Origin of the sequence: Nostoc sp. UHCC 0302, from assembly GCF_038096175.1 — a bacterium.
Classification (GTDB): Bacteria; Cyanobacteriota; Cyanobacteriia; order Cyanobacteriales; family Nostocaceae; genus UHCC-0302.
Genome location: NZ_CP151099.1, coordinates 6,809,080 through 6,924,422, shown reverse-complemented (window position 1 = coordinate 6,924,422; position 115,343 = coordinate 6,809,080). Strand labels below are relative to the sequence as shown.

Here is a 115,343-nt window from a genome sequence, read left to right as displayed (position 1 = left end):
TTACCGCATTCAATTCCCCAATCCGTTCAGCTTCATACATCCCTGCTTCCACTGCTACTGCCACATTGGCCACAGAACCGCGAATAATAGCTGTACATAAACCCGCACCAATTTTTTCATAAGCTGCCAACTGGACATCAGCAGCTTTGAGCATAGCATCACAGGCTCCAACCATCGCCGGAAATCCCCGCGTTTCTACCAAACCAACTGCTAAGTTACTCAGACGGCTGTAATCGCCCTCCTGCATTAATTGGCTGAGACGACCGGTGATTGGCAATACCACGTCCAAGTTGGGAAAAGGTCGGGGAATGACTAAGCTAGAGACCAACTGACCAAACTGTTCAGCAGTTTGGACACCAGATTCTACGGCAAGACGGACATCAGCAATTCCACCCCGAACAATCGCAGTACAGTGACCGCTGCCAATTTTTTCATACCCAACTAGGTGAACTCCAGCGGATTTAAGCATCATGTCCGCTGTGCCAACTATTGCTGGAAAGCTCAGGGTTGATACTAAACCCAAGGCAGTATCCCTGTAGTCTTTATTAGGCGATGAATCATAGCTGCTTGCAGACTGTTGATTATATGTTTCCATGTGAACTCTCTAAGATACTCACAAAACTGACAACTTACAATTAACACTTACTCGGACTAATCGTCAGAGTTTTGGTCGTTCAAGGATTGTCTATGGGGAAACAATGTGGTCAACAGCCTTTGTATGCTCCCTTGCCCATAAATTTGAGTCCCGAAATTATTAGGGGATTCTGTAGCTGGCTGACTGGGATCTGAGTTATTAGTATTAGGTTCTATAGGCTCTTGGGCAGCTTCCTGTGAAGTAGGGCTAGCACCATTAGCGGGTTCCTCAAGTTTAGGAGACTGGCTTTTTGGAGTAGCAGAAGATTTAGAAAAATAAATAGATCGTTGTTTTAACTTCATCGCAGCCGATGCCGAAAACTCAGTTGATGAAATTACTTTATCCTCATCTTTACTTAGACTATTATCTTCTTGCCTCTGCTGGGCTGTATTTGTAGAAGTAGAGTTAGTTGTGGATGGTTCCAGTTGTTTTGTTTGCTCTATCCGTCGACTGGTGTCTCCCAAAATTGAACCAGGTGGAACTACTTGTCCAGGTTCAACTGAACAATTGAAAACTGTTGTTGCTGAACCGATACAGGCATTAGCTCCAATTTTGCCTTTCCCAACCATTAGAAAACCGGCTCCCAAGTTTGCCCCTACTTCTACCTCTAGGGTTCCTTCATTGGCTTGGAGAATTGACCCCATACCAATACAGACGCCCGGGCCGATGATGATTTTGCTGTTTTCAACCGCTTGCAGTATTACTCCAGGTGCGAGTACCGCGCTTGGATGAATAGTCACCTCGCCACTAATGTAAGAATCAAAGTTATTGCTGAGGCGCAGTGGCGGCACAGTCATGAGAATTGTAACCTCGGAAGCCGGAAAAAGTGTCAATGGGGAGTAGTAAGTAGTGAGTGGGGAGTAGTGAGTAATGGATATTAAAATTTCCTACCTTTTCTTCCCTACTCCCTACTCCCTGATTCCCTACTCCCTATTTATTATGGACGTTGAATAATCGTTTCCAATACCCGGCGCTTAGCTTTGGGGTCAATCCCAATCAATCGTACATATTCTCCTGGGAATTCGGCGAGGTGCGTTTCTAATGCAGCGATCGCTTCTCTTTCAGAATTCGCCTGAATTGGCCCGGTGCTACTCCAAGAACCTGTGCGGAACCGTCGCTGGTCTACGTGTTCTACGCTAATTTTATAGCCTCCAGCTAATAGCTGCCGTAGCTGTTCTACTACTTCAGAGCTTAAGCGGGTATTCGCAACCGCTGTAGTTGCAGATGAGGCACTAGCAACTGATTTATGGCCACTCGGTGAGCTAACTTGCCCATTAGGTCTTTGAATAATGCTTTCTAATACACGCCGTTTGGCTTTGGTGTCGATGCCAATTAAACGGACATACTCACCTTGATGGTTGTCTATACATTCTTCCACAGCGGAAATCACGGCATTGGTCGCAGTTGTTTCAATTGGCTTGCAACTGCTCCAAGAACCAGTGCGGAAGCGACGCTCATCTACGTGTTCTGTACCAATTTTATAACCACCTGCTAACAGTTGGCGAATTTGCTCTACAGTTTCAGTACCGATTTTGCCACTGCTAGCGCCGTTACTGTTGCCATTGCCATTGCTGTAGCTCTTGTTGTAGCCACCATTATTGCTATTACTAGCAGGAGGTTTAAAGCTGGTAGCTGGGTTAACATTACCATCTGGGCGTTGAATGATGGTTTCTAATACACGCCGTCTACCTTTGTCGATGCCAAACAGCCGGACATATTCGCCGCTATGGTCTCTCAAACAGCTTTCCAAAGCTGCGATCGCTTCACGTATCGATTTTGGTTCAATTGGCTGGCAACTAGTCCAAGAACCTGTACGGAAACGTCTTTGATCCACGTGTTCCGTGCCAATCTTATAACCTTGCTCTAATAAATAGCGCACCTGCTCTATTGTTTCTGCACCCAAACTATTGCTCGCCACTTCACTACTCCTTTCCAACTCTATGACAGTAATACCATTACCTGTATAAGATTTAGCTATTTCATCCCGAATAGGTGCAATACATTTGCTATCCGCAGCACAGCGATAACCAGCTCGTAATGCTTGATTAATCCCAATTACATGATGAGCAAATTCCTGATCCTGATCTTGCACATCTGGCAAGCGGTCAGCTTGCTGCTGGTTAGTAATTATCGCTCCTGACGGTACATACTTACCTGGAGGAATCTCTACATCTTGAATCAAAGCGTGCATCATCACGATGCAACCTGCACCCACTCTGGCATTAAATACCGTAGAGCGAAACCCAATAAAGGAATTTTCCCCAACATAAGCTGGCCCGTGAATCAGAGCCATGTGGGTAATGGAAGCATTTTTGCCTACCCACACCGAGTATTGCTCTTGGTCATCCCCAACTACTCGGCCTTGTTCCAACCCATGAATCACAACACCATCTTGAATATTGGTATTTTCACCGATATAAAAAGGTGTGCCTTCATCCGCTCTAATCGAAGTCCCCGGCGCAACGATTACATTTGCACCTATCCGCACATCCCCAATGATGTTAGAAAACGAATGTACAAATGTGCTGTCATGGATTTTTGGCTCTGCTAAATTCTTCGACCACGGGGTTGGGGGTGCCGCCGTGCTGCGGACTGCCATCGCGAGATTCCTCCTGTATTGTCATTTGTCTTTTGTCCTTCGTCTTTTGTCCTTTGTCCTTTGTCTACAGTTAAGCGATATTTACTTATAACTCCTTACTAATGACTAGTGACTAATGACTAATGACTAATGACTACCGATATTGCTCTTTTTTGCTGTAAATCATGCGATCTTCAACGTAAATGGTATCAATTATCGCTATCACTACTGCATCTAACGGACGCTGTTCATTACCAATAACTTGACGAGCGGCGCTGCCTCGACTGACCAGTACCCACTCATCTACTCCAGCCCCTACACTATCTGCTGCTACCTCGTATTCTGGTAGGATTTTTCCCTCTTCATCTACTAATTGCAACAACAGTAGTTTGACACCTCTGAGACTTGGATCTTTTTGAGTGCTAACTACTGTGCCACGAACTTTGGCAACTTGCATTACGGATTACGGTCTTCTGCCGAAAGGACGAATTGCGTTAACATTTTCCCGGAACTGCTCTACGTCTTCGGTATACCGTATTGGTAGGACGTATTCTAAGTTCTCATGAGGACGAGCAATAATGTGAGTAGACAAGACTTGTCCGCCGTTGACTCGCTTCACTGATTCAACTCCTGCGGCTACGGAAGCTTGTACTTCCGATACATCCCCCCTGACGATTACTGTCACCCGACCGCTACCAATTTTTTCATAACCCACCAAAGTGACGCGAGCAGCTTTCACCATTGCGTCAGCAGCTTCCACGACTGCTGGAAAGCCTAGCGTTTCTACCATTCCCACTGCGATTGACATTAGTTCTAATCCTTAAATAAAGTCTCTAGTTCTGGACGAAAGTGGAGCTACAAGAAGGCAGCCCCGTTAATTACTTTGTTAAATTCAGCTATTTTAAGTGCGGAACTGTTCCACAGCCTCCGTGTAACGAATCGGCAAGACGTATTCGAGGTTTTCGTGGGGACGGGCAATGATGTGAGTGGATAAAACTTCACCGCCATTTACTCTTCTGGCTGCTTCAACCCCAGCTGCAACTGAGGCCTGCACCTCAGACACATCTCCCCGAACAATCACAGTAACGCGAGCGCTACCGATTTTTTCATATCCTACCAAAGTTACACGCGCAGCTTTCACCATTGCGTCAGCAGCTTCTACTACTGCTGGAAAGCCCTTAGTTTCAATCATTCCAACTGCAATTGGCATCGCAGAACTCCTAAAAAATTAATCCGATCAGTACTGAGGGTTGAAAATTTTGACGAGGAAGCTCATCTTGATCTACAAAAACACTTCCAAATTAAGCATAGGAAAGCTTGGCGTTCCTGGCAATATAAATCAGTATAATAGTTTATGATAAAAAAGTTTTAAAAAACTTAACTAAAATTAATAGAGGCTTCTGCTCAATCAAAGTTGACTGAATTCCTAGAGTAGTCGCTTATGCTTTATAATTTCTTTATTACATTGACAAAAGGACATTCATGAGCAGAGCTAATCTTGTCTGATGCAGGATGACCGGGGGCTGTATATTATGCTGTCTCTATCTTTCTATCAAATTTTGCTATATCTATAATAACTACATAAAACCCTATAACTTTTCCAAATATATTGTATAAAGTTGTTTGCTAAAAGTAGAAATATAAATTTACAATTGGAGATAATATAATAAAGAGTAAATGCTTTCAAATATATGAAGTTATATTTTATTTAACTTTAATAGTCTAGGCTAAAGTAAAAATGCTCATTCAAATTTTAAATAAAAATTAGTAGATAAACAGCATTTTTAGTAAATTTTATTTTTCTTGGAAATGATTGTGTTTTGATTGTATTCCGACTTTTATTTTTGATTAAAGCTAAGTCGTAAAGGGAAATTTCAATGAGTCAATTTCTATTTTTAACAAGTTGGTGGGTACCTCTTTATAGCTTGATAGGCGCACTCTTAACCCTGCCGTGGGGATTAGGCATAATTAAGCGTACAGGGCCAAGACCTGCGGCATATTTAAACTTGTTGACGACCCTTTTAGCTTTCGCCCATAGCTTGTTGGTATTTGCAAATATCTGGAACAGCGAACCAAAAAATTTGCAGATTAGCTGGTTTAAAGCTGCTGACTTAGACTTATCCTTTGCCTTAGAACTCTCACCAGTCAGTATTGGGGCAATAGTTTTAATTACAGGGTTAAGTCTCATGGCGCAAATTTACGCCTTGGGTTATATGGAAAAAGACTGGTCGTTAGCCCGGTTTTTTGCCTTAATTGGATTTTTTGAAGCAGCGCTGAGTGGTTTAGCAATTAGCGACTCATTGTTTCTCAGCTATGCCTTTTTAGAAGTTCTGACTCTTTCGACTTACTTGCTGGTAGGATTCTGGTATGCTCAACCGCTAGTAGTGACGGCGGCGCGGGATGCATTTTTAACTAAGCGGGTGGGAGACTTATTGTTACTGATGGGCGTAGTCACACTCTCCACCTTAGCAGGCAGTTTGAACTTTTCTAATTTATATGAATGGGCGCAAACAGCTAATTTAAGTCCAGTCACATCGACATTACTGGGATTGGCTTTGATAGCAGGCCCTGCGGGTAAATGCGCTCAATTTCCTCTGCATTTGTGGTTAGATGAGGCGATGGAAGGCCCCAACCCTGCTTCCGTAATGCGGAACTCGCTAGTGGTGGCTGGCGGTGCTTATCTCCTGTATAAACTACAGCCAATATTAGCGCTGTCACCAGTTGCGTTAAATGCCTTAGTAATTATGGGTACAGTAACAGCGATTGGTGCAACATTAGTATCAATAGCTCAAATTGACATTAAGCGATCGCTATCTCATTCCACCAGTGCATACATGGGTTTAGTGTTTTTGGCAGTAGGGTTGCAGCAAGGGGGAGTTGCCCTGATGTTGCTGTTAACTCATGCGATCGCTAAAGCACTATTATTTATGAGTTCCGGGTCAGTAATACACACTACCCACAGCCAAGACTTAACAGAAATGGGTGGTTTGTGGTCACGGATGCCAGCCACCACTACTGCCTTTGTTGTTGGTTCCGCCGGGATGGTAACACTGCTACCACTAGGAAGCTTTTGGGCAATGCTCTCATGGGCAGACGGTTTTGTCAATATTAGCCCTTGGGTAATTGGAGTTTTGGTATTAGTCAATGGCTTGACAGCATTGAATTTAACTAGAGTATTCAGATTAGTATTCTGGGGCGCACCGCAACAGAAGACGCGCCGTACTCCAGAAGTCGGGTGGCAGATGGCATTTCCGATGGTCTCTCTCATAATAATGACTTTGTTACTACCAGTGATGCTACAGCAATGGTATTTGTTACCAACTTGGGAAAGTATTAATTGGTATGTAGTGTTAATATTATTTGCTTCTACCGTAATCGGTGTAAGTATAGGAGCTACAGTTTATCTGCACAAAGCTTGGTCAAGATCCAGAATCCTGACATGGAGATTTATGCAGGATTTGTTGGGTTATGATTTTTACATTGACAAAGTTTATAAAGTGACAGTAGTGAACGCCGTAACACTACTTTCTCAGATTTCAGCATGGAGCGATCGCTATCTGGTTGATGGTCTAGTAAACTTAGTTGGATTTGCGACCATTCTCGGTGGGCAAGGTTTAAAATACAGCATTTCTGGACAATCCCAGGGCTATATGTTGACCATCCTTGCGGTCGTAAGCATCTTAGGTTTTTTCATTAGTTGGTCATTGGGTTTACTAAGTAAATTGCCATTTTAACAATATTGAGGTAGGAGACAAGAAAAAGAAGTTGTATTGATCTACCCCTCCCTCAACCCTAAAAGGGGCGACGGACACTTTGCTCAAGTCCGGAAACCCGCCCACGCAAGTGTCCTCCCCTAGCCCCCACTATCTCCCTCCCCATAACTGGTTCTGCTTATGCTAAGTGCATTGATTTTAGTGCCGTTGTTAGGTGCAGCTGTAATTGCTTTCTGGCCTTCTATTATCAGTAGGAAAGCTGCCCGTGGGGTAGCTTTGGTCTTTGCGAGTATCATTTTTTTGTGGACAATTGTACTAGCAATTCAGTTTCATCCAGCAGAAGTTAGTCAACAGTTTGCTGAGTCTCTGCCCTGGATTGAGGTCTTGGGCTTGAATTATAATCTCGGTATAGACGGCTTATCTTTGCCGTTGCTAGTTTTAAACGGACTGTTAACCTGCATTGCTATATATAGTAGTGACGAATCTCTTGGGCGTCCCAAATTCTATTACTCTTTGTTACTACTATTAAGTGCTGGGGTGACTGGAGCTTTTCTAGCACAGGATTTACTACTGTTTTTCTTGTTCTACGAACTGGAACTGATTCCGCTGTATCTATTGATAGCCATTTGGGGCGGTGAAAAACGGGGTTATGCCGCTACGAAATTTCTCATCTACACAGCCTTTTCTGGAATCCTAATTTTAGCAAGTTTCCTTGGCTTGGTTTGGCTGAGTGGTGGTTCTAACTTTGCGCTAGCAACCTTAAACACGACGAATTTACCTTTAGCAACGCAAATTTTACTGCTAGCAGGGATTTTGGTGGGCTTTGGAATTAAGATTCCCCTCGTTCCCTTCCATACTTGGTTGCCAGATGCTCACGTTGAAGCTTCCACACCAATTTCAGTACTATTGGCTGGGGTGCTATTGAAGTTGGGAACTTATGGCTTATTGCGGTTTGGGATGAACTTATTGCCAGAAGCTTGGAGTTATCTGGCTCCTTGGTTAGCGACTTGGGCAGTGGTAAGTGTACTGTACGGCGCATCTTGCGCGATCGCCCAAACCGATATGAAAAAAATGGTGGCATATAGTTCCATTGGACACATGGGCTATGTGCTTCTAGCCGCAGCAGCTGCTACACCTTTAAGCGTGTTAGGTGCTGTTATGCAAATGATTAGCCACGGCTTGATTTCTGCGCTACTGTTCTTGCTGGTTGGAGTCGTATATAAAAAAGCCGGAAGCCGTGATTTATCAGTTGTTCAGGGGCTGCTTAATCCAGAACGGGGTCTGCCCGTAATTGGTAGCTTGATGGTTTTAGGAGTCATGGCTAGTGCTGGTATACCTGGGATGATCGGGTTTATTTCAGAATTCATCATTTTTCGGGGTAGTTTCCCAGTTTTTCCAGTGCAAACCTTGCTGTCAATGATTGGTACAGGTTTAACAGCAGTCTACTTCTTGATTCTCATGAACAGAGCCTTTTTTGGGCGCTTGTCAGCACAAGTTACCAATTTACCGCGCGTGTATTGGAGCGATCGCACTCCATCTATAGTTTTAGCTGTGTTGATTGTCATTTTAGGCATTCAACCCGCGTGGTTAATTCGATGGACTGAACCAACAATCACAGCAATGGTGAATACACAAAACGTAGTAGCAACGGTGTCCTTGGATAAAACAATCGGGACTAGGGACTAGGGACTGGGGATTAGGGATTAGGGATTAGGGAATAGTGAATAAGGAAGAGCTTTCCTGATATCTAATATCCAATTCCCAATCCTTATTACTAAGGCAAGAATGATTAGGGAATAAGGAAGAGTTTTCCTAATACTTAATTACTCCATGCCCCATAACCTATGCCCCATGCCCCAATCCCTATTTTTGGAGAACTGGCAATGGTAAACCTTAAAAATAAACCTGCTCATCATCCCTTAGCGGAGTATGTTGAACGTCTGCAAGAAGGAGGATCATTACTTCCTGATAATCCACAAAATGTGCTAGAAGTAGTTGGAATTCTCAAGAGCTATGGCGTAGTTTTAGATGCATACTCCAAGAATCTTATCTACATTGCTGAACATCAATTTTTAGTATTTTTCCCATTCTTTAAATACTTTAATGGAGAAATTTCCTTCCAAAAATTACTCCGTCATTGGTGGCATAATCGCATTAATTTTGAATATGCAGAGTACTGCATGAAATCCATGATGTGGCATGGTGGCGGAGGACTGGATACATATTTAGATACACAAGAATTTCAAGATAGAGCGCAAGCAGTTATTGCTGCAAAATTTAACAACAATCCGTTAATGCTAGGCATTAACCAAATGTTTCCAGACTTCTTAACAGAACAGTTACGTGTCTCTGCTTATTACAGTGGATTAGGTCAATTCTGGCGAGTTATGGCTGATATTTTCCTCAGCCTATCAGACCGTTATGACCGAGGCGAAATTAAAACAATTCCCGAAGTTGTTGACTATATTAAAGCAGGGTTAGTGGCAGATGCATCAAAGCCAATTACTTACAAAGTTAAAATTCGGGATAAAGTCTATGAAATTATTCCCGAAAGCATTGGTTTGACATTTTTAGCAGATACAGCAGTACCTTATGTAGAGGCGGTTTTCTTTCGAGGAACACCTTTTTCTGGTACAGTTTCATACAACGCTCAAGCGTATCAAGTTCCTCCAGATCAAGCTCGATTTCAGTATGGTGCATTGTATGCAGATCCTTTGCCTATTGGCAGTGCAGGCATTCCTCCGACCCTGCTAATGCAGGATATGCGTCACTATCTTCCAGAGTATTTGCACGAAGTTTATCGCCGCAGTCTCCGGGGTGAAGATGATTTGCTAGTACAAATTTGTATGACTTTCCAAAAATCGATGTTTTGCGTCACAACAGCAGCGATTTTAGGACTAATGCCTCATCCTGTAGATTCCCAAGACCCATCTGAGCAAAATGCTAATCGAGTCTATTTAGAAAAGTGGATGAACAGATTACAGACTTCACAGTTAGAGGTTGTTAATAAATAGTTGAGCGATGTTTTAGTAGCATTGCAGTAAAGCCAAGATGAAAATTTCACGCTAAGACGCCGAAGATAAATTCGCATCTTAGCGTTTTTATTTAATATGATAACGATTCACAATTTTATAGAACTTATCCCTTGTTTGTTATACCAATTCAATTAATGATTGCAACACATTCGTGGGTAAAGACGCTATGAATCGCATCTCTACAGATGGCCTATTTATCATATTCTTTTTTCAAATTGGTATTACCTTCACAAAAAAAATAATCTCTAAAGCTCATTTTTAGATATTTTCGTAACAAGGGAATTGAAATAACACAAACTGGGTGTGATTGCGCTTGGCGCAATCACAAAATCGATGATTTTGTATGAGATACAGGATAGGTATAGTATTTTTCTCTGCTCAAAGTTACAAAATAGCAATTATGTATAGTCATTAAAAATTAAGAGTTTGAGTCACTTGCAATTGTGTGAAATACAGAAGCAAGTTGCGTAGGTGGTTTTCCGACTCGACAGGTGTATCTTTCATAGAGGGCGCACAGTTAGGCATGCGCCCCTACTGCATCCAAACAAGAACCCCCATATGTCAAATTGGGTAGCCGTGATGAAATTCCCCACTTACTGCCTTACTCTACGAGCAGTCTTTAGGGATACACAAAGTACACGCTATGCACTTTTTATCAGAAAAGAGCCAACAAAGAAAAATTAGTATTTTGTAAACATCTGTCATCTATCTAAGAGGGTATTTTAAAAATGCTTGAAAGCAAGTATCCTGTCCATTACAGTATTTTAGAAGGTTAGTTTACCTCTTATCAATTTTTCTCTGTCTATCAAAAATTATAAAAATGATGAAAGGTTGATTTGGTAAGGAAATCACCGATACCTAAAGTCAAGCCTGGGTAAGCGCTACTTTCCCATGATGATTATGAGGTCATCAATGAAACCTTACCACTCTGCATCTACCAAACTAAGTGAAACAAACTTTTAAACCAAGTTTGATAGGTAAAAAAGTTTGTACAACAATTTAAAACTCGTTTGATGGGTAGTAAATAAAAATATGTTATGTGCTTTATCTGCGGTCTTGTTTTTGAATCACGACGTCACCAAAATTCCAGTAGATAACCCTTTAGTTCTGAATTTATCTTTAATTTTTGGTTTTACATTTTTAACTCTAATTACTTTAAAGAAAACTGTAAACGATAAGCCTCTTTCAATTTTACAAAGTAACCAGATGAAAGGCTTAGCGATAATAATAATAATTCTTTTTCATTTGAGTATACATACACTTGCAAAACCTTCTGATCTACCTTTTTTTAAAAGTTCTGGATTTAAAGCTGTTGCCTTATTCTTAATTCTTTCGGGGTTTGGTCTAACTATATCTATGCAGAAAAAAGGTATTAATAATTTCTTTAGTAAAAGATTTACTAAAGTTTATATACCCTTTTTATTCGCTATGTTGTTGGAAATATTTTTAAATCAGAGTATTAATAATAATCCACATATATTAACTGAATTATATAATGCATTTTTTAATGTTAGCATTTTAAATAGCCATATGTGGTTTATAGTTTTTATTCTCTTGTGGTATATTGTCATTTACTTGTTATTCTATTTAAATTTATCGAATAAGTCAAAAATATTTTTATTATGTTTGGTATCTGTGTGTATTCTCGTAGCTTCAGAACCCTCAAAAGATTCTGCATTATTTTTGTGTAAAATTAATGCTTTCAGTTTTCCACTGGGCTGTTTGTTAGGTTTAAATTATGAAAATATTAAACCAAAAATTGATAGATTACTTAAGCAAAATCTTCTAATTATAATTGGTATTATAGTCAGTTGTTTTGTCTTGTCAAAGTTTTTCGGTAATTTGGCATCAGCATTAGGAAAACAAGGAATAGTAGCGAACTATATATTATTAGGAATTATTGTTATTGCCGTCTTGCTTAACCTTGTAAATAGGCAGTTATTACGCAAAAATATTATTGAAGTTATGTTGGCATTATCAGTACTAGTAATGATAGCCATTAATTACTTTAATTTATCATCTTATTATTCTATTGCTGTAAATATATTAATTAACACATCAGCAATATTAGCAGCATTTGCTATATTTTTACTGATATCTATAATGCTGCGATTCCAGGTTTATTCTTTATTTATAAATGGGATTGGAGATATTTCTTTTGAATTATATCTTCTTCACGGAATGTTTATGTACCCTTTTGACTTTATCCTTTTTAGAGGAAATATTAATATAACTTTCTTTATTTATTTCCTGTTTATTTGTTTAATTAGTATGTTATTCAAAAAACTTACCTCCACTATTTATAATTTAACTTTAAGTAAATTGAATAAATTGGAGGCATAAGAATTAGCTTATATATTATATTGCATAATAGAGTTTAGGAAAATCGCTTTGCATTAATGGAGCGATGGTACCTCATGAAACACCAAAAATTTTAGTTATAAGTTTCCTATTACCTGATCTTGACCACTTACTTTTTTGGTGTAATTCCTGTGAGTATGGTGGCAATCCAACAAGCAAAAATTGTCCCAGGAAAGAACAATAACATCGGTAGCAACCACAAATTCTCAAACTGGCGAAAAGCTAAGCTAGTAATTGACAAGATTAGTGAACTTATACCCAAAATTATCAAAACAATAGTATAGGTTGTCATTAAATTTCTTGTCCAACCTTGTTCACAATTAAACGTTGCCGTAACTGGAATCATCAATAAACCGCATACAATCGCACCGACTAAAGCAGTGACATTCTTAGTGCAGAACCATAAAATACAAGATGCGATCGCCGTTAAAAAACAAGCAGCCCAACAATTAGATTGCTGTATTTCTGCCTGTGAAAGTGCTAGGCGTCCGAATTTATCGCATCGCAATATCAAAGTAAATAACGGATCAGCAATCCAGCTGAAGATAACAAACAGCAGGTAAGAAATTGCCAGCACTCCTGCTAATGGTGTCAAACCAGCATTGGCAAAACTGATCAGCAATATCCTCAGAGAAAACAGCAAGCCCAGAGTGAACACCCAACGCGTTTGATGATTCAGCCTGCTGCACCAAAGAAAATAGCGCAGCATTAAACGATAAATCGGGTTTTTTGCCTTCAGCGCTTCGACAACTCCTTGACGCGCCCATTCTAAAGTAGGGTTGAGGTGTAATGCTTCACGAAAATACTCCAAAGCTTTCTGTTGACTGCCACCGTGAGAGAGCAAAATCCAGCCACTGCTGGCGTAAGAAGCAGCATCTTGGGGAGAGGAGGCGATCGCACCTGCGGCTGTGGCGATCGCTTCTTTACCTCGTCCCAACTGTGACAGTGACAAAGCCCGATAATTCAAACACTCTACGTCTTCCGGATCTAGCGCTAGTCCTTGGTTTGCGGCTTCCAGACTTGCTTGCCACCGCTTTTGCTGATACTCACATCGCGCCAGCAAAGCGAAGTGGGAAGCTTGATAGGGGTTGAGCTGAATTGCTTCTTGAATAACCTTTTGGGCAGCTGTAAGTTGCTGACGTTCGCAGAGAATATAACCAAGTATATAGTGAGAAAATGGCGAATCAGGTGCGATCGCAATAGCAGTTTCTGCCTCCAGTGTTGCCTCTTGATATCGCTGCTGACAACTCAAGCACAACCCCAGAACAGAGTGAATTTTAGCATCATTTGGAGACTCTGCTACAGCTTCTCGCAATTCTTGCTCCGCCATCTGATAACGAGATTGCTCGAATAGCAGTTTTGCTCGCTCAAAGTGTACACTCATACTAATTCGTAATGGGCTACGCCCCGCTTCGCTAAAGTAATTCGTAATGGGCTGCGCCCCGCTACGCTAACGTAATTAAGACATACTCCAAAAAGTCTTAATCCAGGCAGTTTTCCGAGCGTTAGCCTGCTGTAATATATCGTTGAACAATTTAGTATCATTACATTTTTAAATATTTCAAAATATCGTCGTACAAACCGCTCTCATTCGCATACAAGGCATAGTTGCGGGCTGTGGCGAACCACTCTTTAGTAGAAGATTTGATGTTTGCTGCGGCTGAAATTAAATCCTTTGTCCCTAGTGGTTTAGGAAATCCGACTTTCATCGCTTCTTGCAGCTTTTTTTCCACTGCTATATCAACTACAGCTTTTAAGTCAGCTCCGGAAAAATGCTCTGTTTTTTTGCTGACTTGCTCGTAATCAATTTTATCTACAGGCTTCCCACGACATAGCAACTGTAAAATAGCTGCTCTAGCAGAAGCATCTGGTGGCGGGATAAAGAGAATGCGATCAAAGCGTCCTGGACGGCGAAACGCTGCATCTAAATGCCAAGGGGCGTTAGTGGCAGCCAAAATCAGCACTCCTTCATTGGAACTCTTCACTCCATCCAGTTCTGAGAGAAACTGATTAATCACCATGCGGCTAGAACTTTGGCGCAAATCGGTACGGTTAGCAGCTAGCGCATCGACTTCATCGAAAAACACCACACAAGGCTGATGATCTCGCGCTTCTTCAAAAATGGCGTGCAAATTCCGCTCGCTGTTTCCCAGCCACATATCTAGTACGTCATTAATACCAACAGAGATAAAGCCAGAGTTAATCTCGCCAGCAGTCGCACGGGCGAGGTAAGTTTTACCGCAACCTGGAGGGCCGTACATCAAAATCCCGCCGCCGATCGCTTTGCCGTATGCTTTATAAAGTTCCTTTTGCGTCAGGGGATAAATAATCTTGAGGCGAATTTCATCTTTAACTGTCTCCATTCCTCCGACATCTTCAAAAGAAATCTGCGGACGTTCCAGCTTTTCATCTTCAATAATCAGGTTGTCAAAATTAGCAGTGCGGATTTTGCCTTCTACCACCTCTTTGCTTGGCTTTTCCTCGCCAATACCCAAAAGTTCGGCAAAATCTGGATCGGCAATTAACGGATCAAGACCGATCGCACTACGATACTGACTAACCGCCTGCTGCACCGCACCTGAGTTCAACAACAAGCGAGCGTGGAGTAAGTAAGCTTGTGCTGGACAGTCAGAGTGTTTGAGCAGTTCTTCTACAATCACCAAAGACTGATTGTGTTTTCCTTGTTGGTAAAAAGCTCTTGCCAAACCGAGTTTCAGTTGCGGTTCTTCCCGTGCCAAAAGCATAGCCTGACGGTATTCTTTCTCAGCTTCCTCTAGTTGCCCTAAACTAAGGAGCATCTCTGCAAGGTGTTGCCTAAGAGGTACATTTTCTGGAGAAAACTTTAGCGCCTCACGTAGCGCTCGCACTGTATCATAGCTATTTGTCATATTTATTTCTATTTTTAGTTGTCAATTCAGGCGATCGCTAAAAATGGGTAACGACCATCATAGCTTTGGCTGTTTAGTTTGCTGGAAAGAATGGACAGAATGTGCTGCGCTACATTACTCACACTTTCCGTTGTGTCTTTGTGGTTAAAAACAAACCACAAAGAAACAAAGTGAAATTACTAGGAATTTTGGGAATAATCTTCATAGTGTTTGGAAGCATCGCTTTGCTCAGACTCACACTATGAGAGCATCATTTTTAAGAAAAAAGCAGGTTTTGTGCAGTTTGTGTATTGCATTTTGTTGTATTTTATGGTTTTATCTGGGGCTAATTTCAGTATTCCCAGCAAATGCGACAACATCCGCACAGACAATAGACAATTTACGGCAACAGCAGCAACAAATGAAGCAGCAGCGTGAGAATGTGGCTAATGAGCGCGATCGCTTAACAAATCTGCAACAAGAAGCCCAAAAACACCTGACTGGTTTAGAGCAAAATTTGCAAAGCACAAATAACAATATTCAAGTCAGCGAATCGCGATTACAACTCGCTATCCAACGCCTTAAACAGTTGGAAGCTGATTTAGTTATAGCGGAACGTTCATATGAAGAGCGTCAAGTAGCAACAGTGGCGCGATTGCGGTATCTTCAGCGATCGCCTGCATCTGCCGGATGGGCTGTTTTGCTCCAAAGTCAAAATATCAGTGATTTTATCAGCCGTCGTCATCAGTTGAAGTTAGTTTATCGAGCAGACCGACGAATTTTGGCGAAACTCAGCGAAAAAGCCAAGTTAATCAATAAACAAAAAACGGAAGTAGAACAGCAAAAAAACGAAATTGCTTTGATTCGCGAACAAATGCTGGCACAAAAAGCCGATTATCAAAACCAAGCACAGTCACAGTCAGAATTGATTCAACGCCTCAATAGCGATCGCTTAGCCTTGGAAGCCGCGCAAAACCAGCTAGATATGGATTCCAAAAATTTGTCAGTCTTGATTCAAGAAAAGGTAGCAGCAGCTAGAGCAAGAGAAGAAGCACAAGCCAAAACAAACAGCCGTACAAGCGTCATTATTCGCGGAACCGGGATGCTGGCATATCCAAGCAATGCATCTACTAGCAGTCCCTTTGGTTGGCGGATGCACCCAATTCTTGGCTATCGGCGTTTTCACTCAGGTCTCGATTTTGCCGCTAGCTATGGCAGTACAATTCGAGCAGCCGATTCGGGAACAGTGATTTTTGCTGGCTGGTATGGTGGTTATGGCAGAGCTGTAATTATTGATCACGGCAACGGCATAACTACACTGTACGGACATACCAGCCAATTGTACGTTTCCGAAGGACAAACAGTACAACGAGGACAAGCGATCGCTGCTGTCGGCTCCACAGGTTTATCGACAGGGCCACACCTCCACTTTGAAGTACGTCGCAATGGCACACCCGTAAACCCCGCAGATTATCTGTAGCCAAAAAAGTATGTTATAATGAAGTAATATAAGGGCGCGTGGCTCAGTGGATAGAGCAACAGATTCCGGTTCTGTGGGTCGGGGGTTCAAATCCCTCCGCGCTCGTTTTTTATTATAGATTTATATTGAGCAAGGTCAAAATAACCTTTTGGCAAAGACTATTAATCCCAAATCCGTCTTAGGAAGTTTTAATGGGATAAAACTTTAGGCTTTGACTTTACCGCAAAATCCAAAATTGGTAAGTACAAAGATTAATCAACAGAAAGTAGTATACTTTTCTCGGTTATCAGATTACTTATCCAAAAGTTTCGTTCAAAAACAAATAATTTTGGGATTGCTCTAATGTTAAGTCCAGTAGTAACAGTCAGTATCTTTCAAAAACAAGCCGAGCCTAAAGTCTTTGCAGCAGGTCAAGTCATCTTTGAAGAAGGACAGCCTGGTGATGTGATGTATGGCATTGTGGAAGGAAAAGTAGAAATATTAGTCAATGATAAGGTTGTAGAAACTATTCAAACAGGAGAAGTATTTGGTGTTGGGGTGCTTGTAGGTGTAGGAAATAGAACTTATACAGCAATCGCCAAAACAGACTCCAAACTTGCTTTTCTTGATGAAAAAGGATTTCTGTTTGCTGTTCAGGAAACACCTATGTTTTCTTTGAAAGTAATGAAAAGTTATTCAGAACGCTTGAGCCGGGTAGAACATCTGTTCTAAAAATTTTTAAACAGCATAATTTTTAATACTAATGATAACAATGAAGTTCAGTATAAAACTGGTCTTCATTGTTGTCTAATTGTAAGTAAATTTTAATTGATTTATGTGTTATTAACAGTAGTGCGATCGCCGTTCGTGCTAGCGTCTCCCTTTGGGAGAAGGCTTAAGCTTAGCTTATCGCCGATGGTGGATGGGTATGTTATAGCCAGCAATTTAAATATAATAAAAAAGTCCGCACAAGCGGACTTCGTTATGTAACCAAAACTTTCACTAAATTAAAGCTTAATCAAGTTTAGTGCTGTAAGCGCTGAAACCATAAGCTAAATTTGCTTTCATAGAATCTGATGGTCTGAGACTTCTATTAAAAACTTTAGCAAAAGGTAGCGGGATTCCTTTAATAGTCTCCGGCAAAATTGCGTATTCTTCTGTTGGTTCTACAGTGTATTGTGGACACTTCGCTTTTACTCCAGCATCTGCTAACATTTCCTCAATTTCAACACCTGAATATTGCTTCAGATAAACTGGGTTTCTGCTAAATGGATTTAACTTCCTAATAAAATTATGGATAATATGTGAAGGGCAAGACTTGTTATGAAAAGAATGATTGAAAACGAAGATTCCCCCAGGCTTGAGTACACGGAATATCTCAGCCATCAAGTTTCTTAATTGTGCATCTGGGATATGCATAAAAACGCAATTAGAAATTACTAAATCTATAGAGTTATCTTCTAAAGGCAATATTTCCGCCGAATTACAAATTAAGTTAAATTCTGCTCCTGGGAAAAAATCATATTCTTGTTTAACTCTAATTAAGCGACGCAACAAAGGCTCAGAAATATCAATACCATAATATTTTTCACATCTCAGATTTTTATCTTTAGAAAGATGTAAAGGAGCGCGGCCATAGCCACACCCTAGTTCTAGAATAGAATCAACAGATTTATTTAGAGGAAATTTATTCCAAGTACCTCCAGGTCTGCCGGTTAAGAGAGTATAGTCCTGCTTGATGGGTGATGCTTCTGCAACTTTCTCAATTTTTTGGGAACCATAGTATGTTTTACCAATTTTGTCCCATGTTTGTTTATGTTTAGTCTTGTTCAACTGTTCGTAGTTGCTGGGAAAATAAATACCATCTTGTAACTCAAAATCATTTAGACTGGCTTTGACATTTGCTAATTGATTCATTAGGATCATTCTCCATAAAACTTAATGCTGTTTCCTGTTATACTCTCATCTCAGCATTATCAGCAAGTGTAATCTGCACAGATGCTCAGATTAAAGGGCGCAAAGACGTCAGAAATGTGTAATGCAAAGTTACTTCAAATAGTCCGCGTCTGTTGTCTGTTTGGTTCCCACAGTCTGGCAATACACATTGAGGCAAGAAACGTTTGTAAATAAATGAGTTGAGCAGTTTCGAGGACGTGGTAGTTTTTATCTGGAATTCTCTACTGTGCAGATTTTACCTAATTGAGTACAGAGTGATGGTGAATACTTGTGATGTTTACATTACCAAAAGCTCACGCTATCGACTTAGAGCCTCAAGTACTGCTTTTTTATTGAAGTTGATTATTTTTCTGATAACGTAAGTCTATTTACCTTTTCGGCACTAAATCATATTTACATTTTGTAATACTAAAACCTCTTCCCTTAGACTTTTAAACCTATTCTCTAGGCAGGTTTATTGATAATTTTTTGACTTTTGCAATATATCTCATGCTTAGTGATTACAAAAAGAGTGATAATTGTTTTTACAATACTTTTCTGAATCAAGCTGAATAGTCTCTCGCCTTCTAAAAAAGAAGGCGATCGCCCTTATTGTTAATTTACAAATAGGGTATAAATAGTACTTGAAAGCAACTAAGTAAGTAGACATAAATTAAAGTTTGTAGTGAGTGCCTTAGCGCTAAAACGCTAACTACAAGCAAAGAAGCAGTTTTAATTTAGTTATGTCAACTTACTTAACAGAAGATTATTGATTTTTAGTGTGTATGATTCAGGCAAATTTTTAAGAGCAGTTACGCCAAAGGAGGTTGAGATGAGTCGTCTTCTTTATGAAAGCTCAGTCTCATATAAAGGATATCTGATCATTCCATTTGTTTTTGGTAAAGCGAATAATTACGAGATTTATTCCTATAGATTGCTAGCAGAAATTGGACAGAAAAGCCAATTTCATAAAGCGGAGAATCCAGCGCAAATCTATGGCAGTAGCATCAGTAATATCGTGGATATTGCTAAAGAACATATTGACCAACATTTAGAATTTGTGAGTCAAGGAGACAGTTTTAAGTCACGCTACATTTACCGTCACAATTTGATTATCGTCTTCCAAGAAGGTGGGAAATGTTTTTATGACCATTATCCACCGGAATTGCTGAATAATATTGCTGCGCCTAAATTATTCACATCAGAATACGAATGTCTTAATTGGATTAAGCAAGGGCTTGATGGGCGTCATATACGGCAAAGAGCAAGATAAGACTCATCTTTTGCTGTGGATGGCTATGCTGATTAGGGTATAGTTCTTCTGTAAGAAGATACGCCTCAATTAGCAGAGTCATCATTCAAAAACCAGTACCGATTTTTCAGAAATAGGGTAATGTAGTAATGTAGATTATTCTTTGTAGTATACAAGGAGGACGAACTATGACTGAATTTCTAGCAGTCCGGGGTACCTTGAGCATCCCTAACCAACGGACACAAGGCGCAGAGATTCTTGTTCAGTCCTTCTTCTTGCAGGAATGAAACCCAGAATTTACGGACACGAATGAAAGGTGTTCTCCTCTGTGGAACCTTGTGCCAAACAAGTAACACACATCGAGGAAACATCAATGAATTTGGATTACTTAGGCTGGAGTGACTTTTTTGCTCACAGCTTTGAACTCTATCGCCAACAAGGATTTAGCGTTGGTAGGGTTGCTATTGAATACAGAAATATCTACACTCTCTACAGCGAACACGGAGAACTTTCGGCAGAAGTTACAGGAAAATTGCGGTATCAAGCTTCTCAACCTGAAGATTTTCCAGCTGTGGGTGATTGGGTTGTTATCCATGTGCGAGAGTCAGAAGGGAAAGCAACTATCCACGAAATTTTACCCAGAAAAAGTAAATTTTCTCGCAAGATGGTGGGTGGTAAAACAGAAGAACAAATTGTTGCAGCTAACATTGACACCGTATTCCTAGTCTCAGGACTCGATAACGACTTTAACCTTAGAAGAATTGAGCGTTATCTGATTCTGGCTTGGGAAAGTGGTGCAAATCCGGTGATTGTTTTAAACAAAGCAGACTTGTGCAACTCACTGGAAGAATGCTTGGCACAAGTAGAAGCAGTTGCCATTGGTGTACCAATTGTGATTTTAAGTGCTAGTAATTATCAAGGATTAGATGCCTTGAAACCTTACCTGCAACCAGGACAGACAGTTGCTTTATTGGGGTCTTCGGGGGTTGGTAAATCCACCATTACCAACCAACTCAAGGGAGCATCTGTGCAATCTGTGCAACAAGTGCGGCGTGGTGATAACCGAGGTAGGCATACAACAACTCACCGCGAATTGATTTTGCTACCGACTGGCGGCTTAATTATGGATACTCCAGGTATGCGAGAAATCCAAATTTGGGCAGGTGATGAAGGGTTCCAAGAAACTTTTGCAGACATCGAGATTTTAGTGCAGCAATGTCGCTTCCGCAATTGCCAGCACGATAACGAACCGGGTTGTGCAGTGCAGCAAGCTTTGGTGGAAGGGAAACTTGATGACTCTCGGTTTCTTAGCTACCAAAAGCTGCAAAAAGAACTCAACTATCTGAGCCGTAAACAAGACCAAAGGGCGCAGTTAGCGGAGAAAGAACGATGGAAAAAGATTCATAGAGCGATGCGAAATCACAACAAGCATTAAACGGTGAACAGTTATCAAATTGATAACTGATAGGTAAATAGACATAAATAAAAGTTTGCTTTAGCGCTAAAGCGCAACTACGAACCACAAAGTATCTTCAGTTTACGGTAACCAAAACTCAGGCAGGAGAGATTTGCCTATGTCACGTACTGTTTGATTGAGCGTTCTTGCTGCTTGTATATGTACTTCATCCTCTTCTACAGGTAAAATCTCAGATAACTGACCTTCTCCTAAATAAGACACCACTAAATTCGCTGCTTCTAAACCAGTAACGTAAGCTTTTTCCTGAGACCAGGAACCATGACGGTTGACAATCCAATCACCACTCATAAATACATTTTTAAAACTTGTCTTAGCTGGCAACATATACCGATAGCTGCCAGGTGCAAAGTGAGTTACCGCATTTGGTAGACGAATAACACTACTATCAATTACTTTTGCATCTCGAAATGCTGGTATACAAGTTGCTAAATAACGTTGAACTATAGCGGCAATTTCCTCATCACTCAAACTCAAAAACTGATTAGCATGATAGAAATCAGCTTCAATTACTGTTCCTGGCTCATCATGATATTCATCGTGTAAGACATTCAAATCAAAAAATGTCCATCCTGTAGTTGCATCCAATCCAAAGCAAGCATTAGAAGGACGAGGTATATTGATTTTGCGGTCAAACCACAGCCGAGTTGCTAAAACATCAACTGCTCCTAAGTTACTTAAATTGCGGAATTCTTCACGGCTTTGTAAGCTAGGGCTAGTTGAGACAATTTTCTGCATACCTGTAATACCAACTGCAAAAATCACAGCATCGGCATCAAATACTTCATCACCGCAAACTACACCTGTTGCTCGTTGATTACTATCAACAATTAAGTCTGTAACTCGGCGTTTTGGTAGCACTCGCGCACCAGCTTTTTCAATACGTTCTACCCAAGGGCGAAATATTTTTTCACCTACAGTTCCTCGACACCAAACCACATCAAAATCAGGTTGATGCGCCAGAATAAAAAAGTAGAGCATCCCTAAAGCCGCCGCTGCTGAGCATTGTTCACCTGGGGCAAATAAGCCCACCAATAACATTGGTTCAAAGGCATCTTTGTAGAGTCTTGCTGAAACACCAAAATCTTTGAACAATTCGCGGGCAGTTACAAAATCATAACGTCGCCAAGCTGCATCTGAATTGTCAAAATCAACTACAGCGTAAAGCAAAGGTAGGGCGCTAAGGCGGTCAATTAGTGGTAGCCGTTGAAACTGAGTGTAGAGAAAAGTTCCTAGTGGCGTGGGTAGTCGCGGTAAGTTTTGAAAAATCGGTGATTCAACTTCTAAACCTGCTGGCGAATATTGTGAGGAACGAGTCCAAGTAGTGAAGGGATTAATTCCTAATTGATTTATTAGGGAGAAAATATTTCTGTAAGGATACCAGAAGCCGTGAATACCCGCTTCTACAGATTTCCCAGCCCCTGTTTTCCAACCTGCCACTAGTCCACCAGGATAAGGCCCCGCTTCTAAAAGTGTCACGTCATAACCTTGTTTTGCTAAATGGTAGGTTGCTCCTAAACCTGCCCACCCTGCACCTACAACTACCACCCGTTTTTGTTGTGACCCTTCTCTCATCCCAGTCTCCGATTATTGCTGCCCATTAACCAATGTATACGAAGTTAGGTTCACTTCAGGCGACAGGCGGTAGTTGAAAAACTCTTTAGGTATTGTCAAATATAAGCAGTTTACAAACAGCGAATCGCCGCATTTTGGATATTTTACAAAATCGCAATACTGAAAATGATTCTTCGACATAATTAAGAGAGACGTTGCACTGCAACGTCTCTACATCAGCGATTGTTCGCTAACTAAATTGTTCAATTATTCCGCCACCTAACACTTTATCCCCGTCGTACCACACCGCTGCTTGTCCGGGGGTGATGCTGAACTGGGGTTCATCAAATACCAAACGAACGCGGGAATTTTCCAGAGGAATCACTGTAACTGGTTCGGGGGTTGAACGATAGCGAATTTGCACTTCGGCACGAATTGGGGTTGATGGTTCGGCAATGGAAACCCAATTTACCCGATTTACTGTACATTCTGGTTGTGTTACTTTAGTGCGATCGCCTACAACTACTTTATTATTGACTGCATCTAGTTCAATCACATACAAGGGTTCAGCGGCAGCTATACCTAAGCCTTTGCGCTGTCCAATTGTGTAGTGATGCACACCATCATGCTGTCCCAAAACTTTGCCTGTGGTATCCACAATATCGCCTGTTTTGGGAGCAAGATATTTATCCAAAAATGCCCGCATGGAACCGTTACTTTCCACTAAACATAAATCCTGACTTTCTGGCTTATCAGCAGTTTTCAGTCCGTAATCAGTGGCGATGCGGCGTGTGTCAGCTTTTTGTAATTCTCCCAGAGGAAATATAGTTGCCGCTAGTAAATCCTGAGATAAATCATAGAGGAAGTATGACTGGTCTTTGTTACGGTCAACTGCTCTAATTAATTGGTAACGTCCAGTAGCTTCATCATAGTTAATTTGAGCATAATGACCAGTGGCAATGCGATCGCATCCTAGTTGTTCACGAGCATACTGCACCATTGGCCCAAACTTCACAGTTTTATTGCACTGTGAACAAGGCAAAGGCGTAATTCCAGCACTGTAACCAGTCACCAAGTAATCAACAATATGTGTCTGAAAGACATCCCGAATATCAACAACTTGATGGGGAACCCCCAGTTGTTCACAGATATCAGCCGCGTCGATCATACCTTCAGAGCAACACTGACCTTTGCCTTTCATTAGCCAAAGCGTCAAACCAATTACTTCATAGCCCTGATTGTGCAAAATAGCGGCGGCGGTGGAACTGTCAACGCCACCAGAAAGACCAACGACGACTTTTTTCATACAAGTACGACACGGAATCTGCGTGGTTGTTCAATTGTAGCACACATATCTTAAAAGCCTTGCTAATCAAGCACTTCAGTAATTAATAACGCAGCACTCTCAACTCAACGCTGTTTTAGCAATTAGCAAGAACTAAGATTGATTGAATCTGTATTTTTAGCCAGGTAGAGGAGCTAATTTTACACTAAGGCTATATAGTTGCTACAACGGCGAACTAATTAGTTCCTGAAATAAATTGCCTATAAATGTTGTGACTACTTTCTAAGTATTATGTCGAGTGCAATACCAAGTCAATTTATCCCATTTCAGACCCTGCTCGGAAATTCTGTTCGCGAAACTCCTTCACTCAAAGTTATTTTTTTATTAGTGGGAGCATGGATAGCGATGTTCTCCAACTCTACGCCAGCACAAGCACAAATATATAGCAGCAGTGTATTACTGGCTCAACAGAGGGTAGTTGAAACTTTACCGCTACCACCAAATATCCAAGCTGTTCCTTATAGTCAGCGGTCATTACCGCAGCTGCAACCGTCGGAGCCATTGCAGGGTATTCAATCAGAGCAGAACTTTCAGAACACCCAACCAGTACCAGTTTATCAACCTGAGCAGACTTTTCAGAACCCTCAATCGACACAGATTAATCAATACAGCCAGAACTTTGAGCGTTATTTCGTGTACGTTGATAGCAGTGATAGCCAAACGTTGCAAAAAGTACGTCGCATCGAACCTAGAGCTTATATCCGACAGTACCAAGGACGTAACGTCATTCAATCAGGAGTTTTTAGTAGGGCATCTAATGCCGAACAAAGGGTTAGAGAGTTGCAGTCATCTGGCATCTATAGGGCGCAGATAGTTGGCTTTGCTGATGGGCAAGAAAGACCGACTTCCTCTTACTATTCTCCTTCTCCTTCCTATTATGGTTCTGATAATTCTTCTACTAGTTACTATAGGGCAGATCCTGTAAGGCAAGAGGCTCGATACTTTGTTATCATTCCTGCTAAGTTAGATCAGTTACCTGCGATCGCAGACCGAATTAGGCAGAATTTAGGGCAAACTGGCGGCGTGTTTGAAAGAAGCAAACCGCGAGGCCCACACGTAGCAGTAGGGCCTTTTTCTGAACGTTTCCAAGCAGAACAATGGAACAACTATCTCCGAGATTTGGGATACGGTAATGCCAGAGTTTACTACGGAAAGTGAAAAGTGCTGAGTGCTGAGTTAGGAGTTAAAAGTTAAGAGTCAGCAGTTAATGCAAAACTTAAAACTTAAATCTCAGGACTCATGACTCATAACTCAGCACTGATGCAGCAATACAGGCAAGAACAAATTTCGCAAGTGGTAGTGACTGCTAGCCAAATGCACGATGTTGAAGCGCGTATTTTTGCAGCGGGAATGCCTGTAGCTGCTCTAATGGAAAAGGTTGCAGGATTAATTGCACGCCGGGTTCAAGATATCTACCCAAACTCTGAACAAGAGAAAAAAGCAAGAATTTCTCCCCCTCTCCCCTCCTCCCCCCCTCCTTTTTCCTCCTCCAGCAGGCGTGTGGGAATTCTCGTTGGCCCCGGTCATAATGGCGGGGATGCTTTGGTAGTAGCCCGTGAATTACATTTTCGCGGCTATGCGGTTTGGATATATTCTCCTTTTTCTAAACTTAAGGAATTAACTTCACAGCACTTGCAATATGCCAAAAGTTTAGGTATCCCAATTGAGCAAGAGTTAGCACAACTTTTAAACTCTGATTTCTTGATTGATGGCTTATTTGGATTTGGTTTAGAAAGAAACCTCACCGATGCGATCGCTTCTGCAATTAATCAACTAAATGAATCTTCTATACCAATTATTAGTATCGATTTACCTTCAGGTTTGCACACTGATACAGGTGAGGTATTAGGAACTGCTATTCGCGCTACTCACACGTTTTGTTTAGGTTTGTGGAAGCAAGCTTTTTTACAAGATCAGGCTTTAGATTATCTTGGCAAAGTTGAGTTAATCGATTTTGATATTCCTTTAGCGGATGTGCAAGCTGTTTTAGGCGATACACCCAAGATTAAGCGGATTACACCAGCAACGGCACTCTCGACTTTGCCTCTACCCCGCCTACCAGTCACCCACAAGTATAAAGAAGGACATTTATTACTAATTTGTGGTTCGCGTCGCTATGCTGGTGGAGCAATTTTAACTGGTTTGGGCGCACGTTCAAGTGGTGTGGGGATGCTTTCCATTGCTGTACCCGAATCGCTTAAACCGCTTTTGGTATCACATTTACCAGAAGCACTGATTGTCGGTTGTCCTGAGACAGAAACAGGAGCGATCGCTCAACTACAATTACCAGAAAATAACGATTTGAGTTCCTTTAATGCGATCGCCTGTGGCCCTGGTTTAACGCGAGATGCAACTCCAGTTGTCCAAGAGGTAATTGCAAGCGATTCCTCTTTGATTCTCGATGCCGATGGTTTGAATATTCTGGCACAGATGGGAGCAATTCCCACTTTACAAAAACGCCAAGCAGTAACGGTACTCACACCCCACACTGGTGAGTTCCAGCGATTATTCCCAGATATTTCCGATCCAAAACGGGACAGGGTGATAGTAGTGCAGGAAGCAGCAGCGCAAACTGGGGCAGTGGTATTGTTAAAAGGAGCGAGAACTGCGATCGCTAACCCTCAAGGTCAAGTTTGGATTAATCCTGGAAGCACTCCAGCTTTAGCACGTGGTGGCAGTGGTGATGTCTTAACTGGGCTATTGGGTGGATTGTTAGCGCAAGCAACAACTAAACAGATTCCTGTAGAGGATATTGTTGCAACCGCGGCTTGGTGGCATTCACAAGCAGCTATTTTAGCAGCCCAAGAGCGCACTGAGTTGGGTGTAGATGCCTTCACGCTCACCCAGTATTTGCTGAAAGCTCTATGACTGGGGAGCAGGGGGGACAAGGAGAAATAACTTCTAACTCCTGTACAAACGCCTAGATGCTCAAAGAGCGGCTTCTCGTAAGAGTGTAATCGCGTCTCTACTCCTCACTCCTAATGCCCAATCCCCCAAGCGCTTATTACATTGTTTAAAGTTATGTAGCCTTTTGATTACAGCCGCTCAGCCACTGCGGTAAACTATGCCTTGATTATGATTCTTTCGCAGAGAAGAACACTCGAAAGGAGCGGTTTTTTCAATGTCTCATACCGTAAAAATCTACGATACCTGCATTGGTTGCACCCAATGCGTCCGCGCTTGCCCTACTGACGTGCTGGAGATGGTTCCCTGGGATGGCTGCAAAGCTGCTCAAATTGCCTCTTCACCCCGCACAGAAGACTGCGTGGGTTGCAAACGCTGTGAAACCGCTTGCCCCACTGACTTTTTGAGCATCCGGGTTTACCTGGGCGCTGAAACAACTCGCAGTATGGGATTGGCTTACTAAAAAGCTCAGTATTGAGTCACCGGAGTTCCGGGCGGAAGAAACTGCTGCTCTGAAGTTCGGTGACTTAAGACTTTTTTAAGTCTGTCAATAGCAAGCAACTTTAGCATTGTGGGGTAGGCAATGCCTGCCTTACAAAAACTTCCTTTTTGATTCGGGATACAATCTCTGGGCCTATAACTTTTAGAAACCGCGCTTGTCTCGTGAGTTCAAGAGCGGCAGATTCACTGTAAAAGCCCAAAATTCATAACAAAACTTAGAAACACAGGGAGTAAATGGCTCCCTTTTTCTTTGCCAAAACGCTGCATTTGTGCTAACTACTATACTGGATTTAATCATCCTGAAAACAAAGTAGTGTGAGCAATGTGCGGAATCGTTGGATATATCGGTACTCAAGCAGCAACAGACATTCTACTATCTGGGTTAGAGAAACTAGAGTATAGAGGTTACGATTCCGCTGGAATCGCCACTGTCTGGGAAGGAGAAGTAAATTGCGTACGGGCAAAAGGTAAACTGCACAACCTACGTTCAAAACTTGAACAAATAGAAACTCCTTCCCAAATTGGTATTGGTCACACTCGCTGGGCAACTCATGGGAAGCCAGAAGAGTACAACGCCCATCCCCACATGGATACGGCTATGCGAGTGGCGGTAGTGCAAAACGGGATTATTGAAAACTACCGCGAATTACGCGAGGAACTCAAACAAAAGGGACATCAGTTTCGTTCTGAAACCGATACTGAAGTTATTCCCCACCTGATAGCCGAATTTCTCAAAAATCCCCCCTCTCCCTCCCTCCCTCTCTCTCCCTCTCCTTTCCTAGAGGCAATTCGCCAAGCTGTAAACCATCTACGGGGGGCGTTTGCACTTGCAGTTATTTCCGCAGATTTCCCCGATGAACTAATTGTTGTCCGTCAACAAGCGCCTTTAGTGATTGGGTTTGGTCAAGGTGAGTTCTTCTGTGCTTCTGATACTCCAGCGATCGTTGCCTATACCCGTGCAGTGCTACCTTTAGAAAATGGCGAAATCGCACGTCTTACACCATTAGGCGTTGAAATTTATAATTTTGCTGGCGACAGGTTGAAAAAACAACCCCGGCTGCTCAACTTTAATCCAGCGATGGTAGAAAAGCAGGGATTTAAGCACTTCATGCTCAAGGAAATCCACGAGCAGCCGGGTGTAGTTAGAGCTAGTTTAGAAGCTTACTTTAATAATTTAGGGCAAACTGAGCGATCGCCAATTAATTTAGGCTTGCCTGAAGAATTTTATACTGATTTAGAACAAATTCATATCGTCGCCTGTGGTACTAGTTGGCACGCAGCGTTAATCGGAAAATATTTAGTTGAACAACTAGCAGGAATTTCAACTCAAGTACATTACGCTTCTGAGTATCGCTATGCACCCTCACCATTAACACCCAACACGTTGATAGTTGGGGTGACACAATCAGGTGAAACTGCTGATACGTTAGCAGCTTTAACAATGGAAAAAGAACGTCGCCAAGGTAAAGAACCTAAGTATCAAGCACGACTACTAGGCATTACCAATCGCCCAGAAAGTAGCCTGGGTCATCTAGTGCCGCATATTATTAGTACCCTAGCGGGAATTGAAATTGGGGTAGCGGCAACGAAAACTTTTGTCGCTCAATTAATGGCGTTTTACGCTTTGGCATTGGATTTAGCTTATCGCCGTCAGACGGTTTCACTTAACACATTAGAAAATATTATTAACGGTTTGCGCGAAATTCCTCAAGAAATAGAGGCAACTTTAGCAATTCAAGAAAGTTTAACCGCACAGTTAGCCCACGAATTCGATGAAACCAAAGATTTCATCTTTCTGGGAAGGGGGATTAACTTCCCCATTGCCTTGGAAGGGGCATTGAAATTAAAGGAAATTAGCTATATTCACGCTGAAGGATATCCTGCTGGAGAAATGAAGCATGGCCCAATCGCACTTTTAGATGCAAAAGTACCAGTAGTTGCGATCGCAGTTCCTGGTAGTGTATACGAAAAAGTGATTTCTAATGCCCAAGAAGCAAAAGCTAGAGATTCGCGTCTAATTGGGGTAACTCCAGTCAACGATGGTGAAGCAGCAGAAATCTTTAACGATTTGCTCCCCGTCTCGCCTGTAGAAGAGTTACTTTCTCCCCTCCTCACAGTCGTTCCCCTACAATTATTGGCTTATCATATTGCCGCCCGTCGCGGTTTGGATGTCGATCAGCCCAGGAATTTAGCCAAGTCTGTAACGGTAGAATAGTCTATTGATAGAGGTAGTAGCGTTTGTACAACTTTCTCTCGAACCTAACCCCCAACCCCTTACGCCAGTTGCTACAACGGGGGGAACCCCCGCAACGCACTGGCTCCCCTACTAGCGTTGGGGAGTAAGACTTAAAGCCTCTCTCCGTTTTGGGGAGAGGTTTAGAGAGGGGTTTTAAGAATAAGTCGCACATCGCGTTTATATAGGTAAATAATATTAAATAGATTGAGGATGTTACATCATCTCAGGATAGCCGTTCGCGCTAGCGTCTTCTTTGGGAAAAGGAGAAGGCTTAAGCTTCTCTTCTCTACGAGAGGCTGCGCCAACGAGACGCTTCGCGAACACTTATCGCAATCGTTTTCTCAGCCACCAAACCATAAAACTAACAATGATTCCAACTATTAGACTGGTACTTAAAGGATAGTTGCAAAAGAAGCGAACTTGACTAAAAATATCTTTACAATCTTTTGCCGTCTCTCTTACCAGAGATACGGTTGCTATACCAGCGCCTGCAACAGCTACAAGCTCTTGGAAGTTACGCTCTCGTTCAGATTTTTCGACTTCTATGCGGCTGCGAGTAGCGTTAATTGTATCTTCTAAAAGTTGCAAGCCAAGCTGCATATTTTCGATATCTTTGTTAATTTGTAGTAAATATTTTTTGCTGGCTAGTTCGCTAAATTTTTCTAAAAAATCTAACTGATTGTTTCCGCCTGCTTTTTCTTTAATCAAAGCTAAGCGAAGCTGGTAATTAGATAAGTTAATTTCAATAATTTGTTTTTGAAAAGAGAGGTTGAGTAAATCGATTGTGTATTGCTGGAGAATGATATCAATATTATTTAAAATATTACGAGAACTGGTAAAATTTTGCTTTTCCTGCCAATAGTTACTCTGGGCAGTAATTTTTCTATTTTCTTCAATTTTTTTATAATGATTGAGCAGAGATTCTTTGACTAAACGACTTTGCCAATAAGCCCACGAAATCTTACTTCGATAACAAAATAACCCCATCCAATCTTTATAAAATTCCGCAGCTTTTTCTGCGCTCTCTCGATGAGGATAAATAGCAATAATCACATGATGTTCGTGATTATTTGAAGAAGTAGTTACTTTTTCTCGGTTCTGATTTATATTGCCTGAACGCCATAATTCAAAAACTTTTCCATCTAAAAAAGTACCTTTTTCTGGTTGCCAATAAGTATCTCTGAATAAAGCATGATAGCAATCTTTAGCAATATCTTCATAATTCTGAGAGGAGTTTTCTGGTATCCAGCCAGAAATCATCCATGTTTGTCCAATTATTGCCAGTTCTTTATTAAGCTTTTGTTCAATTTCATTTTTTAAGATTGTAAAAGACTTAGCTGGTTGAGTTTCGGTTTGATTATTAATAGAACAATCAATTTGTAAACCATAAGTGTCATTTAATCTAACAGAATAATAGTATCCTTCTAAAGTGTTATTGGAGGAAATAAAGTTAATCTGAGGAGGATGGGTAATCTCTAAATACTCGGTTTCAATGTCAGGATCGTTAAATTGAGTATCAGAGGGTAGTTGATCTAAAAATGCTGCTTGGTTTTTTTGTATTTCTGCATCAGTTGTGTTTAAAGAAGTTTTTAAAGCATATAGAAACAAATCGAGTGTAGGATAGATTAAATCGCTCATCACAAGGGCAAAACTAATTTGGTTGATTGGATTGAGATAAAAATTGTTTCCATTTTTCTAAAAATTTGGCTTGTTTCACTGTTTCTTCTGGTTTAGAAGAACTACCAACAATGACTACAACATTATTGAGTTGGCTTTCGTAGCCTGTAGCTTCATTTTTTGGTTTAAAGCCTCTAGTTATTGGAGCCTTTTCAAGAGTATCGAGTCTATTCATTTCTGCTTCAGTAGGAAGTAAATCATCAGGAATTTCTTCTACGCTATCTAATTGAGATTTATAAGATTGATAAGACTGATTTAAGTCAGGATTAGAGGTAATTATTTCTAATAACCGTTCTTTAATATAGTCTTCCCAAGCTTTGGGTTGGGTGTCTAATTGCTTTGCCACTTCTTTTAAATTCTGTTTTTCTTGTTCTCCAAGGGTGGTTTTTAAATCTTTAAATGCCAAGAGGAAAGCAACGATAGTATTGTCAGCCTTCGTATTCATAGGTTTTTATACCAAACTCACTACCACTAGTATATAATTTCAGTGAGCTAGTTACAGCATATAAGCCTAATATTTGATATTTAGTTTTAATTTTCTATGTCTAATGAAGAATAATTTACTAAACATAATGTTGTTTCTTATACTTTTTACTGTGTAAATTACTTTAGCTTATAGCATTGGATTTTAGTGATTTTTCATACAACCTAAACAATGCTGTGGACAGATTTTGCCTACAGTTCAACAAAAAGTTCTAATGGTTAGTCAGGTAATAAAAATGGCATCGGAATGGGCTGCTCAAGTTATTGGTATTAATTATTACCCAGAGTACACCACCCTAAAGCCGCTAACAGCAGCAGCAGAGGATGCACAGAAAATTGCCCAACAATTAGAACAATACGGTTATAGACCTTTTCGCGCTCAGTATTTACCTAGAACTTTAAACCAGAAGGGAGAAAGTAAAATTGATCGCCAAGGGGCGGTAAAGGTGCAAGAATTGAGAGAAGCGATCGCTAATCTTTTCAATCCTCCCGATCCAAACCCCACCCCAGAAACAGCGTTATTCTTCTTTTCAGGACATGGGTGGTGCAAAACTGTGGCGGGCAAAGAAGAAGTATTTCTAGCTACCAGTGATGCTCTACCTGAAGCAGAAATCTATGGTATACCCTTAAGTTGGTTGGGTGAGCAGCTGCAAAGAAGTCAGGCTAAACGAGTCGTTGTTTGGCTAGATTGCTGCTATAGCGGTGAATTGTTGAACTTTATTCCCACAGATAAAGACTACTGTTTAATTACTGCCACCCGTTCCTACGAAACTGGAGTGGAAATTCCCCACACGCAGGGGTTGTTGACGCAGGCGTTACTCGCAGGATTGAACCCCGAAAATGACGCAGATGGGATCATCAATAGCCACAAGTTGGCAGATTTCATTATCAGCCGAATGCCGAATACAGTCCAGCGTCCGTTAATTGCCAATTCGCCACGAGCAATTCTGCTGACAACTAAGTTTTCTCAAAAAAGCTTTCAGGATAAGTGTCCTTATCGTTCTCTGTCGTATTTTAGCGAGACAAAGGAAGATGCTGAGGTTTTTTATGGGCGGAGTGCGCTAACTGGGCAGTTGATTAAACAGGTAAGAGATAAGCATCGCCTAATTGCTGTGTTAGGTGCTTCCGGTAGTGGAAAATCATCTATGTTACGGGCTGGGTTACTCTACCAACTGAAGCTAGGACAAGAGATTCCAGGGAGCGATCGCTGGACTTATATTACTCCGTTTACGCCTAAAGAATCTCCTGTTAAGAGTTTACAGGAGGCTTTTGAACTTTCTTTGCCTGGAGTGTGCTTTCAAAGTCTTAGATCCCCCCAACCCCCCTTAAAAAAGGGGGGCGAAGAATCTCTTAAAGTCCCCCTTTTGAAGGGGGATTTAGGGGGATCTAAAAAATTAGGCGGGACAACGGAAAATATTGCATATATCCTCAGTGAGCAGTTAAAAGCATTAAATACACCAGTCATTTTGATTATCGACCAGTTTGAAGAATGCTTTACCATGTGCGATGACACCCAGCGCCAAGAATTCTTTGACTGTTTGCGGGAATTAATTGACTGTACAGATAACCTCTATATTTTCATTGGGATGCGATCGGATTTTCGGGGGAGATGGCGAGAATATCCCAAATTTGCGGGCAGAATCAATAAACCTTACATCAACGTCGAACACTTAAGCCGTGAGGAAATTGAAGAAGCGATTACTAAACCGGCTGATTGGGTAGGATTAGGCATAGAGGGAAGGTTAAAACAGCAACTAATTAATGATGTTGAAGATTACCCCGGAAGCTTGCCCTTGCTGCAATATACCTTGACTGAATTGTGGCGTGAGTCGAGAAATCAAGGCGATGAGGTTCTCAGCCTGAAGACTTATGAGGATTTAGGCGGGGTTGAAGGAACGCTACAAAAACGCGCTGATGCAGTTTATGAAAGTCTTTCAGCAACAGAAAAAACTGTGGCGCGGCGGATTTTTCTGGAATTGACGCAAATGGGAGAAACCACAGATGTCAGGCGGCGCGTGCGTTTATGCGAGTTGGTTAATTCCCATCATTCCTTGGAACTTTTGCAACAGGTGAGTGAGAAGTTAGCCGATAAAGATGCGCGATTAATTACAAAGACAGATGAGGCGGATTCGCAAGATGTAATTTTAGATGTTGTCCATGAAGCCTTAATCCGCCACTGGCAAATGTTGCGGGAGTGGAAAGAGGAATATAAGGTGGGAATTGGCATTGAACGACAGATTGAAGCAGAAGCCCAAGAATGGGAGAGGAATCATAAAAAGCCAGGGTTTCTGAGAAAAGATGACAGGTTAGCAGTAGCAGAGGCATATTTAGCTAGATTTGGTGATTGGCAAATGCTGAATGGGGTAGCCGAGGTGTACATTCAGGAGAGTCAACAACTGCGAAATTACCTGGTTCGAGAAGAGAAAGAACGCCAACAAGAAAAGCTCTTAGCAGCACGACGGCAAAACCGAGTTGTTACTTTGTTTAGTATGGGGTTAGCTGGAGTAGCTATCTTTGCAGGTTATCAATGGTATAACGCCCAAAACAAAGCCAAGGAAGCAGCACAACAAAGTGCGATCGTTCTGGCTCAAACCTCTGAATCTTCCCTACTGTCTAATAGGCAACTTGAGGCTTTAGTGGCAGCTCTACAGTCAGGTAGACAAATTTTAGGTAAACCACTTAAGAATGATACCAATTTAGAACAAACTGCTAATCAGCAATCTGTAATGGCACTAAGGCAAGCAATTTACAAGATGCAAGAGCGGAATTCCTTGGAAGGGCATAGCAATTATGTCTTGAGCGTAGCATTCAGCCCCGATAGCAAGACCATCGCTTCTGCTAGTTCTGATACTACCGTAAAACTCTGGAATGCGGCTACAGGTAAGGAAATCACTACCCTTAAAGGGCATAGCAGTGATGTCTTAGGCATAGCATTCAGCCCCGATGGCAAGACCATCGCTTCTGCTAGTTCTGATACTACCGTAAAACTCTGGAATGTGGCTACAGGGAAGGAAATCACTACCCTCAACGGGCATAGCAGTTATGTCTTGAGCGTAGCATTCAGCCCCGATGGCAAGACCATCGCTTCTGCTAGTTTAGACAATACCTTAAAACTCTGGAATGCGACTACAGGGAAGGAAATCACTACCCTCAACGGGCATAGCAATTCGGTCAATGGCGTAGCATTCAGCCCCGATGGCAAGACCATCGCTTCTGCTAGTTCTGATACTACCGTAAAACTCTGGAATGTGGCTACAGGTAAGGAAATCACTACCCTTAAAGGGCATAGCAGTGATGTCAATGGCGTAGCATTCAGCCCCGATGGCAAGACCATCGCTTCTGCTAGTTCTGATACTACCGTAAAACTCTGGAATGTGGCTACAGGGAAGGAAATCACTACCCTCAACGGGCATAGCAATTCGGTCAATGGCGTAGCATTCAGCCCCGATGGCAAGACCATCGCTTCTGCTAGTTCTGATACTACCGTAAAACTCTGGAATGCGGCTACAGGTAAGAAAATCACTACCCTCAACGGGCATAGCAGTTATGTCAATGGCGTAGCATTCAGCCCCGATGGCAAGACCATCGCTTCTGCTAGTTCTGATACTACCGTAAAACTCTGGAATGCGGCTACAAGTAAGGAAATCACTACCCTCAACGGGCATAGCAGTGATGTCAATGGCGTAGCATTCAGCCCCGATGGCAAGACCATCGCTTCTGCTAGTTCTGATACTACCGTAAAACTCTGGAATGCGACTACAGGGAAGGAAATCACTACCCTCAACGGGCATAGCAGTTATGTCTTGAGCGTAGCATTCAGCCCCGATGGCAAGACCATCGCTTCTGCTAGTTTAGACAATACCGTAAAACTCTGGAATGCGACTACAGGTAAGGAAATCACTACCCTCAACGGGCATAGCAATTCGGTCAATGGCGTAGCATTCAGCCCCGATGGCAAGACCATCGCTTCTGCTAGTTCTGATACTACCGTAAAACTCTGGAATGTGGCTACAGGGAAGGAAATCACTACCCTCAACGGGCATAGCAATTCGGTCTTGGGCGTAGCATTCAGCCCCGATGGCAAGACCATCGCTTCTGCTAGTTCTGATACTACCGTAAAACTCTGGAATGCGGCTACAGGTAAGGAAATCACTACCCTCAACGGGCATAGCAGTGATGTCTTAGGCATAGCGTTCAGCCCCGATGGCAAGACCATCGCTTCTGCTAGTTCTGATACTACCGTAAAACTCTGGAATGCGACTACAAGTAAGGAAATCACTACCCTCAACGGGCATAGCAATTCGGTCTTGGGCGTAGCATTCAGCCCCGATGGCAAGACCATCGCTTCTGCTAGTTCTGATACTACCGTAAAACTCTGGAATGCGACTACAGGGAAGGAAATCACTACCCTCAACGGGCATAGCAGTTATGTCTTGAGCGTAGCATTCAGCCCCGATGGCAAGACCATCGCTTTTGCTAGTAGGGACAATACCGTAAAACTCTGGAATATGTACCCAAATTATCTTAATAATTTAATCATTTCTGATAGTCTCAACGATCTCATGAGCTACAGTTGCGCTAGGCTACGTGGTTATTTACAATCAAATCCTAATGTAAGCGATCGCGATCGCACTCTCTGCGATGGCATTGATACTAAGAGTAATTAGAATGTTCCCTTCGACTTCGCTCAGGGAACGTTTTGCTTAAAGAAATCAATTACTGGTACTGCGATGCCTGCGGCGGGCGTAGCCATCGCACTTTCGAGAAACTTCTGGGGCGATCGCTTACAATCGCACAGATTTTGATGATGCGCGGTGAAAAGATGGCGATGGGCTACGCCCCGTCGGAGACGATCGCACGCATCCACAGTACTAGAAAATTTGAGGCATTGTTGCTATATGCCATCACAATCTTTCAAGGTAAGGGAAGAATTTTTGCTATGATATCTAAGCTCATAAACAATATGAATGTCAAACATTCATAAAGGCAATGAAAAAGGTTACACTCACGGAATTAAGTAATAACATTGAACGTCTACTAGATGAAGTACTAGAAACAGGTATTCCACTAGAAATTAACAAAAATGGCAAGTTATTAAAAATTGTTCCTTTAGAAAAACAAGATAAGCTTCAAAATTTGACATTTAAATCTGATGCTATCCAAGGAAATCCAGATGATTTAGTTAATATCAGTTGGGAACAGGAGATTAATATTGATTTATCTTGACACTCATGTAGTAGCATGGCTCTATGCTGGATTGACAGATAAATTAACTGATATTGCTAAAACTTTAATTAATGATAACGACGTTTATATTTCGCCAATTATTCCATTAGAGTTACAGTATTTATATGAAATAAAACGTCTTAAGGATGAACCGGATGTGATTATTTCTAATCTGTCGGATGAAATTGGTTTAAAGATATGTAATCAAAACTTTAATAATATTATTAGTACTAGCTTAACTATTACTTGGACTCGCGATCCTTTTGATCGGATTATTACCGCAAATGCTCTGTTAAATAATAATATATTACTGAGCAAAGATGAAAATATTTTGAATAACTATGTGTATGCAAAATGGCGTGATTAAAAGTTATATTAATCACAACAGCATAACGCAATGCACAACAGCGCTCGCACAATTCATAAACAGGTTCTTATGATGCGTGGTGACAAGATGGCGATGCCCGCCGCAGGCATCGCCATCGCACTTTCGGGAAACTTCTGGAGCGATCGCTTACAAAAGTTAAACAATGCACTTCTTAAAACACGCGTAGGCGCAGCCCAACCCAGGCATCGCTTCACTGGTATTTGCCGATCTAAACATTAACTGCTGTTCAAATTTTACAAGAATTATGAAAATTCAGCAGCAGGTGTTCCCTTCGACTTCGCTCAGGGAACACTTTTTTTAACTAGAAAGCGATCGCGCAAATCAATTTATGGCTTATGTGTACATTCTTGAATGTGCTGATGGCAGTTATTACACAGGTAGTACAACCGATCTTGAGCGGCGGCTGTGGCAACATCAACAAGGTGAGGGCGCAAACCACACGGCGAAACGGTTGCCTGTGAAGCTAGTTTTCTGTGAGTATTATCAGTGCGTGGTGGATGCTTTTGAGCGTGAGAAGCAGGTGCAAGGTTGGAGTCGAAAAAAGAAGCAAGCTCTGATTTCAGGGGATACGAATTTGTTGCATAAGTTAGCCGAATGTCAAAATGAAACTCATTACAGTAGATTGACTAGCTTTGACACTTCGGTATAGTTTGACTCCCTTCCCTGCGGGACGCTACACATAGCTTGCTTGCCCGGAGGGGTACGACTGTGCTACCTCACCAGCCGCTCAGTCCATTGCTTTGCTCAACCATCACAAGAATGCTCCCTGAGCGAAGTCGAAGGGAGCAACTTTCGCGCAGTCTGTAGCAGCTTCTGCCTTCCCTGTAGGAGCTTCCGCTTTAACGTTTCCGTGTTTCGCGCAGTCTGTAGCAGCTTCCGCTTTCCCTGTAGGAGCTTCTGCTTTAACGTTTCCGTGTTTCGCGCAGTCTGTAGCAGCTTCCGCCTTCCCTGTAGGAGCTTCCGCTTTGACGTTTCCGTGTTTCGCGCAGTCTGTAGCAGCTTCCGCCTTCCCTGTAGGAGCTTCCGCTTTAACGTTTCCGTGTTTCGCGCAGTCTGTAGCAGCTTCCGCTTTCACGTTATGGGAAACACACTTCTGTTACAGCATCTTTCCTTAGATAGAATACGCTTTTGAGGCACAGTAGTGCTGTGTCTCAAGAATAAATGTGGTTTCAATGAGCAAAAAATATTGTAAAGTACTTAACTTTTAAACTTTTTCAAAAAAATCAACAATTTCACGTATGACAACTTTTTCAACAATTGTCCAATATAGAGTTATCAGAAGTTTAGAAGATGAGTATTAATTATGGCAAGAAAAAAACGCAATTCACGTACTCTTGGCAAAGCTCAAGTACGTCTTGCAAGCATTAAATCTATTAGTCCAACTCTCGATGTCGGAGAGAGGTTAACAGTCAAAGATTATACTGAAAAAATCGAAAGCCTCCGGCAATCTCTAGAAGCATACAATACCACCCTCTCCACTATTGATGTCTTACTAACCCAAATCATCGAAAATGAACAAGATTTAGCAGACTATTCTGAGAAAATTTTGCGTGGTATTGCTTATAAATATGGTAGCAATAGCCATGAGTATCAGATGGCTGGGGGTATTCGTAAAAGCGATCGCAAGCGTACTGTGCGCCAAAGTGCGGTTTTGCCGAAGTAAGTAAACGCGATTAAACCGAAATATGCAAAGTTTTGTAGGGATAAAGGGGAAAGGTTTTTCTTTTACCCTTTATCTTTGTCAATATAACGTGAGTTCAATTACTGCGATGCCTACGGTGGTCACTGAGCTTTGTCGAAGTGCGGGCTGCGCCTACGCATCCTAAGTGTAAAGCAGAATTAACAGCTTGAGTATGCAAGGAATGCGATCGCCATACTGAATTACTTGTCATTGCAAGTGTTCGCCTTGGTCTCTCAACTACCTCTCACGCCAACCATAACTCTTGCAATAAAGCTTCTGGCACATTAATTGCTGTATCTAGCCCTTGTACATCGTCCCAGTTAGTATTTTCGTCCCAAACAATATCTCCAAAGATGTCATTGCTGAGATTAGCGCGACTGAGGTTAGCGCCTCTGAGAATAGTGCTGCTGAAGTCTACACCACTCAGGTCTGCGTCGCTGAGGTCTGCGTTAGTAAGGATAGCACCCCTGAGAATAGCACCCTGAAGGTCTGCATTGCTAAGGTTAGCGCCGCTAAGGTCTGCAACGCTAAAGATAGCACTATTGAGGATAGCCTTATTGAGGATGGCGCTATTGAGGATGGCGCTGCTAAGGATGGCATTGTTGAGACTGGCGCTGTTGAGGATAGCGCTGTTAAGGATAGCACCGCTGAGAATAGCACCACTAAGATTAGCGTTACTGAGATTAGCGTTGCTGAGGATAGCGCCACTGAGGTTTGCACCACTGAGGTTTGTACCACACAGATTAGCGTTGCTAAGGTCTACCCCGCTAAGGATAGCGCCATTAAGGTTAGCGTTGCTAAGAAATTGCCCAACTACATGATTAAAATTCTCAGGTTGAATACAATCACTGTAATTAATGATGTGAAGTAGTTGGTTTGTAAAATAAAATTCTTCTTCAGCTTGTCTAGATGGATAAAAGACAATTTGTTCTTTAAGATCATCTCGCTCTTGAGCATAACGATGCAACTCTAAGAGCAAAATCATCACATTCAAACCTGTGTAGATATCTACCTGACGTTGACCTAGCTTTTGAATTCCGTACTTGTGTAACTGTCGCAACTTTTTCTGTGGCAAAGTGTCTTCAGCAGAATCAATGAATTTTCCTTGACACCAGCTGCGGTAAAAATTTTCTAAACGTCTAAATAGCTGTTCCCAAGGAAAATTTTGGCTCTCAATGAGTAACCCTATTGCAAATTCCACAATTTCTAACGTTAGTCTGCCAAAACCCAGTAAATCATAAATTTCCCAATTCATCTGGGCATCGGTAGTAATAAGTTGTCTTCCGTCTTCTGCTTCGTAGTATTGTGTCCAAATTTTGAAGTGTGTTCTCAAGCATTCGGCAAATAGAAAATCACTAAAACTCTTATGAAAAAACTCAACTCTACTCTCTGGTTTATCAGTAGAACAAATATAAAAAGCCGCAAAAGCCGTTTTTATAGGTTCTTTAATCAGTCTTTTTTTAGCTTTTATAATTAAGGCTTTTGCTGTTTCATCTTCTTCTAAACGTGCCTCTAACATTGAGATTGAGGCAAACTTACCTCCCGATTGAACTACACAAGCTGCTGCTTCTGTAAGAATACGTTTTAAATCTTTAGCTTCTTGATTAGCTATTCCAATATTTAATTGATTGCCACTATCTGTTGAGCGATCGCCTTCTAAATGATGTTTTGTCAATACCCAGTTTAAAGCCTCCTGATAAATCACAGTTTTCGCTATTTGCTGATTTTTTTGCTTTAATTTATCAACTGTTAATTTTCCATCTCGATACATAGCAGCTAATAAATATAGCAAGAGCGGCTCTTGTGCTAATTGCTGAACTTGTGGTGGACATTCATCGCTTTGCAAAAAATGCCACAATGCTGCGGTATTATCTTTATTTCCTTGTAATATTTCCCATTTACTCAACCATATTTCTTGAAGTTGCTTATCAATTTCCAAAATTTCTACCGACTTGAAGCCACAGGACAAGTAATGGATACTTTGCGTAGGCATCGCTCTACCTGTTATTAGAACTCGATGCCCCATCTCATTATGGCTATTGTATTCATGCTGGAATCTTGCTACTTGTTTAATAAATGCTTCTATATTAAAGTTAATCCTAGGCTTGGATTGCAATTCATCTAAACCATCTAAGATAAATAAAAATCGGATATGGTGATTTTTTAACCAACTATCATCACTTGAAAAAAAAATCTTTTGTAGTTTTGCTTCCAAAATACTTTCTAAACTAGGTTCAAAAGAGATAATATCCTTTATCTCAATCAAAATTGGTGTCCAAATGGGATATAAATGCTGCCTTATCCAATCAGCAAACATTTTACAAAAGAAACTTTTACCACTTCCTGAGTATCCTTGGATAAATATCACCTGTTCCTTGGCATTTGGATTTAATAAGATTTCCTTAGCCCATTTTTCTAAATCTACAGTTTCTGGATTTTCGTTTACATACTTAGCTTTGAGAGGTACATATATATCTTTGAATGCAAAGTTTTCATCAAAAATATTTTCTAAAGATTTAGCTGTAAGATATCTTTGTAAATATGCATCAACACTTTGAAGTTTTTGCTGTTCTTTATACCATTGCCTCAAAGAATTTTGAATCACATTTTTAACGGCATCACCGGATTGTATCCAAGCTTTAATCATGTAGCGATGAGTATTCCAAGCTATTCGTTTTGTTAAAAGAATGGCATTAGCTTTTGGGATATTCACTGCCATCAACCGAGCCAATAACACTTTATTAAAAGCTGGTGCTAATTCTGATTGATGAAAACAGGCGATCGCCTGGCTCGCAGTGTGATAATTTAATTCAATTTGGCTAATTTTTTGCAGTTGCTTTGTTAAAACTTTAGTAATATTCAGATTTGCATCCCAATTAACAGCAGGATATAAAGATAAAATTTCTATAACACTTTCCAAATAAGCTACTTGACTAACTATAAATACGCAGTCTTCTAAAGAAGGATATTGCTTAGTGACTTCGCGATCAAACCTCAATAAAGCTATACCAATTGGTAAAAAGGGCAACCTTGCACGCAATACCTGCGTTAACGGAGAACATAGAATATCTAATAATGAAGACGAATTTTGTAATAGAAGTTTTAAAGCTTCTACATTAGTACTTTGTTCTTTAAAAGTTTTAGCTGCTTCTAAAACTGCTTTACCAGTTTCAATTGTTGTGTTCTGACTCTCCTCAACTGCGAAGGATGTCCGAAACTGTTGCCAGCTTTCTGATAGGTGCTTTTTCATGCGTATGAACCCTGATAATCACTGATTATTTAGAGCCTAGTGTAAAACTGATGATTCATAAATAGTCGTGATAATTCTTGATTAGCGGTCATATCGCAGATGTAGCCATTCAGCGACCTGTTTATTTTAGTGTAGCAACGGGAACTTAGACGCCTAGTAGCCTACCATACTTAAAGAGGTACAGAAGAAGAGAGAAAGAAGCGATCGCATATCTTAACTAAGTAGAGATAGATAAATTAAAGTTTGTAGTTTGCGCTTTAGCGCTAAAGCACAAACTAAGAGCCACAAGCATCTTCAGTTTAATTATGTCTATTTACTTATTAGGCAAATTCCCTCTCCCCTCAACGCAATCCCAATTGTTCTTTCATTGCATCAGGTACATTAACTGCCGTTTCTAATCCCCGTACACCCTTCCATTGCTGCATTACACCCCAAGTCATTTCTTCAAGATTAGCCTCACTAAGGTCAGCACCACCAAGAATCGCTTGACTGAGGTTACTGTGGCTGAGATCCGCACCATTTAAAATAGCACCGCTGAGGTTACTACCAGAGAGGTTAGCGTTATTTAAGTGAGCATAGCTGAGGTCTGTGCCAAAAAATACAGCATCGGTGAGGTCAGCGCCGCTGAGGTCAGCATCATTGAGAGTTCCCCCACTGAGGTCGGCATCATTGAGAGTGACTCCCGTGAGGTCTACGCCGCTAAGGTCAGCGCCTAAGAACATTGCACCATCAAGTTTAGCGTCGTTAAGCTTCGCACCGTTGAGTTTGGCGTAGCTAAGGTCAGCAGCTACAAGGATGGCGTTGCTGAGGTTAGTACTGAACAGAATTGTGTCACTCAAGTTTGTGCCATTGAGGGTAGCGTGGCGCAAATCAGCACCGCTGAGGTCGGCGCGGCAAAGGTCAGCATGGTTAAGGTTAATGCTGCTGAGGTTAGCGTCACTCAGATTAGCACCAAAGAGGTTAGCGTTGCTAAAGTCAGCATGACTGAGGTCGGCATCTTTGAGATTAGTACCAGTCAAGTTGGCATGACTGAGATTGGCATGACTGAGATGAGTGCTGCTGAGGTCAGCACTGCTGAGTTCCCCACGGTTGAGGTTAACACCACTAAGATTTGCACCGCTGAGGTTAGTGCTGTTGAGGTCAGCACCAGTCAAGTTAGCGCCAGTCAAGTTAGCACCGCTGAGGTTGGCATCATTGAGGTTAGCACCAGCTAGGTTAGCACCGCTAAAGTTGACGCCAGTTAAGTTGGCATCACCTAAGTAAGCACCGCTAAGGTCAGCACCGCTGAAGTTCACCCCAGTCAGATTGGCATCACCTAAATAAGCACCTCTAAATTTACCGCCTTTGAGGAATTCCCCGACTATAGTACTAAAGTTACCAATTTCCAGGGCATCGCTATAGTTGATGATCCGCAGTAACTGGGATGTGAAAAAATTATCTGTATCTGGTTGGGCAGAAGGATAGAACGTGATTTGTGCTTTGAGTTCATCTTGCTCTTGAGCATAATGATGTAACTCCAACAGTAAAATCAGCACGTTAAGTCCTGTATATATGTCTATCTGTCTCAGTCCGAGAGTAATTTTTTGTGCTGCCAGCTTTAACATTTTTTGCTGAGGCAGATTTTTATCTGGTGTTGCATCAATAAATTCCCCCTGACACCAGCGACGATAAAAATCTTCTAGGCGCTGGAAAAGCAGTGTAATGCTAATTTTTTTACTACCCCGAAGGAATTCCATTACTTGCTCAACTATTTCTGGTTTCAGCGCACCATTACCTAGCAAATCGTAAATCTCTGCGTCCATCTGGCGATTACTTGTGGCAAGCTGCTGCCCTTCTACAGGTGGTGTGCTGTAGCCTGTCTTAATAGCCAAATCACTACCTGATATTGTCCATTGCTCCAAACTTTTTTGTAATCTTTGATACCATACAGCATCTTGCCAATTATTTTCAGCCAATTTAACGCTTTTATCTAGTTCTTTAATAATTTTGCCTGGAGATAAAATTACTTCGCCTGTCAAAGATTTTGACTTTGGCTTTTCTTGTAATTCTTTACCCCTCACATAATTTCTCAACACTTTCCAGATTTGAGATAAAAATATTGTCATTTCTGTGCCTTTTAATACTTGTTAATTCCTATTTTGATAAACTCTTTTTCAAGCTTTTTCTTATTCAATGAGATTCTCTCATGTAAAATTTGTTAGTATAGATAGATACTAGTTACAATTAATAGTGCTTTTGTAAGCACTAACCCCCAGGAGATTCCTGCTTTTTCTTGATAAAACTAAAGTGTCAGCTAGAAAACTTTTTCATTTTTGAGTTGCCTTTAGTATTTTGGCTAAGTTGCTATATTTTTGTTTCAGCATCTTTACTAACTGGATGTCAAAATAATACGTACTCTTTGCTACAGAGGCAATTGTTAGCAGAAATACTATAGCAAAACAGCACAACAAAGCAGAAAAATCGCAATTAGAACTAAACTAAAAAGTTAGCTGCTTGATATCAAGCAGCTAAAAATGTCTACCAAAGTTCTAAGCGGTGGCTTGTGCCGAGCAAACTTCTCTTAGATAAAACTATTGCAACACAGGAGAGAGTATAGGTTTACAAAATTTGAACATTAGCTGCGAAATAATTATCAGGGATAGATAGATGAAAAGATTAACTTTTTATATAATTTTGCTACATGGTTTGTTTTTAGGAATAGCAACTGCTAGAGCTAAGTCATTACCGATTAGAGTCGATGGGGACTTGGATACTAAGCATCAAGCAGAGCAAGTTCTAGAAGATGCAAGGAAAACTCAAGCTATCAAAGTAGACAAGGCTAGCTTGGCTTCTGGTAAGTTAATGAGTATTAGAGATGGCAAAATAAAAACTTCTTTAACCTTGTCAAGGAACGCTAATGTTGACAAAAAACTGAGGCTGCCATCAAAGCAAGTTTGGGTAATTAATCAGAACAAATATGTACAAAGCCAGCCTTTTAACTGGGTAGTGACAGAGCCTAGAAAAGCAGGTCAGCAACCATTTTTACAAGTACAAAAAACCCCAGACAAACCAAATGAAAAACCTAACTCTAGTGTTACACCGGCAAAAAAAGATGACTTTCAGCCTTTTGATCAAGTAATCAAGGATACGCAAAAGTCAGGGGGGCTTTTTACCCTTTATCGCCAGAAAGAGAAGAATAAAATTTATTTAGAAATTAAACCAGAACAATTAAATAAAAATTACCTAGCTACAGGAACTTTAGAATCTGGAATTGGTGAGCGAGGTATTTACAGTGGTATACCTTTACAAGACTTTTTATTTTATTTTCAAAGAGTAGATAATAAGTTATATTTTACTGTTCGCAATGTTAACTTTCGCACTCGCGAGGGAGATCCGCAAGTGCGATCGCTTGCGAGGTCTTTCAGTGACTCTGTTCTCTACAGCGTTGCTATTAAAAGTATTCATCCCCAACGCAAAACTATTCTAATTGACTTAGGTGACTTGCTACTCACAGACTTAGCCGGATTATCTGCGAGTTTGGGATTGTCTCCCAGCACAGACCGTTCCTATTTTGGTACTGCAAAAGTCTTTCCCCAAAACATAGAAGTTGAGTCGGTTTTAAATTTCTCCCGCAGCGTCAGCAATCGCACTAATGAAACGCAAAGTTATGCCACGCTACCTGACAGTCGTGGTTTTACCCTGCGTGTTCACTACAGTCTCTCGCAACTACCAAACAACAATTACCAACCACGTTTAGCAGACGATCGCGTCGGCTATTTTATCACCGCTTACCAAGACTTATCCAATGACAATCAGGGTGATCCCTTTGTCCGCTACATCAATCGCTGGAATCTGCAAAAACAAGATCCCAAAGCAGCAATTTCTCCACCGAAACAACCGATTGTCTTCTGGATTGATAACGCTGTGCCTTTAGAGTACCGCGATGCCATTAAAGAAGGGGTACTGATGTGGAACAAAGCCTTTCTGAAAGTGGGATTTAAAGATGCGATTGAAGTTCGGCAAATGCCAGATAACGCTACATGGGACTCAGCAGATATCCGCTACAACACAATTCGCTGGATTAACACCGTAGATGGATACTTTGCGCTGGGGCCATCCCGTGTTAATCCGTTAACTGGGGAAATTTTGGATGCAGACATTGTAGTCGATGCCAGTTTTGTACGGATGCTCAAGAATGACTATCGCAAAACTATCCAACCTAGTCAAACACAGGCTAGCACTACTTTATCAGCATTGATGCAAAATCGTCTGCTTTGCACCAAAGGTTTCAATGCGACAGACAATAATACTCCCCAGCAGATGCCAGAACAACAGTTGTTAAATGGTTTATCCAAACTCGCAGGTGAGTACGATTTATGCTATGGGATGGAAGCTGCTAATCAGTTTGCCTTTGGTTCATTGGCAATGTCACTACTGCCAGACAGCACACCCAGCAAAGACAAGGTAAAAGAATACATTCATCAATATTTACGTTTAATTATCGCTCACGAAGTTGGACATACCCTTGGTTTACGCCACAACTTCCGTGGTAGTACGCTGCTGCCACCAGACGATATGAATAATACAGAAATCACCCGCAGTAAAGGTTTGACAGCATCGGTGATGGACTACATTCCCCCAAACATCGCCCCTCAAGGTACAAAGCAAGGAGATTATTTTCCAAATATGGTGGGAGTATATGACGAATGGGCGATTCAGTACGGTTACACCCCAACTCAGGCAGTAACTCCTGTGGCGGAAAAGCCGATTTTAGAGGAAATTGCTAAACAATCTTACAAGCCTGAGTTAAGTTATTCTACAGATGAAGATGTGTATGATCTCGACCCCACAGCTGATGCTTGGGATAACAGCGGTGATGTACTACTTTATTCACAGTGGCAATTGAATAACTCTCGTTTGATGTGGGAGCGTCTCAATGAACGTTTGCCAACGGAGGGAGACAGTTTTAGTGATGTGAGCGAACGTTTTAGCACAGTATTAGGTAACTATTTTCAGCAGATATACTATACTTCCAAATATATTGGTGGACAGTCTTTTTACCGAGTCCATGCTAGCGAATATCAGCGCCAATTACCATTTCAACCAGTGCCAGTTGAACAACAACGACAGGCTTTAAAAACATTGCAAAAGTATATCTTTGCAGAGGATGCGCTCAACTTTTCACCAGAACTGCTGAATAAATTAGCGCCTTCTCGTTGGCGACATTGGGGTAGCGATCCACAAGTTGGTCGTTTAGATTATCCCATTTCTGAAATGGTGTTGCTGCTACAGCGTTCAGTGTTGCGGGATTTACTCTCACGCGATCGCCTTTCTCGCCTTAAGGATATCGAACTCAAAACCCAATCAGGAGAAGCACTGACTCTTCCTGAACTATTTGACACTTTGCAATCAGGAATCTGGACAGAAGTCTTAAAACCAAAAAACCAACCCCTGAAGATTACTAGTTTGCGGCGCGGCTTGCAACGTGAATATCTCAATATTTTAACTGCGATGGTGTTGCGGAAAGAATCTGTACCAGAAGATGCTCGCACATTGGCATGGTATAAGCTCACACAATTAGACGATAAACTTAAGCAGGTAAACTCTGACGATGAGTATACGAAAGCGCATATCCTAGAAACGCGCGATCGCATCGAGAAAATCTTGAATGCCCCGTTGCAAGGGAATTAGTAGAAGATTGGGGGAGGGGGATGAGGGAGATAAGGAAGAAAACAATAACTCTTAACTCAGCACTCCTAATGCCCAGTCCCCCATAACCTTAACTCAGCACTCCTAATATTCAAACTATTATCAAGCGTAGTCAAATCTATTTGATAGTTTATGATGTGGAAACGGAGAAAATTATCCGATCACAGATTTAGATAAATATCGTAAGTGTGTTCAAAAACTAATTACAGAATATGCCCAATTTGTCACATCTAATAATGAAATTGAAGCCCAAACAATTTTTGATGTAGAAAGAGATCATTACCAACTGATTTATATTGGTTGGCAAAATAAACGTAGGGTTTTCGGCCCTGTAATGCATTTTGATATCAAAAACAGTAAAATTTGGATTCAGTGGAATGGTACAGAGGAGGATGTAGGCGAGAAATTAGTAGCGATGGGAGTACCAAAACATGATATTGTAGTTGGGTTTCATCCGCCATATATCCGGCAGTATACAGATTATGCCGTGGGTTAATGAAAATAGTTGAGAGAAGTGTGTTGGAACAGTAATAGCATTAAATTTTTTTAGGGAGTATATCTATCAATCCTTTGCAGAGCATTAGTTAAAGATTAATTCTTCCAGATATTTATAATAGCGGCAAACAAGCCAGTAATAACTGAGCTGATAAAGAGAAAACCACCAGCACTTATCAATAAACGTGCTGTTTCATTAATGAATCCTGAAGTTATGACTAGACTTAATGAAAACCCTAAGATAAAAAATAAAAGGCCTAGCGACAATCCTGTGAGAGCTATCTTATCTAAAAAATTCATTTGCTAATAATAATTTGCTTTTTAAAGGAAATACGTGTTGCTTAAGTCGTAATTATTTGTATCTTACTTTAAGTAATAGGTATTAATTTTGATTTTATAGATAAAATGAGGCAGCAGATAACAAAATCTCTTTCTGCTACCTCTGCGTTCTCTTAACTACTCAACGCTTTTAAAAACCGTTGTAAACTCTTAAACACATTAGGTTTTTTCCCAGGTACAACGTTTGTGGTTTGCGGTTGTCCCTGTAAGAGGATGAGATCCAACTCATCACCCGATGGTTTTTTGGGTAATTCAGCAATTCTTTGATATTCGCCATTAGTTTCTACCCAAACTTCCCACTGTCCAGGGTAGGAACGAAATACCGCAGTTTCATCATCTACAGGACGTAGGTAATAAACAGACTCAATGGTACTGATAAAGCGATCGCGGATTTGCCTAGCTGCGTAACCGATGCCGATAGTGGCGGCATCCTCTAAGCGAGGATTTAATAAGACTAAAGGGCGATCGCCTATTTCTTGACTGAGCTTTTCTAACTGCGGCACTTCTACAGAAGTGGGAGCAACGAATAAGAAAATTTCATCATCTGGCTGAATTTTTGATTGTAATGAGGCAGCCCTACCCGAACCGATATCCAAAATTTGAAATGGTGTCTCTACCCAATCTCGGCGGGCAAGGGCAGCAGCACCAGCATCAGCAAAGAAAACTTTCAACCGGGAATCATATTCTGCAAACAGAGGCAGAAATTGTTCTGCTATGGGTAAAGGTTTAAGTTCTGGGAAGAGAAAATCAACTTGTATACGAGTGTGGCCATCTGCAAGGGCAGCGAGTGTGGCTGTGCGCGATTGGGCGATCGCATCTTCAAGACTGTTGGGAAGTTCACTCATAGTTTATATGTTGCTTTATCACTTACTCCTATTGTTTCAGTATTGGCTCTTATTTTCGGCAGTAGCGACATAGAACGCCACGAGTACCGCTCACATGCCAGCACAAAACCAATGGGCAATAGTTGAAATCCTAGCAGTTCTGCTAAGGAATGTGTTGGTGGCGAAAGTATTGATGGTGTACAGGCGATGTCTAGTATCTGTTTGAGAAAATCGCTCAATTGGGCTTACAAGAGTAGCTATTATGGACGCGATCAGAATTGATGTTGTTTATTGAGATTGACATGGGAACCTTAAAAATAAACTATTGATATTCAAGGACTTTCATGAAACCTGTTTTACGTAAAGGTCAACTAACAAAATGGAAGGATGATAAGGGTTTTGGTTTCATAAGCTCCAATGACGGCAGTCAAGATGTTTTTCTTCATATCACTGCACTCAAAGAAACCAATCGTCGTCCACAAGTTGGTGACGTGATTTGCTATCAAGCAACGGTTGATAAAAATGGAAGAATTCAGGCTTGCAATGCCTTCATTGAGGGAGTTGTAATCAAACCCATGCCAAGAGCCTCATCTTCTGCAATAAAAAAAGAAACATTCAAGCCTACGGTAAAACCTTCTTTAATATTTGAGGTATTGTTCTTATCTTTATTACCGAGTTTAGGCGCAATGCATTTTGCATTTACGACTTTAAATCCAATCCCTTTAATTCTTTATCCTGTAATGAGTTTTATTACCTTTGGACTGTATGCAGATGATAAATCTCGTGCCAAACAGGGACGTTGGAGAGTATCAGAAAAGACATTACATTTTTGTGAATTGATGGGTGGATGGTTGGGGGCATTTATCGCCCAAAGAAGATTACGCCACAAAAGTAGCAAGGTTTCATATCAAGTTATATTTTGGGTAATAGTAGCTGTTCACATTACATTTTGGTTGGATTGGCTTTTCTTTGGTAGAAGATTCATAAATCTATTTCTCAGCATTGTTTCTAGAGGGTAGCAAAGTCAAGTTAGCTACAGTCCAAAAATGGTGGGTTATCCTGCAAAGAATCGCACTTTCTTACTGTTTAGCAATCTCATTTCACAGATCAGATAAAGCCTAGATATTTTGATATGCGATACGCAAGCAAAATCCCCACAATCCCGCCAACGACGCTGAAGAGAATCGAGGTGAACGATAGCAAGCTTCCACCCCACAATACTGGGATGTAGCTGCCAAGCGTAGAGCCAAAGAACATCCCAATACCAATAATAAATTTATTCATTCAAGAAAATCCTCAAAAGTAGTGAAATAATACCGTTTCTCTAAAATATGAGGACAGATTCAATCAGGCAAAGAATTGCGCTTAAGCGCTACTACAAACAATGTATTGCTTTCCTACAAGAGAATTGGTATAAATCGTGAGTCAACTCCTTTATGACTCAAAATATTAGCTTTTGGGAAAAGACTTGTCTAACCCTTTCGGCAGCCGTGAAATCGGGAGTTACGCTCACCCCTCCTCTAATCAGAAACTTGCACGATAAAGGCGATCGCATTTCTTTGTTATGCTGAAACGACTAAAGATACTTCTCTACACGACGTTCTTTTAGCATTGATTTCACTTGTTCATCAGTTGGTGCTGGCTGATTAGTCTTCAATAAACCCTTCATTTGCTTGATGATGCGTGATCTTTCAGCTGGTTGGCTGAGAACATCTTGTAAAGATTCAATGATTGCACGAACTAGTTCAAGGCGCTCGCTGGCAGTTGACGGGCTTGCTCTTTAAGCTCTTGCAGGGACATAGAAAATATTCCAACTCCAACAAATGCTGTACCTAAATTTTAGTATGAGCGATTAACGCTTAACTAAAGACAAATCTGGTGTCAGTCTTTGCAAAATCTGCTTCAACACCATCGCTGTCCAATCCACATCAGCTTCGGTGGTATCACGCCCCAATGTCATGCGAATTCCGCCCAAGGCTGCTTTTTGCGAATAACCCATTGCCAAAAGTATCGGACTAGGGCTAAGTTTACCGCTGTGACAGGCAGCGCCAGCACTAATACCAATACCAGCTAAATTTAACTGCCGTACTATAGTTTTCCCGCTGAGTTTTTCGCCATCGGCGTGTTCTAGGTAGACACTAACGTGATGAGGTAAACGGTGATTGTCATCGCCTGTGGGAATTAAACCAGGAATTTCAGCTAAGTGGGCAAAAAAGCGATCGCGTAACTCAATCAATCTTGGTGTTTCTGTAGCTAGTTCTTGTGCTGCTAGTTCAGCTGCTATCCCAAAACCAGCAATTACAGGTACTGCTTGCGTACCAGAACGCAATCCCATTTCTTGCCCACCACCACCTAGTAAAGGGATCAATTCTACACCAGGCCGCACATACAACGCCCCTGCACCTTGCGGCCCATATATTTTATGACTGGAAAGGCTGAGTAAATCAACGGCTAGTGCTTGCACATCTATAGGCAAACGTCCCGCAGCTTGCACTGCATCTGTATGGAACAAAGCACCATGCGATCGCGCAATTTTTCCCAATTCTGCAATTGGTTGCACTGTGCCTACTTCACTTTGACCATAAATCACCGAGACTAAAACCGTGTTATGTTGCAAGGCAGCTTTTAAATCTAGCAGGTTGACTCTACCTTTACTATCCACAGCTAAGCGCGTTACTTCCCAACCCCACATTTCTAGCGATCGCACTGTTTCAGAAATTGCGGAATGTTCAACGCTGGAAATAATTATATGTTGAGGCACAGCGTACAACCGAGCTACACCCATAATTGCCAAATTATCTGCTTCTGTGCCACCAGAGGTAAAGACAATAGATGCGGGATCAGCAGCGTTAATTAAGCCAGCAACTTGGACTCTAGCTTGTTCCACAATCATTGCTGTGCGTTGTCCCCACTCATGCAAGCTGGAGGGATTACCCCACTGTTGGGTGAGGACTGCTTGCATAATTGCGATCGCTTCTGGACGAGTAGGAGTAGTGGCGCTGTAATCTAAATAAATTTGCATATAACCAATATTTGAGTAAAAACACACGCTTGCAACGGCTGTCTCTATTTTTTACATCTAGAGGTAAATAGGTAAATCCTGACAAAATATGAATATTTCCGCTTCGATGGGTGGATTTTTTGCCCTACTTGTACAGCTATCCCTCTACTTAATTTGACATACTCTTTTTTTTGGGAACCATAAGTGTGTTTACTCCCAATTCACTTTTAGCAGATTACCGTGCAACTTTTTCCTAAACAAAGGTATTTCGTTTATATCTTTTTACTTATATTTACTCTTGCAGGTTGTCAACGTGTTCAGCCTCATAACAAACGTCCAGCACCTTTGCCACAAGATCCTTTAGTGCAAGTTTATTTTAACCATTCCGAGTCTTCAGAATACAAAGAACCTTACCGCCTACAAACGCGCGTTGGAGATGATTTAGAAAAACAAATTGTTGATGCCATTTCTCAAGCTAAATCTACAGTAGATGTGGCGGTACAAGAATTACGTTTACCCAAAGTTGCCCAAGCACTCGTTGATAAACAAAAAGCTGGGGTAAAAGTCAGAATAATTTTAGAAAACACTTATAGCCGACCTTGGAGTAGTTTCACAACTGATGAAGTGAGTAAGTTAGATAAAAGGGAACGAGAACGCTACAACGAGTTTCGCCAATTTATCGACATTAACAAAGATAACAAACTTACTCCAGAGGAAATCAATCAAAGAGATGCTTTGGTAATTGTTCAAAATGCTAAAATCCCCTGGCTTGATGATCGAGCAGATGGTTCAGTAGGCAGTAGCTTGATGCATCACAAGTTTCTCATTGTAGACAATCGTATTGTAATTATCACTTCAGCCAATTTTACATTAAGTGATACTCATGGCGATTTCACTAATCCTAACAGTTTGGGTAATGCTAATAATTTGTTAAAAATTGACAGTCCAGAGTTAGCATCTTTATTTACAGAAGAGTTTAATATCATGTGGGGCGATGGCCCAGGAGGTAAACCAGATAGTAGATTTGGATTGAAAAAGCCGATACGTATACCTCAACAAATCACTTTAGGTAAAACTAAAATTACTCTTCAGTTCTCACCTAATTCTCCAACCCAACCTTGGATTAACAGTAGTAATGGTTTAATTGGCAAAAATTTAGATTCAGCAACTAAATCTATTAATATGGCGTTATTTGTCTTTTCTGAGCAACGTCTTGCGAATCTTTTAGAAAAGCGCCATCAGCAAGGTATAGAAATTCGGACTTTGATTGAGCCACAATTTGCCTATCGTCCTTACAGCGAAGCATTAGATATGATGGGCGTTGCTCTCAGTAACAAATGTAAATATGAAGTAGATAATCATCCTTGGCAAAATCCAATTACTACCGTAGGCGTACCTATATTACCCAAAGGTGATCTATTACATCATAAATTTGGTGTTATTGATAATCAGATAGTCATTACAGGCTCACACAACTGGTCAACAGCTGCTAATAATGGCAACGACGAGACACTTGTAGTGATTGAAAATTCCACTGTTGCGGCTCATTATCTACGTGAATTTTCTCGTCTTTATGCTCAAGCTAAACCAGGTTTACCACTAGCAATTCAAGAAAAAATCAAATCAGAACAAAAACGGTGTCCCCAGATTAAAAATTCTTCATCAAGCGAAATTTCAGCAATTAAACAAGTCAATCTCAACACTGCAACTCTAGAAGAACTAGAAACTCTTCCTGGTGTTGGGAAGAAATTAGCTCAAAGAATACTCATTGCTCGTCAGCAGCAGAAAATTACATCTTTACAAGACTTGGATAGAGTACCAGGAGTAAGCGCTAAGATGTTAGAAAAATGGCGAGATAATGTAACGTATTAGTATTTTTTAAGTTTAGTTAGTGAATATAAATAGTTAAAGTAAAGAAAATTGGATCTTCGTAGTTTAGGTTTCAGCACTAAAATGCGAACTAAAAACTTTATTTTATTTGTTTTTACCTAATATGAAATATGGAGAAAAATTAGTCATTTTACTGTTTGTCTTGGCTCAGTACTCAGGAATAATTTATAATATTATTTCCCCCCATTGTATACTTTAGCAAATGACAACTCTGCGCTATTTGTATTATTAGCTTAGAGTGTATACTGCTAATCATGCTTTATAGTTAAAATGAGTTACTAAAGTGCCTATTAAACTTAACTTGTTTAAAAACTTTGACCCTCGCCCACGAGTAATAATTGCTGCTGGTTTTGCTGCATTAGTCTTAGCAATACTTCCTAATTGGCTGCTTTTATCCACTCGAATTCTTTGCGCTTGGAATGCTGGTGCTGACTTTTTTTTAGCCATAACTTGGTGGAAGATGATCACCTCTACTCCAGAGAAAACCCGTCGTTATGCTGAAACTGAATATGAAGGTCGTTTAGCTATATTTATGCTGATAATTGCAGCAGCTTGTGCAAGTGTGTTAGCCATTGGGTTTTTACTCACTGATAAAAAAGCGCTATCAACAGTTCTACTGAGCTTACACCTAGCGCTTTCGATTATGACGATTATAGGTTCTTGGTTACTTGTGCATACGATGTTTGCATTGCAATATGCACACAATTATTATCAACATATTAATCGTGGTAATCCTGACGAAATAGCTAAGGGTTTAGATTTTCCCAATAACGACCATCCAGACTATTGGGAATTTTTATACTATTCTTTTGTAATCGGCATGACTAGCCAAGTTTCTGATGTAGAGACGACATCGCACGATATGAGACGCTTAACTCTATTACATGGCATATTATCTTTCTTTTTTAATACAACAATTTTAGCTATGAGCATTAATATTATTGCATCATTGATTTAAAAGTTGTCTTACTCTGCCAAAAGGATTATGACTTATGAAAAAACTCTCTAAAACTCTTACTCTTCGAACCCTTCTAATGCGTTACTTACGCTTCGCTTCCTTCTCTATAGGAGTATGCAGTTACTTTTTTGAGTATTCTCTATAAGTCCTGAGTATGATAATTTTGAGTCTATACTTAGAGAAAGAGGAAGTTGGACTGCAAATTTTTTAGCATAAACTCAACTTGAAATGATCGGAGTAGGTTTATGCCATATAACAAAGTAGATGAACTGCCTCAAGAACTACAGCAACAACTCCCCCAAGAAGCACAACAGATTTTTATCGCAGCATTTAATGCCGCTCAAAAAGATGGTTTGAGTGAAGAAGGCGCTCGTGATATTGCTTGGAATAGCGTTAAAAACCAATATGCAGAAGGCCAAGATGGCAAATGGTACATTAAAGCAGACGATAGTAACCAGCATAATAAAGCTGTCACATCAGGCGGTAATTAATTCCATTTTCTCTAAATTATAGACTATAGGCGGTTTGTGATTTATACACAAACCGCTTTTTGCTTATGATTAAAGTGTAATTTATAAAAAGTGATTAATAACTATAAAATTCCAGACTAAAGCTAGATATGCTAGTTGAAAATGCTGAAATTGCTATTCGTCTCATGCAAGATGAGATATACGACTATGAGTTGATGGCAAAATGGCTAACTGATGAGGAAGTACTAGAATTTTACGAAGGAAGAAATAATCCTTTTTCTTTAGAAAGAATTATAGCAACATACAAACCTCTAATTACAGAAGATGACCCTGTTGTTCCTTGTCTCTTCTACTATCAAAGTGTTCCCATTGGTTACCTACAGTATTATGCGCTAAATGACTTATCAGAAACCGACAGACAAATGTATTATTTAGATAAAACAGAAAATGTCTATGGAATTGACTTATTTATAGGTGAAACAAAGTATTGGAATCAGGGAATTGGGACAAAAGTGCTAAAAGCAATTGTAAAGTATCTTTTTGAAGTATCACAAGCTGATAAGATTGTCATCGACCCCCACGTTAGCAATACTCGCGCTATCCGCTGCTATGAAAAATGTGGTTTTGTAAAAATAAAGCTATTAACTGCACATGAACTGCATGAAGAGGAATACTCAGATTGTTGGCTCATGGCAATAGACCGAAAGAAATCATTACACTGAAGTTAGTTGCCCTACTGGGATTAACCGTCCTAATATATATCGATATCGATGACTCAACAAACTTCTAGAATTTGTATCCTTGGTGGAGGCTTTGGTGGTCTCTACACTGCGCTGCGCTTAAGCCAGTTACCTTGGGAATCTACACAAAAACCCGAAATTGTTTTAGTAGATCAAAGCGATCGCTTTCTATTTTCTCCCTTATTATACGAATTACTCACAGGCGAACTGCAAACCTGGGAAATTGCTCCCCCATTTGAAGAACTTTTACAAGGCACAGGTGTGCGTTTTTATCAAGCAGTTGTCTCTGGAATTGACATCGACCAAAAACGGATACATTTACAGGATGGCCCAGAAATCCCCTACGACCGATTAGTTTTGGCGCTGGGTGGAGAAACACCTCTAGATGTGGTTCCTGGTGCGACATCCTATGCCCACCCCTTCCGCACTATATCTGACGCCTATCGCTTAGAAGAACGCCTGCGAATCTTGGAAGAATCAGATGCAGAGAAAATTCGCGTGGCAATTGTTGGGGCTGGCTACAGTGGTGTGGAATTAGCCTGTAAATTAGCAGACAGACTAGGCGAAAGAGGACGGCTGCGGATAATTGAAATTGCTGACCAAATATTACGAACTTCACCAGAGTTTAACCGGGAAGCAGCCAGGAAAGCTTTAGAAGCCCGTGGGGTATTTATTGATTTAGAAACCAAAGTCGAATTAATCAACCAAGATAGCATCTCCCTAGAGTACAAAAATCAAGTAGACACAATTCCCGTAGAGTTGGTAATTTGGACTGTCGGAACGCGAGTTGCTCCCGTAGTCAAATCCCTTCCTCTGAAGCAAAACCAGCGTGGTCAAATTACCACTCAACCTACCCTGCAAGTCCTTGACCATCCAGAAATATTTGCTTTGGGAGACTTAGTAGATTCTCATGATGCTGAAGGACAACAAGTTCCTGCCACTGCACAAGCAGCTTTCCAACAATCTGATTATACCGCTTGGAATATTTGGGCTTCTCTTACTAATCGCCCCTTACTTCCCTTCCGTTATCAACAGTTAGGAGAAATGATGGCATTGGGGATAGATAACGCCACCCTCACCGGTTTAGGAATCAAACTAGAAGGCCCTCTGGCATACATCGCTCGTCGTGTTGCCTACTTATATAGGTTGCCAACTTTAGACCATCAGCTCAAAGTTGGATTTAACTGGTTAGTCCGTCCTATTATAGAAACGCTTTCTCAGTAGCAGATGGTGCGCCTTACTCACTGAAGCTCTCTAACAAGCCAAAATCTAAAATTCAACATTCAAAAGCTTAAAAGTTTGATGGAACAACCGAAAGTTATTTTTTTAGATGCTGTGGGGACACTCTTCGGAGTTAAAGGTAGTGTGGGCGAAGTTTATAGTCAGATAGCCCAGGAATTTGGCGTGAAAGTTTCAGCCGAGACATTGAACACAACATTTATCCAAAGCTTTAAAGCAGCGCCACCGCCGATATTTCCAGACGCAGAAACCCAAGATATTCCCCAGCGCGAGTTTGATTGGTGGCGGATAATTGCCTTGAACACCTTTGAAGGTGCAGGTGTCCTCAAAGAATTTTCTGACTTTTCAGCTTTTTTTAGTGAACTCTACATCCACTTTGGGACTGCGGAACCTTGGTTTATTTATCCTGATGTTTTAGCAGCTTTGGTTAACTGGCGACGCTTGGGAATTGAGCTTGGGATATTATCCAATTTCGATTCCCGGATTTACTCAGTGTTGCAAAGTTTGGGACTCAGAGAATATTTTAAATCAATCACTATTTCTACCCAAGCGCGTGCAGCTAAACCTGATCCCCAAATTTTTGCCATTGCCTTAAAGAAACATAACTGTCCACCAGAAGCAGCATGGCACATTGGCGACAGCATCATAGAAGACTACCACGGAGCGAAAGCAGCCGGATTAAGAGGTGTCTGGATTGACCGTGGGCAGAAGTCTTAATTCAATGAATTATCAATCTGGGGATGAGTTTCTACAGAACCTGCCGCTGATTTTGGCAGGCCCAATTTTACAACGTATAGAACCTGAATCGGTTACAGTCTGGGTCGCACTCAAACAGCCTAGCAAAGTAGAACTTAAGGTTTACGACACAAGAAATGACGGTACGCTGTTAGGAAATTGTCTATTGGTGGGTAGACGCTCTACCGTAGCGCTAGGAAAATCACTTCATATTGTAGCGGTAACGGCTCGTACAGGTACACATCGCCTCAGTAGCGATCGCATATATGCCTACGATCTCCAATTCACTGACCAGACTGCACAAACTCAGCAACCATTGCAACAAGCTTTGTGTTCAAGCCGCTTTCCCCATGTCAACATCAGCTATTTTGACCATCAAAAACCAACATTTGTCTTACCACCAACCCGTCTTGAAGATTTACGAATTGTACATGGTTCCTGTCGCAAACCCCACGGCAACGGATTCGATGCACTGCCTATCCTAGACTGTTTAATCGAGAAAACTGCGAATCAGCCTCGTCAACGTCCCCATCAACTATTTCTCACGGGCGACCAGATTTATGGAGATGATGTTGCTGACCCCTTATTATGGGCGTCAAGTCGGCTGGGTGATGCGCTATTGGGCTGGGAAGAACACCTCCCAGTTACTCAGAATCAGGCTACAGATGTTAGTTATTACACACCAAATCAGTTACCTCCCGGTCATCGCGTAGAGATTGCGACTTACCAAGCGGGCTTTACTGCCGGATTACACAGTAAATCTGCCAAAGTTGCCAGTCATCTACTCAGCCTTGGCGAGTATTACGTATCTTATCTATTAGTTTGGTCACCAGTATGCTGGCCGACTACTTTCTCTATGGGGCGGGGGATAATGGATACTCGCAAAGCCCGGCGGCAATGGGATTTAGAAGTTCGAGATATGCGAGAGTTTATTCACACCCTCTGGAAAGTGCGCCGCGCTTTGGCGAATATTCCGATGTACAGCATCTTTGATGATCATGATGTTAGCGATGATTGGAACCTCAACCAAGCTTGGTGTTTAAGAGTACTGGGAAAACCTTTAGGGCAGAGAACCGTTCAAAATGCACTATTAGCCTATGCAGTTTTTCAAGGATGGGGGAATACACCTGAGCAATTTGCAGAGGGTGAATCTGGTGAAAAATTATTGGCGGCGGCTCAGGACTGGTCTGCTTCACGAGGGACGGATACGGTAGCTTATAATGCGATCGCTCGCTATCTAGGAATGCCACCTACTAACCCACACACTGGCCTACCTGAATTTGATCTAGATGATTCAGTGTTGATGCTCAATCGACATCCTGATGCACTTACTTGGCATTATACAGTTAGGAGTTCTTGCCATGAAGTGATTGTTTTAGATACACGCACGTGGCGGGGTTATCCTGCGGATCAGAAACCGACTGCGCCACCAATGTTACTATGTCAGCAAGCCTTTGAGCGTCAACTTTCTCAGCCTCTACAACAAGCACCCCAGATTCAAGCCACATTTGTAATTGCACCAACAAATTTATTTGGGCTGCAAGTAATTGATTGGATTCATCATTGGCAATTGCGACGCGACAAAGTTTTTTCTACAGACGTTGGTGATTCTTGGAATATTCATACTGAAGCATTGGCACGATTTCTAATTACTTTGTTTGAGCAACGCCAACAAGTCATTGTTCTATCTGGAGATATCCACTACAGTTCTGTTGTGCGGATGTCTTATGCAAACTCTGAGACTAAATCTGTCTTAGTGCAATTAACTGCTAGTGCATTGAAAAATGAAGAGACTATTACTCGCCTTATCCATACACGTCTTAAAGACTGGCTTTTACGCGAAAAGCTACGGCGTTGGGTAGGATGGTCTAATCTACCCGATATGGTAGAAATAACAGCCAAACAAACTCACCGCGCCCGCACCCACCTGTTGCAAATGAAACCTGAGTGGAATTGTCTGCTGGAGTGGATTCCTCGACAAAGGAATCAAACTGCCGACTTTGGACGCAATTTGTCGTGGCTAATGACTAGAAAAAATTCTCAGTGTAAATGGTTACAGCGTTTAATGTTTTGGCAATCCTCCTGGTTTCAAGAGGGACGAGAAGTGGTTGGATTAAATAATTTAGCCTTAGTTCATTTGGAGTTAGCTGATACCGATAGTACTTACAGAGTTATTCAAGATTTGTACTGGTTTTCTTCGTGGTATCCGACTCAAATTGTTTATAGCCGCTTTGAAACCGAACTTATGCCTAATCCTATTTTAGATTTTAGATTGTGAAAGATTGAGCAGCCTTGAATTAACGCTCTGCGTTACTTTGCGTAAACCTACCGTTCGCGCAGCGTCTCCGATAGGAGAAGTTTGCTCAACGTTTGTCGCAATCATGAATAGAAACTTAGCCGTTGACTAGATTTTCTACACTATCGGCATCATTAGGTAATGCAGCTGTTAAAACTTCGCTCCCTATTTGTGTAACCAAAACATCATCTTCAATGCGGATTCCACGTACATCTGCAAATTGAGATAAGCGCTCCCAATTCACAACATTCTGATATCTAGAGCGCACTTGAGCATCATTTAAAATCGCTGGCACTTGATAAAAACCAGGTTCAATTGTTACTAACATTCCTGGACGCAAGGGACGATTTAAACGCAAGTAACTTAAGCCAAAGCGATCGCTTCTTTTACGCCCCTCCTCATACCCCGCTAAATCGCCTAAATCCTCCAGATCATGAACATCCAAACCGAGTAGATGACCAATACCGTGAGGAAAAAATAGCGCGTGAGCGTCAATCTCTACTAATTCTTGAGGACTTCCTTGTAAAATCCCTAAATCCACTAAACCTTCAGCTATAACTGTGGCAGCCAAGAGATGGATATCTTCATACTCAACACCAGGATGTATCTTAGCAATGCAAGCATCGTGAGCTGCTAGCACTACATTATAAATATCTCTTTGGGTAGATGAAAACTTGCCGGAAACTGGCCAAGTACGAGTAACATCAGCTGCCCATCCCATATTAGTTTCACCACCGACATCGGCAAGTAATAAATCTCCAGGTTTGGGCTGGTGATGATACTGCTCGTTATGCAAAACTTCGCCATGAACCGTAACAATACTGTTGTACGAAGTGGTCATATTATGAGCGATGAAAACACTTTCCATCGCTGCACGCACTTCTGCTTCTAGTTTTGCTTGCGGTGTTGCTGCCATACCCGCTTTGTGGGCTTCTACAGTCATAGCCGCCGCTTTGCGTAACTCAACTAATGCCCCATCATCGTGGGTGAGGCGTAAGGAAGCGATCGCTTTAGCTAACTCTAAGTCAATTCCTTCAGGAGCTTTTAGCGGTAAAACCCATCTATTTAACAACTGTGATTGCTGTGTCCAAGTAGCAGCATCTTGGGCGGCAAGTGTGGCTGCACCTTCTAGCCAGGATTCTAATTCTGCCAATGGTCTAGCAATATCTGCCCCAATCTGTTCGGCGATTTCTTCACGCTTGGGCAATTCTCCATGCCAAAGGGCGCTGCTGGGATGAGGATCATCCATGAATAGTTCAAGCTTACCCGCCTCTAAGCGAATTGCCGCGTTTGGCAGTGGTAGCCCAGCAAAATAAAGAAAATGACTGTTAGCGCGGAACGGCAAGAGATTTGCTGGAAAGTTGCGTGGACTACTGCTACCTGACCAGAGAACTGCGGGAAAATCAATCAGGTTAGCTAGGCGTTGCCGTCGGTGACGTAGCGTATTAGCGAGAGAATTAGCGGTGTCTTGGATAAGCATAAATGGAGACTTGAAGAAAATAATTATACTTGCGCTTTCATTTAGTCTTTATCGTCTTTATCGTTATCGTCTTTATCATTGCCACTATTATGATCTTTGTCATCATCATGATCATTCTGTTTCGTTTGATTAGGCTGTTGCTTAGGTTGTACGGCTGGCAGTTGCTCAGTGGGAGCCGATGGCTGCGGAACTTCAACAACGCAGCCGACTAATCCTGTAGAAATGAGTGCTAAGTGGACAGTGGTAAAAACGCTTTTAACAATAGAAATGATCAAGTTTCCCTTTTGATTTAACATTTCCCCTAGCTGTTAGAGATAATATTACTAATCTATAGGATTCCTATTGGATTTTTGACTACTGTAAATATTTGCTCTTGGGTGTATAAATCGTTGATACGCTCATGATTAAGTATACAAAGCTGCAAACTTCTGTATTCACTTTTTGGCTGACAGATGGGACAAATCATTATTCAAGTCGATGCTTTCACTAATACACGCTTTGCAGGTAATCCTGCTGCTGTCTGTGTTTTGCCCACTCCTCAAGACGATCGCTGGATGCAGAAAGTGGCGCAGGAGATGAATTTATCTGAGACAGCTTTTCTAGTCAGACAAGACGACGGCTTTAATCTGCGTTGGTTTACACCAGAAGTGGAAGTACCACTTTGTGGTCATGCAACCTTAGCCAGCGCCCATGTACTTTGGTCAGAAGCGCATTTATTACCTGATGAAGTTGCGCGTTTTTATACCAAAAGTGGACTACTTGTTGCCAAACGACAAGGGCAGTGGATTGAGCTAGATTTTCCTGTAAATCGCTCACAAGAAGTTGTTGCGCCTCCAGAACTGGGCGAAGCTTTGGGTGTACCGTACAAAGCGGTGTTTCAGAATTCTTTGGGCTATTTGGTGAAAGTGGAATCTGAAGAATTGGTACGGCAAATACAGCCCAATTTTCAGCAGTTAAAAAATTTACCTGTTTCTAAGGTAATTGTTACTAGCGTGACTGACTCTGATTCCAAATACGATTTTGTTTCTCGCTTCTTTGCACCAGGAGTAGGTATTAATGAAGACCCAGTAACTGGGTCTGCTCATTGCTGCCTTGCTCCCTATTGGCGCGATCGCTTAGGCAAAGACGAATTTTTAGCTTATCAGGCATCCAATCGCGGCGGTGTGGTGAAAGTTCGCTACAAGGGAGGCGATCGCGTCTTTCTCGCTGGACAAGCAGTCACAGTCCTGCGGGGAGAATTAATTACTGCTTAAAGCCATCATTTATACAGCAGCTTGTACGTAGTAAAATACGGAATCTAGCTCACAAAACCAAATATCAAGCCACAGACGCGTAGACGCTCTGCTTCGGCTTCTCGCAGAGTATAATCGCGTCTCTACTCCTAACTCTTGTACAGACGCGTAGTCGCTCTGCTTCGGCTTCTCGTAAGAGTATAATCGCGTCTCTCACATACTACAAAGCGATCGCATCCGGTAAAAACTCAGTATCAAGAACTTGGGCAATAGTATAAGGACATTCCCCAGGAAATGTATCGATTGGTAGTTCCGTTTCATTACTAGCAGCTTTTAATCCCCGACGATAGCACTCCGCTAAAACTTCTTCTGGATAGGATTTAAGCCTGGGACTCTCTTGCAGCAAATCTGCAATCCGATTGCGTTGTTCATCAATCGTGTTTCGCCAGGAGCCACGCCGCAAATTAGACTGATATTGCCATTTGAGCAAATGCTGTAATAATACCTCCAAACGACTTTTTAACTCCCGCCGATCTGACCTTCCCAAGCTTTCAATCTCCTCAATCACGGCATCCCAGTCTACCTGTCCAAATTGTCCAGCACGAATAAGTTGCACAGTTTGTTCTGTCCAAGCCACAAAGTCTGTTTCATACAACTGAGCTGAGATTTTCGGAATCGGGTTCATACTAGTTCGTAATTAAGATACAAAGAGAAAGACTTGATTTAAGCGGTTTCTACTAGCATTACCTTTTCTTCCATTGTTTCACAATCCAAAATTTGGATAAGTCACAATATTTAAAGGAGTCTATAATTTTAGTTTTACAAATGCCTACTAAACACACAAATACTAAAAGTCTTATGCCATCTAGTGATTGGCCGATTGAGCAATTACCTGGGTTAAGCCAGGAAGAACAATCACAATTACAAAATTGTGGAATTAACACTACAGCAGCGCTAGTCAAGCAAGGGAAAACTCTAGAGGCAAGGGTAGCATTAGCGAATAAATTACAGATTCATCTTCAATATGTAAATAAGTGGCTAGCTTTAGCTGATTTAGCGCGTATTCCTAGCGTCGGAACCCAATATTGTGGTTTATTGCTACACGCGGGGATTGGTTCTGTAGCCCAGTTGGCTCAAACTCCTACTCACAGATTGCACAAACAAATTTTGCGCTTACAGGTAGCAACAATGCAACGGCGAGATTTGTGTCCAGCAATTGAGCTAGTACAACAGTGGAGTCAACAAGCACAAGCTATTAAGTGAATGGGCATTGGGCAAAAGTCAGTAGTTTTCTCTTCCTACTCCCCTACTCCCCCACTCCCTTACTCCTTAGCCAATACACCATTGAGGAAAATATCAGCTAATCCTTCAGCCATTTGCTGCATTTGTTCGGGAGAAGCATCAGGTTCCATGAGAGTATTGTTAGAAAAACCTGCGATCGCAAACATTCCTAAGAAAACTTTGGCGACTAGGTTGGCATTCATTTGCCGATAAATGCCTCTATCCATCGCAGTTTGAAAGAATGCTTCGGCGACATCAGTCATTTTGGTAATGACTTCTAATTGAATGCGATCGCGCAAATCGGGGTGAAACTGCACCTCCATGAAGCAAACCCGCATCAGGTCGGCATTTTTTTTAAAATTCCACATCCGGCGGCGCATTACCTGAGCTACAGCTTTATAGCTGCCCATTTCACTCAATTCTGTGAGCAAATCTGTTAAAATCTCCACCCAGCCACTTGTGGCTACTTCCACCAAAATCGCCTTTTTATTGGGAAAATGACGAAATAGGGTTCCTTCCGCTACACCAGCGGCTTGTGCTAAGTCACGGGTAGTAGTGCCATCAAACCCCTGGGAGGCAAACAATCGTTGTGCTGCCTGTAAAATCTTAGTGCGCGTCTGTGCCTCTGAGGGCGGGGAAGAATTAAAAACTCGCATAACAGTTATGGTGAAATCTCCGGAACACGACTTGTAGCATTATTGTCTAACGTCAGGTACAAAAATTCCAGAAAGCTTAATACAAGATTAACGCCTTGTTTGGTAAGTATCCTGTTTTTTAGGTAGTGTAACTTTACTTTAATTTTTGCTTATGAACCAGCCCATTTCAATTTTGGATTTTAGGTTGCACCAAAGGTGCGCTGGAAGCGCAATTTGGATTTTGGATTGGTTGAAGAAAGTATCTGTCTCATTGCGTCGGCTAATTGTCACCTTGTTAGCCTTGACAATGTTCTGGTGCGGATTACTGCCAGAAGTGGCTCTGGCTCAAACTCAGACAGCGCCTCCTCCCCAAAAACCACTGCAAAGAGTTACAACTCAAACCCCACCAGTTGAAAGTTCGATCCAGCCTTACCTGGATCGAGTAACTAAGCAATTGACAGAATTCCGTCTTGATAATGGACTAAAATTCATTGTCTTGGAACGACATCAAGCGCCAGTAGTTTCTTTTCTTACCTACGCCGACGTCGGTGGTGTAGATGAGCCAGATAGGAAAACTGGTGTAGCTCACTTTTTAGAGCATTTGGCGTTTAAAGGTACAACACGCATTGGTACAAAAGATTACCAAGCAGAGAAACCGCTATTAGAGCGCTTAGAGCAATTGGACAGCCAAATTAAAACAGCGAAAGCTGATGGCAAAAAAGATGAAGTTGCTAGGTTGCAAGCTGAATTTAAGCAAGTTGAATTACAAGCAGCCAAGCTAGTCAAGCAAAATGAGATGGGGCAAATAGTAGAACAAGCAGGAGGCGTGGGTTTAAATGCCAATACTTCTACTGAAGCCACTCGCTATTTTTATAGCTTTCCTGCTAATAAGTTGGAACTATGGATGTCGCTGGAATCAGACCGATTTCTCAATCCGGTGTTTCGCGAATTTTATAAAGAAAAAGATGTGATTTTGGAGGAACGACGCTTGCGGGTGGAAAATTCACCCATTGGACTGATGATAGAGAAATTTATCGATGCTGCTTACAAAGTTCATCCTTACAGACGTCCAGTTATCGGTTATGACGAAGATATCCGTAACCTCACAATAGAAGATGTACAGAAGTTTTTTAACACGCACTATGTGCCAAGCAATTTAACTATCGCCATTGTTGGAGATGTTAATCCAGCCGAAGTGAAAAAACTGGCGCAAGTTTACTTTGGACGTTATCAGGCAAAACCCAAAGCAGTTGAGCAAATTCCGGTGGAACCGCCACAGAAACAGACGCAGGAAGTTTCTTTAGAGTTACCTTCTCAGCCTTGGTATTTAGAAGGCTATCACCGTCCGGCAGTTACCCATCCAGATAATGCAGTTTATGAAATTATCGCCAGTTTATTAAGTGATGGACGTACATCACGGCTGTATAAGTCTTTAATAGAACAGCAACGCTTGGCGTTAAATGCACAGGGGATCAGCGGATTTCCGGGTGATAAGTATCCTAATCTGATGCTGTTCTATGCTCTGACAGCTCCTGGTCACACAGTTGATGAGGTGGCAGTGGCTTTACGCAAGGAAGTAGAATCTTTGAAAACTCAGCCTGTTTCGGAGATTGAGTTGCAACGTGTGAAAACCCAAGCAAGGGCGGATTTGTTACGAACGCTCAATTCCAATATGGGGATGGCGCAGCAGTTATTGGAATATGAAGTGAAAACAGGCTCTTGGAAGAATTTGTTTAAGCAGTTGGATGAAATTATTGCGGTGACTCCTGCTGATATTCAACGCGTGGCAAAGGCGACGTTTACGCCGGAGAATCGCACGATTGGCAAGCTGTTGTCGAAAAAAGCGTAAGAGAAACAAACCGCAAAGGGCGCAAAGAGCGCTAAGGAAGAGAGTATGCAGAGGTACAAGGTGAAGGGTAAAAGGCGGATGGTGTGGAAAATTCAAAATAGTAAAAGGTTTTTGTATGCGTTAGTTGTTGCTTTTGCTTTTTTACTCGTGACTTTTAACTTTTCTCTGGCGGCGACGGCGGAGGCAAAGAATTACACAGAGTTACAGTTTGCACCGCTACCTGAAATTAAGTTACCCAAGTATGAGCGGTTTGTTCTCCAAAATGGCTTGGTAGTCTATTTAATGGAGAATCACGAGCTACCTTTGGTGAATGGTTTGGCGTTGGTTCGCACAGGAAGTCGTTTTGAACCATCAGAAAAAGTCGGATTGGCTGGTTTTACTGGTGCGGTGATGCGGACTGGTGGAACTAAGAAGCATTCGCCTGATGAGCTAAATGATTTATTGGAACAACGAGCGGCTGCTGTGGAAACCAGCATTAGTGAAGCTGCTGGTAATGCTAGCTTTCAGGCACTCAGCGAAGATTTAGAAACTGTGTTTGGGCTGTTTGCTGAGGTGATACAAGAGCCAGTGTTTGCTCAAGAAAAGTTAGATTTGGCCAAGACACAAGCCCGAGGTGGTATTGCTCGTCGCAATGACGATCCTGATGAAATTGCTAGTCGGGAATTTCGCAAATTGATTTATGGCAAAGATAGTCCTTATGCCCGCACGATAGAGTATGCAACAGTCGATCGCATTTCTCGCGAAGATTTAGTGCAGTTCTATCAGCAGTATTTCCACCCGAATAATATGATTTTGGGGATTGTGGGAGATTTTGATAGTAAGAAAATGCGATCGCTTATTCAAGCCAATTTTGGCGAGTGGAAGCGCAATCCTACAATCACTAAACCCAAGTTGTCTGATGTGTCGCCAGCGAACACAGGCGGAGTCTTTTTTGTAAATCAACCGCAGCTAACTCAGAGTAATATTCTCATCGGGCATTTAGGCGGACAGTTCAACAATCCTGACTATCCAGCGTTGGATGTATTGAATGGGGTGTTAAATGGCTTTGGCGGACGCTTATTTAATGAAGTGCGATCGCGTCAAGGTATAGCTTACTCAGTATACGGCTCGTGGAGTCCCCGCTTCGACTACCCTGGAATGTTCATTGCTGGGGGACAAACGCGATCGGATGCTACAGTACAGTTTGTCAAAGCTTTGCAGGTTGAAATCAAGCGCCTTCAAGCTCAAAAAGTTACAGCACCAGAATTAGCTTTTGCTAAAGATTCTACACTCAACTCTTTTGTGTTCAACTTTCAAGACCCTAGCCAAACTTTATCTAGGTTAATGCGATACGAATATTACGGCTATCCAGCTGATTTTCTATTCCGTTATCAAAAAGCTGTAGCAGCAACCACCGCAGCCGATGTACAGCGGGTAGCAAAGCAATACCTGAAGCCAGAAAATATTGTAACTCTAGTGGTAGGGAATCAAACGGCCATTCAGCCACCCTTGACACAGCTAGCAGCACAGGTGACGCCGATAGATGTGACAATTCCTGCTTCACAGCCACAAGCGAAGAATTAATCAAAGTGGCTTGTTCATAACAAACAGCAGTCAAACAATAAGTAGAGACGCGATTAATCGCGTCTTTATTCATATGAATGACAAGCAAGACAATAAAACTGCCAATACAATGAAATCTTCTTTTAAAAGACTAAATTACCCTCATTATGTCTTTTAAATTAGCCGACAAATATTGAATTTCTGAAATTAAATCACACAATAGTAGATAGAGATTTTGGATGGAAAGTTCAATCTAATCCAAGAGCACTTTACTTTATATCACCGTATTTCAGGAGTTAAAAATGGCAAAAATAATAATCTCTAATTTATATACTAGTAGTGAGGAAAATCTGCTCACCGACCTAGAATCTTGGGAGCTGAAGTCTGTGGAAGGTGGTTACAGAATAAGAACAACAACACCAAATTCATCAAATACAGCTGTTAACACAAGTACCATCAGAGATACTGTATCAAGTACCCTAGACCAAGTAGATAGCCTTTTAGGTGACTTAAGGATACAGATAGATCAAGCAATGTCTAACTTGCAAAATCAAGTAGCTCAACAAACAACGAGTTAAGAGTAATTAATTTTGTATTTATTATCGTGTATTCTTAGTCTAATTGACTTGAGAGTACACGATTTTTTTATAAACATAGGCAATTAAATAATATTTATACAAGCTATACGATAAATATATAAATTTTGTAGAGAGATAGCACTACTACTTTTTTACTAATACACTTTCACTTTCACAAATTATCTAATACATATAGCTAAAGGCGTACAGCTAACTGTACGCCCCTATAGCAAATTCATATATTTCAAAGATTTTTGGAAATAGTATAACTATTTATAGTATACGAAAAGTAAAAAAGCACAAAATTAGTAAATAGTAATAGTATTCAATTTTAATAATGATAAAAATACACTGGTAGGGGCATGGCAATGCTCATTGGTGTCAACTTAACGCGAAATGGGCGGTTATAAACCGCGTCTACACAAACTTGTGTTGAGCGGAGTCGAAATACAAAACCCACCTCCGTGGGTTTTAAACCGAATGGCACGCTTGTTAAGCCTAAAAGTAGGCAGTGTATGGATTGCAGAGGGACTCTTGAGGTAGGCAAGGGGAGCAGGGGGAGAAGAGAAGCAGGGGGAGAAAGGGAAGAATTGGAAGCTCTTGAGGAAATGGAAGCAGAATTAAAAAATGGTGGCAATATTTCCTCCAATTCTCCCCCTGCCTCCCCTGCAACGCCAGCTTATCCGAACCGTATTGAACCCGAAGGGACTTGGTTTGTATAGCCGCGAATTCCATTCGCCAGGGCTTAAGTTGACACGTATAGGCAATGCTATGTTCCTACGAGAAATCTATATGTATCAGGATTTTAGTAAATTGGTATAACTGGTACTTGGCAAGTATAAAACAGTTATAGAAATAATATTTTACTTATTAAAATAGAGGTAAATAAAACCCTGACTATTAAATAAACTGGGGCGATCGCTATTCACAAATAATTTATATTCATATAATTCGTAAGTATTTCAGGCAATAAAAACTTAAATACTGGTTTATAGATTGCAGTTACGCAAGTAAAGATTTCTGTCCAGTTATAAACTATTAAATTTAAATTCTATCTTGATTTTATAAAGACAGAAGTCATTAGTTTTTGTCTTTTTAGGCAAGTAAAAAACCTTGACTTCTTCACTTTGTATGAATAAAAATTGCATTAGCAGTTGAGCGAACTCAGCTTAATTGCTCGCAAATTTTTTAGGAGTAAATCATGGCAACAATCACTCTTTCTGAACTGCGTGCTGCTGGCTCTGAACTGTTCCAAGATTCCGAAAGTTTTCTGAATGAACTCAGCGATGTAGATTCTATCTCCGGACAAGGTGACTACGTTAGCAACTTGTCAGGATTGACAAAGCTAGCTGAAGCTTGGGTTTATACATATGGGATTGATCATATTGGCTATATTGCTAAGTCATTCAGCAGCCATGGCAACTACGGTTACGGTTACGGTTACTAATAGCTTAGTAGTTCACTATTAAGCTAGATAGCCTTTCAGAAATTCAACATCGAAAGAAATCTCTTTGTTCAACATTAGATTTCTTGATTGTTAATCTTTGAAAGCTAGATTAACTAATTTCCAGCTTACTTGAAACAAATCTTTTAGGAGTAAATCATGGCAACAATCACTCTTTCTGAACTACACGCTGCTGGTTCTGAATTATTCCAAGATTCTGAAAGTTTTCTGAATGAACTCAGCGATGTAGATTTTGTTATCTCTGGTGGCGGTAGCAGCGTCAGCGACTTATCAGGACTGACAAAGCTAGCTGAAGCTTGGGTTTATACATATGGTATTGATCACATTGGCTATATAGCTAAGTCATTCAGCAGCCATGGCAACTACGGTTACTAAGAGCTTAGTAGTTAACTACTAAGCTCGATAGCTCTTCAGGAATTCAATATTAGCAGAAATCTCTTTGATGATTAAGAATTCCTGAGAGTTAAATTAACCAATTTACAACTTCCTTGCAATAAATCTTTTAGGAGTAAATCATGGCAACAATCACTCTTTCTGAACTACACGCTGCTGGTTCTGAATTATTTCAAGATTCTGAAAGTTTTCTGAATGAACTCAGCGATGTAGATTTTATCTCTGGTGGTGGTTCTAGCAGCGTCAGCGACTTATCAGGACTGACAAAGCTAGCTGAAGCTTGGGTTTATACATATGGTATTGAACACATTGCTTATATCGCTAAGTCATTCAGCAGTCATGGCGACTACGGTTATTAATAGCTTAGTAGCTAACTACTAAGCTAGATGGCTCTTCAGGAATTCAATATTAGCAGAAATCTCTTTGATGATTAAGAATTCCTGAGAGTTAAATTAACCAATTTACAACTTCCTTGCAATAAATCTTTTAGGAGTAAATCATGGCAACAATCACTCTTTCTGAACTACACGTTACTGGTTCTGAATTATTTCAAGATTCTGAAAGTTTTCTGAATGAACTCAGCGATGTAGATTTTATCTCTGGTGGTGGTTCTAGCAGCGTCAGCGACTTATCAGGACTGACAAAGCTAGCTGAAGCTTGGGTTTATACATACGGTATTGAACACATTGCTTATATCGCTAAGTCATTCAGCAGTCATGGTGGCTACGCTTACTAATAGCTTAATAGTTAACTACTAAGCTAGATGGCTCTTCAGGAATTCAATATTAGCAGAAATCTCTTTGATGATTAAGAATTCCTGAGAGTTAAATTAACCAATTTACAACTTCCTTGCAATAAATCTTTTAGGAGTAAATCATGGCAACAATCACTCTTTCTGAACTACACGCTGCTGGTTCTGAATTATTTCAAGATTCTGAAAGTTTTCTGAATGAACTCAGTGATGTAGATTTTATCTCTGGTGGTGGTTCTAGCAGCGTCAGCGACTTATCAGGACTGACAAAGCTAGCTGAAGCTTGGGTTTATACATACGGTATTGCAAACATTGCTTTTATCGCTAAGTCATTCAGCAGTCATGGCGACTACGGTTATTAATAGCTTAGTAGCTAACTACTAAGCTAGATGGCTGTCAGGAATTCAATATCAGCAGAAATCTCTTTGATGATTAAGAATTCCTGAGAGTTAAATTAACCAATTTACAACTTCCTTGCAATAAATCTTTTAGGAGTAAATCATGGCAACAATCACTCTTTCTGAACTACACGCTGCTGGTTCTGAATTATTTCAAGATTCTGAAAGTTTTCTGAATGAACTCAGCGATGTAGATTTTATCTCTGGTGGTGGTTCTAGCAGCGTCAGCGACTTATCAGGACTGACAAAGCTAGCTGAAGCTTGGGTTTATACATACGGTATTGAACACATTGCTTATATCGCTAAGTCATTCAGCAGTCATGGCGACTACGGTTATTAATAGCTTAGTAGCTAACTACTAAGCTAGATGGCTCTTCAGGAATTCAATATCAGCAGAAATCTCTTTGATGATTAAGAATTCCTGAGAGTTAAATTAACCAATTTACAACTTCCTTGCAATAAATCTTTTAGGAGTAAATTATGGCAACAATCACTCTTTCTGAACTACACGTTACTGGCTCTGAATTATTCCAAGATTCCGAAAGTTTTCTGAATGAACTCAGCGATGTAGATTCTATTTCTGGTGGCGGCAATGATGTTAGTGACTTGTCAGGACTGACAAAGTTAGCTGAAGCTTGGGTTTATACATATGGTATTGAACAAATTGCTTATATTGTTAGCTCATTCAGCAACAGTTATTACGGTTACTAATAGCTTAGTAGTTAATTACTGAGCTCAATACCTCTCTTGAAAAGAAAGACAAAAATTAATCTCTTTGATAAATATGAGAGTTTTTTACTATCAGTCACCCAGGAGAAATAACCTAATTAACCAAGCTTTAGGCAAGCTTAAAATTGCTTTAATCTGAGGAAATGATCAATAATTTATGTATCTTTAGCTAATGTAAACTGAATTTACATTACACAAAATACATTAATTAATCATTTCTATATAAAAACAAAATCAATGACAGAAATTAAAATTGCTGAATTGTATTCTGCTGATTCAACAGCATTTATGTCCGACCTAAATGAGGTGGATACTATGTCTATATATGGTGGTGAAGGCTATGTTTTTGATAAAAGCATTGACTTTTTCGTCAAGCTTTTTGAAACTGCAATATCGGCATTTGCTATCTACACTATTACGCAGATTGTAATATCATTCGATGTTGAATAATGTATGTAATAAAGAGGCAACCTATTGCTGTGTAGCAGCTTAATTTATCCAACCTGACATGATAGTGATAAGAGGTTACGTATGATTTATTGGATATTATTATGGTGGATATACAGTTTTTGGATCTACCACGATAAACTTTTAAATAACCGAGACGCTTTAGCCATAAATATTGATAAATATCTAGAAATATGCCACCATTTGTATTAAGTTCTCAAAATGTTTTTGATTACCTGATTTCCCTAAATCTGTGTACTCAAGAAGAACAGCTATTAAGCCAGGTAGACTTAAAACCTGCCAAAAACTTTAACTTGTTACTCAGTTTACCAGAAGAGCGGAAGCTTCTAATTAAGCAGGAGCCTTATAACAGAGAAGGAAAAACTGTTGGTGAATTTGTGCAAGAATGGCGAGTTCACAAGTTTTTACAAGAATTTCCAGAATTGGGGCAAATTCGCCCTTATATTTCAGAGGCACTGCATTTTGATCCAGAAGATTCAATCATTGTTTTCAATTATTTAAGCGCCTATCGCGATCTCGCAGATTTTTACATGAAAGAGGATGACTTTCCCAGTGCGATCGCAATGGAAGTCGGAACAACTCTAGCATTAATTCATCGGTTAACTATTGACCACCAAGATTATCAGGAGTTCTTCCAAAATGCCGAGTCCAAGGATATATTAAATCCACAAACTCCTAACTTAACTCAAGGTTTAGATAGAATCACTCCGGCAGTCTTTGGTATGGTTCCTAGCCAAGGGCTGAAATTCTTTGCTCTCTATCAACGTTATGACAGTTTAGGAAAAGCGATCGCAGATTTAAGCAGTGCTTTCACTGCTTGTTGTCTGACCCATAATGACCTGAAGCTGAACAATATTCTTTTATCCTTAAATTGGAAAGAAGCACTTTACGAAGCATCCCTCCCAACTGACAGTATCATTCGATTGATTGACTGGGAACGGGCTGCTTGGGGAGATCCAGCTAATGATTTAGGGACACTAGTTGCCAGCTACCTGCAAATCTGGTTGTACAGCTTAGTTACTAGTAATACGATCGAGATTGAAGAGTCTTTACGGCTAGCTACAACGCCGTTACACTTGCTTCAGCCTTCAATTACGGCACTGGTTACTGCTTATTTAGCTCACTTCCCCGAAATTTTAGAGCGCCGTCCTGATTTCTTGCAGCGAGTCATGCAGTTTTGTGGTCTAGCTTTAATTAGAGCCATTCAGGCACAACTCCAGCACCAAAAAACCTTTGGTAATGCGGGTATATGTATGCTCCAAGTTGCCAAGAGTTTGCTGTGTCGTCCAGAAGCATCAATTTCCACAATTTTTGGTATGGAAGCATCGCACCTCGTTCCTACAAACTTATCTTTGCTTACAAACAGATAATACCGAATTGCGTTCAAAGACGACGAAGGGAATAGGGTATTAAGAGTACTGAGTGCTATTAGCTATTAGCGGTACCAGGGCGTTGAGCAGCGTGCTGAGTCAAGAGTAAGTTATTTCTCTCCCTATTCTCTGCTCCCTATTTCCTACTCCTTACTCCCCACCCTCCATCCCCCACTAAGAAGTACATATGCAACTATTAGATTCCCTGGAAAGCCAACTACCAGATGTTCCAGTATCATTGCAGACATCGCTTCAAGATATGGTTCATCAGATTCAGATTGAGTCTCACTATTGTATTAGACACCCAGACTATAAACCCTTGAAATTGGCTGAGTCATCAGTCTCTCGCTTTCAGAAATTGCCTTTGGAACTTCAAAACAAGTATTTGGGTCTGCAATTACGTAATTTTCTCTACGGCATCTATTACAACGGCTCTTTGAAAAGTGACCTCGCATCGGATGCAGAGGGAATAAATTTAGCACTGAACCAAAATCTGGAAAATAACACCTTAATGGGTGTAGATTTAGCGTTTTACGATCGCCTCCATGAAAGTAATAAAAGTGAAGGCTACTTTACCCATGATTGGGTAGTAGTGAAAGAAGAAACAGATGAGACTTTGTTGATACAAAAAAATGGTTTAACACTGCACATTCAGCGTAATTTCCATCTGCAACCAGAAGACAGGTCTGCAACTGTCGGTAAATCGGTGGCGCTCAAAATGCCCAAAAATCTAGTTCAAAATGGATTTTATATGGCAGTTGGAAATGCAGCTTCTCCTCAACATCATGAGGCGATCACGCGCGTCTACTTCAACTTAACACCAGATGGTGCAGTTGCAGTCATGGATAGTTTGACAAGCCAACTCAATACTTTGGGGATTTCTTTCTCATTTAAAGTACTATATAACCCTTCAGATTATGGGCGTTATGATTCAGGCGTACTTTACTTTAATAAAAATAGCTATGAAGCTGTTCATTCAGTATTAGAAAAGGTCTATGTAAAACACCAATCTCATTTTAAAGAGCAAGTACCTTTGTTTACTAAGTTGATTGCACCAGGGTTGGCGATCGCTGAAGAACCAGACCGCAGATTTAGCGACCAAGAAAGTTTCGGTACAAACCGCTGCCAAATTATTGCCAATGGTCTGCTAGATGCTTGGCAGCAAGGTAATGATACACCATCTGGTCGTATAGCATCGATTCTACAACATTTTTCCTTACAAAAGATTGAATTGCAACGTCCTTACCTCAATGCTAAATCTGATGACATCTATACTTCCTTAAAGTTTTGAATGAGAATCCAGAAGCCAGAATTTCAGGAGCCAGAATACCCAACTAATTGTTCGCCTTTAGCATCTCCCCTTCTCCCAAAGAGAGAGGCTAGCGCCAAGGGAGAAGACCATACAATTTAAAATTTATTGGGAGATTTCAACCCATTTATTCATTTGCAAGTTGGTTTCAAATTAATATTGAATTCTGACGACTGACTCCTGAATTCTTATTGGAAAAAGTCAGAATACGGAACCCTGCTAACTCTCTGTATTCTGACTTCTACCTAAAGTTATAATTTCCACGCCCAGATTTTCGCTCATTAGGTAATTATATGACCGAAGAAATTTTTGAGTCTAATGAACCATTAGATAAGACATTCAATTTCAATAATAAAGAATTAGAACAAATAATTAAAGCTATTCTCCTTGGTAAATATTCCTGGGCTTGCGTTTTAATCCTCCATTTTGCTGGGTATAATCCTCTAGAGTACATACCTTACCGCACCTATATTAGGTTGGTTAAGAACAACTACCTTCTTGATAAAGAAAACTATCATCAAAATGCTCATCATAAATTAAAACTTTTTGGACTAGAACCAATGTGGATTCGGTTAGGTAATAGTAAAAGTGGTTCAAACTAAATTATTGCAAAAAAACTATAGTCTTTGAGTTTACACACACCAAATTAGCACTGATAATTCCTAATTAATGAGGAATTATCAGTTTTATTATGTAAATATTGTAAAAAAGTATTTTTAAGTTATGAGCAATAGAATTCTTAGTTACATCAACAAAGTCTGCTGACTCTGGCTAAAAAAACTATAGCAGTCCTAAATCATTCGTGAAAATTTGAGGTTGTTGCAACCCCCCTGGTCTTACTAAGGGAGGACGGTGTTAGTTGGGGGTGAATTTTCTTACAACTCATTTAGGATTGCTATATTTCCAATTAATAATGTGTCTAAAATAAATTTTAGACACATTATAATAATATTATTTTTTCTGCTTAAGTAACTGGACATACTTTGTAGCCCATAGTTTGCGCTGTCTTCTAAGACAACGCAAACTACAAACTTAAGTTATTTAAGTCTACATCGCTATTTATGCTTTAATTAACAGGGTCAAGCTGGACTCAATATATCTTTAGATAATTGAGCATTACTATCTTTATTAAGTTTCACTACTATTTCCATAGCAGTGATTTGTTGCTGTAACCAATTAGAAAATAAATCTCCCATAATTTGAAGGCGTCGCTGCTCATCTAATTGAGGCTTAATGATTTCTTCCACAGCAATTATATGTACACCCTTTGGCGTAATTATTGGCTTGAGAATCTGTGGAGGACTAACAGCAAAGACTGCTGCTGCAATCTCTGGTCTAAAATCACTGCGAAGGCGGATTCCTTGATATCCCCCAGCACGGCGGGTTTCTGGATTTTGGATGTATTGACGAGCTATTTCTTGGAAACTGATTTCAGCTTCTTGTAGGGCATAAAAAAGTTCTAGAGCTAAGTCTTCGTCATCTAGTACAACTTCGTAAGTTACTGCTCCTGTATAATCAAGCTGGTGAGCATAAAAAAACGGTTCGATTTTATCTGCAAATAAATGATTTGCTAACTTGACCGATAGTAGATTAGTCTGAGCGATCGCTTCAAAGTCATCCAAAGAAAGATGATATTTTTCTAACCATGTCCAAGTATCTTCTGCTTTGATAAGTTTATTCACTAAACGCAAGCTATCTGCTGCCTGTTGCAATTCTTCTGTCTCAATTTTAATTCCTGCCTTTTCTGCTTCATCTGCAATAATTTTACGAGTGGCGATCGCCTCTAGCGCCATAGGTATTTGGCAAGAAAGTTTGATTTGGTAAAGAATGTCTTCAGGAGAAACCGTTAATACTTTTGTCATACTCTAAGTCCTCCAAGTATCAACCAAAATTTTTAAGACAAAATTAATTGTATCTATATCGTTTATGCTAAACGCATTTTTTGTCTTTATATAATATTATCTCCAATTAAATTATTTGGTAACAGTATTAAAATGTTTTTTTATAAAGATTATACTTATAATTTACTTTTTAAAAAACTAATACAACTATTTAGTCTAAAGAGGTAAATACAAATAATCTAGACATAATATCTAGAATAAACTCTTTATTTTAGATACTAATTATATTAATTATATTTACAGCAGGTTTCAATTTTATAGAGCTTATCATTGTATGCAATACACTTTTACCTATCTCTTAAAAACTTTAAGCGGAGGAAACGTCTCTCCTAAGAGGTTAGAGTGTACACACAAGTCTCTATCATCGCAATTAATGGTTTATTGAATAAACTCACCCTGGTTGTGCTACGCAAAACCTGTCCCTTTCCTTACTAAGGCTAGCGTGTACACACAAGTCGGTAGACCTCTCCCCAAAGCCTTCTCCGCATCGGAGAGGGGCTTTGAAGATTGGCTCCCATTCCCGCACTTCGCGCTGCTCACAGGCAAGGGGCTGGGGATTAGACCAATTCACGAAAATCCTGATACACATAGATTTCTCATAGGGACATGGCAATGCCATGCCCCTACCAGCGTATTTGTATCATTATTAAAATGAAATGGTATTAGGTCTATATTTGATTTAACTAAGAACCGCTATATAAAGTACAGGTTGACTGTAGAGGTACAACTCTACTTATTAAAAAACAGCTCTGTATGCTTTAAATAACAAGTAATTTCGTACTTGCTCATTTAATTCTGTTTATTGTAAATAAATATTATACTTTTTTATAATTTAAAATATAACTATTGGTCACCAGTGGTCAGTTTTACTTAATACTGACCACTAGTAAAAAAACTAATTACTAAGCAATGGCTAAAGATCCAGACCACCTTTTTGCAACTTCTTGAACGGATCTAAGATAAAGTCAATAATTCGACGCTGGCGGACAATCACCTCTGCGGTTGCTGTTTGACCAGGAGTTAAGAGAATACGCTTGTTAGCAGCTAGGATATAAGGCTGTTCCAGAGCGATATCCAACTCATAAGTTTCTATTTTAGTTTGGTCATTATTCTGAATTTTGGAGTTAGGCGAAATCCAGCGAACGCGCCCTTCCACGACTCCATAATCTTGGAACGGATAAGCATCGAACTTAACCTTAACTAGCATTCCTACCTTCAAGAAGCCACTTTGTTCGCTAGGCATTTGCGCTTTGAGGATCAAAGGAGTATTGTTAGGTGCAATTTGGGCTAGCATTTGTCCAGGTTCCACTACAGATCCCGGTTTTTGGATAGGTAACTCAAAAATTGTGCCATCAATAGGCGATCGCACCACTCGTTGTTGTAATTGAAGTTTATAAGATGTGATCTGGCTCAAAGTTTGCGACATTTCAGACTGTAAGGAAGTAATTTGTGTTTGCACATCTTTGAGCTGTTCCTGATTTTTGAGTATCGCCAGTTTACCCGATTGCACTAGGCTTTGATAGCTGCTGCGCTGTTCTTGCAGGCGTAATTTTGCTTGCTCAACATCTGATTGGGCTTGACTCATCAAAGATTGATAGTTGCTAAACTGCTCTTTTAAACGCAGTTGAGCTTGTTTGATATTGGCTTTGGCTTCTTCTAGAGAACTGAGACTTTCTTCTGCTATCTTTTCTAGTTCCACAACTTTGGTTTGCGGAATTGCACCCTGTTGCAAAAGTTGGCGATAGCGGGCAACTTCGGCGAAATCTCTGCTTAAACGGCTATTGGCTAACCTTTGAGAAATCTGAGTAGAGTGAATATTTTGCCTAGCCTGATCCACTAGAGCCTGTTTTTCCATTCTTTGTAAGATATACGCACTCTGTTTAGCTTGCACATCTTGCTGCGCCTGACTGACTTGGGCGATTTTTTCCAATTCTTGAGATTGGTTTTGTTGTTCTTGAATATTAATCGCCAAGATGATTTGATTTTTGAGGAGTTCTTGTTGCGATCGCCGATTAATTAACCCTTCCAACTTTGTCTGCGCTTGTTCTAGTTCCGTGCGTAAAACATCAGACTCCAGTTCAAGTAAAACCTGACCAGCTTTTACAGTTGTGCCTTCTTTGACGTTGACATGAATAATACTACCAGTAACCGGACTATCCAATCTTTGGGTTGCTCCGTTGGGTTCCATACGCCCTCTGGCGCTTCCTGTTTCATCAACTTTAGAAAACATCATCCAAGGTAAAACGATCGCTGCAAAGCTGATCAACAAATACAACATGGATCGCGTCCAGGCCTTTGGCAAGGCATCTAGCAGTTCCTCCGTGCCGTAATACCAATCATTTGACTCATCGGCTGTTTTTTTCTGCGGATGAACAACACTTGCGTCTTCAAACAGGTTGTACTCATCCGGCTTGAGTATGGGGGGCGCGTATGATGAATTTTGAGATGTATGTGGCATAAAAGATTTGGGGGCTAGGGATTGGGGGCTGGGGACTGGGGGTTGGGGACTGGGGATGGAGTTGTTAGTTTTACTCTCTCTCTCCCCCACTCCCTACTCCCTCAAGCTGTCTGAGCTAGTTGCTGTTGGTTGAGATAGAAATAATGACCTCTTTGAGCGATTAGTTGCTCGTGGCTACCGCTTTCGACTAATACGCCACGATCTAAAACCAAAATTAAGTCAGCATGACGCACCGTGGAGAGGCGATGAGCAATGATTAGACTTGTACGCCCTTGGAGAATCTTTTTGAGGTTATTCTGAATGATTCGCTCAGATTCGGCGTCTAGATGGCTGGTTGCTTCATCTAGAACTAAGAAACTGGGATTTCCTAATAAAGCGCGGGCGATCGCTAGACGTTGGCGTTGTCCACCAGATAACATCCCGCCAGCTTCACCAATTTGGGTTTCGTAGCCCATTGGCATTAGTTTAATAAACTCATCTGCTCCTGCTAAACGTGCCGCTTCAATCACCTCTTCTAAGCTGGCTTCAGGATGAGCGATGCTGATGTTTTCGCGAATTGTACCGCCAAACAAAAAGGTATCTTGATCTACAACACCAATTTGCGATCGCAGCGATCGCAGGGAAATACTAGTCACATCTTGACCATCAACCAAAACTTTCCCATCTGTTGGCGGATATAAGCCCAAAACCAATTTTGATAGGGTAGTTTTGCCAGAACCGCTACGCCCTACAACCGCTATAGTTTGCTCAGGTAGAATTTCAAAACTGAGATTTTCTAATACGTTAATATCGCTTTCCGGATGATAGCGAAAAGTAACATTTTCAAAGCGAATATGACCACGTAAAGCAGGTAAAGACTGGCGGTGTTGATGTTGTAAATCTTCTTCTGGTTCTGCTTCTAAAACATCATTAATTCGCTCAGTCGAAACAATTACTTCCTGCAATTGATTCCACAGCACTATCAGCCGCTGGAAAGGCTGAATGACGTTACCTAACAACATATTGAACGCAACTAATTGTCCAATAGTTAGTTGGTTTTGAATTACCATCCATGCCCCAAACCACAGTAATCCTGTACTAACTAATGTTTGAATAGTAGAACTGAAAATCTGGAGTTGATTACTAATAATTTGTCCAGCAAAAGTTTTTTTAATCAACTGATTTAACAGTTCTTCCCAATGCCAGCGGACTGTCTGCTCAATTGCCATAGAACGAATCGAGCGAATACCTGTGAGGCTTTGAATCAGATAACTGTTCTCTTGAGCAGATGCATTAAAAACTTCGCGGCTAATTCGGCGTAAGAAAGGTGTCGCTATCAGCGCAAGTAGTACAAAAGGTGGCACGATCGCCAAGCTGAACAATGCCATTTGCCAGCTATACCAAAACATCAATGCCACATAGATAAACACTGTCAGCAAATCTAAGCCGATAGATAGTGCTTCTCCTGTTAGGAAGCGCTGAATTTTCTGATTTTCTTGGACGCGAGAGACAATATCGCCAACATAACGTGACTCAAAGAAAGCCAAAGGCAAGCGAAAGGTATGTTTAATAAAACCTACCAATAGGGACACACTAATCCTATTGGCTGTGTGATCTAGCAAATATTGCCGCAGTCCGTTGATGGCGACGCGGAACAAGCCAAAAATTAATAACCCTAAACCAACAGCATTTAAAGTCAAGGTGCTACCTTGCACAATCACTCGGTCTAAGAGTAGCTGCGTGAATAAAGGCGTAATCAATCCAAACAACTGAATCAATACCGAAGCAATAAACACTTCAAGCAGTACTTGCGAGTGAGGTTTAACTAAATCAAAAAACTGCCAGAATGGTATTGCTTCGTTTTGGGTTTCTTTGAGTAGACCTGTAGGTTGCAATAACAACGCATAACCAGTCCAACCAGCTTTAAATTCGCTAGGGGTAAGGGTGCGTTGACCAAACGCGGGATCACCTACAATTACACGCTTTTTGCCAATTTCATAAACAACTACGTAATGCTTGCCTTCCCAGTGAGCGATCGCAGGTAGCGTTTGTTCTGCTAACTTATCGAGGCTGGCTTTTACAGGACGGGTAGCAAAGCCGAGACTTTCTGCGGCGGCTGTTAAACCCCGTAGTGATGAACCGCTGCGGTTGACATTAGCTAAATCCCGTAGGCGGTTGATACCAAAACGCTTACCCCAATAGCGACTCACCATCACCAAGCAAGCTGCTCCACAATCAGAGGCACTTTGTTGTTCAAAGAACGGATACCGCTTGCTCAAGCGTCCCCACAAATGCCAAACTTTGACTGTTGGGCTAGGAAAGTAGGCTCGTTGAATCTTTTGTTTTTGTTTTGGTTCAGGATCGGGTAATAGCGGGGACTGGGGACTGGCGATTGGCGATTGGGAAAAGCTTTCTCCAGTCGCTAGTCCTCTATCCCCTATCTCTAGTTGGCGCTGTTGGAAGTCTATCAACTCTGCTAATTGTGGCCAGTGTTCTAGTGCTGCTTGCCAATCAGCATTCTTCAAACTGTAAACGATTGTTGGTTGCGTTACTTGCCAACTCCCTTGCTGTGCGTTTACATAAATGTTTCCAGGTGTCAATCTTTGCCCATCAGAATGCTGTATTTCTCCCAGACGCAGCAACCAGAGCTTAGTATTTTTAGTGATTGTGGCACTTAGAGAACCAGTAGGCAGATTATGCCGCTCAAATAGTGAGAGCGCTTTGAACATCTCTTCTACAGAGGTATTGCGTGGAATTAGGGAGTTTTGCGAGCATAACAGCAGTAAATCCCATAGTTCTGCACGTGCTAAGAGGCGATCGCGGATGCTCTTAGATACCCGCATTACCTCTTGCAAGGCCTCTTGGTTGATATAGCAAAGCTTTAAGTTAACAGAAGCTCTAGCAACATAAGGGGTGAATTCCTCTTCTGGAAAAAGAGTCAGTTCGCCAAATGATTCCCCCGCTGAGAGGGTGGTGATTAAGTCATTAGAACTATCTAGCAGTCTGACTTTACCAGTCAGGATGATATAAATTCCAGGCTTGCCTGTGGCTGCTTGCCAAAACTGCTTTGCGACTGATGGTTCGACAATTTCCAGCGCTTTGAGACACCTGTCTAGTTCAGTATCTGACAGCGACTCACCCAAACTCTGGGTGAGTTGTTCAGCTAAATATTGCTGAGAAAACGCTGATGGCATTTTCTTACCTCCAAGACAGTACTAAGCAAATGTGCAATTTTAAATGCACATTTTTGCGTTCAGACTGTCACTAGTCATTAGTAGTTTGTGAACCAGCGCATAGCTTTGGGACACTTGCTAATGACAAATGACAAATAATAAATGACAACCCTTACGAATAAATATGTAATTAAAATCCGTAATGACTTATACCAATTTTTAAAATTTGGTAGCAGATTTAAACCCGTAAACCTAGATTAAATCTGACTTTCTTAATTACGAATTACGGATTACGTTAGCGAAGCCCATTACGAATAAGTATTAGTTATTCTGAATCAGATTGAATGACCAATGCAAACTGGGTTCGGAGTTAGATTGCAAGTCACCTATTTTAATGCCAGCATCGCCAGTATCTTTAGTTTGATCGGTTTCTTGCTGGCTGTTTTTACGCTTGGTGGAAAGCCCCATTTGTTTCAGCAAGCGGTTAATGTGGCGATCGCTGATTTCGATGCCAAATTCATTTGCTAGATGTTTGCTTAACCATTGAGCAGTCCAGTAGCTAAATGCGTACCCATATTCACGTGGACTATGGCTTACCAATTCTTTCAAACGTTCAATATATTGATCATTTACAGTTTTGGGCCTGCCTATTGGACGCTCATTCCATTTATGCGCCATACCCGCTTCTGCTATACCAATCCAGTATCGTGCCATTTCCTGAGAACAACCGATAATTTCACAGATTTGACTTTGAGATTTACCTGTATCAGCCAGTAACATAATTTCAATCCGCCGTCGATATTCTGGCTGTAAATTAGCTTGCAAGTTTTTCAACAGTGCTTTTTGCTGAAAAGGAGTTAAGAACTTGCTCTCTTGCAGATCGTAACTATCAAAAAGCTTATCTTGGCTGGAATCTTCTGACATAATTATTAGCAGTTGCCGTCAATTGTAAAATGTGGGCAAATATGTCTATTGCATCTGTGGTTGTAATCTTGATACATCAAGATTTACAGGTGCAAAGTTAATTAGTCCTAGCAGGTTATTAAATACTGACGCGATGTAGAAAGAACGCTAATTTCCCCTTCTAATATTCTGAAAGTGTAGAAGGGCTATTCCTGCGTTGGCTCAGATTTCAATAAATCAATATTTGACCTTAATGGGCTTCACTCGGTAAGTAATTAATCGAAAAATCTGAGTTACATCATGTACTTTCTAGCCTGCCCATACTGCAAAATATTGTTTGAAGATTGCACTCCCAAATTGCGACAATACTATAGTTCGCAACCAGTAGTAAGCAATCCTAACAAAATATGCAGAAAGCATTGCTGTTATGTCCCCTAATAAACTGCAATCTCTGGTAAAACACTTAGAATCAGTAAGTAGTTCACTGGTTAACCGCAAAAATTTGACAGACTTTTCACCAAGCCTGTTGCAACAATGGTATTGGTTAAGACCATTCGCCCCTGGATGATGATAACAGGAAAGCAATTTGTAGCCTTCTAGCAGCTCTTATTTTAAGGTTTTTACTAAACTCTGCAATGCAGGTTCATAGGTTAACCTCCCAGTATTTAGGTAAGTTAAGTTTTGATTACCAAAAAGAGGTTAAAATCTGTTTCGTGAATTGGAACCTAGAAGCAGTCAAGGTCAGGTATGAATGTAAATCTACTTCTTACAATAGCCTAACACTAGCTATTTGCTCATCAGCAGACAGTGATAAATTTGAAACTATCTGGAAGAGAAGTTTAAAGAAAAAGCGACTGTTACTCACTTTTAGTCTTCATGCACTGTTATTTAACTAAAAATTCTCCTACATTTAGCCAAGCATTTTTCCAAAATCAAGAAAACTTTATTAAATCTTGACACAATATTTATTAAATATTAATACCATTTTTCTTTAAATTAAATACTTAAGTCATTAAATTTTTATTCATAGCAACAATTACTAACTTAATATTTATTTTCAAGCAAACTTAGAGAAAATAAGACTTATCTTTTGCTATTTATAAGTCTTAAAAAAATAAATAGTTTTGCTTAAACTATAGTAAAAATTCATCTATCTTTAGTAATACAGTTACATCTCCATGATTATTTAGTATATATTTTCTATTAAAATCTATCTTGAGTATGAAAATAAAAAACTGCTACAAAACTTCCCAGGCAGTTACTTAATATATTACCCAAAAGACAAACTGTAGTTGATTGATTTTTGATAGCAATCTAGATAGCGAATCAAGACATATTTACTTGAGGTTATATAAATGCAGCAACTTACAGTAGATTTCAAGTTGATGAAGTACACAATATAGGTCTCATGGCTACTGAGCGGCTTGCCTTGAGCGTATCGCTAAAGCGAAAGCTTCGCTAACGCCTTGGTCTCGTAGAGAAGCCGAAAAGAGTCGAAGTAAAGTCAGATATAAAGCCTAGTTTCCTTCCCAATTCTGACGAATGTATTCTGCTGTACAATGTGTAGGCTTTTGGAAGGTAAATTTATGTAGAAACTATCTGTAAAAAAATATTAAGTAGGAGATGAATAATAAAAGCTCAGACTCAGACTTTTCGCTTCTATAAAGATAGAGGCTTACTGGCCTTCTTTTGTACGTAAACGACTTGAGGATTAAGTCTCTATTGTACTTTAGTGCAAACAGCCATAAATTTACTCACCCATGATAAATTTATCTGAGAGTCTAAGTGAATAGCAATTACGTGCTAAGTAAGTGGACACAATAAAATATAATACTGTCACTGCGAGTTGAACAAAGTGAAACGTAGCAGTCGCAAGAATTTGAACAAGCTTTTCTACGAGACGCTCCGCGTAGCTTACTTCCATGTATCGCTAAAGCGAAAGCTCCGCTAACGCGCAGCGTCCCACAGGGAAGTAGTACGCTTTGATCGCAATGACACAATTTATTTTTGTCTCCCTACTTAGTAATTAAATGTATGAACCGTTGAAGTTCTCAGCGAAACACTTAAATCTGCTCCCAGCGACCTAACTGGCGGTAGATAAATCTTGTCAAACCTACTAGTAATATGGCAGCCATCTGATTTAGGGGCTTTCAGACACAGGGTAAGTACCCGAAATTATCCTTAGTTGCAAAGACAAAAATAATTTCCTTCACTTCGGGAAATCACTAAAGAGAGATTGTAGTAAAAAGTGGAAACTAAATCAGGAACCAAAACCTCTGGGAACTCCAGAGGTTTTTTCTTTAAAACGCGATCGCACACATAGACTTCATCCATGTTGAAACCTGGAGTTTCCAATAATTCAGATGCGTCATTGCGACGTGAGCAAGCAATCTCAGTATCTCGGCAATAAAACTATAGTTTTCAAGGCAGACGAGGTTTAGACATTCAAAAGGGTTCGTTGTGTATCTGACAATAAGCTGCTGCACATCCAAGCATCTGCTCACTCCAGTAGTAGAACATAAAAAATCTCGCCGCGCCTGAGTCAATTAGAGTAACCTAAATTTAGTGAGCTGCTGGGAGCGCCGATGATGTTGTTGGAATTAAAACGCATCTATGTTCCACCGGGACAAAGAGTGCTGCTGCAAGATGTAACCTGGGAAGAATTGGAAACAATTCTAGAGGATTTGGGAGAACACCGTGCAGCACGAATTGCTTATAACAGGGGAATACTGGAGATTATGGCTCCACTGCCAGAACATGAAGATGATAAAGAAATTATTAGCGATTTAGTCAAAGCGCTTCTGGAAGAACTGGATATTGAGTTTAGATGTCTTGGTTCTACCACTTTCAAAAATCAAGCAATGGCTCAGGGTATAGAACCTGACCAGTGTTTTTATATAAAAAATGAATTTAAGGTTCGTGGTAAGAAGCGGCTAGATTTAACAGTAGACCCTCCTCCAGATTTAGCACTAGAAATTGATATCACCTCTCGCACTCATCCTAATATTTATGAGGCGTTAAAAGTGCCTGAGCTTTGGCGTTTTGAAAAAAGTAAATTACAAATAAATATCTTGCAAAACGGTAGTTATATAGAGTCTCAGGAAAGTTTAAATTTTCCCAAATTACCGTTGATTGAAGCGATTCCTCTATATCTTGAGCAAAGTAGAAGTGCAGGCCGGAATACTACGCTCAAAGCTTTTCGGTTGTGGGTACAACAGCAGATACAGCAACTATGACTTAATTTATTATTAATTCATCATACTCAATTGGCTCTATATACTCTGATTCATAAATTAGCTCGGTATCAGATAAAATAGATTTACCCATAGCTTTCTCAATTCTTTTAAGTAGATTTATTTGCCTAGATTTAAAGAAAGCTTCAAAATTATCTGAACGTAGAGCAGCTGGATCTATAACATGCGATCGCAAAATTTGATCCATACGTTCTTCAGTGATATTTACTCCTTTTTGAAGATTAGATAAATAAACACTTGGTGCGTTACTGCCAATAATTCTGTTAGTTCTAGCTGACAGGGGTGTTTTATTAATCACACTGTCATAAAGCTCGTTTTTGATACCCTGTTTTTGACACCAATAGCGTGGAAAAATGTGATGGATATCAATAGATTCATCGAATTCTTTCAAAGCGTCAATTTCATAACCTGTGAGAAAATCACATCCCTTATCCCGCAATAGCAAAGCAGACAAACCTTTATATGCAGCACTCCGACGGGTGTAAAGTCTCACAAGACGATTTGGGGCAAAGTTAGCATCTGTGATTGTGTCAGGTTCAGAATCATCAAAATCGAGCCATTTCAATACTTGTGATAAATCTTTGGCAAGGCGGCTTTCAATTGCACTACTGTAAAGTTCGCCAAAAATTCCACACCAATACCAACGTACTAATTTAGCACGCACCGGATCTTTTTCACTGCGATCACCTAGTACTGCAAAAATTGCTGCAAGGGCTGTTAGTTGAGATTGATAGGGTAAATCTCTAGCAGACAATATCTTTTGTGTATGGAGTAGTTTAGCAGCTTTCTTAAATCCTTCAGTAACTTTATCAGCCCAATTTTTATATTCCTTTAGTTTCAGATTTAAAATATCTTTACGAGTACAACTAATACTGCTACTTTCCTGTTCGTGAGTAGCAACTAAGGTGATAGCTTGTAATAAATCAGTATTTTGAATATTACCAAGTACTGCTATAGCTTTCAGTTCCTTTTCGCGCTTTGCCCAATCTTCTCGCAGTTGGAACTTCTCAGCAGCAAATGTAGCCGTCAGTAACTCGAAGACAGTGAGAGAAACACCACCAGTATTCACCTTCTCAAAAACTTGACATATTGCCTCTCTAGGTGTTCCCTTTTTCAGCAAGATGACTGGCACTAGATACTGCTCAAATGACTTGATGATTTCCTGATTAAATGTATTGAATAGTCTACTTTTATCTCTATTAAAGTTCCAAAATTCGTTATAGTTTATCATCCAATCAGAGTAGTCAAAAATTTGTGCAAGCGGAAATAGACCGTTTTCGTACTCTTTTTCAGGTGTTGAGTAGTCTTTCTGAATCTCATTACGAAAATTGCGAGTAATTTTATCCTCTGGCAAGCTGACAACTGCCTCTTGGCGTTCAAAGTTGGGATCAAGTGCCTTGGTAATATCAATGTAATACCAACGGTTAATCTTTTTACCGCGCGAGTCTTTTGTTATTACAGCCTTGCCTAAAAGAAGCGCTTGAAAAAGCGAGGTTAATCGCTGCTGTCCATCCAAGATCATTCTTTCTGGTTCTGTAGACTTATTAAGTGTCACACCTTCGATGAGACGAGCCTCGAACCGGACATCAGGATTACCAGTTTGAAGCATCATAACTACACCGACTGGGTAAGAGAGCGAAATACTGGCTAATATGCCACGTATCTGCTCATCGTTCCAAACCCAAGAGCGTTGGAAATCTGGTAGTTGCGTTTTCCCGTCTTTTGTGGACTGTAACAGGTTAAGTAGTAGCTCTGTGATATTGTCGAAGGGCTTGATAGCTGGCATATTTTCTCGATTTAAGTGCAAAAAAGAATGGGAAAGCCATATTGAAAGCTTTCCCATTTTCTACTGCTAACTAACTGTGACTAATTGCTAAATCAAGCGCTGAAGTATTTGGCTACTGGGTGATAAGCAATAATTGCTGTTGTAGACTGTTCTGGATAAAGTTGTTCACTTTCATCCATATATAAGTTAATTCTGTCAGTCTTTAACAACTCCAGCTGCTTATACTGATCTTGAATATTTGGGCAAGCCGGATAACCAAAACTATAGCGCGAACCACGATACCGCTGTGCCAAAATATCCCGAATATTATCCGGTTCCTCAGCAGTAAAACCTAACTCCCGGCGAATTCTGGCGTGTGTCCATTCAGCCAGCGCCTCCGCTACTTGCACCGCTAAGCCGTGGAAGTACAAATAATCAGTGTATTGATTATTTGCAAATAACTTTTGAGCGAATTCTGTCGCAATATCCCCCACAGTCACAGCTTGCATTGGGAAAACATCAATTAGTCCTGATTCTTTGGGTGCAAAGAAATCAGCAATGCATAGTCTTCTCAATGACCTTTGTCTGGGAAACTCGAAAGTTGTAACCTGCTGTGATTGGTTCTCTGAATCATACATATGTAGAGAATTCCCCTCAGCTTGACAAGGAAAATACCCATAAATCACCTGCGGATGCAACAGATTCTCCTCAATAATCCGCTGTTTCCAAGTTTCTAAAACTGGGTAAACTTTCTCAGCTAAGAAAGCTTGATATTCTTCCTTAGATTGTTCTTTTGGTTTGCGGAATTGCCATTGTCCAGCAATCAAAGCTTGTAAATCCAAATGCCAAAATATTTCCTCAATGGGAATATCATTCGGCTGCAACAACTTCGTTCCCCAAAAAGGCGGCGTTGGACGTTCAATATCCACCGCCACGGCTTCCGAACGTCTTGTATCCACCTCTTTTGGTTCAGCAGATATTTCTTCAGCAGTTGTAGCTACTGGTTCTTTGTGTCCATTCTTTGAGACTTTAGCCGTTTCCTCGACTTCGTTCAAAAATCCCTGCAAGTCATCCCAGTTATGAGTAGACTTCGCTGGCATTAGTTTATCCATGAAGTGCAAGTCAGAAAAGGCATCTTTGCCATAGACAACTTTACCTTTGTAGGTTTTTTGGCAATCTTCATGCACAAACTTGGGAGTCAACGCCGCGCCACCTAAAATTACGGGGACGGTAATTCCTTTTTCGTTGAATATCTCCAAATTTTCTTTCATGAAAGCGGTAGACTTCACCAGCAAACCACTCATGGCAATACAATCAGCTTTATGCTGTTCGTAAGCGTTGATAATGTTCTCCACTGGCTGTTTAATTCCCAAGTTAATCACCTTGTAACCATTGTTCGACAAGATGATATCTACTAAGTTTTTACCAATGTCATGAACATCGCCTTTGACTGTGGCAATGATAAAGGTTCCCTTAGCGTTGTTGCCTGATTCAGATTTTTCCATGAACGGTTCTAGAAACGCAACAGCCGCTTTCATGGTTTCCGCTGATTGCAAAACGAAGGGTAGCTGCATTTGTCCAGAACCGAATAATTCCCCGACAACTTTCATGCCATCTAGCAAGAAGGTGTTGATAATTTCCAAGGGGGGATATTCTTCTAAGGCTTTTTTAAGATGTTCTTCTAAGCCAATACGTTCGCCGTCGATGATATGGCGTTTTAGACGTTCTGGGATGGGGAGACTTTCATCAAGGGAGCGATCGCGTTTTGTCGTGACCCCCGCAAATAATGTGGTAAGCTCTCCCAAAGGATCATAAACACAAACGTCACCTTCAAATCGACGCTCGTCATAAATTAACTCGCGACAAACTTCTTGATGGCGTGCCTCAATTTTCGATAGCGGTAAAATCTTGTTAGCACTGATAATTGCCGCATCCATTCCCGCTGTCGTCGCCTCGTGCAGAAACACCGAGTTGAGAACAATACGCGTGGCGGGGGAAAGACCAAAGGAAATATTAGAAACACCCAATATCACATGGCATCCAGGCAATTCTTGACGAATTCTGCGGATGGCTTCAATTGTGGCTTTACCATTTTCTCGGTCTTCTTCAATCCCTGTGGAAATCGGTAACGCCAGCGTATCAAAGAAGATTTCTGTGGCAGGTATACCGTATTCTACAGCTTGGCGGTAAGCACGCTGCGCGATCGCAAACTTCTTATCAGCCGTCCGCGCCATCCCCTCTTCATCGATAGTGCCAATGACGATACCAGCACCGTACTTTTTCGCCAACTCCAACACCTTCAAAAAGCGCGGTTCCCCGTCTTCGTAGTTGGTGGAATTCAGCAAACACTTACCACCCGCTACCTTTAAACCCGCCTCCATCTTTTCCCATTCGGTGGAGTCAAGCATCAAGGGAAGTGTGACATTATTAACGATGCGCGAAACTAATTCGTGCATATCTCGCACACCGTCACGTCCGACATAATCGACGTTGACATCTAAAATGTGTGCGCCTTCTTTGACTTGCGCCCTCGCCATTGAAACGAGTCCATCCCAATCTTCCGCATTTAGCAAATCGCGGCACTTTTTGGAACCACTGGCGTTGAGGCGTTCGCCGACAATCAAGAAAGAATTATCTTGGTCGTAAGGCTGAGTAGTGTAAATTGATGCTGCCGCTGGTTCTAAACTTGGCTGTCTAACCTTTGGCTTTAAGTCTTTAGCAATTTCTGCCAATTGTTGAATGTGTTCTGGACGCGTCCCACAGCAACCCCCAATCACTTGGACACCCAAATCTTCAACAAAATGCATCAACGACATCCGTAATTCCATCGGTGTCAGGCGGTAGTGTGCTTGACCGCCGACATTCTCAGGCAAACCCGCGTTAGGAATACAGGAAACGATGAAAGGTGAATGTTCTGCCAAATATTTGATATGCGGTTTCATCAAATCTGGGCCAGTGGCACAGTTGAGACCAAGAATATCAATTGGGTAAGGTTCCAAAATTGTTAGTACAGCGCTGATTTCTGTTCCCACCAGCATTGTACCCATGCTTTCCATTGTCACTGACACCATTACCGGACGGCGATCGCCTTTTTTAGCAAACACCTCTTCAATTCCATTTAGCGCCGCTTTGATTTGCAGCACATCTTGGCAAGTTTCCACAATGAATAAATCGACACCACCATCCCACAACGCCGTTGCTTGTTCAGCAAAAGACGCTTTCATTGTGTCAAAGTCAATATGTCCCAAGGTAGGTAGTTTAGTTGTTGGGCCGATAGAACCCGCGACAAACCTCGGTTTTTCGGGAGTAGAGAATTCAGCAGCGACACGCTTCGCCAATTCAGCGGCTGTCTTACTCAAGTAATAAGCTTGGTCTGCCAAATCATATTCTGCCAGCACAATCGACGTACTACCAAAAGTATCCGTTTCAATTACATCAGCACCAGCCGCGAGAAAGTCACGGTGAACCTTAGCCACAGCTTCCGGCTTTGTGTGGACTAGATATTCGTTACAACCTTCATACTGTGCGCCGCCGAAGTCATCAGCGGTGAGGTTTTGCGTTTGCAAGTTGGTTCCCATTGCACCGTCGAAGACGAGAACCGGGCTATCTGGACTACGCAGACGTTCAAGGAAAGAATGAGTCATATTTTCCCAGAGTAAATGAGCAAATTAAGTGAGTCTTCTGATACTCTACTTAATCTATTATTTTCCACAATTGCGAGAGTGTCGTTAGCATTTGATAAAACCAAGTATCCTGAAAGTTGGCGATCGCTAATAGCTAATGGTGAGTGGAAAGTGAACAAGAGATATTGTCATAATTCGTTGAGTTCTTTTTTAGGCAGAGTTTGTCCAGCACAGAAATTTATGCCCGATTGCTACCAAAATGCATAAACGTTATTTTGATTAGAGTTGCAAAATTAAAGTAGTTGTAGCCAGTCATAGACAATAATCGTATGATTTTTCACTGCTCGTGTAAGGATTACAGATAATGCAAGTTATAAAAAGAGCCATAAAACCACAAGCCTATATATCATTCCTCTACATTTACCAAACTACCTGGGGGACTGCTGGGGATATCTGTTTAATTCGTGAATCTGTCGCAGAGACAAGTGTATCGAAGTTCGTCGGTCATAAAGTCCAGCTAGCCCTGCGAAAAGGGTTAGAGCGCGATCGCATCGCGAACTTGCCGATAATCAAAGTTGCAGGTAATGTCGGCGACGGACATCCAAAAGATCACCCGTTTGAATGGGAAGCTTATGAAGGCGTAGATAAAGAAATTGCGATCGCGGCTCTCAAACCTTGGGGCTTCAAGTTAATTGAGTCTACCGATTAACCCCACTCACAACAAAAAACACTCACCCAATTGCCATAGAGTTTTCCTTGTTTCTCTCACCCCTGCTTCTAGCAACTAGTAAATGAACCTCTGAGCTTCGTTGATGAACCTTTGAGCTTCGTCGATGAACCTCTGAGCTTTGTCGATGAACCTCTGAGCTTCGTCGATGAACCTCTGAGCTTCGTGAATGAACCCCTGAGCTTCGTGAATGAACCTCTGAGCTTCGTCAACGAGTCTTTGATACTCGTCGGCGAGTCTTTTATACTTGTGAACGGGATTGTAGAGATGGATTTTGCTCTGCTCAAGTGGGCTGACTATTTTTAATGTATGCCATGTAACGAGTGTCTTTTTTGAATAGGCGATCGCACCCAGCTAATTTAAACATCAAACCAGTTCTCATCATAGATAAATACATTAATCTAGCCCCCATGCCCAACGCCCACTTGCCCTGAGCGTTCGCGTAGCGTATCGCAGAGAAGCCGAAGGGATGCCCGATGCCCCATTCCCTGCGATACACTATTCTGGTAAATAACGCTACAGAGTTGGTGAGGTTTGCAGGTGACAAACGAAGAACTGTTGCAAATTATTGAACAAGCTGCTCAGGAAAAAGCAACCGAGTTAGACCTAAGTGAAAAGCAACTCAGCAGCCTGCCGCCAGAAATCTGCCAACTCTCTAACTTGACAACGCTAGACCTCAATAACAATCAACTCAGCAGCCTGCCGCCAGAAGTCTGCCAACTCTCCAACTTGACAACACTAGAACTCAATAATAATCAACTCAGTAGCCTGCCGCCAGAAATCAGCCAACTCTCCAACTTGATATGGTTAGACCTCGATAACAATCAACTCAGCAGCCTGCCGCCAGAAATCAGCCAACTCTCCAACTTGACAGGGCTAGACCTCGGTAACAATCAACTCAGCAGCCTGCCACCAAAAATCAGCCAACTCTCCAACTTGACAACGCTATTCCTTCATAACAATCAACTCAGCAGCCTGCCGCCAGAAATCAGCCAACTCTCCAACTTGATATGGCTATCCCTCGCTAACAATCAACTCAGCAGCCTGCCGCCAGAAATCAGCCAACTCTCCAACTTGATAACGCTATACCTAGATAAAAATCAACTCAGTAGCCTGCCGCTAGAAATCAACCAACTCTCTAACTTGACTAGGCTATGTCTCGATAAAAATCAACTCAGCAGTCTGCCGCCAGAAATCAGCCAACTCTCCAACTTGACAGAGCTATTTCTCCATAACAATCAACTCGGCAGTCTGCCGCTAGAAATCAGCCAACTCTCTAACTTGACAACGCTATCCCTCTTTAACAATCCACAATTAACCTCACCGCCACCTGAGATTGTCAAGCAGGGAACGCAGGCGATTTTGACTTATCTTCGAGAATGGTTAGAGGGTAGTCAACAGCAGTGGGTTTCCAAATTGCTAGTTGTTGGTGAAGGGGGTGTGGGTAAGACATCCTTATTAAGAGTATTATGCGGTGAAAAGTTTGATATCCAAGAATCCACCACCCACGGCATTGAAATTAAAACCTTTGAACTAGCTCATCCCACAAAAGCAGATACAAGAATGCATCTGAACACCTGGGACTTTGGTGGACAAGAAATCTATCACGCCACCCATCAATTCTTTCTTACCAACCGCTCACTATTCTTACTCGCCTGGAATGCCCGACTGGGATTTGAGCAAGGTAAACTCTACTACTGGCTAGATACAATCAAAGCCTTAGCCCCAGAATCTCCGATTTTACTTGTCGCCACCCACATCGACGAGCGAGATGCAGACCTTCCCATCACTGAGTTACGCCGCAAATATCCCCAGATTATCGAACCCTGTAAAATTAGCTCTAAAATCCACCTCGGCATTGAAGAACTTCGGCAGACAATTGCAGAAGCAGCTGCCAAGTTACCCTTAATGGGTGAAATCTGGCCTACCACTTGGTTGAATGCTGCCAATGCCATCCGTTCCCAGCCAAAAAAACAAATCACCCCACAACAATTGTGGGACATCATGGCTGAATACAAAGTTGCTGACATCAGTAAAGAAGTGTTGGCGCGATGGCTACATGAATTAGGCGAAATTCTCTACTTCCAAGACAACGAAGAACTCAACGATACCGTTATCCTCAAACCCCAGTGGGTAACAGAATATATCAGCAAAGTGCTGGAAAGCGAAGAAGTAATTAAGCGTGTTGGCATCTTCACCCGTCAGGAAATGGCTAAACTTTGGCGCGACTTAGAGCCATCAACGCGCGACCACTTCCTGCACCTAATGGAGCGTTTTGACCTTTCTTACCGCACTCAAGAAAATCGGGATATCAGTTTAGTTGTTGAACGTTTGCCTTTCGAGGCGCCTAATTACCAACAGAAATGGCAGCAAATCAAACAAACAGGCGAGTGTCATGAAATCTCAATGAAATTCCAACTCAATACCATTCCTGCGGGTATTCCCACATGGTTTATTGCGCGTCAACACCGCTTCACAACAAACACCCATTGGCGGAATGGGGTTCTTTTTGCTGATACACCAGAGCCAAAGCATTTAGCTTTAGTCCAAGCATTTCCTCATGAACGCTACCTACAATTAACAGTCCGAGGAGCATACCCGCTGAATTTCTTTGTACTTCTCAAAGATGGTATTGAAAAGACACTCGAACGGTTTCCAGGATTACAAATTCAACGCAAAATACCCTGTCTTGGTCACAATGGAAAACCTTGCACCCACGAATTTGACTACGAACAAGTACAAAAGCGATTGCAAAAACAGAAACTAACAATTGAATGCCCAGAAGCTACAGAAGATGAAGATGTATCAGTAACAGCACTCTTGCAGGGATTGTATTGGACTAAACAAGATGCAGTTTTAGATAGTCTCAACGATTTAAAGAATAGAGTTGATAAAGGTAATGATGAGATTAAAGACAAACTAGAAAACCTTCTAGAACTAACACAACGAGAATTTACCAATGGATTCCGCCGCGAACAATCAAAAATAGATTCTCATTGTCCCAATATCTTTGTTTTGCGTCCACATGGGGGTAAAGCTTGGAAGCAAGCTATAGCCGGACAAAAATTAGATTTACAACTTTATTGTCAAGCTCCAGGCTGTTGGCATCCTACCCAAGAAGGCGGTTTATATGAAATAAATGAACCAGCCAAATGGTTGAGAGTAACTGCACCCTATATTAGTAAATTATTCCGCGTATTGAAATTTGCAGCACCAATAGTTGGCCCTTGGCTAGGTGTAGTAGATCCCAAAGAATATGAAACCTTATTTAAAAATGACTTAGAACTATTTAAAGAACTAGCAGCAAAATTACCAGAAATGGAAGCATCTGAAGATTTAGAATTAGCAGACAAAATTACTAGAGATGGAGATTTAGATCCAGAACGTGCCGATGGTGCTGCTTTGCGTGCCTTGCGCCAACTGTTAGAAGAAAAAGATCCACAGCAACACTGGGGTGGATTAAAAAAGGTCTTGACACCAGAGGGACATTATTTATGGTTGTGTGAACATCACGCTGCACAATATAAGCGCTAATACCATTGTTATATTTTAAAAATAAACCATTTGTAGAGACGCGATGAATCGCGTCTTGTTGCAATCATTAATTGAATTGGTATAATTTAGCGGACATAATATAAATAGTTCTAAAGACAGAGGAAGCGCCTGAAATAAGTACTTAGTATTCGCAGAGATAGCAGTCCTAAATCACTTGAAATAAACAAGAATTCCAGTTTTTTAGAGAAACAAGGATTCTAAAACTTTCAATTTTTACAAATCAAATATAATGGCTGTATACTGGTAGCCTATTTTTACTTAAAATTAAGATATTAAGATTAATACCAGCTATTTTATCAGTATTAAAAATATGAGGTCTGTCAACTGGGCCACCAGGGTGCTACTAATTTCTCTAATGTTCGCCGCTTTAATTTTGGTGCTATTTGCTGGGAAAGCCAAACAACTACAAACTAATACAACAATATCAAACCCAGAGATTACAACTTGGAGTCAATATCCACAGGCGCAATTACAGTCAGCAAACAACCAAAAGCGCCAATCACAAAATATTAACCAATCCCCAGTCCAGACAAACCAGACTGTAGCAAGGTACATTACCACTGTAGCTTTTGCAAAGTACAAACCTAATTATGAAATTGCTTCAGTTAACCCAAGCAATTATGGAGAACGGTACACCAAAGATATAAATGGTATTCCTCTCAATAACGAGCCGATTATAGTACTCCATGAAACGAGTTATTCTGCTTCCAGCGCCATTAATTTTTTTCAAACACCCCATAATGATGAAACTGTGCAAGCGAGTTACCACAGTTTAGTCAAGTTAGACGGGACAGTTGTTTATCTAGTACCGCCAGAAAAACGAGCTTTTGGTGCAGCTAATTCAGTATTTGAGGGTTTCAATGGAGTAGAAACTGTACAGACTAATCCGAATTTGCCTCCGTCTGTGAATAATTTTGCTTATCACGTTTCTTTAGAAACACCGCCAGACAGTTATGAAAGTACTAACCCCTTAACTCATAGCGGCTACACCGAGGCTCAATATAATTCTCTGGCTTGGTTAATTGCTCAAAGTCAAGTCCCAGACGATCGCATCACTACCCACCATCTCGTAGACCGTTCTGGTCAAAAAATTGACCCGATAAATTTTGATGGCGATAAATTCCTAAACTTACTTCATGCCTATCGTCAGGTAAGACCAATTTATCGGGTAAATAAATAAAAGCAGTCAAAAAAATCACAATTCTAACTCTTGTACAGACAAGGGTTAATCGCGTCTCTACTCCGTCTTGCTAAAGCTATAAATTTGCTGAGTCTCTAAGCGATCGCTAATCGATGAAGGCAGTGTACCATCCGAGAATGTCTGCCGATCTAGTTGGACTTGCAAATTAATCAGCGGATCACTACCAGAAGAAATCAAGAATTCTAACTTCTGGATGTAAGGTACATTTACTAGGTTGTCCAAAATTTGGAAGATCGCTTGCAGGTAAGGATGACCACTTTGTTTATACCAATCACAGCTAGCAACTTTTGGTTGATCAAAACCCAAGTGTACCGTCAGCGATGGATTGTTAAATAAGGCCAGCCCTAATGGACGCGCTTCTTCTTGCAACAATAAATCGCTACTTCTTGCTAAATGCCGCAATTTCTCTAAGCGTTCATAGCGTTCAGTTACAGCCTCTGGATCATCTTGCCACTGGATGGCTACTGTTACCAGATAAGTCTGTAACAGCATATGACCGAGCTTTTTCGCTTTCGTCGCTAGGTAATAAGTGTTATAGTCATTCGCTTCAATCAACAGCGGTACGCGATCGACTACTTCTAAGCCGTAGCCCTTAACCCCAGCAATTTTACGGGGATTATTGGTAATTAAGCGAATCTTTTTGACGCCCAAATCCATGAGTATTTGCGCCCCCATGCCGTAGTCGCGCAGGTCGGCGGGAAATCCCAAACGCTCGTTTGCCTCTACTGTATCCAGTCCCATATCCTGTAAAGAGTAGGCTTTGAGCTTATTGACCAAACCTATTCCTCGTCCTTCTTGCCGAAGGTAAACAATTACACCTTGCCCTGCATTCTCAATCATCTTCAGTGCTGCTTGTAGCTGCATTCTACAGTCACAGCGCAAAGAACCCAAAGCGTCACCAGTTAAGCATTCTGAATGCATCCGCACCATAACTGGCTCATCTTTAAAATTAGCTGGATTACCCTTGACAACGGCTACGTGTTCTGTATTGTCTAGGGTATTGCGGTAGGCGTAAATTTCAAACTGACCAAACTGACTTGGCAGCTTGGTTACAACTTCACGATACACTAAGCGATCGTGCTGTAAGCGATAACTGATTAAATCCGCAATACTAATAATTTTTAGATTGTGATTTTTAGCATATTCAATTAACTGTTGCAACCGCGCCATTGAACCATCGGGGTTTTGAATTTCACAAATTACCCCAGCAGGATATAATCCAGCTAACCGAGCTAAGTCAACAGCTGCTTCCGTATGTCCTGCCCGCTTAAGCACGCCTCCTTCCTTGGCTCGAATCGGGAAAATGTGACCAGGACGACGTAAATCTGTAGGTTTTGTAGCTGGGTTAAGAGTCACCTGAATGGTGCGGGCGCGGTCTTCCGCTGAGATACCAGTGGTTACACCCAACTGCGGGCCAGCATCAATGCTGACAGTGAAGGCAGTTTGGTTAGTATCTGTAATATTGCTTACCATCAATGGTAAGTCTAGTTCATCAAGGCGATCGCCTGTCATTGCCAAACAAATCAACCCTCTGGCCTCCACCGCCATGAAATTAATCATGTCAGGCGTGGCAAATTGGGCAGCACAAATCAGGTCGCCCTCATTTTCTCTATTTTCATCATCTACGACCACAATGACGCGACCAGCTTTTAGGTCTGCTAAGGCGGCATCAATTGGATCAAATTGAAAGGCTTGGGTAGTCTTAGGCTGTGACACAGAAAGATTTCCAGCTACCAACGTTAATTTTTTTAACAATTTCTTCTTTTAGATTGTAGCTCCTTTATGGGACGGAGAAGTAGACTAGCAATGATTTGATAACATGGCGAAAATTTCTGCCGTTAAAAATTATGGTTTAGTACTAAAGTGCAGGGGCCTTCAAACACTCACAATCTGATGTCAAAGGTCAAGAAGAGCCAGTGCGTTAGGCGGTGAGTGCAGCCACACGTGCGGTGAAGCAGCCCGATGGGGTCTCCCCAAGTAAAGGGACTGCTGTTAGCGCAGCGTTAGCGACGAAGGAGCGTCGGAACGAGCGTCACCCGAAGGACTCTGCCGACTTAAAGCAACTAGCGTTCAAGCGTCAAAAAGTTTTGGACTTGGGATTTTGGACTTTTGTGTGCTATGCGTCTGGTCGCTGATATTGTTGATAGCTGAGAACGAATTAACCATTCATGGGATAAGGATTTCAGATCATGGGCAAATTGAGACGCGTACCCGTTGGGATTGTTGGCGCGTCAGGTTATGGAGGAGTACAGTTAGTCAGACTGCTGATGGATCATCCAGAAGTTGAACTGGTTTATTTAGGCGGTGAGAGCAACACCGGGAAATCCTTAGCATCACTCTATCCGCATCTGGCTCATGCAGTTAACCTGCCAATAGAGGCGGTAGAGCCAGAAATAATTGCTTCCCGCTGTGAAGTAGTATTTCTTTCTCTACCCAATGGTCTAGCTTGCCAAATTGCACCCAAACTTTTGGAAAAAGAATGTAAAGTGCTGGATCTGAGTGCAGACTATCGGTTCAGTGATTTGACAACTTATACAGCTTGGTATGGCACACAGAGGAACGATCACGCAATTGCTGCTACAGCGGTTTATGGATTACCAGAACTGTATCGCGATCGCATTTCCGAAGCCCAGCTAATTGGTTGTCCCGGTTGCTATCCCACCGCCAGCCTCTTAGCACTTTCGCCACTTTTGAAGCAAGGCTTAATCGTGCCAGAAACAGCCATTATTGATGCCAAGTCAGGCACATCTGACGGTGGACGCCAAGCCAAAGTGAACTTGTTGCTAGCCGAAGCAGACAACTCCCTAGCAGCCTATAGTATTGGGCGTCACCGTCATACCCCAGAAATTGAGCAAATTTGTAGTGATTTAGCTGGTCATGAACTCACCATCCAATTTACACCACACCTCGTTCCGATGGTGCGCGGGACTTTAGCAACCGTATACGCCACATTGCGTGATCCCGGTTTAGTAAGAGATGACTTAATCACCATTTATAATGCTTTCTACCGCAACTCTCCTTGGATAAAAGTTTGTGATAGCGGCATTTATCCACAAACCAAGTGGGCAACTGGGAGCAACCTTTGCTATATCGGTTTAGAAGTAGACCCGCGTACTGGTCGTGTAATTGTCATGTCAGCAATTGACAACCTAATTAAAGGACAGGCGGGTCAAGCTATTCAGTGTCTCAACCTGATGATGGACTGGGATGAAACTTTGGGGTTGCCAAAGTTGGGGTTTTATCCTTAATTAGGGGAAAGGGGACAGGGGACAGGGTACAGGAGATATACCTGTAACCTATTCCCTATTCCCTACTTAGGCCCTAAACCCACAGCACCAGCATATATAGCGCGATCGCCTAGTTCGTCTTCAATTCGCAGCAAGCGATTGTATTTTGCTACCCGTTCACTACGACACAGAGAACCCGTTTTGATTTGACCAGCACGGGTGGCTACGGCTAAATCGGCAATAGTCGTGTCTTCGGTTTCACCAGAACGATGGCTAATGACTGAGCGGAAACCGTTGCGAGTTGCCAAGTCAATGGTTTCCAAGGTTTCGGTGAGAGAACCAATTTGATTGAGTTTAATCAAAATGGCGTTAGCTGCTTTTTCTTGAATGCCTCTTTGCAAGCGAGTAGCATTAGTCACAAACAAGTCATCACCCACCAACTGCACCCGTGAAACTAACTTCTGAGTGAGCAATTGCCAACTTGACCAATCTTCTTCGTGCAAGCCATCCTCAATTGATATAATGGGATACTCGTCAACTAATTGCCCTAAATAATCAATAAACTCCGCGGGAGCATGAGGTTTACCGTCATAGACATACTGTCCATCTTTGTAAAACTCACTAGCTGCCACATCCAAAGCCAAAGCAACTTGTTCCCCTGGCTTATACCCAGCTTTCTTAATGGCAGCAACTAGCAATTCCAAAGCCACCTGATTGGACTCTAGGTTAGGGGCAAAGCCGCCTTCATCTCCAACACCAGTAAGTAAACCCTTCTCATCCAGTACTTGGCTGAGAGTAGCGAATACCTCTGCACCCCAACGTAAAGCTTCTTTAAAAGAAGATGCCCCAATTGGGACAATCATAAACTCCTGAAAATCTACGTTGTTTGATGCGTGTGCGCCACCGTTAATTACGTTCATTAACGGCACAGGTAATAAATTCGCTAAAGGCCCGCCCAAATAGCGATAGAGAGGAATTGCCAGAGATTCTGCACCTGCTTTGGCTACTGCTAGGGAAACTGCCAAAATTGCATTAGCACCTAAGTTAGATTTATTGTGCGAACCATCCAGCGCAATAAGAGTCCGGTCTATTAGTTCTTGGTTGAGGGCATCCAAATTTAACAATTTTGGGGCAAATACTTCCTTAACATTTTGCACCGCTTTGAGTACGCCTTTGCCCCCATAACGGCTTTTATCGCCATCACGTAGTTCGTGTGCCTCAAAAGTGCCAGTAGAAGCGCCGCTGGGAACTTGTGCTAGCCCCACGGCGCCGTTGGCTAAATGTACTTCTGCTTCAATTGTTGGTCTACCGCGCGAGTCGAGAATTTCGCGGGCTGCGATCGCTTCAATGGCAGTATCTAAAATGTTACTCATCTGTACTTTTGTCCTTTGTTCAAGTATGTTACGCATACAGTCCAGTTGCCTAACCCAATCGTTAGCATAGGCTCTTAAGAGACTTTCTCGCCTGAGATTAAAGAAGATTTCCAGAGATTGGCTACTGGGGACTGGTGATTAGGTATTAGGAAGAAAAACAATTGAGTTCACTCAATTTTTCCCAGTCCCTAGCCCCCAGTCCTCAGCCCTTAATCCCCAATGTTGGCAGATAATAATACTGAACTGAGTACGGAGAAAAGGTCAATATGCGCTTACTACATACAATGCTGCGAGTCGGTAATCTTGAAGAATCCTTGAAGTTCTACTGCGAAGTCCTGGGAATGAAATTACTCAGGCGAAAAGACTATCCTGGGGGAGAATTTACCCTTGCTTTTGTTGGCTACGGCGATGAAAGCGAAGAGGCGGTCATAGAACTAACATATAACTGGGGGGTGGAAAAGTACGAATTAGGTAATGCTTACGGCCATATTGCTCTTGGCGTTGATGATATTTACGCTACGTGTGAGGAAATCCGAAAGCATGGTGGTAAAATCGTGCGAGAACCAGGGCCGATGAAACACGGCTCGACAGTAATTGCTTTTATAGAAGATCCAGATGGGTATAAGGTTGAACTGATTCAACTAAGTACTCAAGGCTCAGTAGCCAAGCAAGAATCACAAGCACAACTTGTAAATCAGTAATTCTCAATAATCTTCTAAAGAGGCGTAGCTAGACTTAAAGGGGAGTCCATAAATTAATTCTCCCCTACTTCCCTGCCTCTTCGTGAGCTTCTAGCCCGCCTGTACAGCGGTTTATTCTTTGCTCACCCTTGCTCTCAAGAATGCTACTCAGATTAACTTCGAGAGATTTATACTATTACCCTCACACAATCGTTGATGAGTAACACTAATAACAAAAGCTCTAATAGCAGCATTTAGCAAAGTAGCCTTACAAAAGTGTTTTCGTTTTAAATTAGGGAATAAGTGGTTGATAAAACTATCACAAATTACCAACCCCAAATTACGATCAGAGATATACGCTATCAGGAAATTAGGGACTCTTAAGAGCTAAAGGGGCAAATGAAGGAGATGAAAAAAATGAGGGAGATAAAAGAAGAGAATAGGTAACAGGTAACAGGGTAGATTATTCCCTATCACCTGTCACCTGTTACCTCTCCCCTAATAACTAATGCCCAATCCCCAATACCTAAATTAAAAATCCAAAAGCCGAAATTCTAAAGATGCAACCTACAGATCCTAATAAATTTACTGATAAAGCCTGGGAAGCAATTGTTAAATCTCAGGATATAGTCCGTGCTTATCAACAACAGCAACTAGATGTTGAACATTTAATTATTGCCCTGTTAGAAGAACCCACTAGTTTAGCAATACGTATCCTCGCACGCGCTGAAATCGATCCAATTCGTTTACAACAACAACTAGAAGCTTTTACCCAGCGTCAGCCAAAAGTTGGTAAAAACGATCAGCTCTACCTTAGTCGTAGCTTAGACGTTATGCTAGACCGAGCCGAAGAAATTCGAGCCACAATGAAAGATTCCTACATTTCTGTAGAACACATCCTTTTGGCTTTCGCTGAGGATGAACGCATAGGACGAAGGATACTCAAAAGCTTTAGTGCAGATACAACCAAGCTAGAAACTGCTATCAAAACAGTTCGCGGGAGCCAAAAAGTGACAGATCAAAGTCCAGAATCCCGCTATGAAGCTCTACAAAAATTTGGCAGAGACCTCACAGAACAGGCAAAAGCTGGTAAATTAGATCCGGTTATTGGACGGGATGACGAAATTCGTAGGGTCATCCAAGTATTATCACGGCGGAGCAAAAATAACCCAGTATTGATTGGTGAACCTGGAGTAGGTAAAACTGCGATCGCTGAAGCTTTAGCACAACGCATGGTCAACGGTGACGTTCCCGAATCTCTGAAAAACCGCCAGCTCATCTCTTTAGATATCGGCAGTTTAATTGCTGGGGCAAAATTGCGAGGAGAATTTGAAGAACGCCTGAAAGCAGTCCTCAAAGAAGTTACGGAATCTAACGGTCAAATTGTCCTGTTTATTGACGAACTGCATACTGTAGTTGGCGCTGGTTCCAATCAACAGGGGGCTATGGATGCAGGAAACTTGCTTAAACCAATGCTGGCACGGGGAGAACTGCGTTGTATTGGTGCAACCACCCTGGATGAGTACCGGAAACACATTGAAAAAGATGCTGCTTTAGAACGCCGTTTTCAACAGGTATTTGTAGATCAACCCAGCGTAGAAAATACTATTTCTATTCTTCGCGGATTGAAAGAACGCTACGAAGTTCATCACAACGTCAAAATTTCTGATTCAGCGCTGGTAGCAGCAGCAACTCTGTCAGCCCGTTACATTTCTGACCGCTTTTTGCCAGATAAAGCGATTGATTTGGTGGATGAGGCAGCTGCACAATTAAAAATGGAAATTACCTCAAAACCAGCAGAATTAGAAACTATTGACCGTCGCTTAATGCAGCTAGAAATGGAAAAGCTGTCATTGGCAGGAGAAGAGAAAGGTACTCCTCAAACTAAAGAACGTTTGCAGCGAATTAAAGAAGAAATCGCCATATTGACAGAAAAACAGCAAATATTTAATGAGCAATGGCAAGGTGAAAAGCAACTATTAGAGGCTATTAGTGCTTTAAAGAAAGAAGAAGATGCCTTGCGAGTCCAAATTGAACAAGCAGAACGCGCTTATGACTTAAATAAAGCTGCTCAATTGAAGTATGGCAAATTGGAAGGAGTACAGCGCGATCGCGAAGCCAAAGAAACGAAACTTTTAGAAATTCAAAACCAAGGTTCTGCTTTATTACGAGAACAAGTCACCGAAGCCGATATTGCCGAAATCGTAGCCAAGTGGACAGGTATCCCCGTTAATCGCCTCTTGGAATCGGAACGGCAAAAATTGTTGCAACTAGAAAGTCATTTACATCAACGAGTTATTGGACAAGAAGAAGCTGTAGCAGCCGTTTCAGCAGCCATTCGTCGCGCCCGTGCTGGGATGAAAGACCCCAGTCGCCCCATCGGTTCATTTTTGTTTATGGGGCCTACTGGCGTAGGTAAAACTGAACTCGCCCGCGCTTTAGCTCAGTTTCTCTTTGATTCTGATGATGCCTTGGTGCGTTTAGATATGTCCGAGTACATGGAAAAACACTCGGTTTCCCGGTTAGTGGGAGCGCCTCCAGGATATGTTGGCTATGAAGAAGGTGGTCAACTTTCCGAGGCTATTCGCCGCCGTCCCTATTCGGTGGTGCTGCTGGACGAAGTGGAAAAAGCTCACCCCGATGTGTTTAATATTTTGTTGCAGGTATTAGATGACGGAAGAATTACTGACTCTCAAGGCAGAACAGTAGATTTTCGTAACAGCGTTCTTGTCATGACCAGTAACATCGGCAGCGAACATATATTAGATGTATCTGGCGATGATTCTAAATATGAAATGATGCAAAAGCGGGTAACAGATGCTTTGCGATCACATTTCCGCCCCGAATTTCTCAACCGGGTTGATGATATAATTCTCTTCCACACTCTAAGTCGTTCCGAAATGCGGCATATCATCCGCATTCAACTCAAGCGGGTAGAAAGTCTCCTGCGAGAACAAAAAATCTCTTTTGATATATCCGCCTCTGCCTGTGATTACTTAGTAGAAGCAGGTTACGACCCAGTTTACGGCGCTCGTCCCCTTAAACGGGCAATTCAGCGAGAAATAGAAAACCCCCTTGCTACCAAGTTATTAGAGAATACTTTTATCTCTGGAGACACGATTTTTATTGACAAGGGTGAAAATGGTCTGTCTTTTAGTAAAAAAGTTGCCATTAAGGTGGCAGTAAGTTCCACTAGTGTAAAGTTGTTGGAATCATCGCCTGAACCGTGAAATCTATGATTAGTTAAAGCTTAATTACCTACTCCTAATTGGTCTGCAAGGCACAAATCAGAAATGGGTAATTAAGAATACAGCGAATCAAATAGCAAAAGCAGATTTAGTATCATGTCTAGTACAAATTATGAAGACAATCCAAGTTCTTGCTCGTTATTTTCCAGATAAGTGTGGAGGTATTCAAGTAAACCTCAATGAGTTATAGCGTTTATTTGTGAAACTGAAATATTATTTACCCTCTGGGCGCTGTCCCCTCGTACCAAGGGAACTACAGACGGGTCTACTAATAAAGCGTATCTTCATAGAGAACTGAATATTATTAACAGAACTGCGATGTTGAAACCTCGTGCCTTGTGGGCAACCTTCCTCTTCTTCTGCATTCTTCTGTTTCAGTTCTGTCTTTCTTAGTTTTCTTTCTCCTACATTTCCTCGGCCCAGAGGCAATCCTAACCCCCTGTTCCCCATCGCTTTAAATAAGAAAATCAAATAGTTTATGGGTGATGAATTTTTTTACTGCTAACTGGGAACAATAAAACTATCATACTTTTTAAGCTTAATTCTCAGTTCGTCATTATGTCCTTTGACTTTACTGTAGCCATTCCTACTTACAACGGGGAAAACCGTTTATCTAAAGTCCTAGAGCGATTGCAAATCCAGCAGGGAGTAGAACAACTCATTTGGGAAATTATTATTGTTGATAATAATAGTACAGATGGTACTGCAAAACTTATTCAAGAGTACCAAACCAACTGCAAAAGTGATATACCCTTACGCTACTCTTTTGAAAGAGAACAAGGGTTAGCTTTTGCTAGAAATAGAGCAATTATTGAAGCTCATGGTGAATTGGTTGGATTTTTAGATGATGATAATTTGCCTGCACTCGATTGGGTAATTTCAGCATACAAATTTGGGCAAGACTATCCAAAAGCTGGTATATACTCTAGTCAAATTCATGGGCTTTTCGAGTTTGAACCCTCAGAAAATCTCAAACCAATCCTTTTTTACCTCGCTATTAATGAGAGAGGGTACAAACCCCTTTTATATGAACCTTCTAAAAAAGGATTTCCTCCTGGTGCAGGTTTAGTCGTGCGTCCCCATGTGTGGAAAGCTCATGTACCCGAGCGCCTTTTTCTAGTAGGTAGAGTTGGGTCATCAATGTTAGCTGGAGAAGATTCAGAAGCCATGTTGTACATTCATAAAGCAGGTTGGGAAATTTGGTACAATCCAGCAATGGTAATAGAACATATTATTCCCCAATGGAGATTAGAAAAAAAATATTTAATTTCCTTAATGCGTGGTATTGGTTTAAGCCGTTTTCATTTACGGATGTTACTACTTAAAAGTTGGCAGAGACCTTTTGCTTTTTTTGCATACTTAATAAAAGATGTATTTAAATTACTATCATACTATATTCGCTATCGGACAATACTTGAAAATGATATTGTTGTTAGCTGTGAAAGAGAGAGACTTTTTGCTACTTTAATTAGTCCTTTTTATGTATGGGAAGTAAGAATTAGCAATTATCTTAAAATACATAGATAATGTTAGATATAAAAATTATTTTATAATTTATTTTATGGCAATTGTATCTGTCATTATTCCAGCATTTAATACTGAAAAAACTATTAGTGAAACAATAATTTCTGTTTTAGAGCAAAAGTTTGAATTCTTTGAATTAATAATAATTAATGCAGATTCAACAGACTCAACATTGAAAGTTATTTCTAATTTTAAAGACTCTCGACTTCAAGTATTTTCTTATCCTAAAGCTAATGTAGCTGTTAATCGTAATCGTGGTTTACATCATTCAACTGGCGAATTTATTACATTTTTAGATGGTGATGATCTCTGGACATCTGATAAATTAGAAACACAATATAAAGCCTTACTAGAAAATCCTGAGACTGCGATCGCTTATAGTTGGACTCATTGCATAGATGAAAGGGGTCAATTTTTACGTACGTGTAGCACGATTGCAGTAACAGGCAATGTATATCCACATCTTTTATTAGAAGATTTTATCGGAAATGGCTCTAATGTCATGATTCGCCGAGATGCCTTTATGAGCGTTGGTGGTTTTGATGAATTACTCACTAATGCTCAGGACTCGGATTTGTTGCTACGATTAGCCGCGTGTTATCAGTTTGTCGCTGTACCAAAAGTACAAGTTCTCTACAGAGTTCAAACAAACTCAATGTCTGCTGATGTTTGGAAGTTGGAAACCGCTTGCTTGCAAGTGCTTGAACGTGCTTTCAATCAGGCTCCCGAATCTTTACAGTACCTTAAGCCATATTGCCTTGCCAATCTCTACAAGTACTTACTTTACAGAACACTAGAAGGACAGCCAGAACGACACAAAAGTCGGATAGCTGTAAAATTTCTCATCTCAACTCTCAGAACTGATCCCTATATCTTCTTCAAAAGAGTAATCTTTAAAGTATTTTTAAAGCTTGCAGTAATCATTCTTCTACCAAGTCAATACGCTCATGTGATGTTTAGTAAACTTAAGCGAGTATTTAATACAAGTACTTTACTAGGGTACATCCAGACTGATCCATTTTCCCTTAAAAACTAGCGTGTTTATTTACTATCATTAATTATGCCATTAATATCAGTAATTCTTCCGGTTTACAATGGAGAAAAAACAATTTATGAAACTATTAATTCAGTTGTAAACCAAACTTTTATTGATTGGGAACTGATCGTAATTAACGATGGTTCGCAAGACTCAACCTTAGATATTATTAAAAGCTTTTCTGATTCTCGATTGCAAGTATTTTCCTATCCAAATGCTGGACTAGCTATTAGTCGCAATCGAGGAGTGATACAAGCTAATGGTAATTATATTTCCTTCATTGATGCTGATGATATCTGGACACCACACAAGCTGGAATTTCAAATAAAGGCTTTGCAAGAAAACTCCGAAGCATCTGTAGCTTACAGCTGGTGTGATCACATTGATATTGAAGGTAAATTTTTACGTACAGGTAGCCGCATTACTGCAAATGGTAATATTCATGCTAAGCTTTTACTTGCAAATTTTTTAGAAAATGGTTCTAATCCTCTAGTTTGTAAGCAGGCATTGATATCTATTGGTGGGTTTGAAGCATCACTCAATCCTGCTGAAGATTGGGATTTATGGCTGCGGCTAGCTCTACACTATCAATTTGTAACGGTACCATATCCACAGATTTTATATCGAGTATCTCCTAATTCTATGTCTTCTAATGTTGTGAAAATGGAATTAGCAAGTTTACAAGTTATTGAACGTGCTTTTAGTCAAGCTCCGCAATCTCTACAATATCTAAAAAAGTCTAGTTTTAGTAATTTATATAAATATTTACTATATAAAACCTTGGAAAGTTTCTCAGAAAAGAAGGCAGTCATATTAACGTCTACTAGATTCCTCTGGAATGCTGTTAAGAGTGATCCATCAATGCTTAAAACAAAAATTTTTTTAAAAATTTTGTTTAAAATTATTTCAATAGCTTTACTAAATTATGAGCAATCTCAAGCATTGTTTCAGAAGTTTTCACACTTTTCAAATACTAGTACTTTATTAGCATATTTAAAAATTTAGCATATAGAAAAATATTAACTTCTTCTTTTTGATAAATTATCTAAGCTTTGTTGTAGCTCTAGATTGTTAAACTTTTACAATTTTTATTTAATTAAACGAGGCAAGTATGCCACTTATATCCGTCATTATTCCTGTATATAATGGTGAAAAGACTATCAAGAAAACTATTGAATCTGTTTTAAAGCAAACCGTTAGTGACTTAGAAGTCTTAGTTATTAATGATGGCTCAACAGACTCGACAGAAGAGATTGTTAAAAGCATTCCTGATTTACGATTAAAAATATTTTCGTATCACAATGCGGGTTTAGCTGCTAGTCGTAATCGAGGTTTATCTCATACTAATGGTGAATTTATTTCTTTTATTGATGCCGATGATCTCTGGACATTTGATAAGCTAGAAGCTCAATGGAAAGCGCTAGAAGATTCCGAAAATGCTGCCGTAGCCTATAGCTGGACAGACTATATTGATGTTGACAGTAAGTTCTTGAAATCTGGGAGTCGGATTACATTAAAAGGTGATGTTTACAACAAGCTCCTACTGTATAATATTTTGGAGAATGGCTCTAATCCTTTAATTCGAAAAGAAGCTTTCACTGAGATTGGTGGTTTTGATGAGTCACTTCCAGCAGCCGAAGACTGGGATATGTGGTTGCGCTTGGCTACTCGCTATGAGTTTACAGTAGTTCCAAAAGCGCAAATATTATATAGAGTATCTGCGAACTCAATGTCTACCAATCTTAAAAGACAAGAAGTGGCATCCTTAGAAGTGATTGAACGCGCTTTTACTCACTCAAAAGCTGCATCTGTTCAGCATTTGAAAAAGTACAGTAAGGCTCAACTCTATCAATACCTTACCTTTAAAGCTTTAGATGCACCTCCTGCTAAGCAGAAAAGCTCAATTGCTACCCATTTTTTCTGGAATTGTGTTAAATATGACCCGTCTATATTGCGCCAGAAACGGTTAATATTGATAGCAGTCTTAAAAATTACCTTGGCTGAGTTACACTATCGCATTGGTTGTTTGAAGCATCTTTAAACAAAACTGAACCTTTTTATGGAAGGAAAAGGAGGAGTTGATCTGATTGAAGCGATAGAGCCTATTTGATTTGTGAAATTCGTAAGGCTCAGACTCCCGAATTTTTAGAGAAGTCGGGAATTTTTTTGTTCACACATGATTTAACATGACTATAGTATTATGTAATTAATATTACGTAATATCAAAGATGCAAATCGGTAGGGAAATCCGAATACTATTTAGGGGGCAAACAGTCCTCTAAAACAAACACGATCGCCTAAGCTATACCTCTAAAATTCTAATTGGTATCATGGTCTTTTGCATTCTCTGGGTTTATCCCTGAAAGCAGAAGACTAGGGTGTATTTCCACTGTCCTCAAGATAATTACATCAAAGACTACCAATCATGCTAGAACAAGGTACTATCAGTATTCATACTGAGAACATTTTCCCAATTATCAAGAAGTCGCTCTACTCAGACCACCAAATCTTCTTGCGGGAGCTGGTATCCAACGCTGTAGATGCCATCCAAAAGCTGAAAATGGTATCCCGCGCTGGAGATTACGCTGGAGATATAGGCGAACCAGAAATTGAAATTGCGATCGCAAAAAATAATAAAACCCTTTCCATCTCCGATAATGGTATCGGGATGACCGCAGAAGAAGTAAAGAAATATATCAATCAGGTTGCCTTCTCTAGTGCCGAAGAATTTATTCACAAGTATGAAGGCAAATCAGATCAACCAATTATCGGTCACTTCGGTCTTGGCTTTTACTCCTCGTTCATGGTGGCCCAAAAAGTTGAAATTGATACCCTTTCTTATCAAGAAGGGGCGCAAGCCGTTCACTGGACTTGCGATGGTTCTCCAGAATTCACCCTAGAAGAGTCAACCAGAACAACTCGTGGCACTACCATTACTCTCACTCTGCAAGGAGAAGAAGAGGAGTTTTTAGAATCAGCACGTATTAAAAATCTTGTCAAGACCTACTGCGACTTCATGCCAGTGCCAATTAAACTGGAGGGTGAAGTATTAAATAGGCAAAAAGCACCTTGGCGAGAGTCTCCTAGTAGCTTGACTCAAGAAGATTATTTAGAATTTTACCGTTACCTATATCCTTTTCAGGAAGAACCACTGTTGTGGGTACATCTAAATACTGACTATCCCTTTATCATCAACGGCATTTTGTATTTTCCCAAAATGAAGCCAGATGTTGATGTCACTAAAGGGCAAATCAAACTATTTTCTAATCAAGTTTTTGTTAGCGACAACTGTGAAGAAATTATCCCGCAATTTCTCATGCCGATGCGGGGTGTAATTGATAGCGCTGATATTCCTTTGAACGTATCGCGCAGTGCATTGCAAGGCGATCGCACCGTGCGGAAAATTGGCGATTACATAGCTAAGAAAGTAGGCGATCGCCTCAAAGAACTTTACCGCGATAGCCGCGAACAATACATTAGCGCTTGGAAAGACCTTGGCACTTTTGTGAAATTTGGTGTTCTCAACGACGAGAAATTCAAAAAACAAATCGAAGACATCATCATCTTCCGCACGACTGCGAAATTTTCAGAAAAACCTGCTGCTGAAACTCCCGCAGTTGAAGTACAGTCTTCAGAAGGCGATGTTTGGCAAGATGTGACTTCTGCTTCAGCCAGCCCTGAAACTTCAGCATCCAGCACTCCCTACACCACCCTGAAAGAGTACCTAGAACGTAACAAGGAACGTCACGAAAACCGGGTTTTTTACAGCACCGATGAAGCAGTTCAAGCTACTTATATAGAACTGCATAAAAACCAAGGCTTGGAAGTCCTGTTTATGGACTCCTTCATCGACACCCACTTCATTAACTTTTTAGAGCGGGAATATCAGGATGTCAAATTTACACGGGTAGACTCAGACTTAGATAATACGCTTTTAGAGCAAGATAAAGCTAGCGAAATTGTTGACCCCAAAACCAACAAAACCCGCAGTGAAGTGATCAAAGAGTTATTTGAAAAATCACTCAACAAACCCAGACTCAACATCCGCACCGAAGCTTTGAAAACCGACGATTCACAAGGAACACCACCTGCGATCGTGCTTTTACCAGAGATTCTCCGTCGTCTGCGAGAAATGAACGCCATGATGCAGCAGCAGACCACAGAATTTCCAGAAGACCACATTTTGCTGGTGAATACTGCTCACCCCCTGATTCAAAATCTAGCGAACCTCAACCAAGGAACTATCATTCAAGGTGATGGTGAATCGCCTACAAATCCTTTGGTGAACTTGATTTGTCAACACGTCTACGATTTGGCGCTAATGTCTCAAAAAGGTTTTGACGCTGAGGGAATGAAATCTTTCGTTGAACGTTCAAACGAAGTACTCACAAAGCTTACGGAACAAGCTAGCAAGTAAGAATAGTTAAGAGTTAATAGTTAGGCAAAAGAGATCCTCATCTTTCATCTCCTACTTCCGTTGCCTAAGCCCTAAAATGGAAAGGCTGTATGAAAATAACAATCTGGAGATAATTGCTATGTCTCGTCGCTGTGAACTAACTGGTAAAAAGGCAAATAACGCCTTTGCAGTTTCCCACTCCCACCGCCGTACTAAACGCCTTCAACAAGCCAATCTGCAAAGCAAGCGTGTTTGGTGGCCAAGTGGAAATCGCTGGGTGAGATTGAAGTTGTCTACCAAAGCCATCAAAACCCTAGAAACCAAAGGGTTGGAAGCAATGGCAAAAGAAGCTGGCATTAACTTGAACCATTACTAAGCTTCTCCACAAACCTATCAATCCCCAACCCTAACTGCTGGATTTAAGAATATTTTCCTTGTCACCTCCCCACTTCGGGGAGGTTTTTAATTGTCTTACATTATTTTGCATTAACAACTGATATTTTCTTAGAACAGATGGGTAATATAAGCTTACTCTGCTAACAACTTCTTTATAAAGTTGCCTTCAGATAAAATACATTTCCGTAAACTTACTGTGAAATTTTGCTCTTAATT

95 protein-coding genes and 1 tRNA gene (1 of these 96 running past the window's edge) are annotated in these 115,343 nt (G+C 41.0%); 63 read left to right on the top strand and 33 right to left on the bottom strand.

All coding sequences use genetic code 11. The annotated features are described in order from the left end of the window. From WKK05_RS29915 to WKK05_RS29890, 6 genes are all read right to left on the bottom strand, one after another. Positions 1-595, bottom strand: partial view of a BMC domain-containing protein gene (locus WKK05_RS29915; RefSeq protein ID WP_341526638.1) — the 5' portion only. 191 nt of this gene lie to the left of the window's left edge; only the first 595 of its 786 coding nucleotides appear in the window; its start codon is at positions 593-595; its stop codon lies off the left edge, out of view. A 56-nt stretch (positions 596-651) separates the two neighbouring features. Beyond that, on the bottom strand, positions 652-1,431 hold the full coding sequence (locus WKK05_RS29910) for a transferase (protein WP_341526637.1): 780 nt from the start codon (positions 1,429-1,431) through the stop codon (positions 652-654). A 140-nt stretch (positions 1,432-1,571) separates the two neighbouring features. Continuing rightward, the gene (locus tag WKK05_RS29905) at positions 1,572-3,233 is read right to left on the bottom strand and encodes a ribulose bisphosphate carboxylase small subunit (RefSeq protein WP_341526636.1); all 1,662 of its coding nucleotides are present in this window, start codon (positions 3,231-3,233) and stop codon (positions 1,572-1,574) included. A gap of 133 nt (positions 3,234-3,366) precedes the next feature. Next, on the bottom strand, positions 3,367-3,669 hold the full coding sequence (locus tag WKK05_RS29900) for a EutN/CcmL family microcompartment protein (protein ID WP_341526635.1): 303 nt from the start codon (positions 3,667-3,669) through the stop codon (positions 3,367-3,369). A gap of 6 nt (positions 3,670-3,675) precedes the next feature. Then, complete coding sequence (locus tag WKK05_RS29895; RefSeq protein WP_010995041.1) at positions 3,676-4,020, bottom strand: BMC domain-containing protein; 345 nt, start codon at positions 4,018-4,020, stop codon at positions 3,676-3,678. A gap of 93 nt (positions 4,021-4,113) precedes the next feature. Next, the gene (locus tag WKK05_RS29890; RefSeq protein ID WP_015209255.1) at positions 4,114-4,422 is read right to left on the bottom strand and encodes a carbon dioxide-concentrating mechanism protein CcmK; all 309 of its coding nucleotides are present in this window, start codon (positions 4,420-4,422) and stop codon (positions 4,114-4,116) included. 667 nt (positions 4,423-5,089) lie between these two features. Between WKK05_RS29890 and WKK05_RS29885 the strand changes: the two genes are divergently transcribed. The 4 genes from WKK05_RS29885 (at position 5,090) to WKK05_RS29870 (ending at position 12,303) form a co-directional block, all read left to right on the top strand. Further along, the gene (locus WKK05_RS29885) at positions 5,090-6,946 is read left to right on the top strand and encodes an NAD(P)H-quinone oxidoreductase subunit F (protein ID WP_341526634.1); all 1,857 of its coding nucleotides are present in this window, start codon (positions 5,090-5,092) and stop codon (positions 6,944-6,946) included. Between the two features lie 159 nt (positions 6,947-7,105). Beyond that, a complete protein-coding gene (locus WKK05_RS29880) occupies positions 7,106-8,611 on the top strand; it encodes an NADH-quinone oxidoreductase subunit M (protein ID WP_341526633.1) in 1,506 nt (501 codons plus the stop codon). Between the two features lie 197 nt (positions 8,612-8,808). Then, entirely contained in the window at positions 8,809-9,939 is a 1,131-nt protein-coding gene (locus tag WKK05_RS29875; protein ID WP_341526632.1) for a CO2 hydration protein, read from the top strand. 1,083 nt (positions 9,940-11,022) lie between these two features. Further along, entirely contained in the window at positions 11,023-12,303 is a 1,281-nt protein-coding gene (locus tag WKK05_RS29870; RefSeq protein WP_341526631.1) for an acyltransferase, read from the top strand. Positions 12,304-12,430: 127 nt separating this feature from the next. On the opposite strand, the gene WKK05_RS29865 is transcribed toward WKK05_RS29870, so the two are convergent. Further along, the gene (locus WKK05_RS29865) at positions 12,431-13,705 is read right to left on the bottom strand and encodes a tetratricopeptide repeat protein (RefSeq protein ID WP_341526630.1); all 1,275 of its coding nucleotides are present in this window, start codon (positions 13,703-13,705) and stop codon (positions 12,431-12,433) included. Positions 13,706-13,865: 160 nt separating this feature from the next. Then, entirely contained in the window at positions 13,866-15,209 is a 1,344-nt protein-coding gene (locus tag WKK05_RS29860) for an AAA family ATPase (RefSeq protein WP_341526629.1), read from the bottom strand. Between the two features lie 241 nt (positions 15,210-15,450). Between WKK05_RS29860 and WKK05_RS29855 the strand changes: the two genes are divergently transcribed. The 3 genes from WKK05_RS29855 to WKK05_RS29845 all read left to right on the top strand — a co-directional run bounded on the left by WKK05_RS29855 (position 15,451) and on the right by WKK05_RS29845 (position 17,379). Further along, on the top strand, positions 15,451-16,668 hold the full coding sequence (locus WKK05_RS29855; protein ID WP_341526628.1) for a peptidoglycan DD-metalloendopeptidase family protein: 1,218 nt from the start codon (positions 15,451-15,453) through the stop codon (positions 16,666-16,668). Between the two features lie 32 nt (positions 16,669-16,700). Then, positions 16,701-16,773, top strand: a tRNA-Arg gene (locus tag WKK05_RS29850). A gap of 237 nt (positions 16,774-17,010) precedes the next feature. Continuing rightward, entirely contained in the window at positions 17,011-17,379 is a 369-nt protein-coding gene (locus tag WKK05_RS29845) for a cyclic nucleotide-binding domain-containing protein (RefSeq protein WP_341526627.1), read from the top strand. A gap of 282 nt (positions 17,380-17,661) precedes the next feature. Here WKK05_RS29845 and WKK05_RS29840 read toward each other — a convergent pair whose 3' ends face one another. Beyond that, positions 17,662-18,564 (bottom strand): class I SAM-dependent methyltransferase, encoded by a 903-nt coding sequence (locus tag WKK05_RS29840; protein WP_341526626.1) that lies wholly within the window; start codon positions 18,562-18,564, stop codon positions 17,662-17,664. An 850-nt stretch (positions 18,565-19,414) separates the two neighbouring features. Between WKK05_RS29840 and WKK05_RS29835 the strand changes: the two genes are divergently transcribed. Together WKK05_RS29835 and rsgA are read left to right on the top strand one after the other, a co-directional pair. Further along, the gene (locus WKK05_RS29835) at positions 19,415-19,855 is read left to right on the top strand and encodes a hypothetical protein (RefSeq protein ID WP_341526625.1); all 441 of its coding nucleotides are present in this window, start codon (positions 19,415-19,417) and stop codon (positions 19,853-19,855) included. 352 nt (positions 19,856-20,207) lie between these two features. Beyond that, positions 20,208-21,269, top strand: coding sequence for a ribosome small subunit-dependent GTPase A (rsgA, locus tag WKK05_RS29830; RefSeq protein ID WP_341526624.1), 1,062 nt, complete (start codon positions 20,208-20,210; stop codon positions 21,267-21,269). A gap of 102 nt (positions 21,270-21,371) precedes the next feature. Here rsgA and WKK05_RS29825 read toward each other — a convergent pair whose 3' ends face one another. Both WKK05_RS29825 and mnmA read right to left on the bottom strand, forming a co-directional pair. After that, complete coding sequence (locus WKK05_RS29825) at positions 21,372-22,883, bottom strand: FAD-dependent oxidoreductase (protein ID WP_341526623.1); 1,512 nt, start codon at positions 22,881-22,883, stop codon at positions 21,372-21,374. Positions 22,884-23,112: 229 nt separating this feature from the next. Further along, positions 23,113-24,168: a tRNA 2-thiouridine(34) synthase MnmA gene (gene mnmA, locus WKK05_RS29820; protein ID WP_341526622.1), complete on the bottom strand. Its 1,056-nt coding sequence runs from the start codon at positions 24,166-24,168 to the stop codon at positions 23,113-23,115. A gap of 384 nt (positions 24,169-24,552) precedes the next feature. On the opposite strand from mnmA, the gene WKK05_RS29815 reads away from it, so the two are divergent. From WKK05_RS29815 to glmS, 4 genes are all read left to right on the top strand, one after another. Next, positions 24,553-25,365, top strand: coding sequence for a hypothetical protein (locus WKK05_RS29815; protein ID WP_341526621.1), 813 nt, complete (start codon positions 24,553-24,555; stop codon positions 25,363-25,365). Positions 25,366-25,446: 81 nt separating this feature from the next. Next, positions 25,447-27,075, top strand: a complete 1,629-nt coding sequence (locus WKK05_RS29810; protein ID WP_341526620.1) for an NAD(P)H-hydrate dehydratase — start codon at positions 25,447-25,449, stop codon at positions 27,073-27,075. Positions 27,076-27,328: 253 nt separating this feature from the next. Then, positions 27,329-27,574, top strand: a complete 246-nt coding sequence (gene psaC / locus WKK05_RS29805; protein WP_012411495.1) for a photosystem I iron-sulfur center protein PsaC — start codon at positions 27,329-27,331, stop codon at positions 27,572-27,574. A 360-nt stretch (positions 27,575-27,934) separates the two neighbouring features. Then, on the top strand, positions 27,935-29,827 hold the full coding sequence (gene glmS / locus WKK05_RS29800) for a glutamine--fructose-6-phosphate transaminase (isomerizing) (RefSeq protein ID WP_341526619.1): 1,893 nt from the start codon (positions 27,935-27,937) through the stop codon (positions 29,825-29,827). Between the two features lie 345 nt (positions 29,828-30,172). Here glmS and WKK05_RS29795 read toward each other — a convergent pair whose 3' ends face one another. Together WKK05_RS29795 and WKK05_RS29790 are read right to left on the bottom strand one after the other, a co-directional pair. After that, the gene (locus WKK05_RS29795; RefSeq protein WP_341526618.1) at positions 30,173-31,486 is read right to left on the bottom strand and encodes a hypothetical protein; all 1,314 of its coding nucleotides are present in this window, start codon (positions 31,484-31,486) and stop codon (positions 30,173-30,175) included. Between the two features lie 13 nt (positions 31,487-31,499). Next, on the bottom strand, positions 31,500-31,970 hold the full coding sequence (locus WKK05_RS29790) for a hypothetical protein (protein ID WP_341526617.1): 471 nt from the start codon (positions 31,968-31,970) through the stop codon (positions 31,500-31,502). A gap of 274 nt (positions 31,971-32,244) precedes the next feature. Here WKK05_RS29790 and WKK05_RS29785 point away from each other — a divergent pair, with 274 nt between their 5' ends. From WKK05_RS29785 to WKK05_RS29760, 6 genes are all read left to right on the top strand, one after another. Next, complete coding sequence (locus WKK05_RS29785) at positions 32,245-36,675, top strand: caspase family protein (protein ID WP_341526616.1); 4,431 nt, start codon at positions 32,245-32,247, stop codon at positions 36,673-36,675. A 32-nt stretch (positions 36,676-36,707) separates the two neighbouring features. After that, positions 36,708-36,992 (top strand): hypothetical protein, encoded by a 285-nt coding sequence (locus tag WKK05_RS29780; RefSeq protein ID WP_341526615.1) that lies wholly within the window; start codon positions 36,708-36,710, stop codon positions 36,990-36,992. Positions 36,993-36,997: 5 nt separating this feature from the next. After that, complete coding sequence (locus WKK05_RS29775; RefSeq protein ID WP_335058586.1) at positions 36,998-37,234, top strand: type II toxin-antitoxin system Phd/YefM family antitoxin; 237 nt, start codon at positions 36,998-37,000, stop codon at positions 37,232-37,234. Next, the gene (locus WKK05_RS29770; protein ID WP_341526614.1) at positions 37,221-37,601 is read left to right on the top strand and encodes a PIN domain-containing protein; all 381 of its coding nucleotides are present in this window, start codon (positions 37,221-37,223) and stop codon (positions 37,599-37,601) included. Before WKK05_RS29775 ends, WKK05_RS29770 begins: the two co-directional genes overlap by 14 nt. Before the next feature lie 30 nt (positions 37,602-37,631). Continuing rightward, a complete protein-coding gene (locus WKK05_RS29765; protein ID WP_341526613.1) occupies positions 37,632-37,841 on the top strand; it encodes a hypothetical protein in 210 nt (69 codons plus the stop codon). Between the two features lie 109 nt (positions 37,842-37,950). Further along, positions 37,951-38,271 carry a GIY-YIG nuclease family protein gene (locus tag WKK05_RS29760; RefSeq protein ID WP_341526612.1) on the top strand — a complete coding sequence of 107 codons (321 nt, stop codon included), beginning with the start codon at positions 37,951-37,953 and terminating at the stop codon, positions 38,269-38,271. Between the two features lie 102 nt (positions 38,272-38,373). Here the strand turns inward: WKK05_RS29760 and WKK05_RS29755 are convergent, their stop codons facing one another. Continuing rightward, complete coding sequence (locus tag WKK05_RS29755; RefSeq protein ID WP_341526611.1) at positions 38,374-38,697, bottom strand: hypothetical protein; 324 nt, start codon at positions 38,695-38,697, stop codon at positions 38,374-38,376. A gap of 228 nt (positions 38,698-38,925) precedes the next feature. Between WKK05_RS29755 and WKK05_RS29750 the strand changes: the two genes are divergently transcribed. After that, positions 38,926-39,285: a hypothetical protein gene (locus WKK05_RS29750; RefSeq protein ID WP_341526610.1), complete on the top strand. Its 360-nt coding sequence runs from the start codon at positions 38,926-38,928 to the stop codon at positions 39,283-39,285. A 94-nt stretch (positions 39,286-39,379) separates the two neighbouring features. On the opposite strand, the gene WKK05_RS29745 is transcribed toward WKK05_RS29750, so the two are convergent. From WKK05_RS29745 to WKK05_RS29735, 3 genes are all read right to left on the bottom strand, one after another. Continuing rightward, positions 39,380-39,514 carry a hypothetical protein gene (locus WKK05_RS29745; protein WP_341526609.1) on the bottom strand — a complete coding sequence of 45 codons (135 nt, stop codon included), beginning with the start codon at positions 39,512-39,514 and terminating at the stop codon, positions 39,380-39,382. Positions 39,515-39,547: 33 nt separating this feature from the next. Next, positions 39,548-42,553 (bottom strand): pentapeptide repeat-containing protein, encoded by a 3,006-nt coding sequence (locus tag WKK05_RS29740; RefSeq protein ID WP_341526608.1) that lies wholly within the window; start codon positions 42,551-42,553, stop codon positions 39,548-39,550. Positions 42,554-42,894: 341 nt separating this feature from the next. After that, positions 42,895-44,658: a pentapeptide repeat-containing protein gene (locus tag WKK05_RS29735; RefSeq protein ID WP_341526607.1), complete on the bottom strand. Its 1,764-nt coding sequence runs from the start codon at positions 44,656-44,658 to the stop codon at positions 42,895-42,897. Positions 44,659-45,199: 541 nt separating this feature from the next. Between WKK05_RS29735 and WKK05_RS29730 the strand changes: the two genes are divergently transcribed. Both WKK05_RS29730 and WKK05_RS29725 read left to right on the top strand, forming a co-directional pair. Further along, entirely contained in the window at positions 45,200-48,223 is a 3,024-nt protein-coding gene (locus WKK05_RS29730) for a zinc-dependent metalloprotease (RefSeq protein WP_341526606.1), read from the top strand. Positions 48,224-48,401: 178 nt separating this feature from the next. Next, positions 48,402-48,737, top strand: coding sequence for a XisI protein (locus WKK05_RS29725; RefSeq protein ID WP_341531227.1), 336 nt, complete (start codon positions 48,402-48,404; stop codon positions 48,735-48,737). A 451-nt stretch (positions 48,738-49,188) separates the two neighbouring features. Here the strand turns inward: WKK05_RS29725 and WKK05_RS29720 are convergent, their stop codons facing one another. Beyond that, positions 49,189-49,920, bottom strand: coding sequence for a DUF1995 family protein (locus tag WKK05_RS29720; protein ID WP_341526605.1), 732 nt, complete (start codon positions 49,918-49,920; stop codon positions 49,189-49,191). Positions 49,921-50,243: 323 nt separating this feature from the next. Here WKK05_RS29720 and WKK05_RS29710 point away from each other — a divergent pair, with 323 nt between their 5' ends. Both WKK05_RS29710 and WKK05_RS29705 read left to right on the top strand, forming a co-directional pair. Next, positions 50,244-50,918: a cold shock and DUF1294 domain-containing protein gene (locus tag WKK05_RS29710; protein WP_343224855.1), complete on the top strand. Its 675-nt coding sequence runs from the start codon at positions 50,244-50,246 to the stop codon at positions 50,916-50,918. A 417-nt stretch (positions 50,919-51,335) separates the two neighbouring features. Next, the gene (locus WKK05_RS29705; RefSeq protein WP_341526604.1) at positions 51,336-51,470 is read left to right on the top strand and encodes a hypothetical protein; all 135 of its coding nucleotides are present in this window, start codon (positions 51,336-51,338) and stop codon (positions 51,468-51,470) included. A 281-nt stretch (positions 51,471-51,751) separates the two neighbouring features. Here WKK05_RS29705 and WKK05_RS29700 read toward each other — a convergent pair whose 3' ends face one another. Further along, a complete protein-coding gene (locus tag WKK05_RS29700; RefSeq protein WP_341526603.1) occupies positions 51,752-52,921 on the bottom strand; it encodes a cysteine desulfurase family protein in 1,170 nt (389 codons plus the stop codon). A 219-nt stretch (positions 52,922-53,140) separates the two neighbouring features. On the opposite strand from WKK05_RS29700, the gene WKK05_RS29695 reads away from it, so the two are divergent. From WKK05_RS29695 to WKK05_RS29665, 7 genes are all read left to right on the top strand, one after another. After that, the gene (locus WKK05_RS29695) at positions 53,141-54,772 is read left to right on the top strand and encodes a DUF655 domain-containing protein (RefSeq protein WP_341526602.1); all 1,632 of its coding nucleotides are present in this window, start codon (positions 53,141-53,143) and stop codon (positions 54,770-54,772) included. 301 nt (positions 54,773-55,073) lie between these two features. Then, entirely contained in the window at positions 55,074-55,748 is a 675-nt protein-coding gene (locus WKK05_RS29690; protein WP_341526601.1) for a DUF1345 domain-containing protein, read from the top strand. Positions 55,749-55,993: 245 nt separating this feature from the next. Continuing rightward, complete coding sequence (locus WKK05_RS29685; RefSeq protein ID WP_341526600.1) at positions 55,994-56,239, top strand: ChaB family protein; 246 nt, start codon at positions 55,994-55,996, stop codon at positions 56,237-56,239. A 128-nt stretch (positions 56,240-56,367) separates the two neighbouring features. Beyond that, positions 56,368-56,940, top strand: a complete 573-nt coding sequence (locus WKK05_RS29680) for a GNAT family N-acetyltransferase (RefSeq protein WP_341526599.1) — start codon at positions 56,368-56,370, stop codon at positions 56,938-56,940. Positions 56,941-56,988: 48 nt separating this feature from the next. Next, positions 56,989-58,182 carry an NAD(P)/FAD-dependent oxidoreductase gene (locus WKK05_RS29675; RefSeq protein WP_341526598.1) on the top strand — a complete coding sequence of 398 codons (1,194 nt, stop codon included), beginning with the start codon at positions 56,989-56,991 and terminating at the stop codon, positions 58,180-58,182. 78 nt (positions 58,183-58,260) lie between these two features. Next, complete coding sequence (locus WKK05_RS29670; RefSeq protein ID WP_341526597.1) at positions 58,261-58,914, top strand: HAD family hydrolase; 654 nt, start codon at positions 58,261-58,263, stop codon at positions 58,912-58,914. A 4-nt stretch (positions 58,915-58,918) separates the two neighbouring features. Then, positions 58,919-61,210, top strand: a complete 2,292-nt coding sequence (locus WKK05_RS29665; protein WP_341526596.1) for a PhoD-like phosphatase — start codon at positions 58,919-58,921, stop codon at positions 61,208-61,210. A gap of 115 nt (positions 61,211-61,325) precedes the next feature. On the opposite strand, the gene WKK05_RS29660 is transcribed toward WKK05_RS29665, so the two are convergent. Together WKK05_RS29660 and WKK05_RS29655 are read right to left on the bottom strand one after the other, a co-directional pair. Continuing rightward, entirely contained in the window at positions 61,326-62,708 is a 1,383-nt protein-coding gene (locus WKK05_RS29660) for an aminopeptidase P family protein (RefSeq protein WP_341526595.1), read from the bottom strand. Positions 62,709-62,749: 41 nt separating this feature from the next. Next, positions 62,750-63,004 carry a hypothetical protein gene (locus WKK05_RS29655; RefSeq protein ID WP_341526594.1) on the bottom strand — a complete coding sequence of 85 codons (255 nt, stop codon included), beginning with the start codon at positions 63,002-63,004 and terminating at the stop codon, positions 62,750-62,752. Between the two features lie 156 nt (positions 63,005-63,160). Between WKK05_RS29655 and WKK05_RS29650 the strand changes: the two genes are divergently transcribed. Continuing rightward, positions 63,161-63,961, top strand: a complete 801-nt coding sequence (locus WKK05_RS29650; protein ID WP_341526593.1) for a PhzF family phenazine biosynthesis protein — start codon at positions 63,161-63,163, stop codon at positions 63,959-63,961. A 199-nt stretch (positions 63,962-64,160) separates the two neighbouring features. Here WKK05_RS29650 and WKK05_RS29645 read toward each other — a convergent pair whose 3' ends face one another. Next, positions 64,161-64,625, bottom strand: a complete 465-nt coding sequence (locus tag WKK05_RS29645; RefSeq protein ID WP_341526592.1) for a DUF29 domain-containing protein — start codon at positions 64,623-64,625, stop codon at positions 64,161-64,163. A gap of 140 nt (positions 64,626-64,765) precedes the next feature. Here WKK05_RS29645 and WKK05_RS29640 point away from each other — a divergent pair, with 140 nt between their 5' ends. Then, entirely contained in the window at positions 64,766-65,203 is a 438-nt protein-coding gene (locus WKK05_RS29640; protein ID WP_341526591.1) for a DUF4332 domain-containing protein, read from the top strand. 59 nt (positions 65,204-65,262) lie between these two features. Here WKK05_RS29640 and WKK05_RS29635 read toward each other — a convergent pair whose 3' ends face one another. Next, positions 65,263-65,877 (bottom strand): TetR/AcrR family transcriptional regulator, encoded by a 615-nt coding sequence (locus WKK05_RS29635; protein WP_341526590.1) that lies wholly within the window; start codon positions 65,875-65,877, stop codon positions 65,263-65,265. A gap of 286 nt (positions 65,878-66,163) precedes the next feature. On the opposite strand from WKK05_RS29635, the gene WKK05_RS29630 reads away from it, so the two are divergent. The 15 genes from WKK05_RS29630 (at position 66,164) to WKK05_RS29560 (ending at position 77,310) form a co-directional block, all read left to right on the top strand. Further along, positions 66,164-67,705 (top strand): pitrilysin family protein, encoded by a 1,542-nt coding sequence (locus WKK05_RS29630; RefSeq protein WP_341531225.1) that lies wholly within the window; start codon positions 66,164-66,166, stop codon positions 67,703-67,705. Positions 67,706-67,750: 45 nt separating this feature from the next. Beyond that, entirely contained in the window at positions 67,751-69,268 is a 1,518-nt protein-coding gene (locus WKK05_RS29625; protein WP_341526589.1) for a pitrilysin family protein, read from the top strand. 281 nt (positions 69,269-69,549) lie between these two features. Beyond that, a complete protein-coding gene (locus tag WKK05_RS29620) occupies positions 69,550-69,825 on the top strand; it encodes a hypothetical protein (protein ID WP_341526588.1) in 276 nt (91 codons plus the stop codon). Between the two features lie 515 nt (positions 69,826-70,340). Continuing rightward, a complete protein-coding gene (locus WKK05_RS29615) occupies positions 70,341-70,547 on the top strand; it encodes a hypothetical protein (RefSeq protein WP_341526587.1) in 207 nt (68 codons plus the stop codon). Positions 70,548-71,026: 479 nt separating this feature from the next. Beyond that, entirely contained in the window at positions 71,027-71,272 is a 246-nt protein-coding gene (locus tag WKK05_RS29610) for a hypothetical protein (protein ID WP_341526586.1), read from the top strand. A gap of 156 nt (positions 71,273-71,428) precedes the next feature. Then, complete coding sequence (locus tag WKK05_RS29605) at positions 71,429-71,665, top strand: hypothetical protein (protein WP_341526585.1); 237 nt, start codon at positions 71,429-71,431, stop codon at positions 71,663-71,665. Positions 71,666-71,805: 140 nt separating this feature from the next. Then, entirely contained in the window at positions 71,806-72,042 is a 237-nt protein-coding gene (locus WKK05_RS29600; RefSeq protein ID WP_341526582.1) for a hypothetical protein, read from the top strand. A gap of 140 nt (positions 72,043-72,182) precedes the next feature. Further along, entirely contained in the window at positions 72,183-72,419 is a 237-nt protein-coding gene (locus tag WKK05_RS29595; RefSeq protein ID WP_341526584.1) for a hypothetical protein, read from the top strand. A gap of 140 nt (positions 72,420-72,559) precedes the next feature. Next, positions 72,560-72,796 carry a hypothetical protein gene (locus WKK05_RS29590; RefSeq protein WP_341526583.1) on the top strand — a complete coding sequence of 79 codons (237 nt, stop codon included), beginning with the start codon at positions 72,560-72,562 and terminating at the stop codon, positions 72,794-72,796. 139 nt (positions 72,797-72,935) lie between these two features. Next, positions 72,936-73,172 carry a hypothetical protein gene (locus WKK05_RS29585; protein ID WP_341526582.1) on the top strand — a complete coding sequence of 79 codons (237 nt, stop codon included), beginning with the start codon at positions 72,936-72,938 and terminating at the stop codon, positions 73,170-73,172. Positions 73,173-73,312: 140 nt separating this feature from the next. After that, positions 73,313-73,543: a hypothetical protein gene (locus tag WKK05_RS29580; RefSeq protein ID WP_341526581.1), complete on the top strand. Its 231-nt coding sequence runs from the start codon at positions 73,313-73,315 to the stop codon at positions 73,541-73,543. Between the two features lie 255 nt (positions 73,544-73,798). Continuing rightward, the gene (locus WKK05_RS29575; RefSeq protein WP_341526580.1) at positions 73,799-74,011 is read left to right on the top strand and encodes a hypothetical protein; all 213 of its coding nucleotides are present in this window, start codon (positions 73,799-73,801) and stop codon (positions 74,009-74,011) included. A 191-nt stretch (positions 74,012-74,202) separates the two neighbouring features. After that, positions 74,203-75,399: a phosphotransferase gene (locus WKK05_RS29570; RefSeq protein ID WP_341526579.1), complete on the top strand. Its 1,197-nt coding sequence runs from the start codon at positions 74,203-74,205 to the stop codon at positions 75,397-75,399. Between the two features lie 187 nt (positions 75,400-75,586). Continuing rightward, positions 75,587-76,690 carry a T3SS effector HopA1 family protein gene (locus WKK05_RS29565; RefSeq protein ID WP_341526578.1) on the top strand — a complete coding sequence of 368 codons (1,104 nt, stop codon included), beginning with the start codon at positions 75,587-75,589 and terminating at the stop codon, positions 76,688-76,690. Between the two features lie 311 nt (positions 76,691-77,001). Then, positions 77,002-77,310, top strand: coding sequence for a HetP family heterocyst commitment protein (locus tag WKK05_RS29560; protein WP_341526577.1), 309 nt, complete (start codon positions 77,002-77,004; stop codon positions 77,308-77,310). 477 nt (positions 77,311-77,787) lie between these two features. On the opposite strand, the gene WKK05_RS29555 is transcribed toward WKK05_RS29560, so the two are convergent. The 5 genes from WKK05_RS29555 to WKK05_RS29535 form a co-directional block, all read right to left on the bottom strand. Then, a complete protein-coding gene (locus tag WKK05_RS29555) occupies positions 77,788-78,570 on the bottom strand; it encodes a peptidylprolyl isomerase (RefSeq protein WP_341526576.1) in 783 nt (260 codons plus the stop codon). A 952-nt stretch (positions 78,571-79,522) separates the two neighbouring features. Next, positions 79,523-81,067, bottom strand: coding sequence for an HlyD family efflux transporter periplasmic adaptor subunit (locus tag WKK05_RS29550; RefSeq protein WP_341526575.1), 1,545 nt, complete (start codon positions 81,065-81,067; stop codon positions 79,523-79,525). A gap of 101 nt (positions 81,068-81,168) precedes the next feature. After that, entirely contained in the window at positions 81,169-84,240 is a 3,072-nt protein-coding gene (locus WKK05_RS29545; protein ID WP_341526574.1) for a peptidase domain-containing ABC transporter, read from the bottom strand. Positions 84,241-84,540: 300 nt separating this feature from the next. Beyond that, positions 84,541-85,143, bottom strand: coding sequence for a helix-turn-helix domain-containing protein (locus WKK05_RS29540; protein WP_341526573.1), 603 nt, complete (start codon positions 85,141-85,143; stop codon positions 84,541-84,543). Between the two features lie 2,160 nt (positions 85,144-87,303). Next, positions 87,304-87,456 (bottom strand): hypothetical protein, encoded by a 153-nt coding sequence (locus WKK05_RS29535; RefSeq protein ID WP_341526572.1) that lies wholly within the window; start codon positions 87,454-87,456, stop codon positions 87,304-87,306. A 254-nt stretch (positions 87,457-87,710) separates the two neighbouring features. On the opposite strand from WKK05_RS29535, the gene WKK05_RS29530 reads away from it, so the two are divergent. Next, a complete protein-coding gene (locus tag WKK05_RS29530) occupies positions 87,711-88,358 on the top strand; it encodes a Uma2 family endonuclease (protein WP_341531224.1) in 648 nt (215 codons plus the stop codon). A 1-nt stretch (position 88,359) separates the two neighbouring features. Here the strand turns inward: WKK05_RS29530 and WKK05_RS29525 are convergent, their stop codons facing one another. Both WKK05_RS29525 and metH read right to left on the bottom strand, forming a co-directional pair. Further along, on the bottom strand, positions 88,360-90,162 hold the full coding sequence (locus WKK05_RS29525; RefSeq protein WP_341526571.1) for a DUF262 domain-containing protein: 1,803 nt from the start codon (positions 90,160-90,162) through the stop codon (positions 88,360-88,362). A gap of 92 nt (positions 90,163-90,254) precedes the next feature. Beyond that, on the bottom strand, positions 90,255-93,785 hold the full coding sequence (gene metH, locus WKK05_RS29520) for a methionine synthase (protein ID WP_341526570.1): 3,531 nt from the start codon (positions 93,783-93,785) through the stop codon (positions 90,255-90,257). A gap of 15 nt (positions 93,786-93,800) precedes the next feature. Between metH and WKK05_RS29515 the strand changes: the two genes are divergently transcribed. Both WKK05_RS29515 and WKK05_RS29510 read left to right on the top strand, forming a co-directional pair. Next, positions 93,801-94,031: a hypothetical protein gene (locus tag WKK05_RS29515; protein ID WP_341526569.1), complete on the top strand. Its 231-nt coding sequence runs from the start codon at positions 93,801-93,803 to the stop codon at positions 94,029-94,031. Positions 94,032-94,128: 97 nt separating this feature from the next. Beyond that, positions 94,129-94,473 (top strand): hypothetical protein, encoded by a 345-nt coding sequence (locus tag WKK05_RS29510; RefSeq protein WP_341526568.1) that lies wholly within the window; start codon positions 94,129-94,131, stop codon positions 94,471-94,473. A 301-nt stretch (positions 94,474-94,774) separates the two neighbouring features. Here WKK05_RS29510 and WKK05_RS29505 read toward each other — a convergent pair whose 3' ends face one another. Continuing rightward, a complete protein-coding gene (locus WKK05_RS29505) occupies positions 94,775-95,038 on the bottom strand; it encodes a hypothetical protein (RefSeq protein WP_341526567.1) in 264 nt (87 codons plus the stop codon). On the opposite strand from WKK05_RS29505, the gene WKK05_RS29500 reads away from it, so the two are divergent. Both WKK05_RS29500 and WKK05_RS29495 read left to right on the top strand, forming a co-directional pair. Then, on the top strand, positions 95,032-98,025 hold the full coding sequence (locus WKK05_RS29500; RefSeq protein WP_341526566.1) for a COR domain-containing protein: 2,994 nt from the start codon (positions 95,032-95,034) through the stop codon (positions 98,023-98,025). The genes WKK05_RS29505 and WKK05_RS29500 overlap by 7 nt on opposite strands. 331 nt (positions 98,026-98,356) lie before the next feature. Further along, the gene (locus tag WKK05_RS29495) at positions 98,357-99,226 is read left to right on the top strand and encodes a peptidoglycan recognition family protein (protein WP_341526565.1); all 870 of its coding nucleotides are present in this window, start codon (positions 98,357-98,359) and stop codon (positions 99,224-99,226) included. 57 nt (positions 99,227-99,283) lie between these two features. Here WKK05_RS29495 and ribBA read toward each other — a convergent pair whose 3' ends face one another. Then, positions 99,284-100,963: a bifunctional 3,4-dihydroxy-2-butanone-4-phosphate synthase/GTP cyclohydrolase II gene (gene ribBA / locus WKK05_RS29490; protein ID WP_341526564.1), complete on the bottom strand. Its 1,680-nt coding sequence runs from the start codon at positions 100,961-100,963 to the stop codon at positions 99,284-99,286. 212 nt (positions 100,964-101,175) lie between these two features. Between ribBA and WKK05_RS29485 the strand changes: the two genes are divergently transcribed. Together WKK05_RS29485 and argC are read left to right on the top strand one after the other, a co-directional pair. Further along, the gene (locus WKK05_RS29485; RefSeq protein WP_341526563.1) at positions 101,176-101,382 is read left to right on the top strand and encodes a hypothetical protein; all 207 of its coding nucleotides are present in this window, start codon (positions 101,176-101,178) and stop codon (positions 101,380-101,382) included. 54 nt (positions 101,383-101,436) lie between these two features. Next, positions 101,437-102,495, top strand: coding sequence for an N-acetyl-gamma-glutamyl-phosphate reductase (argC, locus tag WKK05_RS29480; protein ID WP_341526562.1), 1,059 nt, complete (start codon positions 101,437-101,439; stop codon positions 102,493-102,495). 62 nt (positions 102,496-102,557) lie between these two features. On the opposite strand, the gene eno is transcribed toward argC, so the two are convergent. Then, positions 102,558-103,847, bottom strand: a complete 1,290-nt coding sequence (eno, locus tag WKK05_RS29475; RefSeq protein ID WP_341526561.1) for a phosphopyruvate hydratase — start codon at positions 103,845-103,847, stop codon at positions 102,558-102,560. Between the two features lie 266 nt (positions 103,848-104,113). On the opposite strand from eno, the gene gloA reads away from it, so the two are divergent. The 8 genes from gloA to rpmB all read left to right on the top strand — a co-directional run bounded on the left by gloA (position 104,114) and on the right by rpmB (position 115,107). Further along, positions 104,114-104,548, top strand: a complete 435-nt coding sequence (gloA, locus tag WKK05_RS29470; RefSeq protein ID WP_341526560.1) for a lactoylglutathione lyase — start codon at positions 104,114-104,116, stop codon at positions 104,546-104,548. A 539-nt stretch (positions 104,549-105,087) separates the two neighbouring features. Continuing rightward, positions 105,088-107,757: an ATP-dependent chaperone ClpB gene (gene clpB, locus WKK05_RS29465; protein WP_341526559.1), complete on the top strand. Its 2,670-nt coding sequence runs from the start codon at positions 105,088-105,090 to the stop codon at positions 107,755-107,757. A 576-nt stretch (positions 107,758-108,333) separates the two neighbouring features. After that, positions 108,334-109,302, top strand: coding sequence for a hormogonium polysaccharide biosynthesis glycosyltransferase HpsE (gene hpsE / locus WKK05_RS29460; protein WP_341526558.1), 969 nt, complete (start codon positions 108,334-108,336; stop codon positions 109,300-109,302). A gap of 34 nt (positions 109,303-109,336) precedes the next feature. Next, the gene (locus tag WKK05_RS29455) at positions 109,337-110,335 is read left to right on the top strand and encodes a glycosyltransferase (protein WP_341526557.1); all 999 of its coding nucleotides are present in this window, start codon (positions 109,337-109,339) and stop codon (positions 110,333-110,335) included. A gap of 24 nt (positions 110,336-110,359) precedes the next feature. Next, a complete protein-coding gene (locus tag WKK05_RS29450; protein ID WP_341526556.1) occupies positions 110,360-111,340 on the top strand; it encodes a glycosyltransferase in 981 nt (326 codons plus the stop codon). 106 nt (positions 111,341-111,446) lie between these two features. Continuing rightward, entirely contained in the window at positions 111,447-112,376 is a 930-nt protein-coding gene (locus tag WKK05_RS29445) for a glycosyltransferase (RefSeq protein WP_341526555.1), read from the top strand. Positions 112,377-112,760: 384 nt separating this feature from the next. Continuing rightward, positions 112,761-114,752: a molecular chaperone HtpG gene (gene htpG / locus WKK05_RS29440; protein ID WP_341526554.1), complete on the top strand. Its 1,992-nt coding sequence runs from the start codon at positions 112,761-112,763 to the stop codon at positions 114,750-114,752. Between the two features lie 118 nt (positions 114,753-114,870). After that, positions 114,871-115,107, top strand: a complete 237-nt coding sequence (gene rpmB / locus WKK05_RS29435; protein WP_341526553.1) for a 50S ribosomal protein L28 — start codon at positions 114,871-114,873, stop codon at positions 115,105-115,107. The last annotated feature ends 236 nt before the right edge of the window (positions 115,108-115,343 follow it).

What these genes read in the sequence shown, in the direction of transcription:
- WKK05_RS29910 (WP_341526637.1), bottom strand. Translation starts at nt 1,431, where the DNA reads ATGACTGTGCCGCCACTGCGCCTCAGCAATAACTTTGATTCTTACATT.
- WKK05_RS29905 (WP_341526636.1), bottom strand. Translation starts at nt 3,233, where the DNA reads ATGGCAGTCCGCAGCACGGCGGCACCCCCAACCCCGTGGTCGAAGAAT.
- WKK05_RS29900 (WP_341526635.1), bottom strand. Translation starts at nt 3,669, where the DNA reads ATGCAAGTTGCCAAAGTTCGTGGCACAGTAGTTAGCACTCAAAAAGAT.
- WKK05_RS29895 (WP_010995041.1), bottom strand. Translation starts at nt 4,020, where the DNA reads ATGTCAATCGCAGTGGGAATGGTAGAAACGCTAGGCTTTCCAGCAGTC.
- WKK05_RS29890 (WP_015209255.1), bottom strand. Translation starts at nt 4,422, where the DNA reads ATGCCAATTGCAGTTGGAATGATTGAAACTAAGGGCTTTCCAGCAGTA.
- WKK05_RS29885 (WP_341526634.1), top strand. Translation starts at nt 5,090, where the DNA reads ATGAGTCAATTTCTATTTTTAACAAGTTGGTGGGTACCTCTTTATAGC.
- WKK05_RS29880 (WP_341526633.1), top strand. Translation starts at nt 7,106, where the DNA reads ATGCTAAGTGCATTGATTTTAGTGCCGTTGTTAGGTGCAGCTGTAATT.
- WKK05_RS29875 (WP_341526632.1), top strand. Translation starts at nt 8,809, where the DNA reads ATGGTAAACCTTAAAAATAAACCTGCTCATCATCCCTTAGCGGAGTAT.
- WKK05_RS29865 (WP_341526630.1), bottom strand. Translation starts at nt 13,705, where the DNA reads ATGAGTGTACACTTTGAGCGAGCAAAACTGCTATTCGAGCAATCTCGT.
- WKK05_RS29860 (WP_341526629.1), bottom strand. Translation starts at nt 15,209, where the DNA reads ATGACAAATAGCTATGATACAGTGCGAGCGCTACGTGAGGCGCTAAAG.
- WKK05_RS29855 (WP_341526628.1), top strand. Translation starts at nt 15,451, where the DNA reads ATGAGAGCATCATTTTTAAGAAAAAAGCAGGTTTTGTGCAGTTTGTGT.
- WKK05_RS29845 (WP_341526627.1), top strand. Translation starts at nt 17,011, where the DNA reads ATGTTAAGTCCAGTAGTAACAGTCAGTATCTTTCAAAAACAAGCCGAG.
- WKK05_RS29840 (WP_341526626.1), bottom strand. Translation starts at nt 18,564, where the DNA reads ATGAATCAATTAGCAAATGTCAAAGCCAGTCTAAATGATTTTGAGTTA.
- WKK05_RS29835 (WP_341526625.1), top strand. Translation starts at nt 19,415, where the DNA reads ATGAGTCGTCTTCTTTATGAAAGCTCAGTCTCATATAAAGGATATCTG.
- rsgA (WP_341526624.1), top strand. Translation starts at nt 20,208, where the DNA reads ATGAATTTGGATTACTTAGGCTGGAGTGACTTTTTTGCTCACAGCTTT.
- WKK05_RS29825 (WP_341526623.1), bottom strand. Translation starts at nt 22,883, where the DNA reads ATGAGAGAAGGGTCACAACAAAAACGGGTGGTAGTTGTAGGTGCAGGG.
- mnmA (WP_341526622.1), bottom strand. Translation starts at nt 24,168, where the DNA reads ATGAAAAAAGTCGTCGTTGGTCTTTCTGGTGGCGTTGACAGTTCCACC.
- WKK05_RS29815 (WP_341526621.1), top strand. Translation starts at nt 24,553, where the DNA reads ATGTTCTCCAACTCTACGCCAGCACAAGCACAAATATATAGCAGCAGT.
- WKK05_RS29810 (WP_341526620.1), top strand. Translation starts at nt 25,447, where the DNA reads ATGACTCATAACTCAGCACTGATGCAGCAATACAGGCAAGAACAAATT.
- psaC (WP_012411495.1), top strand. Translation starts at nt 27,329, where the DNA reads ATGTCTCATACCGTAAAAATCTACGATACCTGCATTGGTTGCACCCAA.
- glmS (WP_341526619.1), top strand. Translation starts at nt 27,935, where the DNA reads ATGTGCGGAATCGTTGGATATATCGGTACTCAAGCAGCAACAGACATT.
- WKK05_RS29795 (WP_341526618.1), bottom strand. Translation starts at nt 31,486, where the DNA reads ATGAGCGATTTAATCTATCCTACACTCGATTTGTTTCTATATGCTTTA.
- WKK05_RS29790 (WP_341526617.1), bottom strand. Translation starts at nt 31,970, where the DNA reads ATGAATACGAAGGCTGACAATACTATCGTTGCTTTCCTCTTGGCATTT.
- WKK05_RS29785 (WP_341526616.1), top strand. Translation starts at nt 32,245, where the DNA reads ATGGCATCGGAATGGGCTGCTCAAGTTATTGGTATTAATTATTACCCA.
- WKK05_RS29775 (WP_335058586.1), top strand. Translation starts at nt 36,998, where the DNA reads ATGAAAAAGGTTACACTCACGGAATTAAGTAATAACATTGAACGTCTA.
- WKK05_RS29765 (WP_341526613.1), top strand. Translation starts at nt 37,632, where the DNA reads ATGCACAACAGCGCTCGCACAATTCATAAACAGGTTCTTATGATGCGT.
- WKK05_RS29760 (WP_341526612.1), top strand. Translation starts at nt 37,951, where the DNA reads ATGGCTTATGTGTACATTCTTGAATGTGCTGATGGCAGTTATTACACA.
- WKK05_RS29750 (WP_341526610.1), top strand. Translation starts at nt 38,926, where the DNA reads ATGGCAAGAAAAAAACGCAATTCACGTACTCTTGGCAAAGCTCAAGTA.
- WKK05_RS29745 (WP_341526609.1), bottom strand. Translation starts at nt 39,514, where the DNA reads ATGACAAGTAATTCAGTATGGCGATCGCATTCCTTGCATACTCAAGCT.
- WKK05_RS29740 (WP_341526608.1), bottom strand. Translation starts at nt 42,553, where the DNA reads ATGAAAAAGCACCTATCAGAAAGCTGGCAACAGTTTCGGACATCCTTC.
- WKK05_RS29735 (WP_341526607.1), bottom strand. Translation starts at nt 44,658, where the DNA reads ATGACAATATTTTTATCTCAAATCTGGAAAGTGTTGAGAAATTATGTG.
- WKK05_RS29730 (WP_341526606.1), top strand. Translation starts at nt 45,200, where the DNA reads ATGAAAAGATTAACTTTTTATATAATTTTGCTACATGGTTTGTTTTTA.
- WKK05_RS29720 (WP_341526605.1), bottom strand. Translation starts at nt 49,920, where the DNA reads ATGAGTGAACTTCCCAACAGTCTTGAAGATGCGATCGCCCAATCGCGC.
- WKK05_RS29710 (WP_343224855.1), top strand. Translation starts at nt 50,244, where the DNA reads ATGAAACCTGTTTTACGTAAAGGTCAACTAACAAAATGGAAGGATGAT.
- WKK05_RS29705 (WP_341526604.1), top strand. Translation starts at nt 51,336, where the DNA reads ATGACTCAAAATATTAGCTTTTGGGAAAAGACTTGTCTAACCCTTTCG.
- WKK05_RS29700 (WP_341526603.1), bottom strand. Translation starts at nt 52,921, where the DNA reads ATGCAAATTTATTTAGATTACAGCGCCACTACTCCTACTCGTCCAGAA.
- WKK05_RS29685 (WP_341526600.1), top strand. Translation starts at nt 55,994, where the DNA reads ATGCCATATAACAAAGTAGATGAACTGCCTCAAGAACTACAGCAACAA.
- WKK05_RS29680 (WP_341526599.1), top strand. Translation starts at nt 56,368, where the DNA reads ATGCTAGTTGAAAATGCTGAAATTGCTATTCGTCTCATGCAAGATGAG.
- WKK05_RS29675 (WP_341526598.1), top strand. Translation starts at nt 56,989, where the DNA reads ATGACTCAACAAACTTCTAGAATTTGTATCCTTGGTGGAGGCTTTGGT.
- WKK05_RS29670 (WP_341526597.1), top strand. Translation starts at nt 58,261, where the DNA reads ATGGAACAACCGAAAGTTATTTTTTTAGATGCTGTGGGGACACTCTTC.
- WKK05_RS29665 (WP_341526596.1), top strand. Translation starts at nt 58,919, where the DNA reads ATGAATTATCAATCTGGGGATGAGTTTCTACAGAACCTGCCGCTGATT.
- WKK05_RS29660 (WP_341526595.1), bottom strand. Translation starts at nt 62,708, where the DNA reads ATGCTTATCCAAGACACCGCTAATTCTCTCGCTAATACGCTACGTCAC.
- WKK05_RS29655 (WP_341526594.1), bottom strand. Translation starts at nt 63,004, where the DNA reads ATGTTAAATCAAAAGGGAAACTTGATCATTTCTATTGTTAAAAGCGTT.
- WKK05_RS29650 (WP_341526593.1), top strand. Translation starts at nt 63,161, where the DNA reads ATGGGACAAATCATTATTCAAGTCGATGCTTTCACTAATACACGCTTT.
- WKK05_RS29645 (WP_341526592.1), bottom strand. Translation starts at nt 64,625, where the DNA reads ATGAACCCGATTCCGAAAATCTCAGCTCAGTTGTATGAAACAGACTTT.
- WKK05_RS29640 (WP_341526591.1), top strand. Translation starts at nt 64,766, where the DNA reads ATGCCTACTAAACACACAAATACTAAAAGTCTTATGCCATCTAGTGAT.
- WKK05_RS29635 (WP_341526590.1), bottom strand. Translation starts at nt 65,877, where the DNA reads ATGCGAGTTTTTAATTCTTCCCCGCCCTCAGAGGCACAGACGCGCACT.
- WKK05_RS29630 (WP_341531225.1), top strand. Translation starts at nt 66,164, where the DNA reads ATGTTCTGGTGCGGATTACTGCCAGAAGTGGCTCTGGCTCAAACTCAG.
- WKK05_RS29625 (WP_341526589.1), top strand. Translation starts at nt 67,751, where the DNA reads ATGCAGAGGTACAAGGTGAAGGGTAAAAGGCGGATGGTGTGGAAAATT.
- WKK05_RS29620 (WP_341526588.1), top strand. Translation starts at nt 69,550, where the DNA reads ATGGCAAAAATAATAATCTCTAATTTATATACTAGTAGTGAGGAAAAT.
- WKK05_RS29615 (WP_341526587.1), top strand. Translation starts at nt 70,341, where the DNA reads ATGGATTGCAGAGGGACTCTTGAGGTAGGCAAGGGGAGCAGGGGGAGA.
- WKK05_RS29610 (WP_341526586.1), top strand. Translation starts at nt 71,027, where the DNA reads ATGGCAACAATCACTCTTTCTGAACTGCGTGCTGCTGGCTCTGAACTG.
- WKK05_RS29605 (WP_341526585.1), top strand. Translation starts at nt 71,429, where the DNA reads ATGGCAACAATCACTCTTTCTGAACTACACGCTGCTGGTTCTGAATTA.
- WKK05_RS29600 (WP_341526582.1), top strand. Translation starts at nt 71,806, where the DNA reads ATGGCAACAATCACTCTTTCTGAACTACACGCTGCTGGTTCTGAATTA.
- WKK05_RS29595 (WP_341526584.1), top strand. Translation starts at nt 72,183, where the DNA reads ATGGCAACAATCACTCTTTCTGAACTACACGTTACTGGTTCTGAATTA.
- WKK05_RS29590 (WP_341526583.1), top strand. Translation starts at nt 72,560, where the DNA reads ATGGCAACAATCACTCTTTCTGAACTACACGCTGCTGGTTCTGAATTA.
- WKK05_RS29585 (WP_341526582.1), top strand. Translation starts at nt 72,936, where the DNA reads ATGGCAACAATCACTCTTTCTGAACTACACGCTGCTGGTTCTGAATTA.
- WKK05_RS29580 (WP_341526581.1), top strand. Translation starts at nt 73,313, where the DNA reads ATGGCAACAATCACTCTTTCTGAACTACACGTTACTGGCTCTGAATTA.
- WKK05_RS29575 (WP_341526580.1), top strand. Translation starts at nt 73,799, where the DNA reads ATGACAGAAATTAAAATTGCTGAATTGTATTCTGCTGATTCAACAGCA.
- WKK05_RS29570 (WP_341526579.1), top strand. Translation starts at nt 74,203, where the DNA reads ATGCCACCATTTGTATTAAGTTCTCAAAATGTTTTTGATTACCTGATT.
- WKK05_RS29565 (WP_341526578.1), top strand. Translation starts at nt 75,587, where the DNA reads ATGCAACTATTAGATTCCCTGGAAAGCCAACTACCAGATGTTCCAGTA.
- WKK05_RS29560 (WP_341526577.1), top strand. Translation starts at nt 77,002, where the DNA reads ATGACCGAAGAAATTTTTGAGTCTAATGAACCATTAGATAAGACATTC.
- WKK05_RS29555 (WP_341526576.1), bottom strand. Translation starts at nt 78,570, where the DNA reads ATGACAAAAGTATTAACGGTTTCTCCTGAAGACATTCTTTACCAAATC.
- WKK05_RS29550 (WP_341526575.1), bottom strand. Translation starts at nt 81,067, where the DNA reads ATGCCACATACATCTCAAAATTCATCATACGCGCCCCCCATACTCAAG.
- WKK05_RS29545 (WP_341526574.1), bottom strand. Translation starts at nt 84,240, where the DNA reads ATGCCATCAGCGTTTTCTCAGCAATATTTAGCTGAACAACTCACCCAG.
- WKK05_RS29540 (WP_341526573.1), bottom strand. Translation starts at nt 85,143, where the DNA reads ATGTCAGAAGATTCCAGCCAAGATAAGCTTTTTGATAGTTACGATCTG.
- WKK05_RS29535 (WP_341526572.1), bottom strand. Translation starts at nt 87,456, where the DNA reads ATGGATGAAGTCTATGTGTGCGATCGCGTTTTAAAGAAAAAACCTCTG.
- WKK05_RS29530 (WP_341531224.1), top strand. Translation starts at nt 87,711, where the DNA reads ATGTTGTTGGAATTAAAACGCATCTATGTTCCACCGGGACAAAGAGTG.
- WKK05_RS29525 (WP_341526571.1), bottom strand. Translation starts at nt 90,162, where the DNA reads ATGCCAGCTATCAAGCCCTTCGACAATATCACAGAGCTACTACTTAAC.
- metH (WP_341526570.1), bottom strand. Translation starts at nt 93,785, where the DNA reads ATGACTCATTCTTTCCTTGAACGTCTGCGTAGTCCAGATAGCCCGGTT.
- WKK05_RS29515 (WP_341526569.1), top strand. Translation starts at nt 93,801, where the DNA reads ATGAGCAAATTAAGTGAGTCTTCTGATACTCTACTTAATCTATTATTT.
- WKK05_RS29510 (WP_341526568.1), top strand. Translation starts at nt 94,129, where the DNA reads ATGCAAGTTATAAAAAGAGCCATAAAACCACAAGCCTATATATCATTC.
- WKK05_RS29495 (WP_341526565.1), top strand. Translation starts at nt 98,357, where the DNA reads ATGAGGTCTGTCAACTGGGCCACCAGGGTGCTACTAATTTCTCTAATG.
- argC (WP_341526562.1), top strand. Translation starts at nt 101,437, where the DNA reads ATGGGCAAATTGAGACGCGTACCCGTTGGGATTGTTGGCGCGTCAGGT.
- eno (WP_341526561.1), bottom strand. Translation starts at nt 103,847, where the DNA reads ATGAGTAACATTTTAGATACTGCCATTGAAGCGATCGCAGCCCGCGAA.
- gloA (WP_341526560.1), top strand. Translation starts at nt 104,114, where the DNA reads ATGCGCTTACTACATACAATGCTGCGAGTCGGTAATCTTGAAGAATCC.
- clpB (WP_341526559.1), top strand. Translation starts at nt 105,088, where the DNA reads ATGCAACCTACAGATCCTAATAAATTTACTGATAAAGCCTGGGAAGCA.
- hpsE (WP_341526558.1), top strand. Translation starts at nt 108,334, where the DNA reads ATGTCCTTTGACTTTACTGTAGCCATTCCTACTTACAACGGGGAAAAC.
- WKK05_RS29455 (WP_341526557.1), top strand. Translation starts at nt 109,337, where the DNA reads ATGGCAATTGTATCTGTCATTATTCCAGCATTTAATACTGAAAAAACT.
- WKK05_RS29450 (WP_341526556.1), top strand. Translation starts at nt 110,360, where the DNA reads ATGCCATTAATATCAGTAATTCTTCCGGTTTACAATGGAGAAAAAACA.
- WKK05_RS29445 (WP_341526555.1), top strand. Translation starts at nt 111,447, where the DNA reads ATGCCACTTATATCCGTCATTATTCCTGTATATAATGGTGAAAAGACT.
- htpG (WP_341526554.1), top strand. Translation starts at nt 112,761, where the DNA reads ATGCTAGAACAAGGTACTATCAGTATTCATACTGAGAACATTTTCCCA.
- rpmB (WP_341526553.1), top strand. Translation starts at nt 114,871, where the DNA reads ATGTCTCGTCGCTGTGAACTAACTGGTAAAAAGGCAAATAACGCCTTT.